This is a genomic window from Marinobacter sp. es.048 (genome assembly GCF_900188435.1).
Classification (GTDB): domain Bacteria; phylum Pseudomonadota; class Gammaproteobacteria; order Pseudomonadales; family Oleiphilaceae; genus Marinobacter.
The window spans coordinates 230,687-345,155 of sequence record NZ_FYFA01000001.1 but is presented as its reverse complement, the minus strand read 5'-3'; the positions used below and the strand labels follow the sequence as shown (position 1 = coordinate 345,155).

Here is a 114,469-nt window from a genome sequence, read left to right as displayed (position 1 = left end):
GCCGTGTTCTGCTCGGTGCACTGGTGTTTCTGCCGTTCACCCGCTGGCGGGGCGTGGCTTCCGGACAGAAACTGGGCATCCTGGTAATCGGCATGTTGCAGTTCGGGATCACCTATCTCTGTCTGTACCGGTCCTTCAGCTACCTGACCGTCCCGGAAGTGCTGCTGTTCACGATTTTCACCCCGCTGTATGTGACCCTGCTGGATGATGCCCTGTTCCGCCGTTTCTCTCCGGTAGCGCTTCTGGCCGCCGCGATCGCTACTGTCGGGGCGGGTATCATACGCTACGATGGGCTGAGTGAGGACTTCATCACCGGCTTTCTGTTACTCCAGGTGGCGAATTTTACCTTTGCCGCCGGCCAGGTGGGTTACAAGCATGTGATGCAGCACTACGCCACCGACATGCCTGCCTACCGAACCTTCGGCTATTTCTTCTTCGGTGCCCTGATCATTGCGCTGCCATCCTTCCTGATATTCGGCAATGCCGACAAGCTGCCGACGACCTCCGTGCAGTGGGGCATTCTCGCGTGGCTCGGGCTGGCAGCTTCCGGCCTGGGGCTGTTCCTGTGGAACCGGGGTGCCTGTGTGGTTGACGCCGGCACCCTGGCTATCATGAACAATGCGCTGGTGCCTGCAGGCCTGATCGTCAACCTGCTGATCTGGAACCGCGATGCCGATTTGCTGAGGCTGGCCATCGGTGGCGGGGTCATCGCCTTCTCCCTCTGGGTAAACGCTCGCTTCCATCCCCGGGCCCGCCTGGCAGTGTCCACATAAGTACCTGCACGGACTAAGGTTCCGTTTACGGCTGCCGTTACACTCCACATACGCAAGGTAACCTTTGATGAATATCAATGATGTTCATCGGGGCTTACCCTTGTTCGCCCATATTTATCCCCGTGGTCAGCCCCGAGTCAGAAGGTCCGTTTATGCGCAAGAATCTCCCGGTAACCCAGCGTGAAGTAAAAATGCGGAAAGGCGGTCGGTTGATTACCACCACGGACCTGAAAGGGGTGATCACCTACTGCAATGAAGAGTTTGTGGAAATCAGTGGTTTCTCCCGGGAAGAACTGGTTGGCCAGGCTCACAACATTATCCGCCATCCGGACATGCCCCAGGCCGTATTCAAGGATATGTGGGATTACCTGAAGGCCGGCAAGGCCTGGATGGGTGTGGTGAAGAACCGGGCGAAGAGCGGCGACCATTACTGGGTAAGTGCTTACGTTACGCCGATCCGTGAGAACGGCCAGATGGTGGGCTTCGAGTCGGTTCGTGTCGAGCCGACCCGCGAGCAGATTGCCAGGGCCGAGCGACTTTATGGCAAGATTTCTGCCGGCAAAATGACCTCATCCTTCAGTAACCGAGCGTTGTCGATGCTTCGTTCCGGCTGGCCGTTCCTTGTCTCTCTGGTGCTCAGCCTTGGCGCCCTCCAGATCAACCAGCCCTGGCTGGCGGCAGGTTTGATCGTTGTGGGGCACGCCCTGGGTTTCGGCCTGGTGTTCAATTCCCTGGCTGCCCGCTTGCGCAGGCTGCTGGACCTGCGGCCAGATGCCTTCCGCGACCCCATCGTTGCCCGTACCTACAGTGACGAGCGAGGACTGTTCTCGCAGCTGTCGCTGTTGCTGGTGAGTGAAGAGGCCCGGGTCCGGACGGCCCTGGCAAGGATTGATGACCAGGCGGAACTGCTCTACGAGCAGGCGCGGGCTTCCCATGGCTATATCAGCGATGGCGCGGCGGCGATTGCCCGGCAGCGGGCGGAAACAGATCAGACCGCCTCGGCTATCAATGAAATGACCGCCTCAATCCAGGAAGTGGCCGAGTCGGTGACCAGCAATGGTCGTGAAGCCGAGGAGGCCAATCGTCTGGCTGGTGTTGGCAGCGACCGGAGCGCAGAGGCATTGGTGGCTATCGAGGAGCTGGTAACCCGCGTAAACGGGATTGGTTCAACGATCAGCAAGTTGGGTGAGTCCACCAACAGCATCGGTGAAGCCGCCAACCTGATTTCCGAGATTGCCGAGCAAACCAATCTGCTGGCATTGAACGCGGCTATCGAAGCGGCGCGTGCCGGTGAGCAGGGCCGCGGTTTTGCGGTGGTAGCGGATGAGGTGCGCTCACTGGCCCGTCGGACCCGGGAATCCACGGTGCGCATCCAGAACGTCATCGACGACTTCCGCCAGCAGGTAGATTCGGCTGTTCAGGCTACCCGGGACGGTGAGGCTGTTGCCGGCCAGGGTCTTGAGAAGGTTCGGGAAGCTGAGAACTCGCTGCGGGATATCGTGACCTCGATCCAGACCATTTCCGACAGCTTTATCAACATGTCTGCGGCCTTTGAGGAGCAGAGCCAGGTGTCTGACGAGATCAATCGCCAGATCACCAATATTGCCGAACTGGCCGATCACAGTGATGCCCAGGCCGACTCCGCCAAGCAGAGCAGTGACCGGCTTAGCGCCATGTCCCGTGGCCTGAAAGACCTGATAGCCAGGTTTATCAGCAAAAACGGTTAGTTAGCTTTCCCTGCCTTTTGCTCCCACCGGATCAACCCGGCCCGGGAGGGCGCCAGCACTGGCATCGACGCGCCAGTGCTGGCAGAATCCCGCTCCAATTGCCCCGGCAACGCCGTGGCTCTCCCTTTTTAAAGACATTCCTCAGCCAAAAGCACAGGAACACAACATGACTCAGTCCAACTCGGTTTCGGGTAAAGGTGCAGGGGCCGCTCGTGGTCTCTGGTCCTCCCGGTTGGCGTTTATTCTGGCGGCAACCGGTTCGGCCGTCGGTCTTGGCAATATCTGGAAGTTTCCCTACGTTACCGGTGAAAACGGTGGTGGCGCTTTCGTGCTGGTTTATCTGCTGTGTATTGCAGTGATCGGTATTCCCATCATGATGGCGGAAGTGTTTATCGGCCGGAATGGTCGCCACAACCCCATCACCAGCATGCGCCTTGTGGCAGAGCGCAATCTCAGCGCCCCGGGCTGGCGGATCTCTGCCATCATCGGGATGATCGCCGCCTTCGTGATCCTCTCCTTCTACTCGGTGATTGGTGGTTGGGCCGCGTCCTACGTAGGCCATGCCGCCATGGGTGACTTTACCGGGGGCACCGCAGACTCCATCGGTGAATTGTTCGGCGGCCTGCTGGCCAGCCCCGGGCAACTGCTGCTTTGGCACACGATCTTCATGGCGCTGGTCATTCTGGTGGTGTCCCAGGGACTGAAAGGGGGCCTCGAACGGGCCGTTACCATCCTGATGCCAGCCCTGTTTCTGTTGCTTCTGGCGGCGGTAGGCTACGCCACCACCACCGGCCATTTTGGCGAGGCTATCAGCTTCCTGTTCACGCCGAATTTTGGTGCCCTGACCATCAACGGGGTTCTGATCGCTCTTGGCCACGCCTTCTTCACCCTCAGCCTCGGGATGGCCATCATGATGGCCTACGGTTCCTATCTGGGGCGGGACGTGTCCATTGGCCGCACGGCCGTCAGCGTGGCAATCATGGACACCGTGGTCGCGCTTCTGGCCGGCCTGGCCATTTTCCCGGTGGTGTTTGCTAATGGCCTGGAAGCCGGTGCCGGTCCCGGACTGATTTTCCAGACCCTGCCGCTGGCCTTCGGCAATATGCCCATGGGCGGCCTGTTTGGCACCCTGTTCTTTATCCTGCTGCTGTTCGCCGCCTGGACCTCCGGTATATCCCTGCTGGAGCCGGTGGTTGAATGGGTCGAGGAAAAGACCAGCCTGGCCCGCACGGGCAGTGCCATTCTGGTAGGCGTGCTCTGCTGGGCGCTGGGTATTGCCTCGATTCTGTCGCTGAATGTCTGGGCCGACGTGGCACCGCTCGCCATGTTTGAACGCTTCGAAGGCAAGACCATCTTTGACCTGCTGGACTTCTTCACGGCCAACGTGCTGCTGCCGCTCTCCGGTTTGCTGACCGCGGTGTTTGTCGGCTGGTTCGTGGCCAAAGAGTCGCTGAAATCCGATCTGGCCCTTCAGGGTGGAGCCTTTGCCCTCTGGTACAACCTGATCCGGTTCGTGACTCCCATCGCAGTTGCCATCGTCTTTTTCTACAACCTTATGTCCTGACCAAAGGGGGCACATCACGTTTGAATGAAACGTGGCAATAAAAAAGCCCGGCAAGTCATCTTGCCGGGCTTTCTGTTTTCCAGTGGCCGCTTCCTACTCCTCGCCTAACTTTCTGAGTGCCTCTACGTGGGGACGCACCGCCTCGATATCTTCCGCCGGAGCGTTGCTCGCGCTTTGCATGGCGCCCATCGCACCCTCCATCATGGCCCGCATCTGGGCTTTCTGTTCGGCTGTCATGTGAGGGCTGTTTTCCATCTCGGCGAGCGCGGCTTCCATCTCCTGCCTGGCGGCAGGCTTCTGCTCTGCCATTTCGATGGCCATCCAGGCCTGGAAAACCCGGTCTCCGGTGGCACCCCAGGATTCCAGACTGTCGAAGCCGTGATCCTGCACCATGTTTTCCAGGCGGTCATAGGCTTCATGGCCTTTCATCTGCTCCAGGGATTCCGACACGATCCGGGAGAAATCCGGCATGGTGCTTTCGTTCTGGTTGTCCATCTGACGCTCCAGCTCCTCGAACTCCGGTGCCAGTGTTTGTGCAGCTCGAACGCTTTCGATAAACGAGGCCACTCGCTGATCGGAAAGGGTGTCGGCTTGGCTCTGTGCGGGGATGAGGGGAAGCAGGAAAAAAACGGCTGTTAGGATGACGCTGTTAAATACCAGCATCGTCTGTCGTTGCGGGTTATGCATGCTGTTCTCCTTGTGTGGACTTCCGGTTCCTTTGTCCGGAAGTCCCACGAGATTAGCGCTTACCCGCTTTGGCTGGCAACTTTCCTTTCAGGTCAGGTTCAGAAAAACATATCCGGCAGCCATGTGGCGATTTCCGGGAAGATCATGATCAGGATGATGCCGATGATCTCCACAATTACGAAGGGAATGATCGACTTGTAGATGTCCTTCATGGTGATTGACGGTGGCACGATGCCCTTCAGATAGAACAGGTTGAAGCCGAAGGGTGGCGTCATGTAGCCGATTTCCATGTTGATCACGAACAGGATGCCGAACCAGATCGGATCGAAGCCCAGGGATTCCACGATCGGCATGAACACCGGCAGGGTGATCAGCATAATGCCCACCGGGTCCAGCACCATGGCCAGCAGGAACACGATCAACATCATGGCAATGATGACACCCCAGGGGCCGCCGGGCACCATATTCATCAGGCCCTCAATCAGCTCCTGAGCGCCCATACTCTGGTACGCGGCGCTGAAGGCGTGGGCGGCGAACAGGATCCACATGATCATGCCGGTGAGCTTGAAGGTGCGGATCGCGGCTTCCTTCAGAATGCTCCACTTGAACTGCCGATACACGGCGGCGGAAATCAGGGCGCCGAGAACACCCATGGCGGCGGCTTCCGTCGGGGTAGTGATACCGCCGATGATGGAGCCCAGAACCATTACGACGACGCCGATTGGCAGCAGCACCGCACGCAGGGCACGGAATTTCTCCGGCCAGGTGCCCCGCTCTTCTTTTGGCAATGCCGGTGCCAGCTCCGGTTGCAGGTGGCAGCGAACGAGGATGTAAATTGCCGTCAGTACCATCAGCAGGATACCGGGCATGATGCCCGCGGCGAACATCTGGCCGACAGAAACGCCGGTGATCAGGGCGTAGAGGATCATCAGGATGCTGGGCGGAATCAGAATGCCCCAGCCCCCGCCGGTATTGATCACGCCCAGGGCCATGCTCTTGTCATAGCCCCGCTCAAGCATTGAGGGCAGCGCGATGGTGCCCATGGCGACCACGGCGGCACCGCTGATGCCGACCATGGCAGCAAACACCGCGCAGATGCCAAGGGTGCCGAGGGCAAGGCCGCCTTTCAGGCCGCCGCACCACAGGTGCATCATCCGGTACAGGTCCCGGGCCACACCGGTGCGTTCCAGAATCATGGCCATGAACACGAACAGAGGGATGGCGACCAGGGTAAAGCTTTCCATGGTGCCCCAGATCTGGGAGGCAACCATGTAGAAGGAATCAAAACCCCAGGTGAAATACAGGAACACCACCGAGACGCCGCCGAGCACGAACGCCAATGGCAGGCCCAGCAGCAGGAAAAACAGCAGTGAACCGAAGAACAGGAGCGTCAGGGCTTCAATGCTCACAGCTGATCTCCTTCAGATTCGGACTGTTCGGGCATGTAGTAATCCAGGTTGAACGCCACGGCGATGTCTTCAAGCAGCTTGACCAGCCCCTGCAGAACCAGCAGGCCGGTGCCGATGGGAATGGCCAGCTTCACCGGCCAGATGGGTGGATTCCAGGCCGAGTAGGAGGTTTCCCAGCTGGAAATGGATTCCTGGGCCATGTCGATCCCGAACCACAGCAGGGCCAGGGTGAAAATAAAGAACACCAGGGAGGTCACAATATCCAGGGCCGCGCGCTTGCGTGGTCTCAGGTGGGAATGCAGCAGGTCCACGTTCACGTGGCCCCGGTGGGCCATGATGTAGCCGCCCGACATCACCGCATAGATACCGAAGAGCATCTGGGTCAGTTCATTGGTCCAGACCGTGGGGGAATTGAACAGGTAGCGGAACCCCACTTCCAGCAACAGGAACGCGAACATCGCGAAGATCAGAAGGGCGACCCACCGGCCGATAACATCATTGAGACGGGTAACCCCTCTCATGAATGCGGCGATCATCACACTCACGGCAATCTCCCACGGGATACTGGTTTGGTTCAGGGACAGAAAGGCCGGGGTCAGGAACCCCGGCCTTGGTCAGAGCAACGGCTGATCAGAGGTAACCGAGGTCGGCCAGGTAGCCTTTCAGCATGTCCAATGCCTTCTTGGCGTTTTCGCTGCGCTTGCCTTCCTCATCCCACATGGCCTGGGCCGTGGCAACCAGCTTGTCCTGGACTTCGTCCGGCAGCACATTGAGCTGCACGCCCTGTTCTTCGATGGCCTTGGCGAGGGTGATGCGCTCCTTGTACTGGTACTCGTTGGTGCGGATCCAGAACTGTTCGTTCAAGGCGTCCTTGACGATGTTCTGCATGTCTTCCGGCAGCTTGTCCAGAGCCTTCTGGCTGACGATGATCACGTCGGTGCCGGCAATGTTCAGGGCAGGCTGTACATGATATTTGGCAACTTCATACAGGCCCATGCTGTAGGCGCCCTGGGCCGCACCCCAGTGGGCACCGTCGACAATGCCAGAATCCAGAGCCGAGTAGAGTTCACTGCCCGGAATATAGGAGGCGGCGGCGCCGGCTTCGGTCAGGAAGCTTTGAAGAGCGCCGGACGAACGGATCTTGAGGCTGGTGAAGTCGTCCCAGCTTTCGATCGGCTCTTTTACGACCATCTCAGTCGGGTAAACCTTGTCCGTGGCCCAGTAGACACCGTGCTCTGCAGCTTCGTCACGGAGCATCTGTTCGAATCCCATGTTCTGGTGGAAGTAGGCGGCTTCCCAGACGTTACGGAAGGCAAACGGCAGACCTGAGGCGATACCCGCAAGTGAAACCTTGTCCTGGGCATACGATGGGGAGATGGTGCCCATTTCCAGGATGCCACGGCTGACGGCGTTGAATGTATCCTTGGCCTTGAACAGGGCGCCGGCCTCGTAAAGTTGCAGCTTAAGACGGCCATCAGTGCGCTCTTCCAGAACGCGTTTGATGCGGCCAAGGCTGTCTGTGTAGGAGCTGCTGGAGCCGGGCCAGTGGGACTGGACTTTCCAGGTTACGGTGTCCTGCGCGGCGGCCGGCGTGGCAGCCAGGGAGGCTGACAGACCAAGGGTCAGTGCCGAGGCAAAGACGGTCAGTTTTCTTCGAGCGTTATTAACTAGAGTCATGATAGGCCTCTTTCGTTGTTGTACTTGTGCATTAAATGACTGTTTAGTTATGACCAATGGATCTTTCTTTGTTTCACTGTGCAGAATTGGCGACTGCATGGTGAATCGTAGTTTTCTGAATCTAACACATGTCTTGTTTTTTGCAATAGGCGGTTGATCGGTCCTTGATTACAGAATTCATAAAAGGATAGTTCATGGATTGAACGTCAGCAGTACCGACGGCCTATCTGTCTCGCGCCGCTTCAGGTTCCGGGCCAGTAAGGCGCGCGAAGTTCCCGTTTGAGCACCTTGCCAATGGCAGAGCGGGGCAACGTGGCACGGAATTCAATGGCCGCCAGACGCTGGGATTTTCCCAACTGAGTGTTGGCCCACTTCAGTATCCCATGTTCGGTTTCATCACGATCGGGCTGGAGAACCACCAGGCCCAGGGGCGTTTCCCCCCAGTGTTCGCTGGGAATACCGATGATCGTGGCGTCGGCTACCGCCGGGTGCGACAGCAGTACTTTTTCCAGATCCACCGGATAGATGTTAAAACCGCCGGAAATGATCATATCCTTCCGTCGATCAAGGATGTAGATAAAGCCGTCCTCGTCGATTCGTCCCATGTCACCACTGCGGTAATACACCTCACCCTCCGGACTCGTCCAGAGCATCTCCCGGGTCAGCTCCGGGCGATTCACATAGCCGCGCATCATGGAAATGGCGCGGCCCACGATCTCGCCAGTGGCGCCCCGGGGCAGCTCACGGTCATCCTCGCCAATCACCCGCACCTCAGCGCCCTGGGTGGGCACACCAACCGAGTCCCATTTGTCCGGGTGGGCAGCGCAGTCGAGACTGGTGGATATACCGCCTTCGGTAAGGCCATAGACCTCCCTGAGGTTGCCGGGCCAGCGTGCCATGGCATCGGCAATCACCGCCGACCGCAACGGGGCACTGGTGCAGAGCTTCAGCTTGAAACTGGAGAGGTCAAACCCGTCAAAATCCGGCTGCGCCAGGATCCGTTGGTATTGCACCGGTACCAGCATGGCGTGCGTAACACGGTGGGTTTCGGCCAGTTGCAGGAACCTGTGGGCATCGAATTTCGCCATCAGCACCAGGGTGCCGCCGTGGTAGAGCGTGGGTAACACTGAAACCAGGGTGGTGTTGGAATAAAGTGGCGTTGATACGAGGTTGATAGTCTCGCCGTCCAGCCCATAGCGGCTCATTCTGACCATCTGACGCTGGCGGAAGCGATAATCGTGCAGGATCCCCTTGGGCGTGCCTGTGGTGCCGGAGCTGTAAATGATATTGAACGGGTCGTTGAGGGTGACCGGCTCGGGCCGGGCGGTGGCCGTAGTCTGCGCCAGCCAGTCAACCAGGGAGTAACCGGCTCCGTCCAGGGGGCCAGCCAGGCTGATGATGCGCTCGCCGGGTACCTTGGTCAGCTGTGCTCGAAGGCGGCCAAACAGCTCCCGCTGTTGGCCGGAAATGAACAGAAAGCGTGCCTGGCAATCCGTCACCATCAGTGCAAGTGCTTCGGTACTGGCCATGCCAGACAGCGGCACCATACAGCCCCCGGCCACCAGGGTGCCGAGGTACAGGGCGACATCGTCCCGGCTGTTTCCTGACAAGGCAGCCACAGACTCGCCCGGCCGCAGACCGGCCTCGCGTAGCCGGTTGGCAATACGGTTAACCTGGTCGACAAGGCTTCGCCAGTCCAGGGCGCCCTGTTCGTCAATCAGGGCCGGGTGGCTGCCACGGGTCTGGGCGTGTTGCTGGATACGATTTCCGATTGCGTCCATGGACTCACTGGGATCGATTGGCGCATAGACCGGCATGTCTCGCTTGCCACTTTCCATTTTTAGCCCCTCAAACGTTATCGTGTTTTATCTAGTGAAATTAACTTCCGATTATATTGACTCAAAACCAACAGGCGTGACAAATTAACTGAATGGAAAGACCCCAGCACCATCAACAACAATGAGACAGACCGGGGAGCATCGGCATATGGGACGGTTTGATCAGCGGGTAGCCATTGTCACCGGCGCCGGCAGCGGCATTGGTCGGGCGACGGCTCTGCGACTCGCTCGGGAGGGTGCGTCAGTGATCCTGGCGGATACCTCTGAGGCCGGTCTGGTAGAAACTGAAAACCAGTTGCCCGAGCAAGCCCGGCGCCTTCGACGGCTGGTGGATGTGGCCAACGAAGCCCAAGTGGATGCGTTGGTCAACGAGGCTATCGCCAGCTTCGGTCAGATCGACGTGCTATGCAATATCGCCGGCATTGCCAGTACTGGTCAGGGCCACCCGCCGGTGACCGGCAACGACCGTGCCGAGTGGGACCAGGTGCTATCGGTGAATCTGACAGGCACCATGCTGCTGATCAAGCACGTGGCGCCCCACATGCAGGCCCGCAAGCTCGGCGCTATCGTCAACACCGCGTCGGTGGCAGGTATCCGGTCCGGCGCGGGCGGTAACGCCTACAGTGCTTCCAAAGCCGGCGTCATCAATCTGACTATGACCGCCGCCTGTGACCTGGGCGGCGACAACGTACGGGTAAATGCAGTGTGCCCCGGTCTGGTGGAAACCGGCATGACCCGGGCGGTGTTCGACTACGCCCGGGCCAATGAAAAAGCCCATAAGCTCGGCGCCCGCTGTGAGCTGCGCCGGTATGGCAATCCGGAAGAAATCGCCGCGGCAATCCTGTTTCTGGCCAGCGACGATGCCAGCTACATCACCGGCCAGTCCTTGCCCGTGGACGGCGGCAATACCGCATCCCTTAACCTGCCAGGAATGAAAGTGTAATGAATGATCAAGAGCCCCTGTTTACCGACGGTAAGGACCTGCCCGGCTTTCACAGCCTGCTGGGTTATCGTCAGGTCTCCTGGGAGGAAGACGAGGCGGTGCTTGAGCTGGAACTGCAGCCCCGGCACCTGAACCTGGGAGGGGTGATCCACGGGGGTGTGCTTACCTCCCTGCTGGATATTGTGCTGGCCCAGGCAGGCACCTATTGCCCCTACCCGGGGCGGATGCGTAAGGCCATCACCCTGTCCCTGACCACCACCTTCACCGGGCAGTGCTCCGGCGGAACGATCAGGGTCACCGGGCGTAAGCGCGCCGGAGGCACCCGGATTTTCAACAGTACGGGTGAGGTTCATGACGACAAGGGCAGCCTGCTGGCCATCGCCGAAGGTACATTCCGGATCCGGTCCGGCAGCGACAAACCAGAGGGCGTTCCGATCTGAAGGAACGGTTACCGACTTAATGCCAACAACACCAAGAGGAAGCGGACATGTTCGAACTGTCTGACAAAGCGAAACAGCTGCAGAACCAGCTGAACGAGTTCATGGATGCCTATATCTACCCGAACGAGCACAAGCATCATGAGCAGATAGAGCAGGCAGAAGACCGCTGGGCGCCGGTTCCGATTATTGAGGAGCTGAAACACAAGGCCAAATCCGCCGGCCTGTGGAACCTGTTCCTGCCCGAAAGCGAATTCGGCGCCGGGCTGACCAACTACGAATACGCCCACCTGTGTGAAGTGATGGGTCGCTCGGCCATGGCCCCTGAGGTGTTCAACTGTTCCGCTCCTGATACAGGCAACATGGAAACCATCGCCCGCTATGGCAATAAAGAGCAGCAGGAGCAATGGCTGAAGCCTCTGCTGGATGGCGAGATCCGTTCCTGTTTCTCAATGACCGAGCCGGATGTGGCGTCGTCGGATGCCACCAATATTGCCTGTGAAATCTGCCGCGAGGGTGATGAGTACGTAATCAACGGCAAAAAGTGGTGGTCCTCCGGTGCCATGACCACCAACTCGAAGATCGCCATCGTGATGGGCAAGACCGACCCTCAGGCCGAGAAGCACAAGCAACAGTCGATGATTCTGGTGCCGCTGGATGCGCCGGGCGTGAAAATGATTCGCCCCCTGACGGTGTTCGGCTATGACCACGCGCCCCATGGCCATGCGGAGATTCACTACGAAAACGTGCGGGTGCCGGTGAGCAACATCCTGCTGGGCGAGGGCCGGGGGTTCGAGATTGCCCAGGGCCGCCTCGGGCCTGGCCGTATCCATCACTGCATGCGCACCATCGGCGTCGCCGAGCGGGCTCTGGAGCTGATGTGCAAGCGTGCCAATGCCCGGGAGGCCTTCGGCAAGCCGCTGTCCAGTTTTGATTCCATCCGCAAGGACATTGCACGCAGTCGCATCGAGATCGAGCAGGCAAGGCTGATGACCCTGAAGGCGGCGCATATGATGGACACCGTCGGCAACAAGGTGGCCCGTCAGGAAATCGCGATGATCAAGGTTATTGCACCGAGCATGGCGCTGAAGGTGCTGGACCGCGCAATTCAGGTGCACGGCGGCGCCGGTGTTTCCCAGGACACCTTCCTGGCCGAAGCCTGGGCCAAGGTACGGACTCTGCGGTTGGCAGACGGGCCCGATGAGGTGCATCTGGATTCTGTGGCCAAGATTGAGCTTCGCCAGTATCGCTGATTGTCCCGCCCGCTGAGTCGGGCGCATGAACGAACGGGGAGGAACCTGCCGGGACACGCCGTAAATACGTCCCTGTAGGCTTGAGCAAAACATCCATGTTTTGCACAGTCCCGACAGGTTCCTCCCCGTTCGTTCCCAAAGCTTTGAGTATGAGGACGGAACGATGACTAACCCGCTTTTTGATATGACCGGCAAGGTCGCCCTGATTACCGGCTCCACCAAAGGCATCGGCCGCGCCATTGCCGAAGAAATGGCCCGCCTGGGTGCCAAAGTCGTGATCTCCAGCCGAAAGGCCGAGGCCTGTGAGCAGGTGGCCAGTGAACTGAAAGCCCAGGGCTACGAGGCCATCGCCATTCCCTGCCATGTCGGTAAAAAAGACCAGCTGCAGAACCTGGTGGATAAAACCAATGAGGCCTGGGGCACTATCGATGTGCTGGTATGCAACGCCGCCACCAACCCGGTGTACGGCACCACCGCTGAAATGACCGACGACGCCTGGGACAAGATCATGGACACCAACGTCAAGGGCACCTTCTGGCTGACCAACATGGTGCTGCCGCAGATGGCGGAAAAAGGCGAAGGCGCTGTGGTGCTGCTTTCCAGCATCGCCGGTATCCGGGGCAACACCACCATCGGAACCTACGGCGTTTCCAAGGCCGCAGAAGCTGCTCTGGCGCGGAACCTGGCAGTGGAGTGGGGCCCGAAAGGTATCCGGATTAACAGCATCGCCCCCGGCCTGATCAAAACCGACTTCGCCCGGGCGCTGTGGGAAGACCCGGTACGGGTCAAACGCGCCGAAGACAAAACGCCGCTTCGCAGAATTGGCGACCCGGTCGACATCGCCGGCCTGGCCGTGTTTCTGTCCACCAGGGCCAGCGCCTACATCACAGGCCAGGTCATCGTAGCCGATGGCGGCGAAACGATTTATTAGGGGCCGACGCCCCAAAACTGAAGGCAAAACAAAAATGAGCATCACCCCAGAGCCGGTAGACGTCCTCCCGGCCCACAGATTCGACGAAGCCAGCCTCCTGACCTGGCTGCAGCAGACCATACCGGGCTTTGGTACGAGGCTGGATGTCCGGCAATTCCAGGGTGGTCAATCCAACCCCACGTTTCTGCTGGACACCGACAGCGGCCAATACGTTTTGCGCAAAAAGCCGCCCGGCAAAACCCTGCCCTCCGCCCACATGGTAGAACGAGAGTACAAAGTCATGCGTGCCCTGTCCGAGCAAACCAGTGTCCCGGTGCCAAACACCCGGGCCCTGTGCGAAGACAGCAATGTCATCGGCACACCATTCTACGTCATGGACTACCTTAAGGGCCGTATCGTCAGCCACTCGGCGCTGCGGGCGCTGGATCGCCAGGAACGGCTGCCGGCCCATCACTCGGCCATCGACACCCTGGCGCGCCTCCACTCGGTGAATGTGAAGGCGGTCGGTCTTGGTGACTTTGGCCGGCCGGAAGGTTATGTGGCCCGGCAGGTGGCTCGATGGAGCAAACAGTACCTGGCTTCCAAAACCGACGAGCTTCCGGCAATGGACAAGCTTATGGCCTGGCTTCCAGAGAACCTGCCCTCCACCGACGAATGCGCCATCGCCCATGGCGATTACCGCTTTGGCAATCTGATGCTGGCGCCGCAGCGGCCCGAGGTTATTGCCATCCTGGACTGGGAGCTGTCCACCCTCGGCCACCCGCTGGCGGACCTGGCTTATTACTGCCTGCCGTACTACCTGCCGTGGGACCTGCAGGGCATGCGAGGACTGCAGGGAGAAGACCTGGAGTCACTGGGTATTCCGGACGAACAGGAAACCATTGCCCGATACTGCCGGCAGACCGGCCGGGACGACATCGCCGACTGGCACGTGTTCCTGGCGTTTTCCCTGTTCCGGCTGGCGTCTATTCTTCAGGGTGTCTACAAGCGGGCGCTGGATGGCAATGCCGCCAATGCCGATGCCCTGGAGGTTGGCCGGCGGGCCAGCCTTCTGGCCGATGTCGGCTGGCGGATTGCCAGTGAGGGACCATCGTCATGAACGATCCCATGGTCAAACGCATCCTGATCACCAATGATGACGGCATCAACGCGCCAGGCCTGAAAGTGCTCGAGCAGATCGCCCGCAACCTGGCCGAGGAGGTCTGGGTGGTGGCGCCCGAGCATGATCGTAGCGGCGCCGGCCAGAGCATCTCCATTCATGATCCTTTGCGGGTGTATGAGCAGGGTGACAGGCGCTATGCAGTCTCCGGTACGCCGGCGGACTGTGTGCTCTATTCGCTGGCCCGGTGGTTCGGGGAAACCCCGCCGGATCTGGTGCTTTCCGGGGTGAACTGCGGCGCCAATATCAGCGATTCCGTGCAGTATTCCGGAACCGTCGGCGCGGTGCTGAGTGCCGAACACATGGGCATACCTGCCATGGCACTGAGCCAGGCGTTTCTGAGTCGCGAAGGCGTGGACTGGTCGCCGGTTTCCATTCATGGCGAGGCCATCATCAGGCAGCTTTGGCAGCCAGGTCTGAATCGGGCCTGGAACGTCAACTTTCCCGCCTGCGAGGCGGCCTCCATCAGTCGGGCCCGGTGGTGCCGGGAGTCCAACGGCTCCATACGGCGCGCCCGCCTGCAGGCGGGTCAGGATGCCCGCAGTCTGCCGTACTGGTGGCTGGGATTTGATCGCAGTTCGCGTCACATTGTGGCGCCCGATGAAGACGCCAGCGTGCTGCGGGACAAAGCCATCGCCATTACGCCACCAGGACCGCCTGCCCGGCGGCGCTGACGATTTTGATTTGGCCGCGTCAGCGGCCCACTGAACCGAAAAAAGGGGATCACAACAATGCCATTTACCCGCCATTACGCCGTGTGGCCGAGGGAACTGCCCAAAAGCCTGGCCTTGCCACGAACCAGCGTGTTTACCAACCTTGAGATTTCGGCGCGGCGCTATCCGGACCGTAACGCCATCGTTTTCTACGATGCACCGATGACCTACAGCCAGCTGTTCCGGGAAGTGGAGGCCATGGCCGGCTACCTGCAGGCCCAGGGCGTCGCTAAAGGTGATCGGGTGTTGCTGTACATGCAGAACTCCCCGCAATACGTCATTGCCTATTATGCCATTCTGCGGGCGGATGCCGTGGTAATCCCTATCAACCCGATGAACCGAGCGGCGGAACTGGAGCACTTTGTTGCGGATACCGGTGCCAATGTCTGCCTCGCAGGTCAGGAACTGGCCGGCTTTATTGCCCCGTTGTTGGAGACCACCGATCTCAACCACATCGTGGTAGCTTCCTACAGCAGCTATATCGCCCCGGACACCGATCTGGCCTTGCCAGCGGAAGTCGCCGCTCCAGCCTGGTCGGAGGACCTGGCCGGCATGGTCAGCTGGGAGCAGGCGCTGGCGGAAGGCCATGCGCCCTCGGCGCACACCGCCGGCCCGGCCGATCTCGCCGTGATTCCCTACAGTTCCGGCACCACCGGCGCGCCGAAGGGCTGCGTGCACACTCATCGCAGCGTGATGGCTACCGCCGTGCACCGGGCCTTCTGGAACCTGAGCACCGCCAGTACGGTGCAGCTGGCCACCTTGCCATTCTTCCACGTCACCGGCATGACCGGTTCCATGAACAGCCCCATCTACAGCGGCTCCACTACAGTGATCATGACTCGCTGGGAGCGGACCACCGCGGCGCGGCTGATCGAACGGTATAAAGTCACCGGCTGGACCAACATTGTCACCATGGCGGTGGACTTCCTCTCCAACCCCGACATTGGCCGGTACGACCTGTCGAGTCTCACCACCATCGGCGGGGGTGGGGCAGCGATGCCAGAGGCCGTGGCCGCCAAGCTCAAGACCATGACCGGTCTTGATTATATTGAGGGGTATGGCCTGTCAGAAACCATGGCAGCCACCCACATCAACCCCTCGAACCGCCCGAAGCCCCAGTGCCTCGGCATCCCGGTGTTTGATGTCGACAGCCGGATCATTGATGTCGACACCCTGCAGGAAAAAGGCCCTGGCGAGACCGGTGAAATCGTCTCCAGCGGGCCGCAGGTTACCATCGGGTACTGGAACCGGCCCGCGGAAACCGAAGCTGCGTTTGTGGAGATTGATGGCAAGCAGTTTTTCCGCACCGGCGATCTGGGTTACTACGATGAGGAGGGCTATTTCTTCATGGTCGACCGGGTCAAGCGAATGATCAACGCATCCGGTTACAAGGTCTGGCCGTCCGAGGTGGAGGGCCTGATGTACCGCCATCCCGGGATTCATGAGGTCTGCATTATTTCCTCGCCGGATCCGAAGCGCGGTGAGACCGTGAAGGCCTGCATCGTGCTGACTCCGGAGGCGGAGGGAAAAAGGAGCGAAGAGGACATCATCGCCTGGTGCAAGGAGCAGATGGCAGCCTACAAGATTCCTACCCTGATCGAGTTTGTCGACCAGCTGCCAAAGTCGCCAACCGGCAAGCTGATGTGGCGGGCGCTGCAGGAAGAGGAGTGGGAAGCCAAGTCCTGAGCGACTCAGCTCCGCACATACATGGCGAGATGTTCGGCGACGCAGGCGGGCTTTTCCCCGCCTCGGATTTCCAGGGTGGTGCGATAGGTGGCCAGCGTCCGCTGCTCATCTACCCTGGTCACGTCCAACAGCTCCATTTTGCTGCGGATCTGCGCGCCGGCTTTTACCGCTGCCGGGAAGCGCAGCTTGTTAAGCCCGTAATTGATACTGGCGCTCTTGCCTTGCACATTGATGACCTGTTGATTCAGCAGGGGAATCAGTGATGCCGTCAGAAATCCGTGCGCCACGGTGCTCTTCCAGGGCGACTCTCGCCTGGCTCTCTCCACATCAAGATGTATCCATTGATGATCGCCGGTGGCATCGGCGAAGGCCTGTATCATTTCCTGGCTGATGGTTTTCCAGGGGCTGTGGCCAATCACCGAGTTCCTGTGATGGGCCAGATCGTCCAGTTGCACTGTCAGCATAGCCGTAGTCCCCGCTGGGCGTCAGACCGCATAACCCGGATTCTTGCTGTCCAGAAGTCGGATCAGTGCCGGCCAGGTCAGTTTCGCTGCCATGCCCAATTGTTGCGACTGCTCGGCGGTGGTGCGAATGGCCTGTTCCGAGGGTAGGTGGGTGGGGCCACAGCTCTGGGCCTTGACCTGGATCTCGCAGGCTTTCATCAGGAAATACAGGTAGGTGAAGGTTTCCGGTACATCCTTGCCTGCGGTCAGCACGCCGTGGTTGCGCAGTATCATCATGGACCGGTTGCCCAGGTCCCGGATTAGCCGATCGCGTTCGTCCAGATTGAGTGCCACGCCTTCGTACTCGTGATAGCAGAGGTGGTCGAGACACAGCATGGCGGTCTGGCTCAGGGGCAGCAGGCCGTCCCGGTGTGCCGATACCGCGACCCCGTCCGGTGCGTGCAGGTGCATCACCGCTCCGGCATCGTCCCGGCCCATATGCACCGCGCTGTGAATGGTGAAACCGGCGGGATTGACGCGTCCCAGGCCGGCTGCCTCCACCACTTGGCCTTCCTGGTCGACCTTGACCAGCGACGAGGCGGTAATCTCGTGAAACAGCAGCCCGTAAGGGTTGATCAGGAAGTGGTGATCCGGCCCGGGTACCCGGGCCGATAGATGGGTGAACACCAGATCATCCCAGCCGAACAGGGCCGCCAGCCGATAGGCTGCGGCCAGCTCGGTGCGGACCTGCCACTCGGCTTTCCTGAGATCCTGTTCCGCTGACGGTTCATTTGTTGTCATTATTGATCTCTTCGGGCCCAAAATTTCATTTGTTTGCGGACCCTTACTTTAGCAGGGCCGCAAAGCGCTCCAGATGGAAGTCGTCGTCACCCAGTTGATGGTTGATCATCACCAGCCGCTTGGCGTAGTGGGCAAAGTTGTACTCCCAGGTCATACCGATACCGCCGTGGGACTGGATGCCCTGCTCGGAAACGAACTGGCCACTGCGGCCAATCACATTCTTGGCGGCGGCCAGGATCCGGCGGCGCTCGTCACTCTGGGGCTCGTCCGCCACGCTGGCGGCCAGGATGGCCATGGAACGGGCCTGTTCCAGCTCCGACATCATGTCCACCATTCGGTGCTGCAGCACTTGGAACTTGCCGATGGGCACGCCAAACTGCTTACGCTGTTTCAGGTACTCCAGGGTCAGCTCGCAAGCCATCTCCATGGCACCGACGGCTTCACCACACAGAGCGGCAATGGCGCGTCCTGCCTGGTACTCGATGACATCAGCGGCCTTGCCTTCTTGTCCGAGCAAGGCGTCCGGGCCCAGCTTGACGTTGTTCAGGAACAGGTCGCAGCCCTTGGAGCCATCAATAGTCGGGTAAGTGCGGCGTTCGAGGCCCTCGGTCTCCGGTGCGACCAGGAACAGGCTGATGCCGTCAGAATCGTTGCTGTCGCCCGAAGTGCGGGCCGAGACCACCAGCACGTCGGCGCAGTGCCCACCAATGACCACGGCCTTGCGACCGTTCAGCACGTAGCCGTCACCGGACTTCTCAGCCCGGGTTTCGACATCGTTCAAGTTGTAAAAACTCTGGGGCTCCTGAAGTCCTGCGGCCGCGCGCATCTCGCCGCTGGCGATACCGCCGAGCCACTGCTCATGCTGTACGTCGTTGCCGGCCTGGCTGATCAGCCCGCCGCCCAGGACGACAGATTGCAAGTAGGGCTCAATGCACAGGCCGCGACCCAGTTCGGTCATCACGCTCTGCACTTCCACGCCACTGCCGCCAAAACCACCGAGTTCCTCGGGGAAGGGCACGGCAGTGAGGCCCAGTTCACCCAGCTGTTTCCAGAAGTCGGCGCTGAAGCCGAGCTCCGATTCGCTGTATTCGAGCCGCTTTTCAAAACTGTATTCACCGCGCACCAGGCGGGCCACGGTGTCCTGCAGCATCTGCTGTTCTTCGTTGAGTCGGAAATCCATGGTCGCCTCCTTAAAGCCCGAGAATCATTTTCGACACGATGTTCTTCTGGATCTCGTTGGACCCGCCGAAAATCGACAGCTTGCGGTTGTTGAAGTATTGGGCAGACAGTGGTGCGGCGTTCTCGTCGGAGAGGAAATCGCCGTCGTAATCCAGGTCCAGTTCCTCTTCCACAAACGGAATGGCGTACGGTCCAATGGCCCGGCGGGCCAGGTCGTTGATCGCCTGGCGGATTTCGGTGCCGCGCACTTTCAGCATCGAGCTTTCTGCGCCCGGTACGCCGCCGCCTTCCACTGAGGCAATAATGCGCAGGTTGCTGATGGTGGCGGCCATCAGGTCAATCTCGACCTGGGCGATGCGCTGGCTGAACGAGGCATCTTCGATCAGCGGTCGACCATTCTTGAGGCGGCGGCTGGCCAGCTCCTTGAGGTGCTGGAGTGCCGCCTTGGAAATGCCGATGCCGGCGAGGCCGGTGCGTTCATAGGTCAGCAGGTACTTGGCATAGGTCCAACCCTTGTCTTCCTCGCCTACCAGATTTTCCACGGGGACTTTCACGTCTTCGAAGAACACCTCGTTTACTTCGTGCTCACCGTCCAGGGTGATGATCGGACGTACGGTAATGCCCGGGGTGTTCATGTCGATCAGCAGGAAGGAAATGCCTTCCTGGGCCTTCACTTCTGTGTTGGTGCGCACCAGGCAGAAAATCATGTTGGCGTGTTGGCCCAGGGTGGTCCAGGTTTTCTGACCATTGACGATGTAATGATCACCCTCGCGAACGGCGCGGGTTTTCAGGGACGCCAGGTCGGAGCCGGCCCCTGGCTCTGAATAGCCCTGGCACCACCAGTCTTCACCGCTAAGGATTCGCGGCAGGTAGCGCTGCTTCTGCTCTTCGGTGCCGAATTTGATAATCACCGGCGCCACCATGTTGACACCGAAGGGCACCGAGCGCGGTGCTCCGTAACGGGCAGACTCTTCATCCCAGATGTGCTTCTGGACGGGGCCCCAGTTAACGCCGCCATAAACTTCCGGCCAGTGGGTGGCGTACCAGCCCTTTTCGCTGAGAATCTTTTGCCAGCGTTGATGATCCTGTTTGGATAGGCGGCGGAACCCCTTTACCTTGGCGGCAATATCCGCGGGTAGTTTCTCATCCAGAAAGGCCCGGACTTCATCACGGAAGGCGAGTTCCTCAGCAGTGTAGTTCAAGTTCATGGGCAACCTCGTTTGCTGAAAAGCGAAAATACGTACCGCATAGCAGAATGTGCCAATGATCGAAGATTGCGATGGCTTCTGTCAAGAATAATGTAAAAACCTATACCGCTAGGCGAAATTGACTTAATTTAAGTGCCGATACACCTGGCCCCGGAAGAGAAGTCAATCCACCCGGTTTGGCTCGGCATCGGGCCATTCGGCAGAGTAGCCTGCCCCCATCGCCGGTGCACATTGCGCAGTTTTAACCTTGTCGGGAGCTTGCATTGCCCTCAAAAGACTATATGTTTGAAAGGGACGAGCCGTTCAAATAACGATAGCAGAACCTCACTATGTCGAGTTGCTCCATCAACAGAAGCACTCTGAAGCTCAGCCTCCTGGCTGTGCTGATTACGGGTCTGTTTGTGGTTTTTCTCAACGGTTCGTCTCACCCGGCACTGGATCCACAGCTAGACGATCACTTAACGCCCACGCTGATATCAGTTGACGGGACAGGCGATCCCTCGTCGCCGGATGCATCCGTCTCGATCACCTCACCTCTTCTGTTCCCCGGGGGGGGATTCCGGGCTGTCTTATCGGCCAGTCTCGATTTTATTCAGCCACCGCTCCGGCTGCTGAGCTATCCGGTGCTGCCCCAGGGCCCGCCCAGCCTCGTTTAACTCTGACCATTACGGATTTGTCCCTGTGTACACAGGGAACTCCAACCTGAATTCAGATTCACGAGGTTTACCATGAACAGTGTATTCAACGCATTGCCAGTACAGGATCTGGGACGCACCGGCGCGTTACCCACCGCCAAACCCCTGTCTCACATAGGAAGCGAGGATTCGGCAGTCCACCTGCTGACGGACTTCTCCGAGCAGCGACTGTCCGTTTTGAGTTCCGATATGTCCGTTTCGGAGGCGAGGCTGTGGATGAGACTTGCCGATACGTCTTTCAAAGTGGTTGAAAACCAGGCGGGGGATTGTCTGGGGATTCTGGCCATCGAAGATGTGAATGGCGAGAAGGCCATGAGTGTCGCCCATCGACAGGGTGTGCCACTCAAGGACGTTCGGGTCCGCGATATCATGCGCCCAATAAGTGAGCTGCCGGCTATCCATTATCAGGATTTGCGGGCGGCAACCGTGGGCGACCTGGTCAGCACCTTCCGTGAAGTTCATGAAGGGTATCTGCTTGTGCTGGATGATGACCGGCATCAGCCTTCCCGTTCCTATCTCCGGGGACTGGTCTGTGCCGAAGAGCTTCTGCAGCGGCTGGACCTGGCGATCGATCTGGAGCATCGGGCAACCAAGTTCTATGAGATCGTCCACGTGGTGAAAGGCGGCTTCTAGTCTGGCAGTTGTCATCGGCGCTCCCCGGGGCGCCGATGATTCCCGTGGAACCGGGAGAGCATCGAAAAAAACGATGTTTATTACCCAGAAAACCGTATTGAATCGATGCCGTAATCACGTGACACTCTCTACGACTTTAGTCACATCAAAGGACGCCCATGCAGGACGCCCAACAAAAATGCCGGACGCAGGCGTTAAGCCTCTTCATAATTCTGGCATTGGGCCTGGTTTCATTGCCTGCCCATTCTTCGGACTCTGCGCCAGCCCCCCTGTCCTGTGATGCGGCTTTCTGCCCGTTATTGTCGGATGTGACAAGCGACGGTGGTCAGGAGGGAGGGCTTTCCCATGGCAACCGCATGCGGGATTTCAGTCTTCACCCGACCGGTGTCCTTCCGGGCATCAGGGGCTATTCGGGCGTGGTGCATTGCGCCAGCTTTCCGGTCCTGCCGCAGGCGCCACCTGGCATCTGAGCTTTTGCTGACTGAAGGGCGTGCCTGCCCTTCGAACCAACCTTTCGATTTAAACGACTTCCATCACCTGGAGGATTTTCCATGGCTATTCGGAAGCTGCTGATCGCCAATCGCGGAGAGATTGCGGTCAGGATTGCCCGGGCCTGCAGCGAACTGGGCATCCGCTCGGTCGCTATTCATTCGGAGGCTGACGAGTACTCCCTGCACGTCAAAAAAGCCGACGAAGCTTATCAGATCAGCAAGGACCCCCTGTCGGGATACCTGAACCCACACCATATTGTGAATATGGCGGTGGAAACCGGCTGCGATGCACTGCATCCCGGCTATGGTTTCCTGTCGGAGAATGCGGAACTGGCTGCGATTTGTGAGCAGCGAGGCATTACGTTCGTCGGACCGTCGGCGAACGCTATTGCATCCATGGGCGACAAAACCCAGGCCCGCCAGACGGCCCTTGCCGCGGGTGTTCCGGTAACGCCCGGTTCGGAAGGCAACCTTGCCGATGTTGAGGATGCCGTCGCCCAGGCCGCCGATATCGGCTATCCGGTGATGCTGAAGGCCACCTCCGGTGGGGGTGGGCGAGGCATTCGCCGGTGCGATAATGAAAAAGAGCTTCGCCAGAACTACGAGCGGGTAATCTCCGAGGCCACCAAAGCCTTTGGCAGTGCCGAGGTGTTCCTTGAGAAGTGCATCATCGAGCCCCGTCACATCGAGGTCCAGATTCTTGCCGATACCCATGGCAATGTTGTCCACCTGTACGAGCGGGATTGCTCGATCCAGCGCCGCAACCAGAAGCTGATTGAGCTGGCGCCGTCGCCCCAGCTTGAGGAAAGCCAGCGCGAATACATCGGCGATCTGGCCAAACGGGTGGCGAAGCAGTGTGGTTACGTAAATGCCGGCACTGTCGAGTTCCTGCTGGACCACGATGGCAGCTTTTACTTCATGGAAATGAATACCCGGGTTCAGGTTGAGCACACCATCACCGAGGAGATCACCGGGGTGGATATCATCAAGGCGCAGATACGGATCGCTGCCGGCGAACCACTGGGCCTCAAGCAGGAAGACATTTCCTACCGGGGCTTTGCTGCCCAGTTCCGTATCAACGCCGAAGACCCGAAGAACGGCTTTCTGCCAAGTTTCGGCCGCATCAGCCGCTACTATTCCGCCGGCGGTCCGGGCGTGCGCACCGATGCCAATATGTATACCGGTTACGAGATTCCCCCGTACTACGACTCCATGTGCGCCAAGCTGATTGTCTGGGCCATGGACTGGGACGAGCTGATTGCCCGCTCCCGGCGTGCTCTCGGGGATATGGGCATTTACGGCGTCCAAACCACCATCCCCTATTACAAGCAGATTCTCGAGCACCCGGATTTCCAGGCTGCTGACTTCAATACCGGCTTTGTGGAACGTAACCCCCAATTGCTTGAGTACAGCAGCAAAACCCGCCCGGAATCCATCGCCACAGCCATTGCCTCAGCCATTGCAGCGCAGGCGGGCCTGTAAAAGAACATCGGAGAGATCCCAATGACCAAGCGCAAGATTCATATTACCGACGTTATCCTCAGGGACGCTCACCAGTCTCTGATCGCCACCCGGATGCGCACGGAAGACATGCTTCCGGCCTGCGAGTGGCTGGACCAGGCCGGTTACTGGTCCCTGGAGTGCTGGGGTGGTGCCACGTTTGACGCCTGTGTGCGTTTCCTGAAGGAAGATCCCTGGGAACGCTTGCGGACCCTGAGAAAGGCCCTGCCCAATACCCGCCTGCAGATGTTGCTGCGTGGCCAGAACCTGCTGGGCTATCGTCACTATGGCGATGACGTTGTTGAGGCGTTTGTTGCCAAGGCAGCCGAGAATGGCATGGACGTGTTCCGCATTTTTGATGCCCTGAACGATGTGCGCAATCTCGAAACCAGCATCAAGGCGGTCAAGAAGGCTGGCAAGCATGCACAGGGCACCATCTGCTACACCGTGAGTCCGGTGCATGGCACCGATGCCTATCTGGAGCAGGCCAGGGCCATGGCCGACATGGGCGCGGACAGTATCGCGATCAAGGATATGGCAGGGCTGCTGACGCCAGCCGTAACCGCCGAGCTGGTCGGTAAGCTGAAGCAGACCCTCAATCTGCCCGTTTTCCTGCATTCCCACGCCACCTCGGGCATGGCGCCCATGTGTCAGTGGGCGGCCATGGAAGCAGGCGTTGACCATATTGATACCGCGCTGTCGGCCTTTGCCGGCGGCACCAGCCATCCGCCCACGGAATCCTTGGCGGCGGCGCTGCACGATGCTGGTCTGGAGACCGGGCTGAACCTGGAGCTGCTGGACAAGGCCACAGGCCATTTCCGGGAAGTGCGCAAGAAGTATCACCAGTTCGAGAGCGCCTATAACGGTGTTGATACCTCGGTGCTCCTGTCCCAGGTGCCCGGTGGCATGATGTCCAACCTGGCCAACCAGTTGAAGGAGCAGGGCGCGCTGGATCGCATCCAGGACGTATTCGAGGAAATTCCAAGGGTTCGCAAGGATCTCGGTTACCCGCCACTGGTAACACCCACCTCCCAGATTGTGGGTACCCAGGCGGTGATCAACGTACTGGCCGGCAAGCGCTACGAGTCCATCACGAACGAAGTGAAGAAATACCTTCAGGGCTGGTACGGCAAGGCACCGGCTGCGGTTGATAAATTGCTTCAGCAGCGCGCCGTCGGCAAGGAGGACCTGATTGAAGAGCGCCCGGCTAACCTGATCCCCCGTGAACTCGACGAGTTGCGCAAACAGGTGGGCGATCTGGCCACCAGCGAAGAGGATGTGCTTACCTACGCCATGTTCCCGGATCAGGCCAAAGCGTATCTTGAGCAGCGGCGTGACGGCACGCTGCAGCCGGAGCCCCTGGAGCCGATGCCCACCGGTTCTTCGGGCGGCTCGGTCTCCAGCAAATTCAAGATCACGGTTCATGGTGAGAGCTACGATATCCACGTCACCGGCGCGAACCCCTCCGGTGAGAATGAGCGTCGTTTCTACATGACCGTCGATGGAGTGCCGGAGGAAATCCATCTGGCTTCGCTGGGAGAAGGCGGCGAGGGTGCGCGGTCCAGTGGTGGCCGGGCAACCGCCACCAAAGAAGGTCATGTAACCACAAGCATGCCCGGCAACATCGTGGATGTGCTGGTGAAGGAAGGTGACGAGGTTCAGGCCGGCGATCCGGTGCTGATCATAGAGGCGATGAAGATGGAAACCGAAGTAAAGGCGACCACGGCCGGAAAGGTGTCCGGCGTGTTTATTGCCAAGGGTGATCGTGTAGTGCCCGGAGAAGTTCTGGTCGAGATCGAATAGGTTCGCCAGAGCGTGATGCAGAACGGCCCCTCATCTTGAGGGGCCGTTTTCGTTTGGGGGGTTAACCGGGCGAGATCAGCTGAAAGCCGGAATACCGGTCTGGCCCCGCCCCAGAATCAGGGCGTGGACATCGTGCGTACCTTCATAGGTATTTACGGCTTCGAGGTTCATCACGTGGCGGATCACGTGGTACTCGTCGGAAATGCCGTTGCCGCCGTGCATGTCCCGGGCAACCCGGGCGATGTCCAGGGCTTTGCCGCAGTTGTTGCGCTTGAGCAGCGAAATGGCATCCGGCGTTGCCGTGCCGGCATCCATCATGCGGCCCAGTTGCAGAACCGACTGAAGGCCGATGGTGATCTCGGTCTGCATATCCACCAGCTTTTTCTGGATCAGCTGGTTGGCGGCCAGGGGCTTGCCAAACTGCTTGCGCTCCAGGGTGTAGTTGCGGGCCGCGTGCCAGCAGAACTCAGCGGCGCCCAGCGAGCCCCAGCTGATGCCAAAGCGGGCCTTGTTAAGGCAGCTGAACGGTCCTTTCAGTCCCTCCGCCTCAAGGTGGTTCTCTTCCGGAACGAACACCTCGTCCATAAAGATGGAGCCGGTTTCCGATGCGCGCAGGGAAAATTTGCCCTCAATCTTTGGAGTGTCAAGGCCTTTGGCGCCTTCGCGCTCGATCACAAAGCCGTTCACCTTGCCGTCTAGTTTGGCCCAGACTACGCAGACATCGGCAATCGGGGAGTTGGTGATCCAGGTTTTGGAGCCACTCAGCAGGTAACCGCCGTCCACTTTCTTGGCCCGGGTTTCCATGCCGCCTGGATCGGAACCGTGATTAGGTTCAGTCAGGCCGAAGCAGCCGACGTATTCGCCGGAGGCCAGTTTGGGCAGGATGCGTTTTTTCATCGCTTCCTTGCCGTAGGAATAGATCGGGTATATCACCAGAGAAGACTGAACGCTCAGGGCCGAGCGGTAGGCCGAGTCAACCCTCTCCACTTCCCGGGCAATCAGGCCGTAGCAGACATGGTTCAGCCCCGGTCCACCGTATTCTTCCGGCAGGGTCGCGCCCAGCATGCCGAGTTCACCCATCTGGTTGAAGATAGAGCGATCGAACTTTTCGTGCCGATTGGCCTCGGTGATTCCGGGCATCAGTTGCTCGTCACAGAAGCTGCGGATGCTGTCTTGGACCTGGCGCTCGGTTTCGTCCAGTTGGGCGTCGAAACCCAGCAGATCATTCCAGGGTGCGGAAGCCATTGTGTACTCTCCTGAAAGCGAATAGTTAAAGCCCAGCGCTAGGGGCGAGGGGCCAATCTGTGCTATCTTTGTGTCAACGTTGTTTCATTAAGCGAAACACAGTTTTGTAATATGCTTACGAAAGACTAATCCGGGTGTTATGGAAATGCAAGCGGTGTTAAAGCCTGACCAGGTGCCCCCGTGTTGAGTGGCATGCTCCAGTGGTTGGTGTCCCTGGCGGTGGTTGTCGAGCTGGTGGCCATTTGCCTGGAGAGCCGCGAGCTCAGTGCTGTGGCGGGGGTTATGTTTGTCTCTGCCTTTCTGGCAGGGGCCGGTCGCCTGCAGGGGTACGCTCGGATGCTGCTGGTAATCGCCCTGCTGGTGCTTGGCGGCTTCGCCTGGCGCGGATCTCTCGACGCCGGGCAACTGCTGAAAGCGGCGTCTGACGCGGCCTTCTATTCCGCGTTTCTGGGTAGCCTGGGCTTGATGCAGTGCCTTGTGCGCCGGTTCGAGGTATTGCGCCGGATTCACGATGTGCTGCTGGGTGGAAAGCCCATACTGCTTTATCCCAAGTACGCCCTGGTCAGTTGTGGCGTAGCCACGGTTCTGAGCTTTGGCATGATGAATCTGTTGTGCGGAAGCCTCTCTGAAACACTGCGTGAGCGCGGCATCAGTGGCGAGTCGCGCCTGCAGTGGTTACGGAGCGTTCTGATCAGTGCCCTCAGGGGCTTTGCCCTGGTGCCGCTGGTGGCGCCCACCAGTGTGGCCGTGGCCATTCTTACCCGCGAACTGCCGCAACTCAGCTGGTCACAGCTGCTGCCCTTCGGTCTGGTTGCGGCGCTTCTGATGGTGCTGATTGGCTGGGTGCTGGAACAGCGCCGCTTCCGCAAAGTCAGCAGTGAGCGCGTCGCCGTTGAAGGCTGGCTGCCGGGCACCGGGCGCCTGCTTGCGCTGATCCTGGTGGTATTCACGGTGATGGCGGGCCTGGTGGCGACGACCGGTTTCAAGGTGTCGGTGGCGGCTATGTTGTCGGTGCCCACCGTTACGCTGCTTTACATGCTTTGGCAGGAGCGGGCGCTAATGCCGGTTTTGAAGGAGGGTGCGGGCCAGGTATGGGCCATGCAGAATGAAATGGCCATTTTTGCCGCCTCTGCCATCCTGGGGGTTGCCCTGTCTGCGGTCATTCCGGCGGATGCGCTTGCTGGCCTTGTCGCCACTGGTGGCGGCGTGTTCCTGGTCGCCGTTGTTGGCATGCTGATGATGCCCATGTTCTCCATGATCGGGATCATTCCCATCACGGTCCTGAGTGTTCAGGCTGGTTTGCTGCCCCAGTTGGTGGCCGAAGGGATGGAGCTTTTGCCGGTCGCCGTGGCACTGGTTATCGGCTTCTCCCTCGCCATGATGCTGTCGCCTTTTGGCCCCTCGGTGATGTTGCTGGCCCGCTTCGGGCAGATCTCACGATGGGTGGTGGCGTTCCGCTGGAACGGACTGTTCGTGCTGATTGCGCTCCCGGTGCTGCTGGCGCTGACAGCGCTGGTGGCATGGCTGGCACCCGGACTTGCCTGACGTGCGGGCGTGGCCGGTGCCGGTGTGCTGTGGTGCCAGAACTCAGTAACCCCGGTCAGTATCCACAATGCCGGAAATGGCGCGGCCCTCGGCGTGATCCCGAATCTTGCCGGTGATCTGCTCAATGGTGGCGTCCCTCAGGGTCCGGGCCGAGATATGCGGGGTGATGGTGATTTCTTTTCGTTGCCAGAATGGGTGCTCCTCCGGTAACGGTTCCTTCCGGAACACGTCGAGCGAGGCGCGCAGCAGTTTGCCCTCGTCCAGCGTCCGAAGCAGATCTTCCTCAACCAGGTGTTCACCCCGGCCAACGTTGATCAGTACGGCGCCCGGCTGGAGCTGGCTAAGTAATTCATAGCCGATAATGTTCCGGGTCTCATCAGTCAGCGGCAGGGTGTTAACCAGAACCCGGGTGGTTTTCAGAAAATCGCCGAGCTGATCCGGACCGGCGTAGGTATTGACTCCTTCCAGGCTGTGGTCCCCGCGGGCCCAGCCGCTCACCCGATAATCCAGATTGGACAGAGTGCGGGCCACACGCTTACCAATGTGGCCAAGTCCCATGACACCCACCGGCCATTCGCTGCGTTTGATCGGGCGATGGATCTTCCAGATGCCCTGACGCTGTTGTTCCCGGTAGGTTTCCATCTCGCGGCTGGCTTCCAGCAGCTGGTGCAGCACGTACTCTGCCATCTGCGCCGACATGCCGGCATCCTCCAGGCGCACCACCGGAAGGTCGGCCGGCAGGTTGGGCACTTTGAGCAGGCCATCAATGCCGGCCCCGAGGTTGAATACCGCCTTGAGATTCTTTTCCCGTTCGAACAGCGCCTCGGGCGGTTGCCAGACAATGGCGTAATCCGCATCGATGGCTGGGCCGTCCGGGTTCCAGACATAAACCTCGGCGTCCGGTAATTGCTCCAGGATCGGTACCGTCCAGCGTTCCGGTTTGGGGTCGCCTGCCACAAAAAGAATTTTCATTTTGCCTCCGGGGGTCGCCACGGGGTTCGTTGGCTGCTAATTTGTTTTGCAATGCAGAATAAGGTATCCGCTAAAACGTTGAAAGTCGGTATCCGATACCGCCATGCGATTCTGATTTTGAAACATAATTGATAAGTGTTTCATATTTGGTGCGGATTTTGAAAAGACTTTCTGGTACTTGATTTCTGCAGCGATTAAAATCATGAATCCTTTGTTATTCACCATATTAATACACCGGTTACCGGAGCGGGCGACGCGGTTGGAGGACGTCCCATTATGGCAGGAAAAAAGCAGATCTCACCCGAACTGAAAGTGGCATCCACTGACGGTGAGCCCGTGAAGCCGGAAAAAGACCGCAAGTTTGTCGAGGCCCTGTCCCGCGGCCTGGACGTGCTCCGAGCCTTCAGCCAGGGTCCTGTCATCCTGGGGAACCAGGACATTGCCCGTATCACCGGATTGCCCAAGCCGACGGTGTCGCGGATGACCTATACCCTTACCAAGCTCGGTTACCTCAGCTACAACACCCAGCTGGAGAAATACCAGCTGAGCTCCGGGGTGCTGGCGCTTGGCTATGCCTACGTGTCCAATCTCAAGGTGCGTCAGCTGGCCAAGCCCTACATGGACGAGTTCGCCCGCCAGACCAACATGTCCGTTGGCCTCACCTGCCGGGACCGGTTGCACATGATCTACGTGGAAAACCGTCTGCCACCGGAAGCCTCCCTGTTGCGCATGGATATCGGCCTGAAACTGCCGATGGCCAGTACCTCCGCCGGCCGCGCCTACTACTGCGCCGTCAGCGACAAGGCCCGCCTGGTGATCGACGACGCCATGGCCGCGAAATATGGTGATGCCTGGCCAGAGAAGAAGCAGGGCCTCGACCAGGCCATGAAGGACTACAAGGAACACGGCTTCTGCCTCTCCATTGGCGAATGGGACCGGAACATCAACTCTGCTGGCGTGCCCATTCACTTGCAGGATGGCACCATCATGGCCCTGACCTGTGCCGCACCGTCTTACCTGGTGCCGGCCGAAAAGCTTCGCGGTTCCATTGCCCACCAGCTGGCGATGCTGGCAGGCGATATCGAATCGCTGGGTGTTTAAAAGCCACCTCCCGACAAACTCCAAACCAAGAAACCGCATAAGAACCCCTGCGGTTTTTTTATACCTGTAGTTTAATGGGTGGTTGAAACCACCAACGAACTTGTATTAAATCGCACGCATGTTTCGCTAGTTAAAACCACATTTCAGAACGAATGCGAGGAGAAATCATGTCTGAGGTCGTTAGCTATAACCGGGAAGGCAACATCGGCGTTATTACCGTGAACTACCCGCCGGTAAACGCCCTCGGCCAGGCTGTTCGTTCCGGTCTGCTCTCAGCCCTGGAGCAGGGCCAGAAGGATGCCGAGGCCAAGGCGCTCCTGCTGGTTTGTGAAGGGCGCACCTTTATTGCCGGTGCCGACATCCGTGAATTCGGCAAACCCATGCAGGAGCCCACGCTGCCGACACTGGTCAATACTTTTGAAAACAGCGACAAGCCGCTGGTTGCCGCGATCCATGGCACAGCCTTGGGTGGTGGCCTGGAAACCGCTTTGAGCTGTCACTACCGGGTTGCGATCAGCAGCGCCAAGGTAGGCCTGCCGGAAGTGAAGTTGGGCCTTCTGCCGGGTGCTGGCGGCACACAGCGGCTTCCGCGACTTACCGGTGCTCAGAAAGCACTGGAAATGATCACTACCGGTGAATTTGTCGGCGCCAAGGATGCCCTGGCCCTGGGCATTCTCGATGCCGTGGAAGAAGGCGACGATATCCGCTCAGTGGGCATGGCCTATGCGCAGAAAGTAGTCGACGAAGGCAAACCGGTGCGTCGTGTTCGGGATATCACCGACAAAATCGAGGCGGACAAGGGCAGCGATGTCTTTGACCAGTTCCGAGACGAGCTGAAAAAGCGAGCCCGTGGCCTGTTCTCTCCGTTCAAGTGTGTTGATTCCGTGGAAGCGGCTTTCAATCTGCCTTTTGACGAAGGCATGAAGCGCGAGCGGGAACTGTTCATGGAATGCATGGAATCACCCCAGCGCGCCGGCCTGATCCATTCGTTCTTCGGTGAGCGTGAGGTCTCCAAGGTCAAGGGGCTGCCGAAGGATACGCCGGTTCGTGACGTGAAGAGCGTTGGCATAATCGGTGCCGGCACCATGGGTGGTGGTATCGCCATGAACTTCGTCAACGTGGGGATTCCGGTCACCATGGTCGAGGTCAAGCAGGAAGCCCTGGACAAGGGTCTGGCGATCATCCGCCGCAACTACGAGAACTCCGCGAAGAAAGGCAAGCTGACCCAGGAGCAGGTGGAGCAGCGGATGGCGCTGATCACTCCGAGCCTGACCTATGACGATTTCCGGGACGTTGATCTGGTGATCGAGGCGGTATTCGAGAACATGGCCATCAAGAAGGAAATCTTCGCCAAGCTGGATGAGGTCTGTAAGCCTGGCGCAATCCTGGCGTCCAACACCTCAACCCTGGATATCGACGAGATTGCCTCTGCCACCAAACGCCCGGAAGACGTGGTGGGTATGCACTTCTTCAGCCCGGCCAACGTGATGAAGCTGCTGGAAAACGTGCGTGGCAGCAAGACCTCCGACGAGGTCAAAGCTACGGTGATGGCGGTCGCCAAGAAGATCAGGAAAGTCGGTGTCATGGTGGGCAACTGCTATGGCTTTGTTGGTAACCGGATGCTCCACAAGCGCGGCACCGAGGCCATGTCCCTGGTGGATGAGGGGGCTTCCCCGCAGCAGGTCGACAAGGTGCTGACTGATCTCGGCTTCCCCATGGGGCAGTTCGCGATGTCCGATCTGGCCGGCATTGATGTGGGTTACCGCATCCGGGAAGAGCGCCGCAAGTCGGGCGAAGACATCCCGGCCAGCTGGATGGACAAGCTCGCGGAGCAGGGCCGCCTTGGCCAGAAGACCCAGGCAGGTGTATACAAGTATGAAGAAGGCAGCCGCAAGCCGATTCCGGATCCGGAAGTTGAGCAGCTGATCGAGCAGTTCCGCAAGGAACAGGGGATCACGCCCCGGGAGATTACCGACCAGGAAATCCTGGAGCGCTGCGTGTATGTGATGATCAACGAAGGCGCGAAGATCCTGGAGGAAGGCATTGCTGATCGCCCGCTGGATATTGACATTGTCTGGATCTACGGCTACGGCTTCCCGGCCTACCGGGGTGGCCCCATGTTCTGGGCCGATCAGGAAGGTCTGGATACCATTCTTTCGGCGGTGAAGAAGTATCAGGACACCGTGGGTGGCGAGCAGTGGAAGCCGGCGGCTTTGCTTGAGAAGCTGGTTGCTGAAGGCCGGAAATTTGCTGACTTGTAACATCTGACATAGCTCGTAGGTCGGATTAGGCGAAGCCTTAATCCGACAACAAGAGGTAAACGGTCAACTCGATGTCGGGTTACGGCTTCCGCCTAACCCGACCTACATGTTTCGAATTATGAGGGCATTGTTATGTCTGATGCAGTCATCGTTTCCACCGCACGCACCGGCCTGGGTAAATCCTACCGGGGCTCTTTGAACAATACGCACAGTGTCGACTTGGCGGGGCATGTGATCAAACACGCCGTCGATCGTGCTTGTATCGATCCGGCCATCGTTGAAGATGTGATTATGGGTGCAGCTTTCCAGGAAGGCGCCCAGGGCCGCAATATTGCCCGCCTGGCGGCTATCCGCGCGCGGCTCCCGGTTACCACCGCAGGTTTTTCCATCAATCGGTTCTGCAGCTCGGGTCTGCAGTCCATTGCCCTGGCTGCCCAGCGGGTTGTGTCCGAGAAGGTGCCGGCCATGGTGGCTGGTGGGGTCGAGTCGATTTCCCTGGTGCAGAACGAAAAGATCAACAGCTTTCACGCCACCAACGAGTGGCTGATGAAGCACAAGCCTGAGCTGTATCTTTCGATGATCGAGACGGCGGATGTCGTGGCCAAGCGCTATAACGTCAGCCGTGAGGCCCAGGATGAGTATTCACTGATTTCCCAGCAGCGCACGGCGGCGGCCCAGCAGGCTGGCAAGTTTGACGATGAGATTGTGCCTTTCGACGCCACCATGCTGGTCAAGGACAAGGAGACCGGGCAGGTCAGTGAGAAACAGGTAACCCTGACCAGCGATGAATGTAACCGCCCGAACACCACCCTCGAGGGCCTGGCCGGTCTGGAGCCGGTGCGTGGGCCAGAGCAGTTTATCACGGCGGGTAATGCCAGCCAGCTGTCGGATGGCGCTTCCGTGTGCACGGTGATGAACAGCACCTACGCCGAGAAGCACAACATCGAACCCATGGGGATTTTCCGCGGCTTCGCCGTGGCCGGTTGCGAGCCGGACGAGATGGGCATCGGCCCGGTCTTCGCTGTCCCTCGGCTGCTGGAGCGAGCGGGTTTGACCATGGACGACATTGATTTGTGGGAGCTTAACGAGGCTTTTGCATCTCAGGTGGTTTACTGCCGTGACCGTCTTGGCATTCCTATGGAGAAGCTGAACGTAAACGGTGGTTCCATTTCCATCGGCCACCCCTTTGGTGTCACCGGCTCTCGCCAGACAGGCCATGCCCTGATCGAAGGCAAACGTCGTGGCGCGAAATACGTGGTGATCACCATGTGCATCGGTGGTGGCCAGGGTGCTGCCGGCTTGTTCGAAGTAGTATGAAGTCGGAATAAACCCGGGGTCAGAGGAAATCGTGCTTCTGGCCCCCACTTAATCGACAGGGGGAAACATGGACAGACAAGCCAAAGCAGTGGTCTGCCGGGAATGGGGGCAGCCCGTTCAGGTGGAAACCATCACGGTAGAAGGCCCCAAGCGGGATGAAATTACCGTTAAGATCGCGGCCTGCGGCGTCTGCCACAGCGATCTGTCCGCCACCACGGGCAAGATTCCCTATCCGCCTCCACTGGTCCTGGGGCACGAAGCTGCCGGGGTGGTGGTGGAAGTCGGTGAAGGTGTGACCGCCTTCAAGGAAGGCGATCATGTGGTTAGCACGTTTATCTCCATGTGCGGCAAATGCAGCCAGTGTGTCCGTGGCCGTCCGGTGCTGTGCGAGAACGCCCGCAAGGCCATGTTCAACCTGCCGGATGGCACCGTCAGAACCAAGGGTGCAGACGGCGAGCCCCTGAACGTCTTTGGCGCCTGCGGCGTGATGGCCGAGTTTGCCACCATGCACGTGGATAATTGTGTCAAGGTGGATGAAACGGTGCCCATGCAGAACGCAGCGCTGGTCAGCTGTGCCGTGATGACCGGTGTAGGCGCCGTGTTCAACACCGCAAAGCTTGAACCCGGCTCCCGCGCCGCCGTGTTTGGTATCGGCGGCGTTGGCCTCAACGCCATTCAGGGCTGTGTCACCGCCGGCGCCGAAATGATCGTGGCGGTGGACAGCAACCCGACGAAGCTGGCGATGGCGAAAGAATTCGGCGCCACCCATACCGTGAATATTAACGAGGTGGAAGGCGCAGCCAAAGCGATAAAGAAAATGACCGGCGGCGTAGACTATGCCTTCGAATGCGTGGGCGCCGGGCCGGTTGTCGAGCAGGCCTACAAGAGTCTGGGTCGTGGCGGCACTGCCGTGGTCGTGGGTGTGGCGGATCCGAAGGACAAGACCTCACTGACCACTCTGACCTTGCCGGCCGATGAGCGCACGCTCAAAGGCAGCTGGCTGGGCTCCGCCAGGCCGCAGCACGATTTCCCCAGAATCCTGGGTCTTTACAAGGCTGGTAAACTCAAGCTGGACGAACTGGTTACCCGGACCTACCCCATAGAAGAGGCCGCACAGGCGTTCGATGATATGGTGGCAGGCAAGAACGCCCGTGGCGTTATCGTATTTGAATGAAGGGGGAAGCATGAACGAGCTGAACAGGAACTACATCAACGGCCAATGGGTTAGCTGGGCCGGTGATATGATCGACGTTCACGAAGCTGGCACCGGTGACGTGATTGCCCGCGTTCCCGCCGCCGGCGCGGATGAAATGGAACAGGCCATTGCTGCCGCCGATGCGGCGTTTGAATGCTGGTCGGAAAGCACCCTGGAAGAACGAATCAAGGTGCTGGAACAACTGCATGCGGGCCTGAAAGAGCGCGCGCCGGAAATCGCCGAGACCGTCTGCCGGGAAGTGGGTATGCCGATCAAGCTGGCCACGCCGATCCAGGCCGGTATGCCGGCTGCGGTGACCAAAAGCTATCTGAAGCTTTTGCCGGACTTCGAGTTTACCGAGCAGTCCGGAAACTCCGAAGTGCAATATGCCCCGGTTGGCGTGGTTGGCTGTATTACCCCCTGGAACTACCCGCTGCACCAGGTAATCCTGAAAATCGTTCCGGCGATTGCGGCCGGTTGCACCGTGGTGCTCAAGCCTTCTGAGATCGCTCCCCAGACGGCGTTTATTCTTGCCGAGATCCTTGATGGCACCGACCTGCCCAAGGGCGTTTTCAACATGGTGTGCGGCTATGGCCATACCGTGGGTGATACCCTGATCAAGCATCCGGATGTGCGCATGGTGTCCTTTACCGGTTCCACCCGCACCGGCAACCTGATTGCCCACGCCGCCGCCGACGATTTCAAACGGATCGCCCTGGAGATGGGGGGCAAATCTGCCTCCGTGATTCTTCCGGATGCTGACCTGGCGGCCGCCGTCAAAGGCACGATCAACAACTGCCTGCTGAACTCCGGCCAGACCTGCACGGCACTTACGCGCATGCTGGTTCCCGCAGACAAACACGACGAGGCATGCGAACTGGCTGCCGCTGCCGTGGCAAAAATGACGCCCGGCAACCCTCTGGAAGAATCCACCCGTCTTGGCCCGCTGTCGTCTGCCCAGCAGCGTGACAAGGCCATCGACTACATCAAACTGGGTATCGAGGAAGGCGCCAAGCTCATTGCTGGCGGCCCTGAGGCACCAGAGGGTTGTGACAAGGGTTACTTTGTCAAGGCCACCGTCTTCGGCAACGTAAAACCGGATAGCCGCATCGCCCAGGAGGAGATCTTCGGGCCGGTGCTATGCGTGATCCCGTATAACGATGAAGCCGAGGCGGTGAGGATCGCCAACGGTACCCAGTACGGCCTTTCCGGTGCCGTCTGGTCCGGCGACGATGCCAAGGCGAAGAAAATTGCCAGCAAGCTGCGCACCGGCCAGGTATTCGTGAACGGTGGTGCTTTCAACCCGATGGCACCGTTCGGCGGGTTTGGCCATTCAGGCATTGGCCGTGAATTCGGTAAATGGGGAATGGAGGAGTTTCTGGAAGTTCGTTCGTTGCAGTTGTAATCGCTGGAGCCGGATGTCGGGTTACGGCTCTGCCTAACCCGACCTACGGTAAGGTCCATAAGGTAGGTCGGATTAGGCGAAGCCGTAATCCGACAGATCCTCCAAAGACACCCCACCTCGGGGCCAGTCACCATGCGTCAGGCTTTACCACCAAGCAAAATCCGAACCGCCGTACAGGCATCCTCCAACTCCGCTTCTCTTGGCTCGCGTCCGGCGATGATGTCGCTGTACAGGCAGGACTCCGCCAATCGAATCATGAAGTAAGACAGGCTGAAGATGTTCATCGGCGGCTTGATGTGCCCGGCGGCTACCTGGTCTTTCAACATCCGGGTGTTGGTTTCCACCGTGCGGGTGTGCAGGATTGACTGGGATGAAGTGAGGATCTTCAGGGCGTATTCCGGGTCCTGGTTGATGAACCGCCGTAGCGGTTCGAAGTGCAGGATGGCGGAGTTGGTGCGTCGGTACACACCGACGATGTAGTCCACGCCCACGCCGGGGGTTTCCGCCATAGCCTGTCGCCAGAGGGGTTCATACAGGGCCCAGAGAATCTCTCCGATCAGTAGATCCTTGTTGCCCACCCAGCGAAACAGGGTGGCGCGGCCAATTCCGAGCTCATCAGCCAGCGGCGCCAGGTGAATGCGCTCACCCTTGAGCCACATGCGACGTGCCCGCTTGAACGCGTCGGCCGGTGTTGCCCTGGTTACGGTCTTGTCTGCCACTGAAACCTCATGCCCGAATTTGGATTCATTTTAACGGCTAAACCCGGAGCCGGCTATGCGCGTGGAATAGCGGGTCCGTGATGGTTTTGTGAACTTTTGGACATACACTCTTTAACTGTCCGTGACTCTCCCGTAAACGCCACCGTGCAGTCTGGTTTTGAGGCTGGAATCAATTCCGGCATACAAAAACCTACGGAGAGATCACCATGAAAAACCTGAGCCGAATGTTTGCGATTGCCATGCTGGGTATGCTGGCAACTTTTGCCACAGCTGACGACATGAAGTCATCAAGCGATGGCATGAAGGGCGACGCCATGATGAAAGACGACATGGCCGATAAGGGTATGTCGGATCACGGTATGGAAAAGGATGACATGTCCAAAGACATGGGGCACGGTATGAAAGAAGATGGTATGGCGCAGGATGCCATGAAAAACGATGGCATGGACGACATGAAGAAGGACGGGATGTCGATGAAAGACAGCGCCATGGACGACAAGGACAAGATGTAGCCTGATCTGAATGGAGCCCTGTACGCATGACGCGAACGGTACTGATTATCGAAGACAATCCCGGCATCGGCGAGCTGGTGCGTATGCAGGTGTCGGATCTGGGTATGAATGCTGTTCTGTTGGACCGGGGTGATACCGGTCTGGAGCGGTTCCGTGAGGGTGGCATCGATCTGGTCATACTGGATCTGATGCTGCCCGGTCTTGATGGTCTGGCGGTGTGCCGGGAGATACGATCATCTCCGGGCTATGTTCCCGTTTTAATGTTGACGGCTAAGAGCACGGAGCTGGATCGGGTTCTGGGCCTGGAAATGGGGGCGGACGATTACCTCACGAAGCCATTCAGCGTGGCGGAACTTGCGGCCCGCGTCAAAGCCCTGTTCCGTCGGGTGGACGCCCTCTCTCAAGGTTCGCCTGCAAGTAAGGAAGTTGAAGAGATTCAGGTGGAAGGGCTGAAAATTGATCCGGTTCGCCGGCGCGTGTTTGTCGACGATCACGAGGTGGATCTCACCGCCCGTGAGTTTGATCTGCTCTGGCACTTTGCCTCCCACCGGGGCCGGGTTTTCAGCCGGGCGCAGTTGCTCGATGCAGTCTGGGGTTATAACCATGAAGGCTACGAGCATACCGTGAACACCCACATCAACCGACTGCGTAACAAGATAGAAGCCGATGCGGCCGACCCGAGATACGTCCAGACGGTCTGGGGTGTTGGCTATCGGTTCATGGATTAATCGTGGCCCTGTCTGTATTCCGAACCCTCTATGCCCGGCTGGCCATTGGTCTGTTCCTGCTACTGCTTGTGGTGGGGGGGCTCTTCACCTTTCTGAGTCTGGCTTCGGTTAGAGAATACTCGGCAGCGGTTAACCAGCAACTGAACCGGGATCTTGCCCGCAATCTGGTGTCTGACCGAAACCTGGTAACCGATGGTGAACTCAATCGCGACGCCCTGAAGCAGCTTTTTGAACTGTACATGACGATCAACCCCAGTATTGAGATCTATCTTCTGGATACCGACGGCAACATCCTGTCCTACTCCGCGGATCCGAACAAGATCAAGCGCAACCGGGTGTCCCTGGCCCCCATCAGAACACTGCTCGAAACCCCCGAAGCCTATCCGCTGCCCGGCGATGACCCGCGCAGCCATGACCGGCGAAAAGTCTTCTCGGTAACGCCGGTGCCATCAGCAGACAACCCAACGGGCTATCTGTACGTTGTTCTGAGGGGCGAGGAATACGATCTGGCCGAGAGCATGGTGCACAGTAACCGTCTCCTGCAGTTGGGCGCAGGTGCGCTGGCGGTGAGCCTGTTTGTCGGACTCCTGGCCGGGCTGGTGTTTTTCCGACTGTTGACACGTCGGCTGTCGCGGCTGACCGAACGGGTGGAATCCTTCGAACGCGGCATGTCTCCAGAGAGCACGGTGGCGATTTCCGGCAAAGGCGATGACATTGATTACCTGGCCGCCAGGTTTGATCAGATGGCTCAGCGGATTGTTGCCCAGCTGGACCTTCTGAAACACAAGGATGCCCAGCGCCGGCAGCTGGTCGCCCAAGTCTCCCATGACCTGAGAACGCCACTGGCATCCATCCAGGGTTATATCGAAGCCTTGCGTATGAAACAGGACACGCTCGCCGCCGAGGAGCGGGCACGTTTCCTGGATGTTGCCCTGACCGAAAGCCACCGGCTTGGTCGCCTGGTGGAAGAACTGTTTGAGCTTGCGGCACTGGATGCCCGGGAAAAACAGCCGAAGACGGAACCGTTTGTGGTTGCCGAACTCCTGCATGATGTGGTGCAGAAACACCATCCCGAGGCAGAGCGTGCCGGCGTTGCCCTGTCGATTGTCTCCGTGGCACCGGTCAGGGTGCTGGCGGATATCGCCATGACCGAGCGGGTATTGGATAACCTGATCAGCAATGCCATCAGTCATTCGCCACAGGACACGGAGATCACACTGAGCGTTGCCGAACGGGACGGCGGTGTGGAGATTACCGTCGCGGACGCTGGCCCTGGCATCGATGATGCGGACCTGGAACACGTCTTCGAACCCTTTTACCAGGCCTCAGGCGCCTCCAGGACGGGGCATGCCGGGCTTGGGCTCGCCATTGCCCAGAGAATGGTTTCACTTCAGCAGGGGAAACTCTCTGTCCGCAATGCCGATGGCGCCGTTTTCAGCGTCTGGCTGCCTCTGGCCGGCGACAGTTCCGGGCCGGGCGGCGAAAAATCCACAGCGTTATGAATTCGTAACACCTGGTGAACGTTTTCGTGAATCCGCGACCCTACGCTGTAGGAATGGAATCACGTAAAGGAGAAGTCTGATGAAACGTAAGATTGTTGGTATATTTTCGGCACTGGCGCTTGTCTCTGCGGCCGGTTTGTTCACCAGCTATGCGGTTGCCGAGAAATCGGAGTCGCAGATGAGCAAATACGCACCGGATCAACCGGGTCTGGCCGTCGCAACCTTTGCTGGCGGTTGTTTCTGGTGTGTCGAGGCCGGATACGAGAAACGGGTGCCGGGCGTGGTAGAAGTCGTCTCGGGCTATTCCGGTGGGGAAGAGGCAAGTCCTTCCTATAAGCAAGTTGCCTCGGGGCAGACTGGCCATACCGAAGCGGTACAGGTCTATTACGACCCGAACGAAATGACATATGAGGGTTTGTTGCAGGCGCTCTGGCGGATGATGGACCCGACCGATAATCAGGGCCAGTTTGTGGACCGAGGCCAGCAATATCGACCCGCTATTTTCTACCATAACGCTGAGCAGAAGCGCCTGGCCGAAGCGGCTGTTGCAGAGTTGGAGGCTTCCGGAGTGTACGAGAAGCCTGTAGTGATCGAAATCGTGCCATTCGAGAAATTCTACCCGGCCGAGGAGTATCACCAAGACTATTACGACAAGAATCCGGTGCGCTACAACTTTTACACCTTCAACTCTGGTCGCTATCAGTTTATCGAGAAGGTGTATGGCGAAGATTACGAGCTCGATTACACCCGGTTCCAGGAGATGGCCACGGTAGATGCCAGTGACGACCTGGTGGGCGATGAAAGCGCCAGCACAGAACCCGGTCAGATGGGCAGTGGCTTTGATCCGGAAAGCTTTGAAAAGCCAGCTCAGGATGTCCTGAGGCAGCGTTTGACCGATATGCAGTACGAGGTCACCCAGGAAGACGGCACCGAGCCGGCGTTCAATAACAAGTACTGGGACAACAAGAAGTCAGGGCTTTACGTGGATATTGTCTCGGGCGAGCCGCTGTTCTCATCGCGGGACAAGTACAAATCCGGTACCGGCTGGCCCAGCTTTACCCGGCCCATCACGCCAGAGGCTGTGGTGGAACTTGAGGACAACTCGTTCTTCATGAGCCGGACGGAAATCCGCAGTACCCACGGGGATTCCCACCTGGGTCATGTCTTTAACGATGGTCCCGCGCCGACCGGGTTGCGCTACTGCATGAACTCTGCGGCGATGGACTTTATCCCCCTGGAGGACATGGAAGAGGCCGGCTATGGCAAGTGGATTGACGACGTCAAGCCGAAAACCGACATGGCAAGTCAATGACTTGCTGCAGTAGGTCGGATTAGCGAAGCGTAATCCGACAGTCTCACTCACACTACAGCCAGAGATCCGCCACCCGGGTCTCCCGGCTGAAGTGGTGCAGCACCTGCGCCTGCAACAACTCCGCCGTGGCAATTGCATCAATCAGGGCGTTATGGGCTGCGTAATGGGGCAGCCCATAACGCAGCCGGCTGTCGGCCAACCGGATTGATACCGACTTCTTGCCCATCAGTCGTTGCCACCGGGAAGGGTTGCGATCCGGATGCAGGTGAGCTTCGATGGCCATCGTATCAAGAACCGGAAACCGTATGCCCTCGCCGAGTCGCCAACGCAGGGCCACATCCAGGAACGAACGCTCGATATTCCGGTAATGCACCACCGGGATGCGGCCATTCAGATAGCTAAACAACTCTCTCAGGATATCTTCCAGGTCAGGCGCTTTATCGATGTCGCTGTGGGTGATGCCATGAATGGTCACTGAAGTCTGGTGTAGGGGTAGTTTCGGGCGCACCACCCAGTGCCGTGCTTCGGCCAGCTGGATACCGTCCAGGGTGAAGGGCACCAGACCGATGCTGACAATGGAGTGCTGGCTGGCATCAAGCCCCGTGGTCTCGAAATCAATGGCCAGCATCCGCACCTCTGAGATGGGCGTGTCGGGTGAGGGACAGCCGCTCTCATAAAACGCTTTCAGGATCGGTGATTTGCTCTGTTTGGCCAGGGCCTGGTATTGCTCTGGCCACGGCAAGCTTTGAATGGAAGGCTCGCCAGAAGAGGCATCAGACATTACGGGCCACCTGGGCGTTGTAACGGAATCTCAGGAATTTCTGAGCGTTGTTGACCACCTGGAACGCATCCTTGAGGTGGCTTCTCTCGAAAGGCGAAAGGTCTTCTGGACGAACATTGTTGTCTGGCTCGCGCCCGGCTTCAATCGCCAGGGCCTGGTGCCGGATCCGGACAATGGAAATGAACTCGAGGGCATCTCTCAGGTTGCCAAGATCGTCTTCCATCAGGAGTTTGGTGTTGCCGATGGCCTTGAGGCGTTCAAAGGAATTCTGTGCCCGGGATTGACAGGCCAGGGCATGGATCCGGATCAGGTCAGACAGCGGTGCGGTTCCGCGACGTTTCAGGTTAAAGGTTTTCTGCTGTTTGCCATCTTCCTCAAGCACAAAGGTTCGGAAGAAACCAATGGGCGGCGTCCGGTTCAGGGCGTTGCGGGCCATCATGGCAAGAAAACGCTGACTGTTACTGGCTTTCTCGGCCACTAGTGTTTTCAACTGCTCGGCAAATTCGGTCTCGCCGTAGATGCCGTCCAGATCAAAGAAAATGTTGCTGTTAAGCAGGGCTTCGGCCTTCGGATTCTCGATCCAGTCGGTGAAATAGCCCTTCCAGACGCTCAGAGGCTGCCGCCATTTCTGGTTTGTGGCCATGATGTCGCCGGTACAGTAGGAGTAGCCACACTCGGCCAGTCCATCGCTGACGAACTTCGCCAGCACCCGGAAGTACTCATCGTGGGCCTCTGGCACAAAGCTGTCGTCCAGGATCATGGCGTTGTCCTGGTCGGTGACCACCAGCTGCTCGTCCCGGGCCATGGAGCCAAGCGCCATGAAGCAGTAGGGAACCGGCGGTGGTCCAAATTTCTCTTCGCCCAGTTCCAGCAGACGCTGGGTAAAGCTGCGCCCGATACCGGCCATGGCACTGCCAATCATGTGGGAGTTGGCATCTTCGTTCACCATACGCACGAAGCTGTCCCGCACATCCAGGCTGATTTTCTTCAGGCCTTTGACATCCTGCTGATGGTATATGTTACTGACTAGGTAGAGGCTGCTCTGGCTCTCGTATTTCACGATATCGGAAAGCGCAATGACGCCTCGAACCTCATCCCGATCCATCACCGGAAGATGGTGCACGTTGTTGTGCAGCATGGTGAGCATGGCCTCGAATATGAACATGTTCGAGCGGATGGTGATCAAGTCTTCAGACATGATCTCGCTGATCGGGGTTTCCGAGGCCAGTGCTTCGCTGAGGGCCCGGGTACGCAGGTCGCGGTCGGTGATGATGCCCTTGAGCCGAGGTTTTTCGCCTTCCTCATCCATCAACAGCAGCGCCGAAACACCGTTTTCAGTCATGATCCGGGCGGCTTCCTGAAGCCTGACTGTGCAGGGCGCCGTCACCGGTTCGCGGGATATCAGCCGGGTGACTTTGGAGGTCATCAGTTCGTTGGACTTTTCCCGGCGGGAAACAGCCGAGCGCAGGCGGCTGCGGTCTTCAATCTCGACGAAATCGGCGAAGTTGTCGTCGTTTTCCCACAGATATTGGAAGGTGTCGTGGGGGATCTTATATAGCAGGGTGTCTTCGATGGCTTTGGCTGGAAAACGCACCTTCCTGTTCATCAGAAGGCCAAACTGGCCGAAGACCTCACCTTCACCGATCCGGTTGTAAAGCTCCCCGGTTCGCCGATAGATTTCAACGGCGCCACTGCGCACGTAAAAGAGCCAGCTACTCGGGTCACCCAGTTCCAGGACCTTGCTGCCGGCCTTGGAATACACAACCTCTATTTCGCCAACCACCCTGTCGAGCAGCTCCTCGGGCATCTCGTCAAACGGCGGATATTGTGCCATGTGATTGCGGATGTCGATGAGCTCAGCCTGCATAAAACTCCCGGTTTTGCCAAAGAAAAGTGGTTGTCAGTCATGGAATATAGCAGTGGCAGAGGCCTCCGGCCATGTCCACCTTTGATGGATTTCATTGACCGCTTAAACGGGGGTTGCTAGCCTTGGCCCACTTTTTCAGGTGTCCGTCGCATAGCGCGACGGGTGAAACGGGAAATCGGTGAGCCTGGTAACGCCAGTGCAAATCCGATGCTGCCCCCGCAACGGTAAGCAGGACAACGGCAATCTTTGCGCCACTGTGTCGCCACGACATGGGAAGGTGATTGCCCGGGAACCGAGGGTTCCGCCTGTCAGCCCGGAGACCGGCCTGGAAAAACACCCGATGTTGCGGTGGGCAACCTGGGTGGGTGATATGCCGGTTCCGCTTTCCTGACACCAGTCTACCGCCTGCCCTCATTTCCCTTTCCGCAAAAAAACCCAGATTCCCGTGCGGGTGCGCGCGGAGTGCGGAGCAAGCTTCATGTTCAGAATTCCATACCCTGTTTTACTGGCCGGCGTTTCCCTGGCCGCCCTGCCGTTGGCCGTTTCGGCCCAGTCTGCCCCAGAATTCGATGCCCTGGATCCCATTGTGGTTACCGCGACACTGGGGCCGAAAACCGTTGGTGAGAGCCTGTCTTCGGTTACCGTCGTAGACGAAGAGGACATTCAGCGACAGCAACCCATAGAATTTCGAGAACTTATCGAGTCTCAGCCGGGCGTAACGGTCTCCCAGAACGGGTCTTTCGGCAAGCAGACCGGTGTGTTCATGCGCGGTCACGCCTCCGATGCAACCGTGCTGCTTGTGGATGGGGTGAGGATCCGCTCCGCAACAGTTGGTGGCCCGGCCTGGCAATTCCTGCCACCGCAACTGGTGAACCGGGTAGAAATTGTTCGCGGTAGTCGTAGCAGTCTTTACGGTGCTGACGCCGTTGGTGGTGTTGTCCAGGCGTTCACGCTGCCGAGATCCCAGGGAAATCGTGGCTGGGTAGAGGCAGGCGCCGGGAATTTCGACAGTCAGCAGTATGGCGGCGGCTTCTCTTCGGTGACTGACCAGACCCGTGTCACGATCGGCGCCAATTACTTCCATACTGACGGTGCGCCGGTTATCGAAGACGGGGACGACAAGGGTTATGACAACACCTCCGGCGTTGCCAGTGCATCCCATACCTTTGATAACGGCGTAACAGCGGGGTTCAGTTTCCTCAGCGCGAAAGGCAATACCGAGTACGAGGGTGGCGAGGAAGATTTTCGCTTCCAGACAGCGGGTGCCAATGTTGAGGTCCCAGTCACCGCCAACTGGCGAACATCGCTCCATCTGGCAGATTCTCGCGATGAGCTGGAAGATTTCAGTGCCTTTTCCGGAGTATTCAACACCCGCACCCGCAGCTCGCGCATCGAGAACTGGCTGACCGCCGGCACCCATGAATTCGTGCTTGGTGCGGAGTATCTGGTGGATAAAGTCGAGAGCACGACCGCCTATGAGGAAAGCAGCCGGTCCAATGAGGCTTTCTTCGGGCAGGCGCTGCTGAATTTTGGCCGGACCGATGTGCACCTCAGTCTGCGTAGTGACGATAACGAAGCCTACGGAACGGAAGAGACCTGGGGCGCTGCGATTGGCTATAAGCTGGACGCACATCATCGGGTTCGAGCCAATGCCGGAACCTCGTTCAAGGCGCCTTCCTTCAACGATCTGTACTTTCCAGGCTTTGGCAATCCCGATCTTCAGCCCGAGGAAGCCACCAGCTACGAAACCGGCATCGAAGGCCGCTACGTAAACTGGTTCTGGGATCTGGCTATTTACCAGAGCGACGTTGAAGACCTTTCCCTGCCAACCCAGAACCAGGCTACAAGTGTCCCTGAAGCCCGGCTCAGAGGCGTTGAGCTGAGCACAGGCTGGCAGCAGGACGGCTGGTATCTGAAAGCTGTGGCCTCCGCTGGCGACTTCGAAGATAAGGAAGCCGGACAACAGCTGGCCCGACGGGCAGAGCGCTCCGTTCGGCTGGACCTGGACAAAGAGATCAATACCTGGAGCTTCGGGACCACGTTCCGCGCTGAGAGTCACCGGTACGAAGACCTGTTCGGTATCGGGCGCGAACGCATCCCTGGTTTCGGCGTCTGGGACCTGAGAGCGAGCAAGATTCTGGCTCGGGGCTGGCGGGCATCGCTGACCGTGGATAACGTACTGGATAATGAGTACGCCACCGCAAAACGTTTCGACAATACCGATTTCATTGCCGCCGGCCGAACCTTCATGGCCTCGGTGCGCTATGATTTCCAGCAGTAAATTCACCGATCTGAGAGGCTCCCGCCGTCCATGAGGCACCTCGGGTTCGCTGCGTTATGTGTACTGCCTCTGCTTGCGCCCTTGTTGGCGCAGGCACAGGGAATCTGTGTACGCGACGCGCTGAACCAGAAGGTATGCCTGACTGACCCCGCCCAACGCGTTGTCTCCCTTTCACCCGGCGCTACGGAACTGCTGTTTTCCGCAGGCGCCGCTGCCAAGGTGGTGGCGGTGAGCGCCTGGAGCGATTATCCCGCAGAAGCTGCGGATTTGCCGCAGGTGGGCGACAGCAATCGCCTGGACCTGGAGGCCATTGTTTCGCTGGCACCGGACCTGGTGGTGGCCTGGGTGGATGGCAATTCCCGCAGCCAACTGGAACGGCTGTCAGACCTTGGTATTTCGGTATTCTGGCTAGCCCCGCGAACGTTTGACGACATTGCCGTGGCGGTGTCGGATCTGGCGTTGCTGACGGGGTCAGCGGATCTCGGCAATGAACGGGCCGAAGCGTTTCGCGCAGAAATAGCCACGCTGAAAGCTCAGTATGCCGATACCAGGCCGGTTAAGGTGTTCTACCAGATATGGGACCAGCCACTGATGACCGTTAACCGGGAAGAGCTTATTAGCAAGGCCATAACCCTGTGCGGCGGTGTGAATGTCTTCGGCGAGCTGCCACGGTTAGTACCCCGGATCAGCCGGGAGGCGGTTCTGGAAGCCAACCCCGAAGCCATTATTACCGCCGGGTCTTCGGACGACAGGGAATGGCTGGAAGCCTGGCGCGAGTTTCCGGGCCTGGCAGCGGTAGCCGCCGACAACCTCTTCCTCGAGCCGCCGGACCTGCTGGCGCGCCCGACGCTTCGTATGGCAGACGGCGCCAGACACCTGTGCCAGACCCTGGAGCAGGCCCGTGCCAATCTCTAGCCCGTACAAACCACTCCTTATTCTGCTGCTGGCGGGCTTTCTGGCTGCTCTGGTCTCCGTCAGCATCGGCAGCACGGCCATAGGTTTTGAAGACACTCTGCGGGTGATAACCGGCAGTGGCACAGAGTTGCAGAAAACGCTGATTCTGGAGCTCCGACTGCCCCGGACACTGAGCGCGTTCGCGACCGGTGGCTTGCTGGCCGTGGCCGGGGCGCTGATGCAGGTATTGTTGCGAAATCCCCTGGCCGATCCCTACGTGTTGGGGCTCTCTGGCGGCGCCGCCGTTGGGGCGTTACTGGCTATGCTCGCCGGTGCTGCCGGTTTTCTGGTATCCGGCTCCGCCTTTGCCGGCGCCATGCTGGCCACCCTGCTGGTGTTTGGTCTGGCCCATGGCAGTGGCAGCTGGACCCCATCGCGGCTGTTACTCACCGGTGTGGTAGTTGCCGCCGGCTGGGGGGCCATCATTACCCTGATCCTCTCGATGACCCCGGCCAGCCGGTTGCCGGGTATGTTGTACTGGCTGATGGGCGATCTTTCCCACGCAGCCACTCCCTGGCCGGGCTTATTAATCCTCCTGCTCGTATGCCTGATGGTGTTTCCGCTGGGCCGGGCCCTGAACGTGTTGGCACGGGGTTCCCTGCAGGCAGCGGCCCTGGGCGTTTCGGTACGGCCCCTTGAATGGTCGATCTACCTGATGGCGAGCCTGCTGACCGCCACCGCCGTCACCATGGCCGGTTCGGTTGGTTTCGTTGGCCTGGTGGTACCGCACATGTTGCGGTTGGTACTGGGGAACGACCAGCGACTGATTCTGCCGGCATGCGCACTGGCCGGCGGAACGCTTCTCGTGCTTGCAGACACCCTGGCCCGGGTGGTGATTGCGCCAGAGCAGTTGCCGGTTGGCGTGATTACCGCGCTGATCGGCGTCCCGACCTTCCTGTACCTGCTGTATAGGAGCCGATGATGACACGCCTGACAACCGAAGCGCTGATCATCGACATTCCGGGGCGCGCCTCGGGCGTCCCCCTGAACCTGGCTATCGAACCGGGCCAGGTCTGGGGTGTGCTGGGGCCCAATGGCGTGGGTAAAACCACCTTGCTGCATACCCTGGCGGGATTGAGGGAGCCCAGAAGCGGACAACTGTTACTCGACGGAACGCCGCTGTGCGACATCCGACGCAAAACCGTCTCGCAACGGATGGGCCTGGTGTTTCAGGACCGACAGGATGGTTTTCCGGCGACCGTGCTGGAAACGGCTCTTATCGGTCGCCATCCCTGGTTGTCACCCTGGCAGATGGAGAGTGGTGAGGATCTGGCCATTGCCGAACGGGCCCTCGAAGCGCTGGACGTCATCCACCTGAAAGATCGCCTGGTGAACACCCTATCCGGCGGCGAACGCCAGCGAGTAGCCATTGCCACCCTGATGACCCAAAGCCCGGAAATCTGGCTGTTGGACGAGCCGACCAATCACCTGGATTTACAGCACCAGACTGCCGTCATGAAGCTGCTGCGAAACCAGTCAGCATCCGGTAGAGCCGTCTTCATGTGCCTCCACGACCTGAATCTGGCCGCCCGATGGTGCGACCAGATCCTCCTCCTGTACCCCGACGGCCAGGCCTGCTGGGGCCCGGCCCGCGACATGTTGGTGACCTCTGCCCTTGAGAGCCTGTTTGGCCAGCGTTTGCTATCTGCCGAACTGGATGGTTTTCCAGTGTTTGTTCCAGCCTAATCAGGCAACAGTCTCTTTTTTATTTTTCGCAAATGAACAAGAAATGTAATAAACGCCTCTCGCTCGTTAACGTATGAACGCATTGCAAAAATCGCTGTAGGAGCTACCGTGAAGGTCGACTTTTTCGGTCATGGATTCTCCCTTTTCGGATTTTCCCCATCTGTATATGACATTAAGGAAACGCCGGAGACTGATATCCGAGCCTCAGGGGAAAGGCGGTGTCAGTGGTTCGGTGCCCTGGATATCCGCTTCAGGATGATGTTTTTTGACCAACGCCTCGATTTCGTGAACCCGGGTGCGTTTGACATCAACCAGCACCAGGACTCCGCCCGCATTGATCTGCTTGTCGAATCTTTCCAGCCGTGAATTTGGAAGCCCCACGCCCACCATGCTCGACATCAGGCCACCAACACCGGCACCGGCGGCAGTGATAAATAACACGGCGCCGCCACCAATGATTAAACCAGTGGCTGGCAGCGCCATCGCGACCAATCCACACACCAGGCCGGTAGCGGCGCCCAGGGTAAGGCCTTTCTCAATTGCCGGGACAAAATCACTCTTTTGCATCAAGTTGGCTTCTGGAAGTTCTTCCATCGGAGTGCCTTCTTTGGCTACAACATGGATGTGGTGCTCCTCCACGTGTGAGACCAACAGTTCTTCCACAAGCCCATGAGTTGTCGTAATGTCTGGCATCAGAAAATATAAACGGCGCATGTTTGGCTCCCTCCAATTTGTTTTTAGCAGTACCAATGTACCGGTTTAACCATAAAGTTCGACATTTGCCGCTCTAATGGGCGCTCCCGGCCTATGATAAGAGCATAGGAGGAAGTGCCACGAGCAGCCAAGGTTGCTCTCCAGAATTCAAGAACAGTTTCGAAAAAGTGCAACTTCAATACGGGCATTAGAAAAATGATGACAGCGAGAACCGTTTTTAGGTCGAATTTATACAGCTGACCGGGCAGCTTCTGAACCGGCCCATTCCAGTAATAAGGTCCGTCATATCGGAAGCGGTGCCAGCCGAATCTCCCCCCGCAGCCGGTCGACGGTTTTCTTTTCGAACAGCTCGGTTCCTGGCTGCATGACCGTCGCTGCACTGCACGCCATGCCCTCCCGCAACGCATCCTGATCCGACGCGCCCTGTGCGAGCATGGCCACCATGCCGGCCACCATGGAGTCACCGGCCCCAACGGTGGAGATTGCCGGCACCGAAGGGACTTCTGCCTTCAAGACCCGCGAGGGCGTCACCAGCAACGCACCCTCGGCTCCGAGGGAGACGCAGACCCAGTGGACGCCCCGCGCCTGCAAAAGGCGTGCTTCCCGAATGATATCCCGCTGGTTTTGCAACGACCGCCCGACCAGGGTTTCCAGCTCGTAGCGGTTGGGCTTGATCAGAAAGGGTTGGGCGTCGATTGCGTGCTGCAGGAGCTCGTCATGAGAGTCGACCACCGCACGACCTCCGGCGGCATTCACTCGACGCACTGCATCGGCATAGAGGTTCTGCGGCAGGCTTTTTCGTAACGAGCCGGTGATCACGCCGAGCCCTTTACCACAATGGGTCACGAACCGGTCGAGCAACTGTTGCCATTCTGAAGTCGACACGAAAGGGCCGACACCACTGACCTCGAACTGGGCACCAGTAGCAGTCTCAAGAATGGTGCCATTTATCCGGGTTTCGCCATCCACCTCCAGATAACTGGCCTGGTCCAGCTGCTCATCCAGTTGGTGGCGAAGGAAGCGGCCGATTTCGCCGGCGACAACGCAGAAAGTGCACGCTTGCACCCCGAGTCGCCTGAGACCGCGCCCGACATTGATTCCATTGCCACCCGGGTCATACCGGGAGTCCGCGGCGTGGACCTTCTGATCGGGAATCAGCCGTGGGATCTGATAGGTGATATCAACAGCCGGATTCAGGCTTAAGACGGAAATGTGCAATTGGGAGGAAGCGTCGACCATCAGGTGCTCCTGGTTGGCACCGATCCCAGGGCGCCAGTAATCGGGAGGATAATGACATCATAAAACCGGTGAAGTCCGTTGGCCAACGGAGCGCGCCCGGGAACACCGTCGACTATGCTGTAAAACGTTCCAATCGCATGGAAACCTGTATGAGCGGGTCAGAAAAGGAAGGTCTGGGTTACTGGGAAGTCCTGTCAATCTGGGTTGCAGCCATGCTTTCAACCTGGGCTTTTTTATTTTGATTCATCCGATACCGGGTGGTTTTGCAGATGCTAAGTTCAGCGTTAAAAGACATGGTTGAATGGTCCCAGGCAAATGACCAGTAGCTCGTCGAGACTCAGTTATGCAGTGCGAATGCCCGTGTTGGCAAAATACATGGGGCTACTTGCATTAATGCTGGCTCTGCTGACGTTCGCCCCTCTGGGCGTTGCGGTGATTGTTCAGGATTTTCACATTGCTTGGCGTTACCTCGTTGTTATTGCCGCACTGCTAATTTTCTGGGGCGCGTCACGGTCCATTGCTGAGCCCTGGCACATACAGACAAATGAAGCGCTGACAGTTGTTGCTTTGGCCTTTGTGCTCTCCCCGCTATTGATGACCTTCCCTTTCATGGGGAGTGGTTTGAGTTTTTACGATGCCTTGTTTGAGGCTATCTCCGCTATCACAACCACGGGCCTTTCAGTCACGACTGATCTCGCGGACAAGCCACAGACATTTCTGTTCGCCCGCTCATGGATGCAGTGGTACGGCGGCCTGGGAATCGTGGTGCTTTCTGTTGCGTTGTTAATGGGTAGCCAGATTGCCAGTCGTAGTCTGAGTGAACCCCTTGGAGGTGAAACCCTGGCAACAACGACGCGCACCCATGCCCGTCAGACGCTGATGATCTATAGCGTCCTCACCCTGACAGGCATCCTGGTGGTCTGGTTGATATCTGGTAATGGCGTGATGGCCCTCAACCATGTGTTATCGGCGGTATCAACCGGTGGTTTCTCTTCATTCGATAACAGTCTTGCAGCCATTGATAACTGGTATACCCGGTTCACTATTATTGGCCTGGGTTTGTGCGGTGCTTTGCCTTTATCACTGTATGCCGTCGTCTTTTCAAAAAACTGGCGTGCCGGTATTCGTGATAGGGAGCTTCTTGCTCTGCCAGTGGCGATTTTACTGGTGACCCTTCTTTTGTTTCTTTCCCTGCATTTTTACTCAGGAATGAATCCGCAGGATGCTGCCGGCCATGCGCTATTTCTTGCCATGTCCTCCCAATCCACAACCGGATTCACGACGGTTGATATAAACTTGCTCGATGACAGTGCCAAAATGAGCATGATTTTTTCGATGTTGATCGGTGGTGGTGTCGGGTCGACGGCAGGTGGCATAAAGCTGTTACGTGTTCTGATTTTGCTTCGGTTGATTCAGGTAGTGTTACAGCGCACAACCATGCCGTCACAGGCTGTGCACTACCCCAAACTGGATGGGAAGGTCCTGGAAGATACCGTCATACAGCGCGCTCTCATTCTTATCCTGTTATTTATTGGCGTGGTGGCAATTTCGTGGTTCGTCTTTTTGATGCACGGCTACCCTCCAATGAATGCGCTGTTTGAGGTTGTTTCAGCAACTGCCACGGTGGGATTAAGCACCGGCATTACCGCAGCCGATCTGCCCGTTTTACTCAAACTGGTTCTGTGTCTGGACATGCTGTTTGGGCGACTCGAAATCGTTGCATTGCTGGTCGTTCTGTATCCTGCGAACTGGGTCGGAAAACGAAAGGAATTATCATGAAAGCGATCCTTGTAGGTGCGGGTTCTACCGCAATAATGACGGCGAAATTCCTGCTCGAGCACAATCATGATGTGATTGTCATTGAGGTCGACAAGGAAAGGATTGATGAGCTGAGCCATGATCTTGACTGTGGCTTCTTACTTGGCGATGGCAGCAAACCGTCACTGCTGCGAGAAACGAATCCGGAAGAAGGGGACGTGCTCTACTGTCTTACCGGTCATGACCAGACAAACATCATTGCCAGCCTGGTTGGTCGCTCCTTAGGTTTCAAAAAGGTTGTCACCAAGATTCAAGACCCGACTTATGAACATATCTGCATCGAACTCGGGCTTGAGGCCACGATTGTTCCGTCACGTACCATTGGTCGGCACCTGGCAGAGCTTTTCGAGGGCCGTGACTCGTTTGAGTTGTCTACCATGTTGCGGTACGACACCTCAGTCTTTTCATTTGTGGCCAGGGAAAAACAGGTCGGCGGAATTGCCGATCTGACATTACCCAAGTCCAGTCGCATCATGTGTATCTATCGAAAGGGAAAGCTGATCATTCCGGAAGACAATGCACGGATTGAACTTGATGATGAGGTGATTATTATTACCCATCGGAAAAACCTCGAAGCATTGCATGAACAGCTGGATTCAGTCGGTCACTATCAATCATCCGATTCTGGCTGAATCCGGAACCCCACAATAGGGTTATATAGTCACTCAAATCCCCAACAAGGCCATCACAATGACCATTGAGCGTATTTCCACCAACAGCCGAATGAGCAAGATCGTAAAACACAACGGCACCGCTTATCTTTGCGGTCAGGTTGCCAAGGACCGTAACGCCGACATTCATACCCAGGTAACCGGGATGCTGGAGAAAGTGGACGAGCTACTCGAGACTGCCGGCTCCAGCCACGACAGGATCCTCTCGGCAACCATCTACCTGGCGGATATGGCAGATTTCAAGGCCCTGAACGAGGTGTGGGACAACTGGGTGCCTGAAGGTACGGCGCCGGCCCGGGCCTGCGTTCAGGCTCAGATGGCGTCGCCGGAGTTGCTGGTGGAAATCTCGGTGATTGCCGCAACGTCCTGAGGGCAATTGGAAAGACCTGGCGATTCGGCGGGCTGTGCGCAGTCGGCCGTCTATTTCTGGTATGGGCAGGAGCACACCATGGCGTCCCCACTCGTAACCACCGGCTGGTTGCAGGAAAACCTCGATAACGAACGGTTGGTTCTGATCGACGCGAGTATGGCCACTGTTATTGGTAAAGAGCCGATCGTTTATGATCACCCGGTGTGGATACCGGGGAGTCTCCAGATTGATCTGGAGGGAACGCTCTGCGATACGGGATCTTCCCAGCTCCATGCGTTTCCCACCGAGGAGCAGTTCACGCAGGAAGTTCGCAGGCTGGGCATTGCGCCTGAGAGCCTGGTTGTGCTCTACGATAACCAGGGTGTCTATTCGGCCCCCCGGGCCTGGTGGATTCTGCGGTCGATGGGGCTTGAGCAGGTTTTCGTACTGGATGGTGGTCTGCCCCAGTGGTTAGCGGAGGGGCGCGAGACGGTTTCGGCACCGGTTCAGGGCGCGGCCTCCCCCGGCAGCATGGCGGGCCGTCTGGGCCGCGACCGGATCCGGGATTCCGCCTACGTTTCAAAGAATTTGGAAGACGAGCAAGTTTCCGTGATTGATGCGAGGTCCCGGGCCCGGTTCTTGGCCCAGGCCCCGGAACCTCGTCCGGGCGTGCGCGGTGGCCACATCCCTAATTCCCTCAACCTTCCGTTTACTGAGGTACTGGACGGTTACCGGTTCAAGCCGGCCAGTGAGCTGGAAGCAAGGTTCAAGCAGCTTGCTCCAAACCTTCAACCGGGAAACGGACATCAACTGGTCTTTTCCTGCGGTTCCGGCATCACCGCCTGCATTATTCTGCTGGCGGCGGAGCTCGCGGGATATGACCAGCTGTCTCTGTACGACGGTTCCTGGGCGGACTGGGGCAGCGACGAGTCGCTGCCGGTGGCTTAAGACTGAAGCCGGGCTTTCAACGCGATGACGGACCATCAGGCCATGCGCTTCATGATCCGGTCTCCGAGTACGTACTGGTGTGCCAAAGCAGCCGCCACGTGTACGCCAATCATCACCCACAACACGTTGGCCAGAACTTCGTGGACGTCTTCGCCGCTATCTTCCAGCCATTCCACTTCCCGGCCGTAACCAAAGACTGTCCAGCCAAAAAAGGTAACGGGATCGCCTTCTCCAAGAGACGTGGCCAGCCCTGAAAGCGGCATCAGAATCATCAGCGCGTAAAGCGTTATGTGCCCCAGTTTCGCCATGGTGGCCCAGTGCGCGGGCGACGACAGGCGCGAGCGGTTCAGCCCTCGCCAGAGGCCACGAAAGATCACCAGGCCGAAAATGGTCAGGCCCAGGCTCTGGTGCCAGGCCATAAGGGAGGCATCCGAGAAGGTGTGTTCCAGACCTTCAAACCAGACTTCGCTGGCAAGCATTACCAGCAGCAGAACTGCCATTATCCAGTGCACAGCCCGGGAAACGGCACCATAGCGGTTGTCAGCGTCCATCAATGTCATCGTGATTCTCCTTGATCAACTGATGGCGGGGCACCTGAACAGGCCCCCGCGCTGGCTGGTGCTAATCAGTCCCGGCGGCCGCCGCGAACCGGGGCGCCGTACTGGTTGAATTCCTGCTCCCGGATCAGGTTCTGATTGGCATCCCGCAGCTGTACCCGGTAGGTGCCATCCGGGGTCTCGTCAACGGACACCTTCACGCCCGGGCCAAAGCGCCTGAGTGCCTGGCCATAGGCCATGATTCGCATCTCATCGGTGCTGTACTGCTTTAGGTTGGCGCCCTTGTGCTTGCCGTCACGGCGATTCTCATAGCGATCCTCGTAGCGATCGTCGTCCCAGTAATCGTCATCGGCTGATACCAGCAGGGGCGTGGCAGCGAGTAAAGCGGCGACGGAGAGGGCAGCAATGGTGGTGGTTTTCTTCATGGTTGAACTCCTTGGTTGGTGAAACCCATGACGGAATGTCATCGTTGGTCGGAAGTTATTCCACCAAGGAAACGTCGCAGAATTGTCTCGGTGATACGCCGACTTTGTCGCAACTTGTCGCAAGGCCGGGAATTGCGACGGTTTTTGACAAGATCGCGCCCAAGCGGGAAGTCGACTCCCCTATAATCAGGGCAGATGGTAATTCAACGGAGTAACGAGTGAGCGACTCTCCCACAATCCTGGTGGTCGATGACCATCGAGACATCCGCGACCTGGTCGGTCGCTATCTGCAGGAGCATGGCTTGCGCGTGCTGCTTGCGGATGGCGGCGAGGCGCTGAAGCGGCAATTGCGACAGCATTCTGTTGACCTGGTCGTTCTGGACATCATGATGCCCGGTGATGATGGCCTCACCCTCTGCCGTTACCTTCGTGAGCATACTGAATTGCCAGTGATCCTGCTGACCGCCATGAGCGAGGAAACCGATCGCATCGTCGGCCTGGAAATGGGCGCCGACGATTACCTCACCAAACCCTTTAACCCCCGGGAGTTGTTGGCCCGCATAAAAGCGGTTCTGCGTCGTACCACAGCGCTGCCTCCCCAACGCAGCCCCATGGCCGGCCAGTGCCTGACGTTTGAGGGCTGGTCGCTGGACGTCGACCGCCATCAACTCATTGACCCGGAGGGTGTTGAGGTCTCTTTGAGTACCGCCGAGTACAAGCTGTTGCTCGCGTTCCTGGAGCACGCCGGCCGAGTGTTGTCCCGTGATCAACTGATGGATCTGACGCTGGGCAGGGAGGCGGATGCCTTCGACCGCAGCATTGACAACCATGTCAGCCGACTGCGCCGCAAGATCGACCCGGATGCCCGCAGCCCAAGGCTGATCAAGACCATCTGGGGCGGTGGTTACCAGTGGATTGCGGCGGTCGAAGGAGCTGAACAATGAGGCTGTGGCCCCGGCGCGCCGGTGGGCAGCTGGCGCTGTTGCTGATTCTGGTGCTGCTGGTGGCCCAGATTATCACCATTGTTATTCTCGCCGGCGAACGTCAGGGGGCTTTGCGCAGTGCCAGCCTGGAGCACGTGCTTCAGCGAGTGGCCGATGGCTACACATTGGCCGATACCACGGATCCTGAGCGGCAGGAGCGTATCCTTCGGGCACTTTCCAGCCCGACCCTGCGGCTTTCCATCGATCCCTCGCCGTATTTGCCCGATGACCTGGCCCCCGGCATGACCCGCCGGCTGGCCGGGGAACTGGACCTGTCGAGGGAGCAAGTGCGAGCGGCCATGGAGTCTGATGAAGACGATTGCCTGCCGGGTCGGGAGTCGGACCACGATGACCATCGGGACCGCGAGCGGCACGACGATGAGGATGATGAGCATCACGAGTACGAGGAGCACGGTGACAATGACGAACACCGGGAGGACCGGCACGAATGCCCACCGGTCCTCGGTGTTTCCCTGGCCTTGTCGTCCGGCCAGTGGTTCAACGCCAGGGCCCGGCCACCCGCGCCGTCCTGGCTGTGGTTGAAGGCGACACTCACCAGCGTGGGGATTACCGCTGTGCTGCTCACGCTGACCCTGTTGCTGGCGGTCCGTCGAATCCTTCGGCCAATGAACGAGTTAAGCATTGCAGCTCACGCGTTCGGGCGGGGTGAGAAAGTCCGGATTCCGGAAAAGGGGCCTGAGGATGTTCGTGAGGTTACCCGCGCCTTCAACCAGATGCAGGACCAGGTTGGTCGCGCCCAGGAAGATCGGGCAAGGCTGCTGGCGGCGCTCGCCCACGACCTCAGAACCCCCATCACTTCCATGCGTTTGCGGGTAGAAATGCTGCAGGAAGGTGAGGACAGGGATCGTCTTCTCGATTCCCTCCGGGAAATGCAGCATCTGGCCGAAGCCACCCTCGATTTCATCCGGGGCAGCACCAGCGAACAGCACCGTCGCTATGACTTAGGCACCCTGCTGGACAGCCTGTGTGGCGATCTCCAGGAAATGGGGCTGGCGGTGCACTGTGATGACAGCCCGAGATGTGTACTCCAGGGACAGCCCGAAGCCGTCAAGCGTGCCCTGCGCAACCTGATTGAGAACGCGGTGAATTATGGTGAGCAGGCGGAGGTAACACTGACAACCACAGACGCAGAAGCGGTTGTCACAATCGTTGACCAGGGACCGGGTATTCCTGAAGCCGAGCGGGAACGGGTTTTCGAACCTTTCTACCGGTTGGAGCACTCACGCAGTCGGGAAACGGGTGGCGCGGGCCTGGGCCTGGCTATCGCCCGCACGCTGATTCGGGGTATGGGTGGCGAAGTCCGGCTGAGTGCAGGCCCGGGAGATCAGGGCCTGCAGGTCTCGGTGACCCTGCCCAAAACCAGGTAGGGCCTGTCAGAACAGCACTTCTGCACGGGCAAATCCCAGGGCGTCGAGTGCCTCGACGGTCGAATCCAGGTTTGCGTAGCTGCAGACATGATCGTCGTCAGAGATCAGGAAAAAGGTTTTTCCTTCAATGTCTTTAAAGAGTATGACCCATTCGTGCGCATTTGAGGGGGATCGTACGATTTTCACGGAATCAACGCGGTTTTCTTCCCGACGGGCTTTAATTTCATGCTCTTTCATCGTTTATTCTTCTCTTAATGCCTTGTCAGCTCAATCTTGCCAACTGCCGGGCTCAGGCGTGGTAAACCATTTGCCCTTGTCTGGTGGTGCGCAGCCGGGGCTCATTTGTTCATCAGTCAATAAAAGGTAATTGTCCCGGTGGGCTGTACCCAAGTGAATAGCGCCTTCCTGGGTGAAACAGGATAACTCAATCTGATCGGCAACAAGGAGATAGCTGTTGGCGGTTTCCTTCATCCATAGCCAGGCATTTCGGTTCTCCTGTTCCCGGCCGGTGAAGAAGCTGAAATGGGTGAAATCGCGCTTTGAAAACAGCAGGAACTGTTCCCGGAAGTCGATCATGCCGAGCTGCCCGCCGGGCGGGATATGCTGTTCTGCGGCTGCCAGAACGTTGCGAGGAGTTCGAAGCGGCTCAAGAATTCGATAGCCCCAGGTGCCCAGCAGCAGCCAGGTGATCATCATGGCCAGGAACAGACGCCCCAGCGCACGGGAGCGCCAGAACCCGAACAGGGTGATCAGCCAGGCCAGTCCTATGACGAAGACGAACGTCCCCGCCTCGTGCAGTTTGGCCGGGTCGGTGCTGTAGTCGGCCACTTTTTCAACCAGCCTGGGGTGGTCGTTCCAGGCCAGGACGCCAACCGCCATCAACGCGATACCGAGCAGGAACTGCACGCCTGTCAGGAGCGGCGGAAACCAGCCAGCCGGCTTCTGGCTGCTGAGCAGCGGGGCGAGAATCAGCGCCAGCATGGGCAATGCTGGCAACAGGTAAACACCGCGCTTGCCGGGGCTGAGGCTGAAAAACACGATGACCAGGGCAATCCAGCCCAGAAGTACAGGAATAATCGGCCGGTACCGGGCAGTTTCAGACAGGGGCCGGATCAAGGCCAGCAGCAACAGCGGAAGAGGAAACCAGAGCGAGGGAATTACGCTGGTGAGGTAATAGTACCAGGGCTGGATATGGCCCCATGAGTCGGCATAGCGCTCGCCGGTCTGCTTGAACAGGATATTGTTCCGATAGGCCAGGGCCTCTTCGGTGCCGAGATTGTTAACGTAAAGCACCATGGGAATCAGCCAGGCGGCAACCACTGCCAGCATGGCCAGCGGGCCCAGTGCGCAGCGCCAGGTGAGCGTGCCACGGAACAGTGCGCGATCGCGAAGCTTCATGATCACGATCGGAATGAGCATCAGCGCCGGCAGGAAGCCAACCCCTTTGGTGATGATCCCGAGCCCCATAAACGCCCAGCCAACGAAGTACCAGCCCCAGGCGGGCCCGGTGAAAAAGTGTCGGATCAGGCCGTAGCAGGCAACCGCAATCCAGCAGGCGACCATGGCGTCGATCTGGGCTTTCTGGGCCTGGATCACGAACTGGGGCGCAAGCATCAGCAACATTACTGCGATGGCACCGGTCCGCTGGTTCCACAGGCGGGTGCCCAGATCAAAGAACAGTCCCAATGTCAGCAGGCTACACAGCGCATTGGGCAGCAGGAATGCAATCTTCAGGTTGCCGGTCAGCCAGTAAAAGAAGGCAATACTCCACATGAACACCGGTGGCTTGTCCGGGTAGAACTCACCACCCCGCATGGGGATCAGCCATTGCCCGGAGGCGACCATTTCGCGGGCCACTTCCGCGAACCGCGGTTCGTCGGCAGGCCAGGGGGAACGTAGTCCGATCCCGGTAAAAATCACGACTGCGGCAAAGGCCAACAGTAACAGCAGGAGTTGATTGCGGGACAGGTTAAACACGGTGTCCGGCAGGTGGCGGACGAAGGGTGATGCAGGCATGGTTCGGTCTCAGAGAGAGTCGGAAACGGAATTGGCCAGTGTCCTGGCCCTCTGGTTGTGATAGAGAAAAGCACCAATCAGCGAGGCGAGAATGAAAAAGCCGATGCTCACGGCAAGCTGATAGGCGTTGGCATTGCCGATACCGGCGCCGGCCAGGGCAAACACCAGCATCTGGGGCAGGTAGCCCAGGGTGCTGCCGAACAGGAACGGTGAGAAGCGGATCCCGGAGCAGCCTGCCACCAGGTTGGTGATCAGGTTACTGCCCACGGGCAGCAAGCGGACCATGAGGACTTTCCATAGCGTCCGCTCCCGGAACAGGCGATCAAACTGCTGCATCCGGTGGCTGAACCGCCGGCTCAACGGCGTTCGCAACAGCCAGCGGGCGGTCAGGAAGCAGCCGGTGGCACCAATAGCGGCCGCCAGGGTCGACAGCAGCGTCCCGTTGAGCCCGCCCAGTGAAAAACCCAGCACGAAGGCGAGCAACTGGCGCGGAGCGCCAAGGCCGGTAAACAACGCACCGGCGAGAGTAATTACCACTAATCCACTGACACCATGGCTATGAAGATAGTTCGCCACTTCGTTCTGGTTGGCTATAAAGTCGAGCCAGCCGTTGTGAACGGTCAGATAGCCAACCAGAACCAGAGTGGCGAAGGCCAGCCAGCGGAATCCGTTGATCATGTCAGGAGCGCTCCGCCACCGACGCCTGTGGGTCGGCCTGACCAGCACTGCTGACAACAGGAACCCGGGTGCGGTGCAGTAACCAGAGCACGCCGAGCAGGTCCAGGATGCCGGCCCAGGTGCGGTTCCAGGCGTTGTATTTGGATGCGCCGGCGTTGCGTGGGCGGTGGTTGACCTCGACGATGGCGATGTCACCGCCGATTCCGCGTACCAGCGCCGGGATGAAACGGTGTCCGTGGTCGAACCAGGGCAGTTTGAGAAAGGTGTCCCGGGGAAACAGCTTGAGACCGCAGCCGGTATCGGGCACGCCATCATGAAGCAGCGCATCCCGCACGTGATTGGCAAGGCGTGACTGGAAGCGTTTCCAGACGGTGTCCTTGCGATTCTTGCGATAGCCGGCAATACAGAAATCCGGGTTTCGCATGGTGTTGGCTTTCTGCAGCATGGCGGGAATGTCGGCCGGGTCGTTCTGGCCATCGCCATCCATGGTGACGATCAGCCTGCCCCGGGCTTGCCGGATACCCGATGCCAAGGCACCGCTTTGACCAATGCTGCGCTCATGGCGAACGGTTAACAACCGGCCACCGAGGGCCCGGGCTGTTCGCACCGCGGTGTCCAGCGTCCTGTCGGTGCTGCCATCATCCACCAGCACCATCTCAAAGCCGTGATAGTCACGCATGACCCCATAAGCCTCAGTGAGCAGGGTAACGATGTTGGCTTCTTCATCCTTGGCTGGGATAACCAGCGACAGAGTTCTTTCCTGACCCATGTAAAGACATCCTCGAAAACGGAATATCGACCGGGCCGTCTGACGGCCCTGTTCAATTGGGCCGGAGTATCCTCCTCAAACCTTAAAACAACCTTAAACCTGCTTGAGAGCAGAGATGTCGCGGGCCGGGAGCCAGATGCTGACGCATAACCCCGAGTTGCCATCCGGCCGGTCGCCCAGGGTGAGTTGGCCACCGTGGAGTTCCGCGATGCGCCGGGCGATGGCAAGCCCGAGACCGGCCCCGCCACCGAGCCGCTGGTCCAGTCGGACAAAACGGCTCAAGGCCCGTTCGCGCTCCTCGGCGGGTATACCCGGGCCCTGGTCGCACACGGTGATGTGGTACCCCTCTCCGGAAGGCGTCAGGTATGTCTCTATGGTGGTGTGTTCAGGGCTGTACTGAATGGCGTTCGCCAACAGGGAGCGCATGAGGGTGTTGATCAGGACGCTGTGGCAGGAAACCAGAGCCTGACCGGCATCGTCCTGAAGAACTGGGTCGATGTCTTTTTTCAGGGCCAGCGGTGCCACATCGGCAATGCTCTGTTCCACGATGGCAGACAGGTTGTGGTATTCCGGCGTGAAATCTGCACCGGAATCGACGCGGTTGAGCAGCAGCATCTGTTCAACCAGGTGCACCATCCGATCCACCGACTGGATCAGGTCGCCGTATTGTTCCGGGTCGTTCTCGTAGACTTTTTCCAGGTTCAGCCGCAGGGCGGTCAGCGGTGTCCGCAGTTCATGGGCGGCATCGGCAGAGAACCGCCTTTCCCGTTCCAGGGCCTGGTTGAGGCGTCTGAGCAGGCCGTTCACCGCCTGCACCAGGCCGGCGACCTCCCTGGGCGCCTGACGGTCGTCCAGGGGGTGTATGTTTTCCGGGGCCATGTTGCGTACAGGTTTTTCAAGCTTCCTCAATGGCTGGAAGCCCACCTGGATGGACACGAGCACCGCAAGAGCGAGCACGGGAAGCACGATCAGGAAAGGCAATACGTTGCCCAGGGCAATTTCCTGGCTGAGTTCGTCCCTCACATCCTCGCGCTGGGCGGTGCGGATCCAGAAGCCGGTTGCCGGATCTTCAAGGGTAAAGGTTCGCCATTGATATCCAGCCACTTCCTGCCAGCCAAAGCCACGTTCCAGACCCCGGGAATCGTTGGCACGGAGGGTATCCAGGATCGGCTCCCGGTCGGGCGACCAGACCTCAAAGGCCAGCTTCCGCTCGTATTTGTGGCCGGCGCCGCCGGGCAGGATTTCATTCTCCTCCTCGTCTCCCTGGTACACGCTGTCTGGCAGCTGGAGGGTCTTTTCCAGGGTATGGGAGATCTGTTCCATCGACTGTGTGGAAGAAAGGTGCTCAACCAGGCCCTGGACGATCCGGGTGCTCTGGGCCAGCTCCGCATCGAAAAGCTCCTCCAGTTGATGGTCGCTGACGTAGAAGCCCCACCCGGCGGCAATCAGGGTAATGAAAAATACCGTGCTGGTGATCAGAAGGATCAGTTTTCGGGTCAGGCTCATTCGGAAGACGCCTCTGCCGCGGCTTTGCTGTCCAGCATGTAGCCAACGCCACGGACGGTGCGGATGGTCTGTTTGCCAACGCGCCGGCGCAGATGATGGACATGCACCTCAAGGGCATTGCTTTCTGCGCCCTGTTCCCAGCCATACAGCTGTTCTTCCAGCCGACGGCGGGTCGCCACCTGGTCCGGGTGGCGCATCAGGTAGTGCAGAATCTGGAATTCGCTGCGCGGGAGGGCCACCGTTTCGCTCCCCAGTCTGAGCTGGCCTGAATCCGGATCCAGCGTCAGTCTGCCCACCTGCAAACCGCCTGTCCGGACACTTGCGCCGCGCCGCGTAACGGCCCGGATTCGGGCTCTCAGTTCCGCCATGGCAAAGGGTTTGGTCAGGTAGTCGTCGGCGCCTGCATTCAGGCCTTGCAGTTTTTCGTCCAGTTCTCCGCGAGCTGTGAGGATGATGACCGGCGTCTCAATACCCTGTTTGCGAACCTTTTTCACAATATCCAGCCCGTCCACCCGGGGCAGCGTCAGGTCCAGAATGGCCAGATCGAAGCTGTCGTTCAGGAGTGCATTGAGCGCCTGCTGGCCATCATCCAGCCAGTCAACGGTGTTCTGTTCGTCGCGCAACATACCGAGCATGGTGTTGGCCAGCAGATGATCGTCTTCAATCAGCAATATTCGCATACAGCAGGAGTCCGGTTGGTTTTCAGCTAAGCGGGTGATCGTTCGATGCATTGTAATCGATACCGCCGTTTTTGCTTTTCCCCTGGAAGCTGTGTGCGGTATTTCCAGACGACGGCTCCAGCAGGAAAAGGCGGAAACGCCGGTTTTCCCGGATTGGTCTGGTGACGTCCTCAAGGCGCCTGAGCATTGCGGTGTTGCCTTTTTCTACGGCCAGCGCCATGGGTTCTTGCAGGCTGCCTGATGCAAGTTGATCGATAACAGCGTCCGGCTCAATGGCGTGGGCCTCGCCACGGCTGTAAAAGCGCGCGGAGAAGGGGGCCTTGCCCAGGTAAAACAGATTGTTGGCAGTCATGCCGGGGAGTTGATCGACCGTGGCCACCAGATCCCGCTCGGTTTTCAGTCGCTCCGGGTGCAAGGTAAGCCAGCCTGCAGCGGCGATACCTATCATGGGGATGGTCAGCACGGCGGCAAGGCTTGAGGCCGGCATTGGCCGGAAAAGCTTCCTCGGCCAGAGGCTTGAAGCAAGCACGGCAAGAAACGGCAAACCGGGCAGTACGTAGGTCCAGAGAATGTTGCCGGAGAGGGTAAAAAAGATCGCCGGGCTCAGTGCGGACGTCAGAACCAGTCTGCCTACGCCTTTTTCAACCGGCTGCCACTGCTGTTGTGCCGGTTGGTGGCGCCAGCGGGTTACTCCGAAGGCCGCAATCGCGATCAGGCCCCAGGGGAAACTGGCGGCCACCAGGTAAAGCCAGATGGTGCCCCGGGTAAACTCGTGTGCGTTGCCATACAGATCGCCCTGCCAGCTGCTGACCAGGAATCGTTTGATGTGCTCCCCCACAATGAAGTAATCGAGAAATCCGGGTGTCTTGAGCTCGGCGAGGACATACCAGGGAGCCGCAATTGCCACCATCAACAGTAAACCGCGGAGCCAGGGCAGTTGCTGCCACAGGGCCAGCCAGCGTCGGGTCGAGGCCACCCAGAGAAAAACCGGCAGCCCGGTGAGAACCAGAATCAGCGGGCCCTTGGCGAGCAGGCCGATGGCAAGGCCGATGAAGAAGAGCCAGCCCCACAGCATCGGGCCACCCTGAAGGCGAACCACAAGACTGGTCAGCACCAACGTTGAACCGAGGGCAAGGAACGAATCGGTCATCACCGTGCCCGCGGACAGAAAACCGAGGGCTGTAGTGGCGTATATGAGTGCCGCCCATAGACCGGCTATTCTGGCGGCTTCGCTGTTGCGTTCAGGGTGCAGGTAACGACGCAGGGTGAAGACGAGATAGACAATGGCGACATTGGCCAGCCAGGAAGGCAGCCTGCCCGCGAATTCAGACACGCCCAGCAATTTGAATGACAGTGCCTGCGTCCAGAAGGACAATGGGGGCTTGCCCCAGAACGGCACCCCGTAGTCGAACCAGGGGGTTATCCAGTCGCCGGTTTGCGCCATGATGCGGGCTATTTCTGCATAGCGAGGCTCTGTGGTGTCTGCCAGCGGCAGGATCGCCGCCAGTCCAAGCCGCGCGGCAAGCACCGCAACCAGAAGCCAGAGCAGTGTATTAATGTTTCTGGTCATTTCCGGCGACTCGCAGTTGGGTGAGGCTCGGCTGGGTAATATCGTCGCTGTCTTCCGCAACGATAAAAACCGGACGCTGTTTGGTTTCCATGTAAATTCGACCGACATATTCCCCCAAAAGGCCGACACATAGCAGCTGAACCCCGGAGAGGAACGTGATCATGGCAATCATGGAGGCGTAACCCGGTGTGGATATCCCGAAAACCAGTGCCCGGATAACTTCCCAGCTGCCAAAAAGGCCTCCGGCGCCTGCGGCAAGCAGGCCGAGAATCAGTGCAAGACGCAGCGGACGGGTGGAGAAAGAGGTGATGCCTTCCATAGCGAGGTGCGTGAGTTTCAGATAGTTCCACTTGGTCTTGCCAGCCAGGCGTGGGTCACGATCAAATTCGAGAGTCACCGTTGGCATACCCACCCACGCGAACATGCCCTTCAGGTAGCGGTTGCGCTCGGGTAACCGGTTGAGGGCATCCACGGTGCGCCGGCTCATCAGACGGAAATCTCCGGTGTCGACAGGTATCGATGCATCACTTATGTGGTTGATCAGCCGATAGAAAATGCTGGCAGTGGTGCGTTTGAGCCAGCTCTCACCAGACCGGGAGCGGCGCTTCATCAGTACCACGTCCGCACCCTTTTGCCACGCCTCAACCATCCTCGGGATCAACTCCGGGGGATCCTGTAGATCGGCATCCATCAGGACCACGGCATCGCCACGCGCACTCTCAAGGCCCGCGGTAACTGCAGCTTCCTTACCAAAGTTCCGGGAGAGCTGAACGACCCGGACTCCGGGGTAGCGGTCCCTGGCCCGAAGTAGCTGGGCAACAGAGTTGTCCCGACTGCCATCGTCCACGAACAGAAGTTCTACGCAGCCCTCGATTTTCCGGCATACCAGGTCCAGCCGTGTCAGGAGGGTGGGAATGACGTCGGCCTCGTTATGAACCGGGATAACGATGCTCAGCACCGGGTTACTGACTGTTGATTGTCGGTTCTTCATGGAAAACAAACCTCCGTGCGAAGAAATAGTTGGCAAAGGCAACCAGGCCGGTCGTGATCATTTGCGAGGGGGCGGTGCTGAGGCCTGCAACCAGGAGTAACGAAAAGCCCATGAGATTGAGAGTCCAGCCCAATGCAGCCCCGGTGAGGTATCGCGGGAAGGCAACTCTGTGGGGCAGGCCGGAGCAAAACGCGTAGCGATGCTGACCGACGTAATTTGTCAGCAACCCAACCGTAGCGCCTGTGGCGGTTGCGAGAACGGCGGTCAGTCCCCAACCGATCAGTACCAGCATGGTCAGCCAATGGAGCAGGGTGGCAGCGCCACCGGCCAGCAGGAATCGTGGCAATCTGCCCCAGCCGGTTGACCGCAATATCGGGACTCTCATACAGCCTCACTTCAGAACCCGGGCGTTATCGGAAGAATCCGAATGATGGCCGGCACCTTACGTGGCCATTCTTAAGTAAGCCTTAACCGTGCCGTCTGAAAAACCTTAAGGCCGCCTTAAGATTTCTCCTCGCCCTCCTTAAGCCTGGTTTAAGGCTTTGCTCCTAATCTGGCAGTCGTGATCAAAGCGCCCACAGGGAGCGAAACTGGAGAGCCCATATGACAGACCCGCTGATGATGTCCACATGTTGTCCTCCGGATTCCGGGGAGGTGGTTCCGGTCATCCGTTGTGCCGGTCGCTGGTTTAACGAGATCCATCCCGGGACGGCCATGGCCGAGACAGTCGCGGATTTTATCCGTCGGCGCTTCCTGCACGCCTATGGCGCCGAGCCCTCTCTTCGCATACCGGCATTGCTTGCCCTGACTACGGCTCAAGGCAGTCTTCTGGCAGCGGTCGGTGTTCGTAACGCCGCGCTGGAAAAGCTGTTTCTGGAAGATTATCTGTCGGTGCCGGTGGAATCGGTGATGCCGGTTGCGGGCATCGAGCGACATCGGATCGCCGAGATTGCCCATCTGGCGGGCGTTGAAGCCGGCGTCAGCCGTTTTCTGTTTGCATCGTTGTCGGTGTGGCTGGATGGGGCCGGCTATGACTGGGTGGTTTGCACTGGCACAGACCAACTGCGCAACAGTTTTCACCGCCTGGGCATTGCCACTCAGGTTCTGGCAACGGCCGATCCCACCCGGTTGCCTGATGGCGGTGCCGGTTGGGGGCGTTATTACGACCATCATCCGGTGGTGATGGCCATCCGTGTCGCCGATGGCATGTCGGCACTCCGGAGCGCCGGTTTGCTCAGGTTGATTCTGCCCGTGGAGTCCGAAACCCCCGAGGAAAAAGCGATGGCAGGAGGTTCCTATGGCCACATTGCCTGAACTTCTGCAACGCCAGGCGGTTGACCATCCCTCACACACGGCGCTGCAGGGGCCCGAGTCGGCCTTCACTTATGCCCAGATGATGCAGGCGGCCGAGGCTCTCGCCGACCAGTTGACCCGCCTTGGTGTGCGCCGGGCTGGTTTGTGTGGCGACAACGCCGTGGCCTGGATTCTTGCGGATCTGGCCTGTTTGCTTGCCGGCGTGGTGTGTGTGCCCGTGCCTGTGTTTTTTTCACGGACCCAGACGGAACATCTGACTGAACGCGCTGGCCTCGACTGTCTCCTGTCAGGGGGCGCAAGCGATGGCGGTGAGCACATCGGCCATGGTGTCTGGCTAAGGCATCTGCCGGTGACGGCTGCAGGCGCCTGGATGCCTGAGCAGACCGCAAAAATAACCTTTACGTCCGGCAGTACAGGCAACCCAAAGGGCGTCTGCCTGTCGGTGGCTCAGATGACGGCCACCACGCTGGCGTTGCAGGAGCGTCTTGAGGGCGTCGACCTTGAGCGGCACCTGTGCATCCTGCCATTGGCCACACTGCTGGAGAACATTGCCGGGGTTTATCTGCCATTGCTTATGGGCAGTACGGTGATGGTCGCCCCTCTGCAGGATCTCGGCATGACCGGAAGCAGTGGGCTGGACATCGGCCGGCTGGTGCAGGGCATCAACAAACACCAGCCGCAGTCCCTGATTCTGGTGCCGGAACTGGCTATGGCGCTGGTGTCTGCGGCCGAACAGCAACATCTGTACAGTGATTTTTTCCGGTTTCTGGCGGTTGGTGGCGGATGGGTCTCGTCCGATCTGCTTGCCAGGGGCCGCGCGGCCGGTCTGCCACTTTACGAGGGCTACGGGCTTTCCGAGTGCAGTTCCGTGGTCGCATTGAACGTGCCCGGAACCGAACGCGAAGGTGCGGTGGGTAAACCGCTCTCCCATGTTCGGGTACGGGTGGACGACCGCGGACAAATTCTGGTGGCCGGCAACACCCACCTGGGTTACCTGGGTGATGAGCCGGCAGGGTATGAGTGGCTGGATACCGGTGACCTGGGTGCCAAGGATGCCGAGGGTTTCCTGTCGGTGAGTGGTCGCGCGAAGAATCTTCTGATTACCAGCTTCGGTCGCAACATCAGCCCGGAATGGCTGGAGAGTGAACTCATCCAGGCGATCGGTGCCCGCCAGGCGGTGGTGTTTGGTGATGGCGATCCCCGCCCTTCCGCCCTCGTGGTTGTCCAGGATGGCCGTTCACCGGACGTGTTGCGCTCGCAGCTGGACGCTCTGAACAACAATTTGCCGGACTACGCCCAATTGTCCGGGGTCTATATCCGCCGTCAGCCATTGAGCCAGGCTGAAGGTTACCTGACTGCGAACGGACGGCCTGTTCGCCAACAGATTCAGGCGGATCTGCCAACGCTGCTGGCCGGCGCATTTCCGATTTTCATGAACCTTTCGATTTCCAATTCTGAACTTTCAAACCCGCCAGGAGGATCTTTCATGGCATTTTTCGATCGACTGCAGTCCGAAACTGCACAAGCCCGCGCCCACGTAACCGGTGCGCCTGTCATTGAGGCCATCCGCGAGGGCCGGTTCGACCTGAATGGCTATACCTGGTTTCTCACCCAGGCGTATCACCACGTGAAACACACCGTACCCCTGATGATGGCCTGCGGTGGTCGCTTGCCCGAGCGTCTGGAATTTGTGCGCAAGGCGCTGGTGGAATACATCGAGGAAGAATACGGCCACCATGAGTGGATCCTCAACGATCTTGCGGCCTGCGGAGAAGACAAGGAAGCCATCCGTCATGGCAGCCCGGATACCTCCATCGAGCTCATGGTCGCCTATCTCTATGACCGTATTAACCGCGGTAACCCGGCTGCGTTTTTCGGCATGGTTCAGGTGCTTGAAGGCACGTCGATTGAGTTGGCGACTCCGCTCGGTGAAGCCATCCAGAAGCAGCTAGGTCTGCCGGGTGAGGCTTTCAGCTATCTGTACTCCCATGGTGCTCTGGACCAGGAGCATTTCGAATTTTTCCGGAACCTGATGAACGAGATCACCGATCCGGACGACCAGCAGGCCATTATCGAGGCGGCCCGCATGGTCTACCGCCTCTACGGCGATATGCTGCACAGCATCCCCGTGCCCGAGAATCGCAAGGAGCGGCGCCATGAGGCTGCATGATCGGGTGTTCCTGCTTCTGGGGGGCACCGGCGGTATAGGAAAGGCGCTCGTGGAGCCGTTGGTCAGGGCAGGTGCTCGGGTGATTATCGCTTCCCGGCACCCGGAAAAGCTCGAACATCGGGAAGGTGTCTCGCTCGTGCATCTGGATCTGGCGGCGCCGGACCTCGACCAGCAGCTGGTTCGCCTCAGTGACGCCTATCCAGGCATTGATGGTGTGATCCACTGTGCCGGCCAGAACTGTTTTGCCAGCCTGGGAGATATGGCAGTCAGCGAGCTGGATGCCCAGATCGCCGTCAATCTCCGGTCAGCGATGATTGTGGCCAGGCATTTTTCACCAAGGTTTGAAAAAGCCCGCCAGGGAGCGCTGGTGTTCGTGGGGTCCACCTTCGGCAGCATCGGTTTCCCCGGTTACACCGCCTATTGCGCCAGCAAGTTCGGTCTGCGCGGCTTCAGCGAAGCGCTGCGCAGGGAACTGGCCGATACCCCGGTCCAGGTGATCTATGTGGCCCCCCGTGCCACTGCCACGGACATGAACCCGGAGGCCGTGAACGAGCTGAACCGGGCACTCGGCAATGCCATGGACGCGCCTGAAGCGGTGGCGTCGCAGATTCTTGTGGCGATGGAAAACGACGACCGCCGGCGTTTCCTGGGCTGGCCCGAGAGGTTGTTCGTGGTTATCAACGGCATCCTGCCCAGAATTGTCGACAAGGCGATGCTGAAGCAATTGCCGGTCATCCGGCGATTCCTGAATCCGGGAGTGTTGTCATGAAACGAGTGTTATTGATGGTCCTGTGTCTGACTGCCCAGCCCCTCTGGGCGGCTCCTCTGGAGACCGAGCTGGTCGACATCCAGCATCGCTGGGCCGAGATCCAGTATCAGGTGCCGGAGGGCGAACAGGAGAAAGCTTTTGAAGGACTGGCCCGCGAGGCAGAACAGTTTGTCGCCCACTATCCGAACCGGGCAGAGCCGCTGATCTGGCAGGGTATCGTGCTGAGCACCTACGCCGGCGCCAAGGGCGGTCTGGGTGCCCTTGGACTGGTCAAGGAAGCCCGCAAGTCACTGGAGGCGGCCATGGCCATTGATCCGGATGCGCTGGATGGCTCGGCCTACACCTCCCTGGGCAGCCTCTATTATCAGGTCCCTGGCTGGCCTTTGGGCTTCGGTGATGACGACAAGGCCCGGCAGTATCTGCAGAAAGCACTGGCCATCAATCCTGATGGCATGGATGCCAATTTCTTCTTTGGCGATTTTCTGCTGGACCAGGGTGAGCCGGAACGGGCTCGGAGCTATCTGAAGAATGTCCTCGAGGCACCGGGCAGGGCAGGCCGGGACGTCGCTGATGCCGGTCGGCGGGCAGAAGCCAGGGGTCGCCTGAAAGCCCTCTGACACTGCGATGCCGTCATTCCTCTTGAGGTAGGCTACAATCTCCTCTAGAAAGGATGAAACTGCCGTCAGGGGGCGTGCGGTCCATGGCAACAGGATCCAGTAACGGACAGCAAAGCGACATGTCTGCCCGGTTCTTCCAGAAGCTGGCTTCAGGGGTTCCGGGGGTCCTGTTCACTTATTGGCTTAGCGCCGACAAAGAGTCGCATCGGTACCCTTTTGTGAGTGATCAGGTTCAGACACTCTTTGGTCTTGATCCCGCAGCCCTGAATGAAAATGCTGATGCCGTGTTTTCATTGATCCACCCCGACGATGCTGATGTGATCATTGAGAGTATCGCGGAATCCGCGCTTAAGCTGACCCCCTGGCGTTACCGGGGTCGACTCAGATTGCGAAATGGTGAGTATGAATGGTTTGAGGTGCAGTCCGAACCGGAACGCCAGTCCGATGGCAGTACGATCTGGTACGGCCAGTTCCACAATATCCAGCATTACAAGAATCTGGAGCAGAGCCTGCGCGAGAGCGAGGCCGAATTTTCCTTCCAGGCCGGCTTCCAGCGGCTGATTGCCCGCCTATCCACCGAATTTATCAACCTTGGTTTTGGCACCATTGATCAGTGCATTGATGAACTTCTGAGATCCATCGGAGTGTTTTTCAAGGTAGACCGGGCCTATCTGTATTCCTTCTCCGATGATTACGCTGTGATGACCAACACCCATGAGTGGTGCAAGGACGGTGTACCGACCCTGATCGACACTCAAGAGCAGGTATCGATCGAAGATTTTCACTGGTGGCAGGAGCAGATCGAGGGGATGGTCAGTGGTAGTCGGGTGGTGTTTATCGAAGATGTTGATCGGCTTCCGCACGAGGCTGCAGCTGAGCGGGCGCTGCTCCAGGCACAGGGGGTGCATTCGATGTTCTCGGTGCCTATTCGGGTACGCGGGCGGGTAACCGGGTTTTTTGGCGTTGACTCCCTGCAACGACGGACCTGGCGCATGGACCAGGCCGATCTGTTGATTATCGTTTCCGGTCTGTTGTCGGGTGTCCTTGAGCGCCATCGGCTGGAAGAAGAGCTGCTTAACCAGTCCATTCGTGATCCGCTGACTGGCCTGCACAATCGGCGTTACCTGATGCCACGGCTGTATGAAATGCTGGGCCTCAGCAACCGTCGGGGAGAACGTTTCGCCCTGGCGATCTTCGACATTGATCACTTCAAAAAGATCAACGACTCCATCGGGCACCTCGGGGGCGATTATGTCCTGCAGAGGTTTGCCGATATTCTGGTGAGTCAGACCCGTTCCATGGATGTGGTTGCCCGCTTCGGAGGGGAAGAATTCATTGTTGTCTTCAGCGCTGTGGAGCACGATGACGTGCGACAGCTGGTTCAACGAGTCCTCCAAGCCGTGCACGAGGAGAGTTTTGTCTTTGATGACGAGGAGATACTGGTGACCGTCAGTGCGGGTGTGGCCGGGATAGATGAGTTCGTTGATCGTCCTGCAACGCCGGATGCCCTCATCGAGGGGGCGGATTGCCGGCTTTACCTGGCCAAGCAGGCGGGGCGGGACTGCTTTGTTGATGTATCAGGAACATCGCGCATATAAAAAAAGATCATTTCACCTCATATTACCAAATAGTATATCCTTAGACTAAAATTGATATCTGAATCACGCAGAGGTGACTGTCATGAGCAACCCGATCGTTCAGCATTTTTTTGATGAACCTACCAATACGTTCAGCTACGTGGTGCGTGACCCGGACAGCCAGGCCTGCGCCATTCTCGATTCGGTTCTGGATTTCGATTACGCGGCGGGCACCACCGATGTGCGTTCTGCCGATGAAATCATCGAGTACATCCGCAGCAACGATCTGAAGGTCGAGTGGATTCTGGAAACCCATGTGCATGCGGATCACCTGTCGGCGGCGCCTTATCTGCATGAAAAGCTGGGTGGCAAGACTGGCATCGGAGCGCACATTCGCGATGTCCAGGAGATATTCGGCAAGGCGTTTAATGCCGGCACCGAGTTCCAGCGCGATGGCAGCCAGTTTGATCAGCTGTTCAAGGAAGGCGACACCTTCGCCATCGGTGGTCTTGAAGGGCGGGTATTGCACACCCCCGGCCATACGCCTGCCTGTCTCACTTATGTGGTTGGTGATGCCGCGTTTGTTGGCGACACGCTGTTCATGCCGGACTTCGGCACCGCACGTTGTGACTTCCCGGGTGGTGATGCCCGCGTCCTGTACCAGTCCATCCAGAAGGTACTGTCGCTGCCAGCAGAAACCCGCATTTTCCTGTGCCACGATTACAAGGCGCCCGGCCGTGATGAATACCAGCATATGACCACGGTAGCGGAGCAGCGGGAAGCGAACATCCATGTCCATGAAGGCGTGTCCGAGGAAGAGTTCGTGAAAATGCGGACCGAGCGGGATGCAACCCTGGATATGCCCCGGCTGATTTTGCCGTCGGTTCAGGTCAACATGCGGGCAGGTCATATGCCGCCGGCCGAAGATAATGGTCAGGTTTATCTGAAAGTGCCGGTTAATCTGTTCTGAGATTCCTGATGAATCTTAAACGCTATCTGCCGATCCTGGATTGGGCGCCGAAATACGGCCGCGATGAGGCCACCAGTGACCTGGTGGCCGCAATCATCGTCACCGTCATGCTCATTCCCCAGTCATTGGCGTATGCCCTGCTGGCCGGCTTGCCCGCCCAGGTGGGTCTGTACGCCAGTATCCTGCCCCTGGTAATTTACGCCGTTTTCGGCACCAGCCGGACCTTGTCCGTTGGGCCGGTGGCCGTGGCTTCGCTGATGACCGCCGCGGCCCTGGCACCGCTCGCGGAGGCCGGAACGCCGGAATACGTCGCCGGTGCCGTTCTTCTGGCGGTTATGTCTGGGCTGATGTTGACGCTGATGGGGGTGCTTCGGCTGGGGTTCCTGGCCAACTTTCTCAGCCATCCCGTGATTTCCGGTTTTATCACGGCCTCCGGCATTGTGATCGCTGCCAGTCAGCTGAAGCATATTTTCGGGATTCAGGCCTCTGGCCATAACCTGCTGGAGATTGGTCAGTCCCTGTTGCTTTCGATGGGTGATACGAATCTGGCCACCCTGGCGGTCGGCGCCGGGGCGTTGTTATTCCTGGTACTGGCACGCAAGCGCCTGAAACCCCTTCTCATGGGAATAGGTCTGGCCCCGAGAATGGCGGATATCTTGACCAAAACCGCGCCGATTCTGGCGGTTCTGGTGACTACCCTGGTGGCCTGGCAGTTCCAGCTTGATGGCCAGGATGTACGTCTGGTGGGGGATGTGCCCCGGGGGCTACCTGATTTCACCATGCCCAGCCTTGATATGGGTTTGTGGCAACAGCTCGCGGTTAGCGCCTTGCTGATCAGTGTGGTAGGTTTTGTGGAATCGGTTTCGGTGGGACAGACCCTGGCAGCCAAGCGGCGCCAACGCATTGATCCTGATCAGGAGCTGATTGGACTGGGTACCGCCAACCTGGGCTCCGGTTTTTCCGGGGGGATGCCAGTCACCGGAGGGTTCTCTCGTTCTGTGGTCAACTTCGACGCCGGTGCCGAAACTCCGGCCGCCGGTGCCTACGCGGCGGTTGGCATCGCGCTGGCAACCCTGTTCCTCACCCCGGCCATTGCCTATCTGCCCCAGGCAACCCTGGCGGCCACGATTATTGTGGCGGTTTCCACCCTGATTGATCTTCCGGCGCTCGGGCGCACCTGGCGCTATTCTCGCACCGATTTTGGCGCCATGCTCGCCACCATCGTGCTGACCCTGGTACACAGCGTCGAGGCGGGCATTATCGCCGGGGTGGCGCTTTCTATCGGGCTGTTCCTGTATCGAACCAGCCGCCCCCACAGCGCGGTGGTTGGCCGTGTGCCCGGTACCGAGCATTTTCGCAATGTCCTTCGCCACAGCGTGGAGCTGTGTCCGAAGGTGACGTTCCTGCGTGTGGACGAGAGCCTGTATTTCGCCAACGCCCGGTTCCTCGAAGAAACAGTTATGGATCTGATTATCCGGGAACCGGAGCTGAAAGACCTTGTGTTGGTCTGCCCGGCCGTGAATCTCGTGGACGCCTCTGCCCTGGAGAGTCTGGAAGCCATCAACGAGCGTATGAAGGATGCAGGGGTGAGGTTGCACCTGGCTGAAGTGAAAGGCCCGGTCATGGACAAGCTGAAAGGGACAGAACTGCTTTCCCACCTGGGTGGCGAGGTTTTTCTGAGCACTTTTGAGGCCTGGCAGCGCCTCACCGACCTTGGCAAACTCGAAAAACAGGTCGCCTGATCAATCTGGGCTCGCTTGCACCGGGGGTGGGGAGAGCCGCTAAGATGTCATTCCCGACCCCGTTACTGCGGTACGTTCGCTATGGGCATGACTGAAAATCTTCTATCTACCAGCCAGTGGGTCATCACGCTGCTGATCTTTCTGGTGATTCTTGTCCGGGCGGTGCGCTCCATCGACTGGCAGGCGGTACGCACGGATAACGCGCTCCAGCACTCGTTATTTGGCGCGGCCGTGGTGCTCGGATTTGTCTGGCAGCTGAGGGCGGGCATTTCTGCCGGCCTGGCCATCCACATTTTCGGTATCACGGTGATAACGCTGATGCTGGGCTGGGCGCTTGCGGTGCTGGCGGGTCTTCTGGCGCTGGTAATCACGGTGATCACCGGCCGCGAGCCCTTGATCATGTTTGCCGCCAACGGGCTGATTACGGTGATGGTGCCTGCCATTGTCAGCCACGGCATCATGCTCTGGGAGCGCCGTCGGGATTTCCGGAACTTCTTCGCCTATATCTTCTTCTGCGGGTTCTTTGGCGCGGGCATCTCTGTGGCAGCCGCCGGTGTTGTCATGTGCCTGATGCTATGGACCAGCGGTGTCTATACGTTCGACCAACTCGTGCATGAATACATCCGTTACCTGCCGCTGTTTATGATTCCGGAGGGCTTTGTGAACGGCGCTTTTGTCACCGGTCTGATGGTGTTTCATCCGGATCGGCTGACAACACTGAATCAGCGGCGTTACCAATAACGCCCCAGTGGCTCAGACACCTTTGCCGCTGACAACGGCCGGGTCCAGCATGTCTCCGGTCTTGCCGGACTGCGCCTTTGCCCACCATTGCCTTGCCCAACCCAGTACTTTACCTGCCGGCATCGGGCGGGCGATGCCATAACCCTGCACGAAATTGCATCCCATCTGTCGCAGTGTCCGGGCGTGCTCCATGGTTTCCACGCCCTCGGCCAGCACAGGATGGGCAAACCGCTGGGCGAGGAAGATAACACTCTCCACGATGGCGCGGTCGCTTGCGTCCTCCAGCATGTTGCGAACAAAACTCTGGTCGATCTTGATGATGTCCACCGGAAGCGTGCGCAGGTAGGTGAGCGACGAGAATCCGGTGCCAAAGTCGTCCAGCGCTACCTGAAGGCCAAGGCTCTGACAACGCTCCAGAACATTGCTGGCCCGATGGGTATCTTCCAGGGCGGTTGATTCCAGAACCTCCAGGGTGATCTGCCCGGGCGCAACGTCCGGATGGCTGTGCAGATAGCTTTCCAGGTAATCGGCGAAACTGCGGTCCATCAAGTGCGGAGCGCTGATGTTAATGCTGACCGCCAGATCCTCTCCCGCTTCCTTCCAGGCGTTCATCTGGTGAATCGCTTCTTTCAATACCCACTGTCCCAGTGGTACTTCCAGATGACTGTTTTCGACAATTGGCAGAAACTCGCCGGGTGAAACCAGCCCTTTCTGGGGGTGGTTCCAGCGGATCAACGCCTCAAAACCGAAAAGTTCGCAATCGGTGACGCGGATCTTGGGCTGGAAAAACAGCTCGAATTCCTCGTTCTCCAGCGCCCGGGTGATTTCCATCAGCTGGTTCCGGCGGTGTTCATCCAGGCCGGGATCAAAAAAGTGGTACTGGTTACGGCCTTTCTCCTTGGCGGAATACATGGCCTGGTCGGCATGGCGAATCAGTCCTTCAGCGTCGGAACCGTCCTCCGGGTAACGCGTAATGCCAAGACTCGCTGTGAGGATAACGTTCTGGTCGCCTACGAGTAACGGATCGCCAACAGTGGTGAATATGCGCCGGTAGACGGCTTCGTGGTTGTCGTCACCCTGCAGCAGAAGGACAAATTCGTCGCCACCGATCCTGGCCACAGTGTCGCCGCTGCGCAGGGCGCGGGTCAGCCTTTCGGCCAGGGTTCGAAGGGTCTGGTCGCCCACTGGATGACCCCATTTTTCATTGATAGCTTTGAAGCCGTCCAGGTCCAGATAGCACACGGACACACTGCGATTTTGCCGGTCAGCGTGATCTCGGGCGGTGCGCAGTCGTTCTTCCAGTAGCTGACGGTTGGGCAGGCCGGTCAGGTCGTCGTAGTTGGCAGCCCGGTCCAGTTCCCTGGCGTGGTTTTTCAGTGCGGTGATGTCGGAGAAAGCTGCTACATGGTAGTACTGGCCGGGTTCTTCCAGATGCACACGGCTGATGGATAGCAGTTCCACGAATTCTTCGCCGTTCTTCCGCCGGTTCCAGATTTCGCCCCGCCAGTGGTCGGTTTTCTCGATGGTTCGCCACATGGAGCGGTAGTATTCCCCGGAGTGACGGCCGGAGCTAAGGATGGCCGGGTTGAGGCCCAGCACTTCCTGGCGGCTGTAGCCGGTAATCCGGGAAAACGCGGGGTTAACATCTAGGATCCGGTTGGACTGGTCGGTAATCAGAATGGCCTCATGGCTGCGATCAAACACGCTCGCGGCGATGCGCAGGCCCCTTTCGCTGTTCTTCCGGTCCGAGATGTTGTTCTGAATGGCGATATAACCGGGCGCAACTCCCTGTTGGGTGCCGATCGGCACGCAGTAGGTATGCACCCAGTAAGGCTCACCGCCTTTGCTGTAATGAAGGATGTCCTCTTCAATGACCTCGGCCCTGTGCAGTTTTTGATTAATGCGTTTGATGGTTTCTGGGTCAGTGTCCGGCCCGTACAGGACTTCTTTTGGCAGGCGTCCGCGCACGTCCTTGAGCTGGTAACCGGTATGCTCTTCGAAGCTGGGGTTCACCCATTCAATGCGACCGGCATCGTCCAGCATCACCAGAAAATTGGGCGTAACCGCCGCAACCATGGCCAGGCGATAGGGATCAATGTCTGTGGGTGGTGTAATCGTCGTGGGGGATTTGGGCATGAGAGTCAGTAATTCGAGTTTCCGGTCGGTAAATTAACGAACTCTCCTCCCTGTGAGACCTTTTCGAGTATACCAGCCGGACGGTGATTCATGACCGTCCGTAATTGTAGTGACGGCCTGGAATCTGTAGCGCTTTCCAGGTATTTGAGATCGGGGCTGATGGCGGAGCATGCTACCGGAATACTCTTGAAAAACCATGAGTAAACGGTCGAGCTGGATTGATGGATGTCAGTTTTTTGCCAGTTCGGCGGCGGCGTCTGTTAGCGCCAGCGTGAGTGTTTCTGGAGTTTTCGTTGCAGGGTACGACGATGCATGTTCAGGGCTCGGGCAGTGGCAGAGACGTTGCCATCGTTTTCGTTGAGAACCCGCTGGATGTGTTCCCACTCCATTTCCCCTACCGACGGCGGTTCCGTCCTGAGATCCGGCGGCGCATCAATCGGCTCGAACCCGACCAGCAGCTGATTGACCGTTACCGGCTTGCATAGGTAGTTAACCGCGCCCCGGCGCATGGCCTCAACCGCCGTGGCGATACTGCCGTAACCGGTGAGCACCAGGATTTCCAGGTCCGGACGCATGTCCAGTAGCTCTGGCAGAAGCTGCAGGCCGCTCTCGCCTGCCAGATTCAGATCAAGCACGCACCGGGCAATGTGTGTGTCCGCCAGAGCCGCTTTCGCCTCCTGATGGCTGTGGGCAAGCCGGGAGTCTACACCGTGACGGCTGAGGGAGCGCTGTAGCACCTGCAGGAAGGCATCGTCGTCGTCAATAAGCAGCCAGGCTCCCTGTTCGCTCATACTTATTCTCCCCTTCCGTTGGTTCTTTCTACTGCGATTGGCAGATCAATAATCATGGTTGTGCCCTCGGAGCTCACCCGGGCTTTCAGGGTGCCCCCAAGCCGCTGGATGGTGGCGTTGGATAAAAAAAGCCCAACCCCAAGACCGTTTTCCGAATTGACCACCTGGTCCCCGAGAGAGCCTTCAGGGGTCGATACAAGGCCATCGCCATGATCTTCAACCACCAGCTCCAACCGGCCGTCTGTGCCGGCTCGGGCAACAACGGCGACCCAGGACGGGCTGGCGGTTACCGCATTGGCCAGTATGTTCAGTACAGCCTGATCGAGTGTCGCATCGACGGCGACGGGGCAATCCGGTAATGGCTGCCGCCATTCAATAGTCGCTCCTGGCCAGAGGAGGGTAGCTGATTCTCTGAGTCGTATGACCCACTGCCGGCTGGTCAGGGTCTCCAGTTGTGCGGTCTTGGCCTGGGTGGCCGCCCTTGATAGTTGCTGAAGATGCCCGCTGCATAAACCCAGTTGTTGCTCCATCAGCGACAGGTCGTCAGACAGGGGGCCGCTCTCGGGAACTGTGGATTTCATTTCCTCCACCAGCAGGGTCATGGTGTTCAGTGGTGTGCCCAGCCGGTGCGCAACAGCGGCCGCGGAAAGCCCCAGGGCGATGATTTGCTCATCCCGTAACCGGGTTTCCCGTATTTGTGCAAGTTGGGCCTGTTGCTGGCGTAGACGGCGGGCCAGCGCTCCCACAACCATAAGCAGAATCGCGGCGGTCGTAGCAAAAGTAACCCACATACCAACAAGATGCAGTTGAGCCAGGTTGGCACCGTGATGCTCATGGGTGAGCGGTGTAGGCCAGATCACCAGGGAGGTATAGATCGCCACCCCGGCAACGGTTACGGCAATACTCTGACCCAGCGGTACCAGCACAATGGCAACGGCAATAGGCAGTAGCAACAGGGAAACCAGAGGATTGGTATAGCCGCCGGTCAGGCAAAGCCAGGCTCCGATCATCAGCAGATCGATAATCAGCACCAGACTGACGACCTGTGCCGAGCGAGGCGGGCGCCGGGTAAACCAGAGCCAGGCCAGGGTTGCCAGAACGCCATACGCCAGGGGCAGAATGACGGCCTCTGCGCGATGAGCAAGGGTCACCATGGTTTCCGCCACGGCGATCGAAATCAGCTGCAGCGCAACAATAGTCAAACGCATGCCCAGCAGATAGCGGGCAGTCTGTTGAAATCCGGTCTGTGAGTGGGTCAGCCATTCCATAGCGGGCATTCTAACGGTTTTTTCCGTCGGGATACGCGGTAATACCTCCGAGGGGATGCGGCATTTGGTCTCAGGCGCAAGTGCGGGCTGATCTTTATGATGGGCGCCAACTATCAGAGCTGGTCAGGATGAGGTGGTATGGCGACGGTAATTGGAACGCGTTTCATCGGATTGTGTGCTGCGGGATTGGTTTCTCTGCCCGCCGGAGTGTTGGCCCAGGAGAGTTCTGCTGATTTGCCGGTCATTCGTGTTACCGAAGGACAGAGCATTGAAGAGGCCTCGAATACGTTGGCTTCAGAGCCGGTTGAACGTTTGTCCGCTGATCCCTCGGTGTCGCTCTCGCGAATGGGTGGTCGCGGGCTGGAACCGGTTATTCGGGGCCAGAGCCAGGAGCGGGTGGATGTGCTTCTGGATGGTATTCGCGTTGAAGGGGCATGTCCCAATCGCATGGACCCGCCAACCAGTCGCCTCAGTGCAGCGCTGGCGCCATTGCTGGAAGTGCGCACCAGTAACCAGACCCTGCGTTGGGGTCCGATCACCGGTGGCCAGGTGGTTGCCACCACGGCTGCGCCGGTTTTTGATGACTCTGCTACCACCGGGCACCTGACCCTCGGCGGAGCGGACAACGGTAATGGCAAACTGGCGAACGGCAGTGTTGCGGTGGGAAATGATGACGCCTGGTTACGTCTGGCGGGCGGTTACGACGAGGCAGATGACTACGAGGATGGCGACGGCAACGAGGTCCGTAGCGCCTACAAGAACTCGGAAGCCCGCCTTGATGCGGCCTGGCAGGCGGATAGCGGATTCTATATCAAGAGTCTGGTGAGTCGGCAGGAAGAGCGTGACGTGAAATACGCCGGCTCCGGCATGGATGCACCGAAAACCGATACCGACATCATGCGACTGGAGCTGGGCTCGCCCGTGGCCAACGGCAACTGGAACCTGCTGGCCTGGCAGGCCGATGTTGATCACATCATGGATAACTTCAGTCTCCGTGAGCCCCCGATCATGATGGGGATGCCCATGAAAATGCAGACCCTTTCGGAAACCCAGACCCGGGGCCTTCGCCTGACACTGGACCAGAGTCCGGATGCCCGAACAGACTGGGCCATTGGTGCGGATGTCGAGACCAACAACTGGCACGCCGAACGGTTCGGAGGGGCGAATATAGATGTGCTCACTTCCGTGCTCTGGCCCGACGTGGATCGAGATCGTTTTGGCCTCTTCGCTGAGCGCTTCTACCGGGTAACCCCGGCGTTGAAGCTCGGCGGCGGCGTGCGCTACGACCGCGTGGAAATGTCCGCTGCGGCAGCCGACAAGGTGTTTGGCAGTGGCATGATGGCCATGTCGGCTGCAGATGCCTACCAGACGATCTATGGCACCACCAATACCGATGTTACCGATGACAACTTCAGTGGCTTTGTCAGCAGTGATTGGCGATTTTCTCCCATCCAGTCGCTGGTGGTTACGGCAAGCCATAGCGTCCGCAGCCCGGGCGTGACTGAACGCTACATTGCCAGCTGGAACAACATGGACCCGGCAAAGCGCTGGGTGGGCAACCCGGCCCTCGACCCCGAGACGCACCGCAAGCTGGAACTGGCGATGCCCGGCCAGAGCAACGGCTGGCACTGGCGCCCCGCCGTGTGGGTTGATCAGGTGGATGACTTTGTTCTGCGTACCCGGAATGCGGATCAGGTCAGTGTCTACCGCAATATTGATGCGCGGCTGATGGGTGTTGAAGGGCAATTAGGATGGAGCAATGGCACCTGGAGCACCAACAGCAGTCTGGCATTGGTGCGGGGTGAGAATCGCGACGAAAACAAACCCCTGCCGCAGATTCCGCCGGTCCAGTTTATTCAGACGCTTGGCTGGCAGCACATGGGTCATGCCCTTGAGCTGGAGTGGGTGCTGGCCCGCCGCCAGGACCGTGTGGATCTGGAGTCCGGCCAGGATCCCGGCACCTCACCCGGCTACGGCGTGCTGAACCTGTCCGGGAGCCATCCGCTTGCAGACTATCTGAGTGTCAGCTGGGCAGTGGATAACCTGTTCGATAATACCTGGGCGCCACACGTTAGCCGGGCCAATACTGATCCATTTAATCCCGAAGCCGTAAGAGTTAATGAGCCTGGCCGGACCCTGCGTGCCGCACTGACAGCCAGGTGGTAAGACCTTGCATGGCGGTTACCCGCTTCTCATAGCCGGCGGGTGACATTCTTGCCCCGAGTGGAACCAACTCCTCCACCCGGGGCTTTTTTATGGCTGATTAAAAATTGCTCTATCTCAACTTGTGATCCCACTTCATGAACTATGCTCTAGCCATGCAGATCTGAGCCAGTGGTCCGCAACCACTGAGGAAGTGTTCAGCCTCTGAGGTTCCCGGAAAGAGCCTGTCTGCACAATGCGATTCAGGAAAGGAGACGCATCGTGACTGAAGACGAAAAACTGCCAGAAAACCCCGAAACCGACCTTGCTTCGCGATTCCCCACTGCTTACACCATTCTTTTTGGCCTGATTATTCTGGTAGCCGCGCTGACCTGGATAATTCCTGCCGGGCAGTATGAGCGCGCCATGAATGAAGAGGTTGGGCGGGAAGTGGCGGTTCCGGGTACCTACCAGACCGTTGATCCGAACCCACAGGGTTTCGTGGATGTTCTCATGGCACCGACAGCCGGTTTCTATGATCCGGACAGCTATGTCGCCAATGCCATTGATGTCGCCATGTTCATACTGTTCCTGGGTGGTTTCCTCGGTGTGATGAATGCTACCGGGGCCATTGATACCGGCATCCGCAGCGCGATGCGGCATCTGAAAGGCCATGAGATCTGGATGATTCCTATACTGATGGTGCTCTTCGCCATCGGTGGCACGACCTACGGTATGGCAGAGGAGACCCTGGCCTTTTACGCCATTCTGATCCCCGTGATACTTGCGGCCGGCTACGACGCGGTGACAGGTGTTGCCATCATCCTGATCGGCGCTGGCATTGGCGTGTTGGGCTCCACGATTAACCCGTTCGCTACTGTGATTGCAGCCAATGCTGCTGGCATACCGTTCACCGACGGTATCGTGCTGCGTTTTATTCTTCTGATCGGCGGTCTGTTGATCTGTATCGGCTACGTAATGCGATATGCCCACCGGGTAAAAACGGACCCGTCACGATCAGTGGTCGCCAAGCAATGGGCGGCGCACAAGAAATTGTTTCTTCAGGGCGATGATCAGGAGATCCACAGCGCCAGCCTGACAACCACGCAGATTATTGCGCTGATTATCTTTGCCCTGACCTTTGTAGTGATGATCTGGGGTGTCTCTTCCCAGGGCTGGTGGATGGCCCGTATGGGCTCCCTGTTCTTTGGTGCAGCGATTGTGATCGGCATCATTGCACGGCTTGGCGAGAAGAAACTCACCGGCAGCTTCGTCGACGGTGCCCGTGATCTGCTCGGGGTGGCCCTGGTGGTTGGCCTTGCCCGCGGCATAGTGGTGATCATGGAACAGGGCATGATCGCCGATACCATCCTGCACAGCGCCGAAACCTCGCTGGGTGGCCTGCCGGAGCTGGCCTTTATCAACCTGATGTTCTGGATCGAGGTGGGCATGAGTTTCTTCGTGCCGTCGTCCTCCGGCCTGGCCGTCCTGTCCATGCCGATCCTTGCGCCGCTGGCGGATTTTGCCAACGTCGGGCGGGATCTGGTGGTAACCGCCTACCAGTCTGCCAACGGCCTGGTGAACCTGATCAATCCCACCTTTGCGGTGGTGGTTGGCGGGCTTGCCATAGGGCGTGTGTCCTACGATCGCTGGCTCGCATTTATCTGGCCCTTGCTGCTTATTCTGATTGTGTTTATCACGGTGATCATCAGCGTCGGTACACTCTTGTGAACCCCGCTGTGAGCATTCGACAAAAGGAGTTTTGTCATGTCTGAACAAACACTTGGAGTGCACTCCGAAACCGGGACCCTGCGCCAGGTTATCATCTGTCGGCCGGGGCTGGCTCACCGGCGGTTGACGCCGTCCAACTGCGATGCCCTGTTGTTCGATGATGTCTTCTGGGTCAAACAGGCCCAGAAAGATCATGACGTGTTTGCCAGCGTGATGCGTGGTCGGGGCGTTGAGGTTCTGGACGTCAATGAGTTGCTGGCGGAAACACTGGCGATTCCCGAGGGCCGGGCCTGGATTCTCGATCACCGGATCAACTGGAACCACATTGGCGTGGGCATGGTGTCGGATCTGCGGGCCTGGATGGATGAGCTGCCCGAAAAGGCACTCGCCGAATTCCTGATCGGTGGCCTGGAGGTGGGGGATCTGCCATTTGACCCCGTCGGTCTGTTCGGCAACCATCTGGGACGTTTCGGATTCGTGCTGCCTCCGCTGCCCAACTTCCTGTTCACCCGGGATAACAGCGCCTGGGTGTATGGTGGAGTCACCCTGAACCCCATGTACTGGGTTGCCCGTAAGCCCGAAACCCTGCTGATGGCCGCTATCTACAGGTTCCACCCGAAACTCGCCGGCAAGGTGAACGTGCACTGGGGCGATCCTCTGGAAGACCATGGCCTGGCCACCCTTGAGGGTGGGGATATCATGCCGCTGGGCAACAGAACAGTTCTGGTAGGCATGGGCGAGCGATCCTCTCCCCAGGCGATCGGGCAACTATCAAAAGCACTCTTTGATGGCGGGATGGTGGATCGGGTGATTGCCTGCCAGTTGCCCAAAACCCGGTCGGCCATGCACCTGGATACCGTGTTTACCTTCTGTGGTGGCAACGTGGTCACTGCCTTCAAGGAAGTGGCCGATGCCGTGGTCTGCTACGACCTGCGTCCCGGTAAGGGGGCGAAAACACTGGCCTTCAGTCAGGATTCCCGACACCTGTTTGAGGTGGTTGCGGAAATCCTCGGCTACCCGGCACTGGAAGTTGTAGCAACGGGTGGCGACACGCCGGAAGAACGTGAGCGGGAACAGTGGAACGACGGCAACAATGTGCTGGCCCTGAGCCCGGGTGTGGTTGTCGGTTATGACCGTAACGACGATACCAACGCAGCGCTTTCGGCGGCGGGCATCGAAGTTCTGGCAATACCCGGTGCCGAGCTGGGCCGTGGCCGGGGCGGCGGTCGGTGCATGAGTTGCCCGACCATCCGGGACGCTATCTGATAGCCAGGGAGAGACGCTATGGCATTCAATCTCAAGAACCGACATTTTCTCACCCTGCGGGATTTTAGCCCCAGAGAAATCGCCTTTTTGCTGAAGCTGTCCGCGGACCTGAAGACCGCCAAGTACGCGGGCACCGAAGTGCCGAAGCTCGAAGGCAAGGACATCGCACTGATCTTCGAGAAAAACTCCACGCGAACCCGGGTCGGGTTTGAGGTCGCCGCCTTCGATCAGGGGGCGCGGGTAACCTACCTTGGGCCGACCGGTACTCACATCGGTCACAAGGAATCGGTGAAAGACACCGCCCGGGTGCTTGGCCGGGTCTACGATGCCATCGAGTACCGTGGGTTCGGACAATCCGTTGTGGAAGAGCTGGCACAATACGCCGGCGTGCCGGTCTACAACGGGCTCACCAACGAGTTCCATCCCACCCAGATACTGGCGGATTTCCTGACCATGCAGGAGCATGTGGAAAAGCCGTTGCGGGATGTGGCCTACGTGTTCATCGGCGATGCTGCCAACAATATGGGCGACAGCCTGCTGATCGGCGGCGCCAAGATGGGTATGGACGTGCGTTTGTGTGCCCCTGAGGCCTGCTGGCCCGATCAGGCCGTGCAGGTTGAAGCCCGGGCGCTGGCGGCTGAAACCGGAGCCCGTATCACCATCACCGATGACGTCGACACCGCCGTGGCCGGGGTCGATTTCGTGTATACCGATGTCTGGGTCTCGATGGGCGAGCCGAAGGAAAAATGGGCCGAGCGCATCAAACTGCTGATGCCTTACCAGGTCAACGCGGCCCTGATGGCCAAAACCGGCAATCCACGGGCTCGGTTCATGCACTGTCTGCCGGCCTTCCACAACACCGAAACCGTGGTGGGAAAGGAGATTCAGGAAACCTATGGCATTGACGCCATGGAGGTGACTGAAGAGGTCTTCGAAAGCCCCGCTTCGATTGTTTTCGATCAGGCCGAGAACCGCATGCACACCATCAAGGCCGTCCTCGTGGCGACCCTGGGAGGCTGACATGCTGGTTGTGGCAGCGTTGGGGGGAAATGCCCTTCTGAAACGCGGGGAGCCGCTTACTGCGGAGGTCCAGCGCAACAATGTGCAGATTGCAGCCCGATCGCTGGCAGCGGTTGTCCGGGCCGGCCACGATCTGGTGGTGACCCATGGGAATGGGCCTCAGGTGGGGTTGCTGGCCTTGCAGGGCGCCTCCTACAAACCGGACGAGGCGTACCCGCTGGACGTCCTGGGTGCCGAAACCGAGGGCATGATCGGTTATATGATCGAGCAGGAGCTGGAGAACGCTCTCGACCATGACCGGCCGGTAGCGACGCTGCTGACCCAGGTGTTGGTGGACCCGAAGGACCCTGCGTTCGAAAAGCCGACCAAGTTTGTGGGTCCGGTCTATGACCGCGAAGAGGCAGAGCGTCGGGCAGCCGGTGCGGGCTGGAGTATTGCACCGGACGGCGACAAATGGCGCCGCGTGGTGCCTTCTCCGAAGCCCCTGGAAATACCGGACATGCGCGTACTGAAATTATTGCTCGATCAGGGCGTGGTCGTGGTGTGTGCCGGGGGTGGAGGAATACCCGTGCTGCGCAGGGACGACGGCAGCATGGTCGGCATTGAGGCGGTCATCGACAAGGACGCCGCCAGTGCATTGCTGGCCACGCAACTGAGCGCGGACGCGTTGCTCCTGTTAACGGATGTTGAGGCGGTCTACCGGGATTTCGGTACCGACCAGTCGACCGTGCTTTCGGAACTCACAGTGTCGGAGGCGCGGGCACTGGATATGCCTGCCGGGTCCATGGGGCCGAAACTGCATGCCGCCTGCGATTTTGCCCAGGCTGGCGGGATCAGCGGCATCGGGCGCCTGCAGGATGCCGTGGCTATACTGGAAGGATCGGCGGGCACTCGCGTGTCGGCTGAATAACAGGCATCTTTGATGAGCCACAACGAGTCTCTGGATACTTCACAAGACGCTGGTAAAGGTACCGTTGTAGCCATCCGTGGTGGCGTGGTGAGTGCGCGGTTTCCGGAGCCGGTGCCCCAGATTCGAGAGCTCCTTTACGCCGGCAAGATTGCGCTTGAGGTGGCCGCGCTTGAAGACAGGGGCGTGGTTCGCTGCATGGCACTGGCTCCGGTTAAGGGACTCGGCCTGGGGATGCCGGTTCGGGCAACCGGTTCTCCGATCACGGTGCCGGTGGGTGATGCCATTCTGGGTCGGATGCTGAACGTGTTTGGTGCGCCGGTCGATAACCAGCCTGTACCGGCTACCCGGGAACGCCGTGCTATCCATCAGCTCCCGCCCCTGCTGGAAGATCGTGTGGTTCGAAGCCAGATTCTGGAAACCGGCATCAAGGCGATTGATCTGTTATCCCCTATCGAACGCGGTGGCAAAACCGGTCTGTTCGGCGGTGCCGGTGTCGGCAAGACGGTGCTGATTACCGAACTGATCAACAACACCGTGCAGCAGCACAAGGGCGTCAGCCTGTTTTGCGGCATTGGCGAGCGTTCCAGGGAAGCGGAGGAGCTCTATCGGGAAATGGGTGAGGCTGGCGTGCTCGAGAACACCGTTATGCTGTTCGGGCAGATGAACGAGGTTCCGGGGGTCCGGTTCCTGATCGGCAAGACCGCGCTGACTATGGCGGAATATTTCCGCGATGAACAGCATCGGGATGTGCTTTTGCTGATCGACAATATTTTCCGCTTTGTCCAGGCGGGCTCGGAAGTCTCCGGGCTCCTCGGGCGTATGCCTTCCAGGGTTGGGTATCAGCCCACCCTGGCGACCGAGTTGGCCGAACTGGAGGAGCGAATCACCTCCACCCACAGTGCGGCGATTACCTCGGTTCAGGCGGTTTATGTACCAGCGGACGACTTCACGGATCCTGCCGCCGCCCATATCTTCTCGCACTTGTCCGGCTCTGTGGTGCTGTCCCGCAAACGGGCCAGTGAGGGGCTTTACCCGGCGATTGATCCCCTGGCGTCTTCATCGGTCATGCTCACGCCGTCGGTGGTCGGCCAGCGACATTACGACATTGCGCGGGCGGTGCGAAGAACCCTGGCCGAGTACGAGGAGTTGCGGGACATCATTGCCATGCTGGGCATTGAGGAGCTCTCGGCGGCTGACCGAACCACCGTGGCCCGTGCCCGCCGGCTGGAGCGCTTCCTGACGCAGCCGTTTTTTACCACTGCCGCTTTTACCGGTGCCGAAGGCAAGCGGGTGACCATTGCCGAGACCCTCGACGGTTGTGAAGCGATTCTGGAGCAGACCGAATTCGATCGGGGTGAGAGTGATTACTACATGATTGGCGCATTGCCAGAGGTGGTTGTATGACGCTGGCTGAAGCAATGGACGTCACTATCCGACTGCCGACCCGAATGCTCTTTGAGGGCAGGGCTCGAAAGCTGTTCGCGGTGGCCGAAAATGGGGCCTTCGGGATGCTGCCCAATCACATCGATTTTGTCACCTCGCTGGTGCCGTCGGTGCTGATTCTGACTCTGGAGGGCGGCCATGAGCAGATCTTCGGTATCGACGAGGGCATTCTTGTGAAACAGGGGCACAAGGTGGATGTTGCGATCCGGCGCGGTGCTCCGGGCAAGGATCTGGCTACCCTGCAGGAGAGTGTCCGCAAGAACTTTATCGAGGTGGATGAAGACGAACGGGTGGCCCGGTCAGCCCTGTCCAGACTGGAGGCTGGCATGGTCAGGCGGTTCGCAGACCTTCAGCGGCCCAAGCCATGACTCAGAAGCGCAGAACGCCGGAAGATGAGATCGGGCGCCGGGCCCGGCGCCTGAAGAAGGCCCGGGATAACCCCGGTGCAAGCCCGCTGCGCGGTCTGGGTGCCTTCGGGATGATCGGCTGGTCGATCGCTGTCCCGACTGTTGGCGGGGCGTTTCTCGGGCTTTGGTTGGATCGCACCGTGCCTCAGGATTTCCCATGGGTGCTTGCGCTGATTCTGGGGGGCGTCACTCTGGGCGGTTTCATCGCCTGGGCGTGGATCGGAAGAGAAAGCAGGGAAGAGGAGGATAGTCATGATGATTGACTGGCCGGGCGTGCTTTGGGGCTTTGGTGCCGGCGTGACCATGAGCCTTGTTTACTTCGCGGGCCTCGCAGCGAGTGTCCGGTTTGCCCTGGGCGCTTCACGGCCAGCGGCGGTGCTTCTGCCCAGTGCCGTGGTGCGAATCGGATTGTTGCTGGCGGTGGGGTGGCTGGTTACAGCGGGCGCGACCGAGATCTGGGTTTTCGCAGGTTATGGTGCTGCGTTTTTTCTGGTGCGCTACCTGGCCACCCTTCTGGCGCGAATACCGCACCGGGAGAAAGCCTGATGGAATTGACGCCCGATGAAGCAACACTCTTCACAATCTGGGGCCTGGATATCAATGAGACAATCGGCTTCACCTGGATCGTCATGATTCTGCTGACACTTACGTCCATTCTGATCACTCGAAATCTGCGCCCGGATGTGCCTCCGAACCGCTGGCGCACTACCCTGGAGGTGATCGTGACGGCCATCCAGAGCCAGATCGAGGACATCTCCCCGCGTGCATCTCGCCATGTGCTCTATTTTTCCGGAACCCTGTTCCTGTTCATCGCATTTTCGAACCTGCTGCTGGTTGTGCCGGGCTTCACGCCACCGACAGCCTCGCTGTCCACCACGGCGGCTCTGGCGTTGTCGGTGCTGATTGCGGTGCCGCTGTTCGGTATTACCCGGCAGGGCATTGGCGGCTACCTGAAAACCTATATCGAGCCCTCCGTGGTGATGCTGCCGTTCAATATCATCAGCGAGTTCTCACGTGGCATTTCCCTGGCCATTCGTCTTTATGGCAACGTCATGAGCGGTGCGGTGATCGCCGGTATCCTGCTGGGTGTGGCGCCGTTCTTTTTCCCTGTCGTGATGGACATGCTAGGACTGCTCACAGGCCTGATTCAGGCCTACATATTCGCCATCCTGGCGACGGTTTACATCTCGTCAGCGACAGCGACAAGGCCTTTGAAGAAGGAGAAAGACAAATGACAGATCTCGCACTCATTGCCATGGTGTCCATTCTGACGGCTGGGTTGACCGTATCCTTTGGCGCTCTGGGCCCGGCGATCGGAGAGGGCAGGGCAGCAGCAGCGGCACTGGCTGCCATCGCCCAACAGCCGGATTCCGCCTCTACCTTGTCGCGGACCCTGTTCGTCAGCCTGGCCATGATCGAGTCCACGGCCATCTACTGTTTTGTCGTGGCGATGATTGTCCTGTTTGCCAATCCGTTCTGGGATCAGGCGCTGCAGGCTGCCCAGTCGGCGGCAGGTTGAATCATGTCCATTGACTGGATCACGGTGCTTGCCCAGATCGGCAATTTCCTGGTGCTGGTCTGGCTGCTCAAGCGTTTTCTGTACAAGCCCATCCTGAACGGTATTGATGCCCGTGAGGCCGAAATTGCGACCCGGATGGGTGAAGCCGAGGTCGCTCGAAAGAAAGCGGCCGCAGCCGAAGCTGACTTTGTCCAACAGAAACAGGCATTGCTGGTCGATAATTCCGAGAACGCCGAGCGGATTCGTGAACAGGCGGAAAAGGAGAAAGACGCTTTGATCGCGGCCACGCGGGAGAGCCTGGAACGTGAAAAACAGGAGTGGAGGGCCCATCTGGATGCCGAGCAGGACCGGTTCATCAGCGAGTTGCACTGTGCCAGCGCCGAAACGCTCTACCAGCTCGTGCGTCGGGCCCTGCATGATCTGGCTGATGAAAGTCTGGAAGAACGTATTGGCCTGCATGTGATCGGTAAGCTGAAGCCCCTGGCCCATGACCTGATCTCCGCCGGTGCAAACGCGGAACAGGCTGTCGCAACCACTCATAAGCCGCTCCCGGACAGCACTCAGGAAACCATTCGGGCCGCATTGGCAGAACTGGCCCCCGTCCTTGATTTGAAGTTTTCGGTGGATCCGCGTCAGGCCCCGGGGCTGATCCTGCGGATTGGCAGTGTGCAGATGGCCTGGACAGTCGACAGTTATACCGACGAGCTGACGGGGTTGCTTTCCGAACGGTTGGCGGCAGGTGGCACCGGCTGGGTGCAGAATCATGGCTGAGAAACCCGAGTTGACCCAGGCGGAAGACTTTCTGGATGCCTTGCTGGACGTTCCGGCGCCTTCCCCGGCTCTGACCGAAGTGGGAACCGTGGCCGAAGTCGGTGATGGTATTGCTGTTGTCTCCGGCCTGGTCCGGGCCCTGGCTGACGAGCTACTGGAGTTCGCTTCAGGGGTGCGAGGCGTGGTGCTGGATCTGGAACCGGACCGGCTGGGCGTAATTCTGCTGGGCCCCTCTGATCGGGTAACGGCGGGGGAAGATGTCTGGCGAACCCATAAAGTATTCAGTGTGCCGGTTGGCAACGGACTGCTTGGCCGCATTCTCGACGCCACGGGAGGCCCGCGGGACGGCAACGGGAGTGTCGAGTCGACCGCTGAGCGACCGGTGGAGGCCAGCGCGCCAGGTATACTCAGTCGGGCGCCGGTCAACCGACCGTTGGCTACCGGCATCAAGGTCATCGATGGCGCGGTTCCGATCGGATTGGGGCAGCGGGAGCTCATCATTGGTGACCGTCAGACCGGGAAAACGTCCATTGCCATCGACACGATTCTTAACCAGGCCCGCTCCGATGTGGTGAGTATCTATTGTGCCATCGGCCAGCGCGGAGACGCGGTTGCCCGAGTCATTGAAACCCTGCGTAAAACCGGCCAGCTCGCAAACGCCGTCGTGATTGCCGCCGGTGATGAGGATGCGCCGGGTCTGGCTTATGTTGCGCCCTATGCCGCAATGACGATGGCCGAATACTTCGCAGACAAGGGGCGGGATGTATTGGTAGTTTTCGACGACCTGACCCACCACGCTCGCTCCTATCGCGAGCTGTCCCTGCTGCTGCGACGGCCACCGGGGCGGGAGGCTTTCCCCGGGGATATATTCTACGTGCATGCCCGGCTGCTGGAGCGGGCCGGACAGTTCACGTCAGAAGCCGGGGGTGGCTCCATTACCGCCTTGCCCGTTGTGGAAACCCAGGCGGAGAATCTGTCCGCTTACATTCCGACGAATCTCATTTCCATTACCGATGGACAGATCTACTTGTCGCCCAGGCTGGTGCGAAAAAACCAGTTCCCTGCGGTGGATATCGGGCTATCCGTGTCGAGGGTCGGGGGGAAGGCCCAGTACCGGGCGTTCCGGGAGGTGGCGGGAAATCTGCGCGTCACCCTGTCCCAGTTCGAGGAGCTGGAGGATTTTGCCCGATTCGGAACCCGCCTGGACGACAACACCAGGGCCCGTTTGAGCCGCGGGGCGGCGGTTCGGACCGCATTGAGGCAGCCCGAGCGGGATCCGATGCCGGCTGTCGAGCAGCTTCTGGTGTTGATGGCTGCCCTGGAAGGACTGCTTGATGGCCTGTCTGAAAATGCCGTTGCCGAGACCATGATCAGGATGCGCACGAGTGTGGGCGATTCCCTGAAAGCGGTCGCCGAAAGCATCCGCCAGAACTGTTCGTTGGAGGAAGCGGAAAAGAAAAGCCTGCTGCGGGTGGCCAGGGCTGCCTTGGGGTTGCCAGGAGAAGATCGTCATGGCCCAGACGCTTGAAACCCTGTCCAGGCGGACGGAGACCCTCGGCAGCATTCGCAGCATTGTTCACACCATGAAAACCATGTCGGCGATCAACGCGGTGCCTTATGAGCACGCTGCCCGATCCATTGAGTCTTATCATCAGACCGTGCTGGACGGTCTACGGGCATTTGTTGTCAAAACCGGGCCTGTTTCGGTGCCGGATGTGTCGCAGGCCGAGCGGCTGTTGGTGGTATTCGGTTCTGATCACGGTCTGTGCGGCAACTACAATGAGGTACTCGCTGAAAGCGCAAGGTCGGAGGCATTGAAGACAGGTGCTCCTGCCCGGGCTCTGTGTGTGGGTGCCCGCATGAGCGATGCCCTCAGTGATCAGGGGCTCAGGCCAGAGTTTACCTTCCTGCCGCCGGCATCGGCCGATGGCATCGGCCGCCTGGCCAGCGACATAGTGACGCGACTGGACGAGATCGGGTGCGGCGATGTGCATAACAGGGTTGCGGTGACCCTGGTGTTCACCCGACGGGCCGAGAAGGGACAGCGTGAACCTGAAATAAGCCAGTTGTTGCCGTTGGCACCCGCGTTGTTGTCGGATTCCGGGACGTCTGGATGGCACTCCCGCTCCCTTCCCGACTACACGATGCCGTCAGCCCCTTTGCTGGCAGCGCTGCTGCGTAACCACATATTTGCCAGTGTCTTCCGCGCATCGGCCGAAGCAATGGTCACCGAGAACGCCGCCCGCCTGGCCTTGATGCAACAGGCAGAGCAGGCAGTTGATGACCGGCTTGAAGAGGTGGGCGGGCAGTTCCGGTTGGTACGTCAGGACGAAATCACCAACGAACTGATGGACATTATTGTCGGCTTTGAGGCCCTCAAAAAGTCATCCGCTGTGCATTTCAACAGTCCTTAGAATGCTCTTGGTTTACATTTTTGATAATATTGTGGTCTTTGGTAATAACTAAAAATGGAGGTTTGTGATGGGTCGGTTAGTCGCTGCAGGCGTGATTGTCTCTTTGACGTTACTGGCCCAGATTGCTCAGGGCCAAAGCAGTGGCCCGGCTCTGCTGGCAGAAGTTGTCGAGCGTGGCGAGCTGCAAGAGACTGTGCACCTTGATGGCGTCATCGAGGCGGTACAGCAGAGTACCGTTTCCGCTCAGACCAGCGGTACCGTTCAGAGCCTGCCCTATGATGTTGATGATTCCGTTTCTGCCGGCGACCTTATTGTCCAGCTGGAGGCCAGCGAACAGCGGTCCGGGCTGCGCCAGGCCGAGGCCGGTTTGGAGGAGGCTGAGGCGGCATTGGCGGATGCGAGTCAGCGATTTGAGCGTATTGAAGCGGTACACGATCGGGGCCTTGTGTCCCGGCAGGAATTCGACCAGGCCCGCAACAACCTGGCCGCTGCCCGGGCCAGGGTCGAGCGTGCCAGAGCTGCGGTTTCCGTGGCCGAGGAGCAACTTTCCTATACCCGTGTACTGGCACCTTACGGCGGCATTCTTACCGAACGCCATGTCGAAGTTGGGGAAGCCGTCAATCCCGGGCAGCCGCTGCTCAGTGGCTTATCCCTGGAGCAGCTTCGGGTTGTGGTCGACCTTCCCCAGAAATATGCCGAATTGGCCCGCTCGGAGCGTCAGGCTCAGGTCACCCTGGCCGATGGCCGGGTGCTGGAAACCGGTGAGATGACCTTCTACCCCTATGCAGATCCGCAAACTCACACTTTCCGACTGCGGATGCGGCTGAGTGAACCCAATGGCTCCCTGTTTCCCGGCATGCTGGTGAAAGTCAGTGTGCCGGTTGCCAGCCGCGAGGCCCTGTGGGTTCCGGCCAGCAGCCTGATTCAACGCAGCGAGCTCCGGGCGGTATTTGTGCTGGACGATCAGGATCAGCCCAGGTTGAGGCAGGTTCGCACCGGGGTCCGGGACGATGGCCGGCTGGAGATTCTCGCCGGCCTGAGCGAAGGCGAGCGGGTAGTTTCAAACCCGTCCCGGCTGGTGGGCAGCGAGCGCCTGAATCCGGTTGAAGAAACGGGCGAGGAGTCGAATCCGTGAGCCGTGATTTGCCGCCCGTTGGCCCGTCCGGCGTCATCGCCCGGGTTTTCCAGGACAACCACCTGACACCATTGCTGGCCATTCTGGCGATCATTCTGGGCGTACTGGCCGTAGTGGTCACGCCTAAAGAGGAAGAACCCCAGATTGATGTCACCATGGCCGATATCATGGTGGCGTTTCCCGGCGCCAGCACTCGGGAGGTGGAAAGCGCGATCGCTACGCCTGCCGAACAGGTGATGAGCGAGATCAAGGGCGTGGAACACGTCTATTCTGTGTCCCGCCAGGGCCAGGCGGTGATCACGGTACAGTTCGAGGTGGGCATTCCGCGACAGGAAGCCCTGGTCAGGCTCTACAACCAGGTGTATTCCAACCAGGACTGGTTGCCGGCCAACCTGGGCGCCACCCAGCCGGTGATCAAGCCCAAAGGTATCGATGATGTGCCGGTGATGACGCTCACCCTCTACGATCCGGTCAACGGGCATACGGGTGAGGAACTGACTCGCCTGGCGCACATGCTCGAAGTCGCCCTGAAACGGGTTCCCGGCACCCGGGATGTCTATACCACCGGCGGGATTCCGGATCGCGTCGATATCCGGTTCGATCCGGCGTTGCTGGCGGGGTTCAATCTCACCATCGACGATATCCGGAATGCCCTGGCCGCGGCCAACACCAGCAGCCAGGAGGCACGGATTACCCGGGACAACCTGTCGATACCGGTCCAGGCCGGAACGCTGCTGGAAACCGTGGAGGATGTCCGGCGCCTGGTCGTGGGCATGCACAATGGTGCCGCGGTGTACCTGGAAGACGTGGCGGAGGTCAGCCGGGGTGGCACCGTGGTGGACCAGAGTGTGATGACCGGTTTCGGACCGGCCCATGAGGACGGCGAGGCCGGCCAGCCCGGTGAGGTTTACCCGGCGGTTACCCTGGCCATCGCCAAGAAGCCGGGCGAGAACGCCATCAATATCACCACGGCCATTGAAGAGCGCCTGAACCAGCTGCGCAATCGGGCCTTACCGGAATCCGTGAAAGTGCTGGTGACCCGGGACTATGGCGTAACCGCCTCCCAGAAAGCCCGCAAACTGATCACCGATTTGATCTCCGCCACCTTGTGCGTCGTGCTGCTGGTGCTGGCGGCCATGGGCTGGCGCCAGGCCCTGATCGTCGGAATTGCGGTTCTGATCACCCTGCTGCTGACCCTGGTATTCTCCTGGGCCTGGGGCTTCACCCTGAACCGGGTGTCCCTGTTCGCGCTGATTTTCTCCATCGGCATCCTGGTGGATGACGGCATCGTGATCACAGAGAACATCAATCGCCGGATCCAGAACTCCCGTCGGGCGGTGAAGGACATCATCCCGGTGGCCGTGGATGAGGTGGGCACGCCCACCATCATGGCCAGCCTCACCATTATGGCGGCGCTGATTCCGATGGCGTTTGTCAGTGGCCTGATGGGCCCCTACATGAGCCCGATTCCGATCAATGCCTCCGCGGGTATGGTGCTGTCCCAGATTGTCGCCTTCGTGGTGGCACCCTGGCTGGCCTTCAGGCTTCTCAAACACAAGAAGGGGGCACAGGCCACCGAAGCCGAGGAGGCGTCCAGCTCCGCGGATGGCGCCAGCCCGGTATCCCTGCGAATTTTCCGGACCGTGCTCGGGCCATTTCTGGGCGATCATCCCTGGCGGCGCCGTTTGCTGGCGTTGGGGGTGGTGGGTCTGACACTCGCGGCTTCGTCATTGCCGGTGTTCCAGGCGGTGATCCTGAAGATGCTGCCGTTCGACAACAAGTCGGAACTGCAGGTTGTGGTCGATATGCCCGAGCGTACTCCGATGGAACAGACCCAGCGGGTGTTGTTGGATATGGGCAGCTACCTGGAAGCGGTGGATGAAGTGGCCAACTGGCAAACCTACGCTGGCACCGCCTCACCAATCAATTTCAACGGCCTGGTGCGGCAGTATTACCTGCGTGGCGATCCCTACCACGGGGATATCCAGATCAATCTGATGGATGAGGAGAGTCGGGACCGGTCGTCCCATGCAATTGCCCAATCCCTCCGGGACCCACTGACCGAGATCGGTGACCGGTACGGAGCCAGCGTGAAGATTGTCGAGGTGCCGCCCGGACCGCCGGTACTTTCACCCGTAGTGGCGGAAATCTATGCGGTGGATGAAACCCGCCGGGCAGCGCTTGCCCGGCAAGTAGCCGAGGGCATGACCAGAGTCGATGGCCTGGTGGATATCGACACCACCCTCGAGGCACCCACGCGGCAGTGGGAAGTGGTGGTGGACAGGGATCGTGCGGCACGGCTTGGCGTTTCCCAGGCCCAGGTCGTCGGTGCACTGCAGACGGCCCTCGGCGGAACCGGTGTCAGTTTCCTGCACGATGATCATGCCAAATACCCGGTTCCGATCCGGGTGATTCTGGGCGAAGGCGACAAGGCTCAGCCGGCGGTGCTGTTATCGCTGAAGGTGCGCAGCCGCACTGGCACACTGGTCCCGTTGGCAAGCATTGCGGACGTTCGCGAAGCTGACTGGATGGGCGCGATCTACCACAAGAATCTGCTACCGGTGACTTACGTGACGGCAGATATGGCGGGAGAGATCGATTCGCCGCTGTACGGCATGTTTGCCATGGTGGAACGGTTGAACCGGCAAGAGGGTGCACCGGAGCAGTATTTCATTGATCAGCCCCCGTTACCGGAAAAAGGCACCCTGAAATGGGACGGTGAGTGGCAGATCACCTATGAAACCTTCCGGGATATGGGGATGGCCTATAGCGTGGGGGTATTCATGATTTTCGTGCTGCTGGTGGCCCAGTTCCGGTCGTACATTCTGCCCCTGGTGATCATGGCGCCGATCCCTCTGACCCTGATCGGCATCATGCCCGGACATGCTCTTTTGGGGCGAGAATTTACTGCCACCAGCATGATCGGCATGATTGCCCTGGCGGGCATCATCGTGCGCAATTCCATTCTGCTGGTGGTGTTTATCCGGCAACTGATCGAGGAGGGAGTGGAGCTGGACGAAGCGGTCGTTCTGGCCGGTGCGGTTCGCATCAAGCCCATTGCCCTGACGGCCATTTCGGCGATGGTGGGTGCTTACTTCATCCTGAACGATCCGATCTTTAACGGCCTGGCCATATCGCTGGTGTTTGGCCTGGCCATGTCTACTCTGCTGACCGTTCTGGTGGTACCTCTGTTGTACTACACGCTGGCGCGTTGCAAGTGGGTGTGAGCGCAGGAGATTACGCCTGGCAGTTAGCCAGGGTGCTGTCGGAACTGATGATCCGGTTACGTCCCGAATCCTTGGCGTGATAGAGGTACTGGTCGGCCCGGCCGATCAGGCTGCGCAGATCGGCGCCGTCCGGCCCAAACTGTGCGACTCCGCCGCTGATGGTGAGCCGGATGGCTTGGTCCTGATACGGGACGGGGTTTGCTTCAATGGCATGCCTGATCTTGTCGGCGACCCTGTGTGCCTGGTCTGCAGTGGTGTTGGTAAGCAGCAACGCGAACTCCTCGCCACCCAGTCGGGTGGCCAGATCGGTCGCTCTCAGGGAAGCCCGCAGAGTGCTGGCCACATGCCTGAGCGCAAGATCGCCGGCCTCATGGCCGTGCTGATCATTGACCTGTTTGAAGTGGTCGAGGTCCAGCACCAGCATGGAAAGCGGAGTTCCATTGCGGAGGCTGCGTTTGCGCTCCTGTTCGAACACGTCGCTCAGGCGCGCCCGGTTGGCAAGGCCGGTAAGGGCATCGGTCTGGGCCATTTTCAACAGACGGGATTCGGACTGTTCGCGGGTGATCTCATAAATGTGCGAGAACGCGAGAATGGTCAGTGACATCAGCCCCATATTGGCAATCGGCAGGGGCTGCATCATGTCCGGCGCATCGTTATATTTGAAAAAGAAAATCACGGCTGCCGTGCCCATGAACATGGCAGATACCAGCAGGCCCAGGCGCCGGCCCATCAGGAGGTGGGAAAGGATGGGAATCAACAGTACCCAGGCGAAGACTGTGGTGGTTGCCCGGGGTGATGTGAGTGCGAACATCATGGTGATGCAGAAAGGCAGAATAAAGGCGAGAATCCAGCGTTCCAGATGTCGTGTGTTACCAACCGCCCAGAGAATGAAAAACGAGTAGCACGCCATGCCAAGCTCGGCAAAGGCCAGGGGATAGTTCTGTCGCTGGACATTGAGAGTAAAAAACAGCAGGCCGCTGATGGCGGTAAAAATCAGCAGCGTCTTCAGTACCGCTTTGCGGTAAGGACGGGCGAGGTGCTTCTGTGATTCCCTATAGCTTTCCATGGGTCTGGTCTGGGCATCCGGAGCGCTGAAGCGGTATGTACAAAGAAAATGCACATGCTGCAAGTCCTCGGTATTAGATCAGAATTAATGCGGAGTAGCTGTCGATGTTCGACTAAAGTCTAGCGAGTTGGCCAGTATCGCTGCATTTCCACGAACAGGAAGGAGGCACTCCAGGTGATCAGAACCAGCCCGGAAAGTGCTTCTATGCCGGTGAGGAAACGCAGGACTCCAAAGGGTTCGACATCCCCGTAGCCGACGGTAGTAAACGTGGTGAAGGAAAAGTAGACACAATCGAGCATGCTTCCGCTGAAATTGCCGCCAAGTTCGCCCCAGCCCTCGGCATGGTGCATAAGGTAAAAAGCACCGGCAAAGATCCAGACTTGCAGGGTGTGGGCTGCGAGAACGCCGAACACGGCAGAAACCAGCCGGAAGCGATGACTCTGCCTCATTTTCGACAGAAGTCCGCTCAAATTAATGAGCACTTCGTGGTGGATCAGTACCACGATGGCAACGATCAACCCATTAATCAGCGTTGCGTTGAAGAGATTGACATGATTTTCTACTGCCAAGATGGATGCTCTCCGGTGCCATGAATGGAGGATGCGCCGCGTAAAATTGACGCAGGACCCAAGCTTCTCCGATCCGAAAACGAGTCCCCATTGTATAGTAGTCTGAACCTAACAGCCCAAAGGGCTTTTTTTACCTTAGCTGGCCAGCACGTAATGTCCAAACGACTCATTCCCGTATTGATTCTCGCCGTCGGTATCGCCGGTTTCATGATTCTCAAGATGACCCGCCCGGAGCCTGCAGAAGTCAGTGCCACCGAGCGTAGTTGGCGCGTCCAGGTTCAGCAGATTGAGCCGGGCACCCACACGCCGGTTTTGCCCCTTTACGGAGAGGTTCTTGCGCCTGAGCAACTGACGGTGACGGCTACCCTGGCCGGCCGTATCGGTGCCCGGCCGGTGACGGAGGGACAGCGTGTGAGTGAAGGCGAGCTTCTGGTGGCCCTGGATGATGCCGATATCCAGCCTGCCCTGGCCCAGGCCGAGGCTCAGGTAAACGACCTGGAAGCCCAGATCCGGTCGGAGCAGGTGCGTTACCGGAACGACCAGACCGCGCTGGCCAGCGAGCAGGCGATTCTCGAGAATGCCCGCCGACAGCTGGAGCGCACCCGATCACTGGTTAGCCGCAACCTGGCCTCCCGCGAGGCGCTGGAGGCGGCTACCGATGCCGCTGCCCGGGCAGAGCTGACAGTGAATACCCGGCAGCGCGCGATTGAAGAGCACCCGGCTCGAGTGCAGAGCCTGCAGGCCAGGCTCGCCCAGGCAGAGGCAAACCTGCTTAGCACACGACGGGATGCCGAACGGGCCCGAATGCTAGCGCCCTTTGATGGTATCGTCACCGACATCCGGGTCGCGGAGGGTGACCAGGTTAGCCGCAATGAACCGCTGCTCTCACTCTATCCCGTGGATGGTCTTGAACTCAGGGCCCGAGTTCCGGAGATGTTTCGTGCCGAACTTCTGAATGCATTGGCGCGCGGTGAAACCCTGACGGCCACCAGCGAAGGTGATCAGCATCGGTTCCGGCTCACCCGTTTCGCCGGCACCAGCGCCCCATCCGGTACCGAAGCCATTCTTGAGCTGGAAGGTGAGGCCCGGGGGATACGACCGGGTGGCCTGATGCCCGTTATTCTGGAGCGGGCGGCACGCGGCAATACCGCGTCGATTCCGTTCAGTGCCCTCTACGGTGCCGACAGCGTTTACCTTTTGTCGTCTGACGGCCGCATGGAACGGGCCCGGATCGAGCGTATTGGCGAAGCCCGGGGCAGCAACGGCGAGCGCCGTCTTCTGGTGTCTGGCGAAGCCCTGGTGTCTGGTGCGCAACTGATCACCACACATCTGCCTAATGCGATCACCGGCCTGAAGGTGGACGCCGCTGATTCCGGAGCAGCGGAGCAATGAGGCGGAAAAAGGGTGTCATCGGTTTTTTCGTTCATCATCGGGTAGCTGCCAATCTGGTGATGCTGGTCATGCTTCTTGGTGGCGTGCTGGCCCTGACCCGGATGAACATCCAATTCTTCCCCACCTTCGCCCTGGACGTGGTCAGTGTCCGTGTGGTCTGGAGCGGGGCGTCTGCCGAGGACGTCGAGCAAGGCATCACCAACCCGCTTGAGCAACGTCTGCGCAGCGTGGATGGTCTGAAGAAAATGACTTCCACATCGGCGCAGAGTGTCTCGTCCATCACCCTCGAGTTCGAGGAGGGCACCAATCCGATCCAGGCGCTGGATGACGTGCGCCAGCAGGTGGATGAATTCACCAACTTCCCGGCCGAGGCGGAAGAGCCCCAGGTAACCCGGATAGAGCGTTACGAGCCGGTGGCCCGTTTGCTGATGTTCGGTGATGTCGATCGAAGCGAGCTACGTCAGCTGGCCTACCGGTTCGAAGATGAACTGCTCCAGCGCGGCATAGACCGGGTGTCGATCCGCGGCTTGCCGGAGCAACAGATCAGTATTGATGTGCCGGTGGAGCGGCTGGAGACACTGGGGTTGTCTTTGGAGCAGATTGCCGAGCGCGTGGCCTCAATATCCCGGGACTTGCCTGCCGGCATGATGGCCCAGCAGGACGCCACCCGAGAACTACGGGCCGTGGAGCAGCGCCGAAGCCCACAGGAGTTTGAAAACATTCCGGTGCTCAGTGGTGAGCGGATACAGCTTAATCTGGGTGATGTGGCGATCATCCGACAGGAGGCCCGCGAGAGCCAGCTGACCCTCGAGAATGACGGTAAGCCGGCGGTTGAGCTGCAATTACAGCGATCTGAAAATGGCAATTCGCTGGAAGCGGCCAAGGTGCTGGAAAACTGGCTGGCGGATACTCGCCCGGTGCTCCCGCCGACGGTGGAACTGGAGGTATACGACGAGACCTGGCAACTGCTGGACGATCGTATTTCGTTGCTGGTGAAGAATGGTCTGGGCGGGCTGGTACTGGTGGTGTGCCTGCTTTATCTGTTTCTGCCGGGCCGGGTCGCCCTCTGGGTGGCTATCGGAATTCCGACAGCGTTTCTGGCGGCCATGGCGGTGCTCTGGCTGATCGGTGGTTCTATCAACATGATTTCCCTGTTTGCGCTGATCATGGCACTGGGGGTGATTGTCGACGATGCCATTGTGGTTGGCGAGGATGCCGATGCCCATGCCCGGATGGGGGAGGAATCCATTTATGCCTCGGAAGGTGCCGCCAAGCGCATGGTCTGGCCGGTACTGGCCTCGTCGCTGACCACCGTTGCCGCCTTTATGCCCCTGTTGGTGGTGGGCGGAGTCATCGGCAATATCCTGGGCGATATACCACTGGTGATGATCTGTGTTCTGGTCGCCTCACTGCTGGAATGTTTTATTGTTCTGCCAGCGCACCTGCGCCATGCCTTCGTGCCCCGCCGCAAGAAAAAATCGGAGCAGACGGAGCCGAAAAAACCGGGCCCGGTGGAACGTTTCCGGCAGGGCTTTGAACAGCGTTTTGACCGGTTCCGGGAAGGCCGGTTCCGGCGCTTCTCTCGTTACAGTCTGCAGCACCGGGGCGCCACGGTAGCCAGTGCGCTGGCCCTGGCTCTCATTACCGTTGGCCTTCTGGCCGGTGGTCGTCTCGGGTTCAACTTTTTCCCGACCCCGGAGCCCTCGGTGTTTTATGCCAACGCGAGCTTTGTCGCCGGGACCGATCGCGGCACCGTGGATAATTTTCTGACCCAGATGCAGCGGACGCTCAATGAGACTGAAGAGGCCCTCGGTGGCGACTTCATCCTTCACGCCGTAACCACCCGGGGCGCAACCCAGGGCGCCGAGGGCAGCTCCCGCAGTGGTGACGAGTTGGGTTCGATGATGATCGAACTTGTGCCTTCCGACCGTCGCTCGGTCCGCAATCCCGAATTCATTACCGAGTGGCGTAGTCGGCTCGAGACGCCCGCCGGGCTGGATAATCTGACGATTTCCGAACGCCAGGCCGGGCCTCCCGGCCGCGACGTCAACGTGCGGCTGACCGGTGAGAACGCCGAACGTCTCAAGCAGGCCGCCGACGAGCTGGGTCAGGCGCTGTCGACGCTGCCAGGAGTGCTTGATGTGGAAGACGACATGCCCTGGGGACGGGAGCAGCTGATTTACCAGGTCAGTGCCTATGGTGAGGCGCTGGGGCTGACCACCTCGGATCTCGGGCGCCAGCTCCGGGCAGCTTTTGATGGCCGTATTGCCCAGATCTACCAGGATGGCCGGGATGAAGTGGAAGTTCGAGTACAGCTGCCACAGGATCAACGGGAGCGCTTGTCGACGCTATCCCGAATCACGGTTCGAGTTCCGGACGGACGCTTCGTGCCCTTGACCCAGGTTATGAATCTGGATCACCGCCAGGGCTTCCAGGCCCTGCGACATGCTGAGGGTCGGTTGGCGGTGGAGGTTACCTCCGGACTGAACACCCGGGTCAGCACCACCGACCAGATTCTTACCAGCCTTGAGGCGGAGGCCCTCCCCGACATCGCCAGTCGCTATAACGTGCGTTACAGCTTCGAGGGCCGAGCGGCTGACCAAAGGGAAACCCTTGGTGACATGCAAACCGGACTGGTTATCGGTCTGGCGCTCATGTATGTGGTGCTGGCCTGGGTTTTTGCGTCCTGGAGCCTGCCGCTGATCGTCATGGCCATTATTCCCTTTGCTCTGGTGGGCGCGCTGCTGGGCCACTGGCTGATGGGGCTGCAGCTCACCATTCTCTCCCTGTTTGGTCTGTTCGGTCTGTCCGGGATTGTGGTCAATAACGCCATTATCCTCGTAGCTTTCTATAACCAGCAGCGGAAAAAAGGGTTGGACATCACCGACGCGCTCAACGAAGCCGCGGTGCAGCGGGTTCGGGCGGTGATGCTGACGTCTTTGACGACCATCGGCGGTCTGCTGCCCCTGTTGTTCGAGACGTCACTGCAGGCCCAGTTCCTGATTCCCATGGCTACCTCGATCGCGTTTGGTCTGGGGCTTTCGACTCTGCTGGTGTTGCTGGTGGTCCCGGCGTTGCTGTCCTGGCTGGAGCATTTCCGGGAGTGGCGTGCACAGCGACATGGTTCCCACGCAGAGCCGATCGGCGCATCTGAGTGACAGGGTTGTTCCGGTTGTCCGGGGCAAATACCCTGCCTCAAGCAATCAGGCAGGAAAACTATGGTGGATTCTTTGCTTCTGGCCCGAGGCCTGAACAAGCAGTTTCGCAGTGGCGGTGAACCGGTGCCGGTGTTCACCGATCTCTCGTTGCAACTGGAGGCGGGGGAATCGCTGGCGCTGACAGGCCGCTCGGGTTCCGGCAAAAGCACCCTGCTGAACATCCTGTGTGGGCTGGAAAAACCGGATGCAGGCGTGGTCCAGGTGCTTGGCGAGACGTTCGATACCCGGTCAACGGAAGCCGGGAGCAAGGCTGAAGGGCGCTGGGGTGATCTGCGCCGACAGCAGATCGGTGTGGTTTTCCAGGAAGCCAATCTGATGCCGGCGCTGTCACTGCTGGATAATGTCCGTTTTCGGGCCTGGCTTGCCGGTCAACCCGCGGATGGGTGCCAGGACTGGCTCGAGCGACTGGGCATCGGCGAACTTGCGGACCGCTTTCCGGATCAGGTGTCCGGCGGACAGCGCCAGCGTGCCGCCCTCGCCATGGTCTTTGCCATGAAGCCAGCCCTGATTCTTGCCGACGAACCAACTGGCAGTCTTGACCGGCATACCGCCGAGGCGGTGATCGGGCAGCTTTTCGAGTTGCAGGCCCATCACGGTTGCGGTCTGATTCTCGCCACCCACGATCCCGAACTGGCCAGCCGCTGCAGCCAGCACCTGGATCTTGGCCATCTGCCGGAAACCTGAACCTGCGATGACTCTTCTGGCCGCCCTGTTCAGCCACTACCGTCGGCACCCTCTCCAGCTGCTGGCCCTGGCCGCCATGATTGTGCTGGCCACCATGCTCTGGACCGGTGTCCACCACCTCACCAGCCAGGCCCGGGCCAGTCTTGACCAGAGCGAGTCGGCGGTGGCTGAGCGCCAGCAGTTGACTCGCACAGATGGCAACGCCGTAACTGTGGACGACTTCGTCGAGCTGCGTCGAGCGGGACTGTGTGTTATGCCCTGGCTGGAGGTTTCCTCCCCGGAAGGCGGGCGACTAGTGGGTGTCGACCCTCTGGCTGCGGGCTGCTTCCAGGCACCTGGAGGGCAAGAGGCGCCCTGGGGTGGTGAGCTGGATGGCCGCCCTTTTGTGGATATTCTCGAAGCGTCTGAACTGGCCCGTGAGCAGGGCAGCGAGCTGTCGTTGCTGGTATCCGATGACCACAACAAGGGCGATCTCCCACCCGGTTATCAGCTAGTGCCGTTCAGCGTTGGCCCGGATACCGGTGAGCTGGGTGACAGTTTCCTGCTGAATCTGGATGCCCTGGGGGTCCTGGTTCTCCTCATTACCGCTTTGCTGGTACGAAGTGTTTACCTGCTCGGCCTGGCCCAACGTCGCGACAGCTTTGCCCTGTTGCATCGGTTTGGCGTTCCTCAAGGCAGGGTGAACCGCCTGCTGGTTGTCGAGATCCTCTTGCTGGCTGCGGTTTGTGTAGTGCCCGGAATCTGGCTTGGCCGCTGGCTGGCCGCTGGTCTGGGCAGCGGCTTTGGGCAGGCGCTCGAGGGGCTGTTCGATCAGCCGTTGTACGCAGGCCAAGGCGGAGGCTGGCTGCTGCCCCTTGTCACCATGATGGCCGTGGTCCTGGTGGCTTGTCTGTCGGATTTCCTCCGGCCAATGGCCTGGGGGCTTTTGGGAGGCAAGCGCCGATACGGCGGCCTGGTGTTGTTGGTGCTGATCGCAGGCCTCGTCTTGTCGGCTTGGGTCACGGATCTGCTCTGGCTTTTCATTGCCGTGGCCATGGTATTCGTGGCTGCCGGTATTCTCGCGCCCAGATTGATTGCCTCGCTCGCAGACTGGCGGTCCTGCCACGACAGGGATCCGCAGGCACGTTGGCGCCATCGGGAGCTTGCAGTGCTGGCTCGTCGCCTGGCGCTGCCATTGGTAGCCCTGCAGTTCGCCATGGCGATGGTCTTGGCGGTGCAGGCACTGGTGACGACCTTTGAGAGCACCTTTGACCGATGGCTGGCGCAGAGACTGGAAGCGGACTATTACGTCGAAGTCCCGGAATCAGCAGATGCGGCCCTGGCACTCGACTGGCTCGCTGAACAGCCAGAGCTCTCTGCTTCCGGGCTGTGGCACCGGGTCATTCGCGGTCGGGCAACTCTGCCGGACGGCGAGGATGAGGGAGATACCAGGGTAGACGTCTTTGCCATCGGTCCCGTTGGCTCACTGGTGACCGGTTGGGAGTTGTTTGAGTCAGCGCCGCAGCCCTGGCAGAGCCTGCAACAGGGCCAGGGCGTGATGGTAAATGAACAGCTGGCGCGCCGGGAGGATTTAAAGGTCGGCCAGACCCTGAAGGTAACTTTCGGTAGTCAGTCGTTCGACTTTTCGGTACTGGCCATTTATCCGGACTACGGCCGTCCCGCCGGCGAGATCCTGATTCATCCGTCGGTTCTTCCTGCGGAGTTCGAAACCGGCTTCCAGAGCCTGTCAGTTTCACCGCGCAATCTCTCCATTGAGGTAGTGACCGACGGATTAAAACGGGTATGGCAGGTCGAGGAGTTGACGGTCCGGGACAACCGGGCGATTGAAGAGCTCGCTTCTGCCATTTTCGACCAGACCTTTCTGTTGACCCGGGCCATGACCACCCTGACCCTGATACTGGCGGCCATCGCCCTGCTGATGATGGGCTGGGTGTTTTTCTCGACCCGTGCCTGGTATTTCCGGCTGCTTGTGGTGTGGGGGCTGTCACGAAGGCAAGCTTCCGCCCAACTGATCCGCTTGTCAGTGTCGCTGACCGGCGCCATTGCCCTGCTGGCCTTGCCGCTTGGTGTCTGGCTGACCTGGGTACTGGTGCATCGGATCAATCCCATCGCGTTCGGCTGGTCACTGCCCATGGCCATCTATCCGAGGTTCTGGCTGGAGCTTGGTTTGCTCAGCGTGCTAATCGGCCTCAGCATCGCCTTACTGATGAGCCGCCAGTTGAAATCGCCGTCGGTCGCGCCCGCAAACGCCAATGCCCTGGCAGGAGGTGAGCGATGAGGCGCTGGATCTTCATCTGGTTCGCCGTGGTTCTGGCCGGCTGTTCGGAGCCACAGCAAGAGTCAGGGTTTGCCGGACTGGCCGGCATCGCGAATAACGAATCCCATGTGCCCTTTCTGCAGCCCAGGCCGGGAGACAGGCTGACATTCCCCGAGGATTATGGCCCGCACCCGCAGCACCGGATCGAATGGTGGTACCTGACGGCCAATCTGAAGACGGCAGATGGCAAACCCGTTGGCCTGCAGTGGACCCAGTTCCGCCAGGCAATCAAGCCGAGGTTGGCAGACGCTGAGCCTCCGGACGCAAACAACTGGCCCCTGGAGGCAGCCTGGATGGCCCACGCCGCAGTAAGCTTTGATACCCGGCACTACTTTGCAGAGAAGCTGGCGCGGGGCGACGTCGGCCATGCCGGTGCCCGGGCTGAGCCGATCGCCGTTTGGCTGGATGACTGGCAGCTTGAAGCTGCTTCCGGAAAGGATTCATGGCGGTTGCAGGTCTCGGCAGATGGCTGGTCCTATGATTTGACCCTGAGTATAAATGGCAAGCCGGTTGCCCACGGTGACAATGGTTTCAGCGCCAAGTCCGCCGATGGCGAGGGTTCCATGTATTTCAGTCTGGTGGATCTCCAGATAGAGGGCACGGTCACAATGGGCGATCAGACGTTGGAGGTAAAGGGAAAGGGCTGGTTCGACCGGGAGTGGAGCAGCCAGTTTCTCAAATCGGGCCAGCAGGGCTGGGACTGGTTTGCGCTGCACCTGGACTCGGGCGACAAACTGATGGCTTTCCAGCTACGGGAGGAATACGGTGGTTTTCGTTCCGGAACCTGGATTCCGGCTGATGGCGAGCCGATAGCCCTTGGCGCCGATCAGCTCAGCCTGGAGCCATTAACCGACAGCGACGGTTATCCCCGTGCATGGCAACTGTCGGTGCCAGACTTCGGGGTGAATCTGGAGGTAGTCGCTCCGGCGGGGGATTACCGGAATACCGGGCTTTACCCATATTGGGAAAGCCCGGTGTCGGTATCCGGCAGCCACGACGGGGTCGGCTACATGGAGCTGACCGGATACGGCGAGTGAACTGCACCGTAAACCGGTGTCATTCGACGGCGGTTGCGCCAATCCGGTGGATGCTCAGATCCGCTCCGTTGAACTCTTCCTCTTCGGTCAGGCGCAGGCCGGAAATCGCGTTGATAACGCCGTACACAATCAGGCCGCCAACAAAAGCCACCACAACGCCGGCAATCGAGCCGATGATCTGTGACATCAGGCTGACGCCGCCAAGGCCACCCAGCGCCTGCTGACCGAAGATACCGCAGGCAATCGCGCCGCAGACACCACAGACACCGTGCAGGGGCCAGACACCCAGGACATCGTCCAGTCGTTCAATCTTGGCCTGGGCCCACTCGAACAGGTAAACGAAGATGGCACCGGCCACACCGCCAGTCACCAGAGCGCCCACCGGATGCATCAGGTCTGAGCCGGCACACACGGCCACGAGGCCTGCCAGTGGACCATTGTGGATAAAGCCCGGGTCCTTGCGGCCCAGCAGCATGGAGACCAGGATACCACCCACCATCGCCATCAGGCTGTTGACGGCCACCAAGCCGCTGATGCCGTCAAGGGTCTGGGCCGACATCACGTTGAAACCGAACCAACCAACGGTCAGTATCCAGGCGCCGAGAGCGAGGAATGGAATGTTGGAGGGGGCAAAGGCAACGACTTTGCCGTTGCGATAGCGCCCGTTTCGGGCACCCAGAACAAGAACGGCCGCCAGGGCGATCCAGCCACCCACGGCATGCACCACAACAGAGCCTGCAAAGTCGTGGAAGGATGCACCAAACTGGTTCTCGAGCCAGCCCTGGAAACCATAGTTGCCATTCCAGATAAGCCCCTCAAAGAAGGGATAGATAAAGGCGACAATCAGGCCCGAGGCAATCAGCATCGGATAGAACTTGGCGCGCTCGGCGATACCGCCGGACACGATGGCAGGAATGGCCGCGGCAAAAGTCATCAGGAAGAAAAACTTCACCAGATCATAGCCGTTGGCAGCGGTGAGCTCGGCGGCACCGCTCATGAAATGACTGCCGTAGGCGATGTAATAACCGATAAAGAAGTAGGCCACGGCGGAGATCCCGAAGTCGGTCATGATCTTGACCAGGGCGTTGACCTGGTTCTTGTGGCGAACGGTGCCCACTTCCAGGAAGGCAAAGCCGGCATGCATGGCCAGCACCATTATGGCGCCGATAAGGATGAACAGCGTGTTGGCGCTTTCAGTCAGGGTGTGTACTGCACTCGTGATGTCCACGGGTTTTCGCTCCTGATGTTGTGTTTCCGGCCTCTATCGGGCCGTTTACGTTGGCTTGTGCATTGTTGAGGTGCAGCTAAAGCAAGAGCTGTTCCAAAATAATGCATTTCAAGAGCTGAGAGGTGGTTGAGGGATCGCTAAGAGATATAAAAGGGATTTTTGGGTCTCAGGTCGCACTATAAAGGTGCGTTTTTAGGTGGGTCGCACCAAAATAGAATGCGTTTACCAGCTGATTTCGTTTGGTGTTGAGCTGTCGGATTCGGATTCGATCCCGAGGCTGGATTCGTCATCGTTCGATTCGGACTGGATCAGTTCCCGGAGGCGCACTTCCTGTTCCTGCATCGGGCCGGAGAGATCAATGATGATTTCCACTCGCCGGTTCTTTGCGCGATTCTCCGCCGAGGTGTTGGGCACTCTTGGCTCGGTATCCGCCAGACCGGTGACGGACAGACGGGTGGGTTCGACCTGGTCCCGGGCTACCAGGACGTTGGCAACGGCGGCTGAACGGGCGGCGGAGAGATCCCAGTTACTGTAAAAGCGGTCAGTCCGGATAGGGACGTTGTCGGTGTGTCCCTCAATAGTCAGGTCACCGGGGATGCCCTCAATGACCTCTGCCATGTCCAGCAACAGACCCTCAAACTCCCAGGTCAGCTGAGCGGAGCCGGAGGGGAAGGAGCCTTTTTCTTCCACCCGGATCACGATGCGCCGCTGATCCTGGCTCACGTTGATCCGACCATCGGCAATGGCAGGTTCCAGGACTTTCAGGATCTCGTCCATGGTTTCCTGCATCTCTTCCTCTACGGCAGCTTCAACGGCCATATCGGTGGGGCTTTTCAGGGTCTGGAGTTCCGGGTCTTCTTCCGTGGTGGTCTGTTTGACTTCGTTAACCACGGTGGGCTCAGGCGGTGCGGGCGAGAACTTGTCGAAGATGGGGCTGGTGCCCTTGGGAATTTCCAGGGCGGGCACGTCGCGCTGAACACCAAAAGCTTTGGAAAGCTCCCCGGCGATCTGCTTGAATTTCTGGGCGTCGATTTCCGAAAAGGACAGCAGCAAGACGAAGAAACACATCAGCAGGGACATGAGATCAGCGAAGGTAACAACCCACGCCGGAATCCCCGGTTTCTCCTCTTCTGGCAACTCGTCCATGGTTACGCGCCTTCTGCTTCGGCCACTTTTTCACGTTCCTTGGGTGGCAGATAGCTTGAAAGCATCTGCTCAATGATCCGGGGATTGGTGCCCTCCTGGATGGCGACCAGCGCATCAATGTACAGCGACTGCATGCGTGCTTCTTCGGTCATGCGCAGAGAGAGCTTGTCAGCAATGGGCGTGGCTATCATGGTGGCTATCATGGCGCCATAGAGCGTGGTCAGCAGGGCAACCGCCATGGCGGGACCGATGGATTTCGGGTCTTCCATGTTCGACAGCATCTGCACCAGGCCGATCAGGGTACCGATCATGCCCATGGCCGGCGCCACATCTGCCATGGCGGTGAAGACCTTGGCGCCGGACCGGTTGTGATCCAGAGTCATCAGGCGCTCTTTATTGAGAAGCTGCTTAATGGTGTTGGCGTCTTGCCCGTCTACGAGCATCTGAATGCCCTGGGCCAGAAACGGGCTGCTGATTTCCCTGTCTTCAAGGCCAAGAACGCCCTCTTTACGGGCCACGTTGGCGATATCTACGAGTTCTTCAATGCTGGCTTGAGTTTCTGGCAGTTTGAATTTGAACGCCCTGGCTGCGGCTTTGAAGGCTCCCAGAAACTGCGAAACGCTGAATTTGGCCAGCACGACGAACATGGTGCCGCCTACGACGATCAGCAGGGACGCAGGATTGATGAAAACGGCAGGTGAAACACCGAGAATAACGGCAGAGGCGATAAGTATAATAGCGCCAGCAAGACCAATGAGGGTGGCTAAATCCACTACAACTCCAGATTTGATTCAGGTGTTCCAGAAGCAGGGACGAGAGAATACCGTCAGTTCAGAAATTAATCAATTCGGGCGGTCTGCCGCTGTGGTTTCTTCCTGTTGCTCTTTCCAGGCAGCATAGCGGTGAAGATCAGACTCCACCAGCTTTAGACAGAGGGCGACCACCCCGGCGTCGTCCACGAAGCCGAATCCGAGGATCAGATCCGGAATCACGTCGAGGGGGTTCATGACGTATAGTAATGCCCCCGCCACCGCGGCGATGGTTTTCCAGGGTACGCTACGGTAATTGCCGTACCAGTAGTCGCGGATCATCGAAAACATCAGTTTGATGTCGGCACTGAAACGCGCCAGCTTGCCGCTGCCTTTTACTTTCTCTTCAATGCTGCGCTGGCGATCCAGCAGGGTTTCCAGGTCCTCCCGATGCACCTTTCTGGCCTCAGCGTCCAGCTGTTTTCGGGCGTTTTTCTGGTTGAACAGTGCCATCGATCGGGTTCCTCATATGCTTGATGCCAGAATGTCCATGATTACGCAGCCGTCCCTTCAATGCCAATGGCAAAGTGCTTATCGGTGCTTGTACTGGGTCGGACAATAGCCACGGCTCACCCCTTCGGGGCGCAACTGACGGTGTTTGGTGTTGCGTCCGGTTACCCGTTTGCGCCAGAGACGGAAGCTGCTGGGCTTGAGCTCGCGACGCATCAGGCGGATGACGTCTTTTTCCCTAAGACCATACAGGCCTTCTATGGCCTCGAAGGGAGTGCGGTCCTCCCACGCCATTTCGATGATGCGGGAAAGGTCTGCTGGGTCAAACTGCTCGGACATGGGGCTTCTCTACTCGCATCGGGTTTCCCCGGAATACGTCCGGACCGGCGGGCTGTCTCACCCCACACGATTTATTGATAGTGCTTGTGCAGCCGGGGCGGGATCTGGGCGAACTGTTTGTCCACCAATGTGCGCATAGCGTGGGAAATTGGCCGGGTATCCAGCCCCGGCTCGATCGCATTGAGCAGATAGGCAACAGCCTCTGCTGAGGCCAGATGATGCGAGCCCGGGGCTTTGCGGATGGCGTATGCCGAGGCCGGCGGACTGGCGAAATGGAAGCGGGGCAGAGCCGCCAGTGCCGGGTTCTGGTGAAGGATTCTGGCGGCCTTGCGCCAGGTCCCGTCCAGAATGATCCAGTGATGGAAGTGGCTGAGGTCTGCGGACTCGAGGGGTTCGCTGCCGGACCCCGGAAACAGCAGCGCTGAATTCCGGGGTAACGTGTCGGTATCGAAACCGGCCTCACGTAAATCCTCTGGCGTCTCGCCCGTGAACACTTCCAGGTTGCTAAGACACTGGGCCAGTATGCGGACCGTACCTTTGGGGTGGCCAGCTTCACTTGGATGCTGGAGCACTGACACCCTGGTGCGGTTAGGCATCGGGGCGCAGGCCTCGCACACACAGATATTGCGGTGCATGCCGCAATCGGCACAAATCGGTCTGGGCAACCCTGTTACCCCACGAAAATACGTTTCGCCAATCCGGCGCCGCGCCAGCCCTGAATGGCCAGGGTGCTGACCAGACCACCGATCATCGCACCCACCACCCCGCAGGTCAGGATGTCCTGGCCGGTGAGATACAGCCCGGGAATGTCGGTTTTCGGTTTCAGCCAATCCTGTTCGAAGCGCTCGGGGTTGTGGTCCAGGCCGTAGAGCTCGCCCCGGCCATAACGGCAGAACCAGGCGGTGGAGAGCGGCGTGGAGGTTTCCACGTAATCCACTTTTCCGCGCAGCTGAGGCAGTTTCTCGTACATCACTGCCAGCAACTGGTCGGTGATTTTCTGTTTCAGGGCCTCATAGTCGTCGCCCCGCTTGCCCCAGATGGTGTCCTGCCAGGGCTCGAACATCTCCCAGGTGGTCGGGGCAACGATCTCGATGGTGGAGGTGCCAGGCCAGCGGTTCTGGTAATCCGGATCCTTGGCTGCGGGAAAGGAGATATAGACGACCGGGAATTCGGTGTTGTCCGGATCATCCAGGAACTGTTGCACGTTGCCGTCATGATCGGCGCTGGGGTAGATCCAGAAATTGGTTCGAGGCAGCCCAAGTGCCTCCGGTGTGCCCTTCAGGCCAATATACAGTCCGATATGGGGCATGGAAGGAACGATATGTCTGCGTTTGCTTTTGTAGCCAACCTTTTCGGCAGCCTCGGCTGGCAGCAGTTTTTCGAAGGTGTTGATGACCCCGGCGTTGCTGATCACCAGCGGTGCCCGTATTTCCTCGCCATCGGCCATGCGCACGCCGGTTGCCTTGCCTTTCTCGACCAGGATGTCGGTGACGTCGGCGTAGGTAAACACCTCACCGCCGGGCTCCTGAATAACAGGAATAATGGTTTTGGCGATTTCCGACGCGCCGCCGACGGGGTAAAAGCCGCCGTAGAGGTAATGTTTGGCGATCAGTGCATGAACCATAAAGCTTGACTGCTTCGGTGTGACCCCGCAGTCGCCCCACTGGCCGGTGATGGCGCCGATCAGTTCCTGATTGTCGGTAAGCTCGCTCAGCACTTCCCAGGTAGTCTTGTTGAAACAGTCCGGCAGGGCGATATCCAGCCCTTTGTTGATGACCGGGCTCAGGATGCCGGGTGTGAGCTTGGAGAGTGTGTACCACTGCATGCCGTCTGCCACCTTGCCCAGAAGCTTGACGTACTGGTCGATGGCCTCCTGTTCATCGGGAAAGGCATCAAGCA

Annotated in this window: 102 protein-coding genes and 1 riboswitch (2 of these 103 cut by a window edge); of the genes, 63 read left to right on the top strand and 39 right to left on the bottom strand. The window is 59.1% G+C overall.

Features of this window, described 5'->3' with window-relative positions; all coding sequences use genetic code 11:
• From CFT65_RS01640 to CFT65_RS01630, 3 genes are all read left to right on the top strand, one after another.
• Window positions 1-773, top strand: the 3' portion of a protein-coding gene (locus tag CFT65_RS01640; protein ID WP_088826314.1) for a carboxylate/amino acid/amine transporter. Its footprint begins 100 nt before the window's first position; 773 of the gene's 873 nt are visible here — the last part of the coding sequence; its start codon lies off the left edge, out of view; its stop codon occupies window positions 771-773.
• Between the two features lie 152 nt (window positions 774-925).
• The gene (locus tag CFT65_RS01635; RefSeq protein ID WP_088826313.1) at window positions 926-2,500 is read left to right on the top strand and encodes a PAS domain-containing methyl-accepting chemotaxis protein; all 1,575 of its coding nucleotides are present in this window, start codon (window positions 926-928) and stop codon (window positions 2,498-2,500) included.
• Between the two features lie 166 nt (window positions 2,501-2,666).
• Window positions 2,667-4,064, top strand: coding sequence for a sodium-dependent transporter (locus CFT65_RS01630; protein ID WP_088826312.1), 1,398 nt, complete (start codon window positions 2,667-2,669; stop codon window positions 4,062-4,064).
• A gap of 93 nt (window positions 4,065-4,157) precedes the next feature.
• Here the strand turns inward: CFT65_RS01630 and CFT65_RS01625 are convergent, their stop codons facing one another.
• The 5 genes from CFT65_RS01625 to CFT65_RS01605 all read right to left on the bottom strand — a co-directional run bounded on the left by CFT65_RS01625 (window position 4,158) and on the right by CFT65_RS01605 (window position 9,675).
• Complete coding sequence (locus CFT65_RS01625) at window positions 4,158-4,751, bottom strand: hypothetical protein (RefSeq protein WP_228705758.1); 594 nt, start codon at window positions 4,749-4,751, stop codon at window positions 4,158-4,160.
• Window positions 4,752-4,849: 98 nt separating this feature from the next.
• Entirely contained in the window at window positions 4,850-6,160 is a 1,311-nt protein-coding gene (locus tag CFT65_RS01620; protein WP_088826310.1) for a TRAP transporter large permease, read from the bottom strand.
• A complete protein-coding gene (locus CFT65_RS01615; RefSeq protein WP_088828116.1) occupies window positions 6,157-6,696 on the bottom strand; it encodes a TRAP transporter small permease subunit in 540 nt (179 codons plus the stop codon). The genes CFT65_RS01620 and CFT65_RS01615 overlap by 4 nt, the downstream gene beginning before the upstream one ends.
• 94 nt (window positions 6,697-6,790) lie before the next feature.
• Window positions 6,791-7,837 carry a TRAP transporter substrate-binding protein DctP gene (gene dctP, locus CFT65_RS01610; protein ID WP_088826309.1) on the bottom strand — a complete coding sequence of 349 codons (1,047 nt, stop codon included), beginning with the start codon at window positions 7,835-7,837 and terminating at the stop codon, window positions 6,791-6,793.
• Between the two features lie 242 nt (window positions 7,838-8,079).
• The gene (locus CFT65_RS01605) at window positions 8,080-9,675 is read right to left on the bottom strand and encodes a class I adenylate-forming enzyme family protein (protein WP_088826308.1); all 1,596 of its coding nucleotides are present in this window, start codon (window positions 9,673-9,675) and stop codon (window positions 8,080-8,082) included.
• 148 nt (window positions 9,676-9,823) lie between these two features.
• On the opposite strand from CFT65_RS01605, the gene CFT65_RS01600 reads away from it, so the two are divergent.
• The 7 genes from CFT65_RS01600 (at window position 9,824) to CFT65_RS01570 (ending at window position 16,797) form a co-directional block, all read left to right on the top strand.
• Window positions 9,824-10,618 carry an SDR family NAD(P)-dependent oxidoreductase gene (locus CFT65_RS01600; protein WP_088826307.1) on the top strand — a complete coding sequence of 265 codons (795 nt, stop codon included), beginning with the start codon at window positions 9,824-9,826 and terminating at the stop codon, window positions 10,616-10,618.
• Window positions 10,618-11,058 carry a PaaI family thioesterase gene (locus tag CFT65_RS01595; protein ID WP_088826306.1) on the top strand — a complete coding sequence of 147 codons (441 nt, stop codon included), beginning with the start codon at window positions 10,618-10,620 and terminating at the stop codon, window positions 11,056-11,058. The genes CFT65_RS01600 and CFT65_RS01595 overlap by 1 nt, the downstream gene beginning before the upstream one ends.
• Window positions 11,059-11,105: 47 nt before the next feature.
• Window positions 11,106-12,308, top strand: a complete 1,203-nt coding sequence (locus tag CFT65_RS01590; protein WP_088826305.1) for an acyl-CoA dehydrogenase family protein — start codon at window positions 11,106-11,108, stop codon at window positions 12,306-12,308.
• 163 nt (window positions 12,309-12,471) lie between these two features.
• Entirely contained in the window at window positions 12,472-13,239 is a 768-nt protein-coding gene (locus CFT65_RS01585; protein WP_088826304.1) for an SDR family NAD(P)-dependent oxidoreductase, read from the top strand.
• A 34-nt stretch (window positions 13,240-13,273) separates the two neighbouring features.
• Window positions 13,274-14,338, top strand: a complete 1,065-nt coding sequence (locus CFT65_RS01580) for a phosphotransferase (protein WP_088826303.1) — start codon at window positions 13,274-13,276, stop codon at window positions 14,336-14,338.
• Window positions 14,335-15,072 carry a 5'/3'-nucleotidase SurE gene (gene surE / locus CFT65_RS01575; protein WP_088826302.1) on the top strand — a complete coding sequence of 246 codons (738 nt, stop codon included), beginning with the start codon at window positions 14,335-14,337 and terminating at the stop codon, window positions 15,070-15,072. Before CFT65_RS01580 ends, surE begins: the two co-directional genes overlap by 4 nt.
• 57 nt (window positions 15,073-15,129) lie before the next feature.
• Window positions 15,130-16,797 (top strand): long-chain fatty acid--CoA ligase, encoded by a 1,668-nt coding sequence (locus CFT65_RS01570; RefSeq protein ID WP_088826301.1) that lies wholly within the window; start codon window positions 15,130-15,132, stop codon window positions 16,795-16,797.
• A gap of 5 nt (window positions 16,798-16,802) precedes the next feature.
• Here CFT65_RS01570 and CFT65_RS01565 read toward each other — a convergent pair whose 3' ends face one another.
• From CFT65_RS01565 to CFT65_RS01550, 4 genes are read right to left on the bottom strand one after another with little or no spacing between them, the layout of a single operon-like run.
• Window positions 16,803-17,261 carry a MaoC family dehydratase gene (locus CFT65_RS01565; protein ID WP_088826300.1) on the bottom strand — a complete coding sequence of 153 codons (459 nt, stop codon included), beginning with the start codon at window positions 17,259-17,261 and terminating at the stop codon, window positions 16,803-16,805.
• A 21-nt stretch (window positions 17,262-17,282) separates the two neighbouring features.
• Window positions 17,283-18,041 (bottom strand): class II aldolase/adducin family protein, encoded by a 759-nt coding sequence (locus CFT65_RS01560; protein WP_172408405.1) that lies wholly within the window; start codon window positions 18,039-18,041, stop codon window positions 17,283-17,285.
• Window positions 18,042-18,084: 43 nt separating this feature from the next.
• A complete protein-coding gene (locus CFT65_RS01555; RefSeq protein WP_088826299.1) occupies window positions 18,085-19,221 on the bottom strand; it encodes an acyl-CoA dehydrogenase family protein in 1,137 nt (378 codons plus the stop codon).
• 10 nt (window positions 19,222-19,231) lie between these two features.
• Window positions 19,232-20,428 (bottom strand): acyl-CoA dehydrogenase family protein, encoded by a 1,197-nt coding sequence (locus CFT65_RS01550; RefSeq protein ID WP_088826298.1) that lies wholly within the window; start codon window positions 20,426-20,428, stop codon window positions 19,232-19,234.
• Between the two features lie 728 nt (window positions 20,429-21,156).
• Here CFT65_RS01550 and CFT65_RS01540 point away from each other — a divergent pair.
• The 4 genes from CFT65_RS01540 (at window position 21,157) to oadA (ending at window position 25,550) form a co-directional block, all read left to right on the top strand.
• The gene (locus CFT65_RS01540; protein WP_014579051.1) at window positions 21,157-21,756 is read left to right on the top strand and encodes a hypothetical protein; all 600 of its coding nucleotides are present in this window, start codon (window positions 21,157-21,159) and stop codon (window positions 21,754-21,756) included.
• A gap of 158 nt (window positions 21,757-21,914) precedes the next feature.
• Window positions 21,915-22,226, top strand: a complete 312-nt coding sequence (locus CFT65_RS18885; protein WP_141103794.1) for a hypothetical protein — start codon at window positions 21,915-21,917, stop codon at window positions 22,224-22,226.
• Window positions 22,227-22,307: 81 nt separating this feature from the next.
• Complete coding sequence (locus CFT65_RS01535; protein ID WP_088826296.1) at window positions 22,308-23,729, top strand: acetyl-CoA carboxylase biotin carboxylase subunit; 1,422 nt, start codon at window positions 22,308-22,310, stop codon at window positions 23,727-23,729.
• A 21-nt stretch (window positions 23,730-23,750) separates the two neighbouring features.
• Window positions 23,751-25,550, top strand: a complete 1,800-nt coding sequence (gene oadA, locus CFT65_RS01530; protein ID WP_088826295.1) for a sodium-extruding oxaloacetate decarboxylase subunit alpha — start codon at window positions 23,751-23,753, stop codon at window positions 25,548-25,550.
• A 75-nt stretch (window positions 25,551-25,625) separates the two neighbouring features.
• Here oadA and CFT65_RS01525 read toward each other — a convergent pair whose 3' ends face one another.
• Window positions 25,626-26,795: an acyl-CoA dehydrogenase gene (locus tag CFT65_RS01525; RefSeq protein WP_088826294.1), complete on the bottom strand. Its 1,170-nt coding sequence runs from the start codon at window positions 26,793-26,795 to the stop codon at window positions 25,626-25,628.
• 183 nt (window positions 26,796-26,978) lie between these two features.
• Between CFT65_RS01525 and CFT65_RS01520 the strand changes: the two genes are divergently transcribed.
• Window positions 26,979-28,340: a hypothetical protein gene (locus tag CFT65_RS01520; RefSeq protein ID WP_088826293.1), complete on the top strand. Its 1,362-nt coding sequence runs from the start codon at window positions 26,979-26,981 to the stop codon at window positions 28,338-28,340.
• Between the two features lie 42 nt (window positions 28,341-28,382).
• On the opposite strand, the gene CFT65_RS01515 is transcribed toward CFT65_RS01520, so the two are convergent.
• Window positions 28,383-29,312, bottom strand: coding sequence for a 2-hydroxyacid dehydrogenase (locus CFT65_RS01515; RefSeq protein ID WP_088826292.1), 930 nt, complete (start codon window positions 29,310-29,312; stop codon window positions 28,383-28,385).
• Window positions 29,313-29,588: 276 nt separating this feature from the next.
• Here CFT65_RS01515 and CFT65_RS01505 point away from each other — a divergent pair, with 276 nt between their 5' ends.
• From CFT65_RS01505 to CFT65_RS01485, 5 genes are all read left to right on the top strand, one after another.
• Window positions 29,589-30,413, top strand: a complete 825-nt coding sequence (locus CFT65_RS01505; protein ID WP_088826290.1) for an IclR family transcriptional regulator — start codon at window positions 29,589-29,591, stop codon at window positions 30,411-30,413.
• A gap of 167 nt (window positions 30,414-30,580) precedes the next feature.
• Window positions 30,581-32,674 carry a 3-hydroxyacyl-CoA dehydrogenase NAD-binding domain-containing protein gene (locus CFT65_RS01500; RefSeq protein ID WP_088826289.1) on the top strand — a complete coding sequence of 698 codons (2,094 nt, stop codon included), beginning with the start codon at window positions 30,581-30,583 and terminating at the stop codon, window positions 32,672-32,674.
• A gap of 132 nt (window positions 32,675-32,806) precedes the next feature.
• Complete coding sequence (locus CFT65_RS01495) at window positions 32,807-33,991, top strand: acetyl-CoA C-acyltransferase (RefSeq protein ID WP_088826288.1); 1,185 nt, start codon at window positions 32,807-32,809, stop codon at window positions 33,989-33,991.
• Between the two features lie 67 nt (window positions 33,992-34,058).
• A complete protein-coding gene (locus CFT65_RS01490) occupies window positions 34,059-35,165 on the top strand; it encodes a zinc-binding dehydrogenase (RefSeq protein ID WP_088826287.1) in 1,107 nt (368 codons plus the stop codon).
• Between the two features lie 10 nt (window positions 35,166-35,175).
• Window positions 35,176-36,591 (top strand): aldehyde dehydrogenase family protein, encoded by a 1,416-nt coding sequence (locus CFT65_RS01485; protein ID WP_088826286.1) that lies wholly within the window; start codon window positions 35,176-35,178, stop codon window positions 36,589-36,591.
• Window positions 36,592-36,728: 137 nt separating this feature from the next.
• On the opposite strand, the gene CFT65_RS01480 is transcribed toward CFT65_RS01485, so the two are convergent.
• Window positions 36,729-37,310, bottom strand: coding sequence for a QsdR family transcriptional regulator (locus tag CFT65_RS01480; protein WP_088826285.1), 582 nt, complete (start codon window positions 37,308-37,310; stop codon window positions 36,729-36,731).
• Between the two features lie 206 nt (window positions 37,311-37,516).
• On the opposite strand from CFT65_RS01480, the gene CFT65_RS01475 reads away from it, so the two are divergent.
• From CFT65_RS01475 to msrB, 4 genes are all read left to right on the top strand, one after another.
• Window positions 37,517-37,822 (top strand): hypothetical protein, encoded by a 306-nt coding sequence (locus CFT65_RS01475; RefSeq protein ID WP_216360402.1) that lies wholly within the window; start codon window positions 37,517-37,519, stop codon window positions 37,820-37,822.
• 26 nt (window positions 37,823-37,848) lie between these two features.
• Window positions 37,849-38,550 (top strand): response regulator transcription factor, encoded by a 702-nt coding sequence (locus CFT65_RS01470; protein WP_088826284.1) that lies wholly within the window; start codon window positions 37,849-37,851, stop codon window positions 38,548-38,550.
• A 2-nt stretch (window positions 38,551-38,552) separates the two neighbouring features.
• The gene (locus CFT65_RS01465; RefSeq protein WP_088826283.1) at window positions 38,553-40,052 is read left to right on the top strand and encodes a sensor histidine kinase; all 1,500 of its coding nucleotides are present in this window, start codon (window positions 38,553-38,555) and stop codon (window positions 40,050-40,052) included.
• Window positions 40,053-40,131: 79 nt separating this feature from the next.
• Window positions 40,132-41,364, top strand: a complete 1,233-nt coding sequence (msrB, locus tag CFT65_RS01460) for a peptide-methionine (R)-S-oxide reductase MsrB (protein WP_088826282.1) — start codon at window positions 40,132-40,134, stop codon at window positions 41,362-41,364.
• Window positions 41,365-41,416: 52 nt separating this feature from the next.
• Here the strand turns inward: msrB and CFT65_RS01455 are convergent, their stop codons facing one another.
• Both CFT65_RS01455 and CFT65_RS01450 read right to left on the bottom strand, forming a co-directional pair.
• Window positions 41,417-42,145, bottom strand: coding sequence for a 3'-5' exonuclease (locus tag CFT65_RS01455; protein ID WP_088826281.1), 729 nt, complete (start codon window positions 42,143-42,145; stop codon window positions 41,417-41,419).
• Window positions 42,138-44,012 carry a putative nucleotidyltransferase substrate binding domain-containing protein gene (locus tag CFT65_RS01450; RefSeq protein ID WP_088826280.1) on the bottom strand — a complete coding sequence of 625 codons (1,875 nt, stop codon included), beginning with the start codon at window positions 44,010-44,012 and terminating at the stop codon, window positions 42,138-42,140. Before CFT65_RS01450 ends, CFT65_RS01455 begins: the two co-directional genes overlap by 8 nt.
• Before the next feature lie 120 nt (window positions 44,013-44,132).
• A riboswitch (cobalamin riboswitch) is annotated at window positions 44,133-44,356 on the top strand.
• 134 nt (window positions 44,357-44,490) lie between these two features.
• Between CFT65_RS01450 and CFT65_RS01445 the strand changes: the two genes are divergently transcribed.
• The 4 genes from CFT65_RS01445 to CFT65_RS01430 are packed head-to-tail and all read left to right on the top strand — an operon-like array spanning window position 44,491 to window position 48,933.
• Window positions 44,491-46,293: a TonB-dependent receptor domain-containing protein gene (locus tag CFT65_RS01445; RefSeq protein ID WP_088826279.1), complete on the top strand. Its 1,803-nt coding sequence runs from the start codon at window positions 44,491-44,493 to the stop codon at window positions 46,291-46,293.
• 30 nt (window positions 46,294-46,323) lie between these two features.
• Entirely contained in the window at window positions 46,324-47,208 is an 885-nt protein-coding gene (locus CFT65_RS01440) for a cobalamin-binding protein (protein WP_172408404.1), read from the top strand.
• On the top strand, window positions 47,195-48,169 hold the full coding sequence (locus tag CFT65_RS01435) for a FecCD family ABC transporter permease (protein ID WP_088826278.1): 975 nt from the start codon (window positions 47,195-47,197) through the stop codon (window positions 48,167-48,169). The genes CFT65_RS01440 and CFT65_RS01435 overlap by 14 nt, the downstream gene beginning before the upstream one ends.
• Window positions 48,169-48,933 carry an ABC transporter ATP-binding protein gene (locus tag CFT65_RS01430; RefSeq protein ID WP_088826277.1) on the top strand — a complete coding sequence of 255 codons (765 nt, stop codon included), beginning with the start codon at window positions 48,169-48,171 and terminating at the stop codon, window positions 48,931-48,933. The genes CFT65_RS01435 and CFT65_RS01430 overlap by 1 nt, the downstream gene beginning before the upstream one ends.
• Before the next feature lie 204 nt (window positions 48,934-49,137).
• Here CFT65_RS01430 and CFT65_RS01425 read toward each other — a convergent pair whose 3' ends face one another.
• Together CFT65_RS01425 and CFT65_RS01420 are read right to left on the bottom strand one after the other, a co-directional pair.
• A complete protein-coding gene (locus CFT65_RS01425) occupies window positions 49,138-49,647 on the bottom strand; it encodes a DUF1269 domain-containing protein (RefSeq protein ID WP_088826276.1) in 510 nt (169 codons plus the stop codon).
• Window positions 49,648-49,929: 282 nt separating this feature from the next.
• Entirely contained in the window at window positions 49,930-50,886 is a 957-nt protein-coding gene (locus tag CFT65_RS01420; protein WP_088826275.1) for a 1-phosphofructokinase family hexose kinase, read from the bottom strand.
• A 354-nt stretch (window positions 50,887-51,240) separates the two neighbouring features.
• On the opposite strand from CFT65_RS01420, the gene CFT65_RS01415 reads away from it, so the two are divergent.
• From CFT65_RS01415 to CFT65_RS01400, 4 genes are all read left to right on the top strand, one after another.
• Window positions 51,241-52,665, top strand: a complete 1,425-nt coding sequence (locus tag CFT65_RS01415; protein ID WP_216360401.1) for a TrkH family potassium uptake protein — start codon at window positions 51,241-51,243, stop codon at window positions 52,663-52,665.
• Complete coding sequence (locus tag CFT65_RS01410; RefSeq protein WP_088826273.1) at window positions 52,662-53,336, top strand: potassium channel family protein; 675 nt, start codon at window positions 52,662-52,664, stop codon at window positions 53,334-53,336. The genes CFT65_RS01415 and CFT65_RS01410 overlap by 4 nt, the downstream gene beginning before the upstream one ends.
• 58 nt (window positions 53,337-53,394) lie before the next feature.
• The gene (locus CFT65_RS01405) at window positions 53,395-53,745 is read left to right on the top strand and encodes a RidA family protein (RefSeq protein WP_088826272.1); all 351 of its coding nucleotides are present in this window, start codon (window positions 53,395-53,397) and stop codon (window positions 53,743-53,745) included.
• A gap of 78 nt (window positions 53,746-53,823) precedes the next feature.
• A complete protein-coding gene (locus tag CFT65_RS01400) occupies window positions 53,824-54,672 on the top strand; it encodes a sulfurtransferase (protein WP_088826271.1) in 849 nt (282 codons plus the stop codon).
• Window positions 54,673-54,707: 35 nt separating this feature from the next.
• Here the strand turns inward: CFT65_RS01400 and CFT65_RS01395 are convergent, their stop codons facing one another.
• Together CFT65_RS01395 and CFT65_RS01390 are read right to left on the bottom strand one after the other, a co-directional pair.
• Window positions 54,708-55,232: a cytochrome b gene (locus CFT65_RS01395; RefSeq protein ID WP_088826270.1), complete on the bottom strand. Its 525-nt coding sequence runs from the start codon at window positions 55,230-55,232 to the stop codon at window positions 54,708-54,710.
• 65 nt (window positions 55,233-55,297) lie between these two features.
• The gene (locus CFT65_RS01390; protein ID WP_088826269.1) at window positions 55,298-55,654 is read right to left on the bottom strand and encodes a hypothetical protein; all 357 of its coding nucleotides are present in this window, start codon (window positions 55,652-55,654) and stop codon (window positions 55,298-55,300) included.
• Between the two features lie 218 nt (window positions 55,655-55,872).
• Between CFT65_RS01390 and CFT65_RS01385 the strand changes: the two genes are divergently transcribed.
• Complete coding sequence (locus tag CFT65_RS01385) at window positions 55,873-56,598, top strand: response regulator (protein WP_088826268.1); 726 nt, start codon at window positions 55,873-55,875, stop codon at window positions 56,596-56,598.
• On the top strand, window positions 56,595-58,025 hold the full coding sequence (locus CFT65_RS01380) for a sensor histidine kinase (RefSeq protein WP_088826267.1): 1,431 nt from the start codon (window positions 56,595-56,597) through the stop codon (window positions 58,023-58,025). Before CFT65_RS01385 ends, CFT65_RS01380 begins: the two co-directional genes overlap by 4 nt.
• A gap of 6 nt (window positions 58,026-58,031) precedes the next feature.
• On the opposite strand, the gene CFT65_RS01375 is transcribed toward CFT65_RS01380, so the two are convergent.
• The 9 genes from CFT65_RS01375 to CFT65_RS01335 form a co-directional block, all read right to left on the bottom strand.
• Window positions 58,032-58,262, bottom strand: a complete 231-nt coding sequence (locus CFT65_RS01375; protein WP_088826266.1) for a hypothetical protein — start codon at window positions 58,260-58,262, stop codon at window positions 58,032-58,034.
• 30 nt (window positions 58,263-58,292) lie between these two features.
• Window positions 58,293-60,041 (bottom strand): ArnT family glycosyltransferase, encoded by a 1,749-nt coding sequence (locus tag CFT65_RS01370; protein WP_088826265.1) that lies wholly within the window; start codon window positions 60,039-60,041, stop codon window positions 58,293-58,295.
• 9 nt (window positions 60,042-60,050) lie between these two features.
• Window positions 60,051-60,719 (bottom strand): TVP38/TMEM64 family protein, encoded by a 669-nt coding sequence (locus CFT65_RS01365; protein WP_088826264.1) that lies wholly within the window; start codon window positions 60,717-60,719, stop codon window positions 60,051-60,053.
• Between the two features lies 1 nt (window position 60,720).
• Entirely contained in the window at window positions 60,721-61,488 is a 768-nt protein-coding gene (locus tag CFT65_RS01360) for a glycosyltransferase family 2 protein (protein WP_088826263.1), read from the bottom strand.
• Between the two features lie 93 nt (window positions 61,489-61,581).
• Window positions 61,582-62,994: an ATP-binding protein gene (locus CFT65_RS01355; protein ID WP_088826262.1), complete on the bottom strand. Its 1,413-nt coding sequence runs from the start codon at window positions 62,992-62,994 to the stop codon at window positions 61,582-61,584.
• A complete protein-coding gene (locus CFT65_RS01350; protein ID WP_088826261.1) occupies window positions 62,991-63,674 on the bottom strand; it encodes a response regulator transcription factor in 684 nt (227 codons plus the stop codon). The genes CFT65_RS01355 and CFT65_RS01350 overlap by 4 nt, the downstream gene beginning before the upstream one ends.
• 22 nt (window positions 63,675-63,696) lie before the next feature.
• Window positions 63,697-65,244, bottom strand: coding sequence for an ArnT family glycosyltransferase (locus CFT65_RS01345; protein WP_088826260.1), 1,548 nt, complete (start codon window positions 65,242-65,244; stop codon window positions 63,697-63,699).
• Window positions 65,228-66,235, bottom strand: a complete 1,008-nt coding sequence (locus tag CFT65_RS01340) for a glycosyltransferase family 2 protein (protein ID WP_088826259.1) — start codon at window positions 66,233-66,235, stop codon at window positions 65,228-65,230. The genes CFT65_RS01345 and CFT65_RS01340 overlap by 17 nt, the downstream gene beginning before the upstream one ends.
• A complete protein-coding gene (locus tag CFT65_RS01335; protein ID WP_088826258.1) occupies window positions 66,207-66,620 on the bottom strand; it encodes a GtrA family protein in 414 nt (137 codons plus the stop codon). Before CFT65_RS01335 ends, CFT65_RS01340 begins: the two co-directional genes overlap by 29 nt.
• A gap of 218 nt (window positions 66,621-66,838) precedes the next feature.
• On the opposite strand from CFT65_RS01335, the gene CFT65_RS01330 reads away from it, so the two are divergent.
• From CFT65_RS01330 to CFT65_RS01295, 8 genes are all read left to right on the top strand, one after another.
• Window positions 66,839-67,549 carry a thermostable hemolysin gene (locus tag CFT65_RS01330; RefSeq protein WP_172408403.1) on the top strand — a complete coding sequence of 237 codons (711 nt, stop codon included), beginning with the start codon at window positions 66,839-66,841 and terminating at the stop codon, window positions 67,547-67,549.
• Entirely contained in the window at window positions 67,533-69,719 is a 2,187-nt protein-coding gene (locus CFT65_RS01325; protein WP_088826257.1) for an AMP-binding protein, read from the top strand. The genes CFT65_RS01330 and CFT65_RS01325 overlap by 17 nt, the downstream gene beginning before the upstream one ends.
• Window positions 69,706-70,488 (top strand): SDR family oxidoreductase, encoded by a 783-nt coding sequence (locus tag CFT65_RS01320; RefSeq protein ID WP_088826256.1) that lies wholly within the window; start codon window positions 69,706-69,708, stop codon window positions 70,486-70,488. The genes CFT65_RS01325 and CFT65_RS01320 overlap by 14 nt, the downstream gene beginning before the upstream one ends.
• Window positions 70,485-71,105, top strand: coding sequence for a tetratricopeptide repeat protein (locus CFT65_RS01315; protein ID WP_088826255.1), 621 nt, complete (start codon window positions 70,485-70,487; stop codon window positions 71,103-71,105). Before CFT65_RS01320 ends, CFT65_RS01315 begins: the two co-directional genes overlap by 4 nt.
• A gap of 83 nt (window positions 71,106-71,188) precedes the next feature.
• Window positions 71,189-72,703 carry a diguanylate cyclase gene (locus CFT65_RS01310; RefSeq protein ID WP_088826254.1) on the top strand — a complete coding sequence of 505 codons (1,515 nt, stop codon included), beginning with the start codon at window positions 71,189-71,191 and terminating at the stop codon, window positions 72,701-72,703.
• An 82-nt stretch (window positions 72,704-72,785) separates the two neighbouring features.
• Window positions 72,786-73,652: an MBL fold metallo-hydrolase gene (locus CFT65_RS01305; protein WP_088826253.1), complete on the top strand. Its 867-nt coding sequence runs from the start codon at window positions 72,786-72,788 to the stop codon at window positions 73,650-73,652.
• 8 nt (window positions 73,653-73,660) lie between these two features.
• On the top strand, window positions 73,661-75,394 hold the full coding sequence (locus CFT65_RS01300; RefSeq protein WP_088826252.1) for a SulP family inorganic anion transporter: 1,734 nt from the start codon (window positions 73,661-73,663) through the stop codon (window positions 75,392-75,394).
• An 81-nt stretch (window positions 75,395-75,475) separates the two neighbouring features.
• A complete protein-coding gene (locus tag CFT65_RS01295; protein ID WP_088826251.1) occupies window positions 75,476-76,135 on the top strand; it encodes an energy-coupling factor ABC transporter permease in 660 nt (219 codons plus the stop codon).
• 12 nt (window positions 76,136-76,147) lie between these two features.
• On the opposite strand, the gene CFT65_RS01290 is transcribed toward CFT65_RS01295, so the two are convergent.
• From CFT65_RS01290 to CFT65_RS01280, 3 genes are all read right to left on the bottom strand, one after another.
• Window positions 76,148-78,271, bottom strand: coding sequence for a GGDEF and EAL domain-containing protein (locus tag CFT65_RS01290; protein WP_088826250.1), 2,124 nt, complete (start codon window positions 78,269-78,271; stop codon window positions 76,148-76,150).
• Between the two features lie 260 nt (window positions 78,272-78,531).
• Window positions 78,532-79,062, bottom strand: coding sequence for a response regulator transcription factor (locus tag CFT65_RS01285; RefSeq protein WP_088826249.1), 531 nt, complete (start codon window positions 79,060-79,062; stop codon window positions 78,532-78,534).
• 2 nt (window positions 79,063-79,064) lie between these two features.
• A complete protein-coding gene (locus tag CFT65_RS01280; protein ID WP_088826248.1) occupies window positions 79,065-80,330 on the bottom strand; it encodes a sensor histidine kinase in 1,266 nt (421 codons plus the stop codon).
• A gap of 138 nt (window positions 80,331-80,468) precedes the next feature.
• Here CFT65_RS01280 and CFT65_RS01275 point away from each other — a divergent pair, with 138 nt between their 5' ends.
• The 16 genes from CFT65_RS01275 (at window position 80,469) to CFT65_RS01200 (ending at window position 98,315) form a co-directional block, all read left to right on the top strand.
• The gene (locus CFT65_RS01275; protein WP_228705757.1) at window positions 80,469-82,496 is read left to right on the top strand and encodes a TonB-dependent receptor domain-containing protein; all 2,028 of its coding nucleotides are present in this window, start codon (window positions 80,469-80,471) and stop codon (window positions 82,494-82,496) included.
• 258 nt (window positions 82,497-82,754) lie between these two features.
• Complete coding sequence (locus CFT65_RS01270; protein ID WP_088826247.1) at window positions 82,755-84,203, top strand: YfcC family protein; 1,449 nt, start codon at window positions 82,755-82,757, stop codon at window positions 84,201-84,203.
• Window positions 84,204-84,239: 36 nt separating this feature from the next.
• Complete coding sequence (locus CFT65_RS01265) at window positions 84,240-85,469, top strand: arginine deiminase (protein ID WP_088826246.1); 1,230 nt, start codon at window positions 84,240-84,242, stop codon at window positions 85,467-85,469.
• Window positions 85,470-85,487: 18 nt separating this feature from the next.
• Window positions 85,488-86,489 (top strand): ornithine carbamoyltransferase, encoded by a 1,002-nt coding sequence (locus CFT65_RS01260; protein ID WP_088826245.1) that lies wholly within the window; start codon window positions 85,488-85,490, stop codon window positions 86,487-86,489.
• 1 nt (window position 86,490) lies between these two features.
• Entirely contained in the window at window positions 86,491-87,399 is a 909-nt protein-coding gene (gene arcC / locus CFT65_RS01255) for a carbamate kinase (RefSeq protein WP_088826244.1), read from the top strand.
• A 12-nt stretch (window positions 87,400-87,411) separates the two neighbouring features.
• Window positions 87,412-88,803 (top strand): F0F1 ATP synthase subunit beta, encoded by a 1,392-nt coding sequence (atpD, locus tag CFT65_RS01250; protein ID WP_088826243.1) that lies wholly within the window; start codon window positions 87,412-87,414, stop codon window positions 88,801-88,803.
• Window positions 88,800-89,210, top strand: coding sequence for an ATPase (locus CFT65_RS01245; RefSeq protein WP_088826242.1), 411 nt, complete (start codon window positions 88,800-88,802; stop codon window positions 89,208-89,210). The genes atpD and CFT65_RS01245 overlap by 4 nt, the downstream gene beginning before the upstream one ends.
• Window positions 89,207-89,512, top strand: coding sequence for an AtpZ/AtpI family protein (locus CFT65_RS01240; protein WP_088826241.1), 306 nt, complete (start codon window positions 89,207-89,209; stop codon window positions 89,510-89,512). Before CFT65_RS01245 ends, CFT65_RS01240 begins: the two co-directional genes overlap by 4 nt.
• Window positions 89,502-89,795, top strand: a complete 294-nt coding sequence (locus tag CFT65_RS01235; protein WP_088826240.1) for an ATP synthase subunit I — start codon at window positions 89,502-89,504, stop codon at window positions 89,793-89,795. Before CFT65_RS01240 ends, CFT65_RS01235 begins: the two co-directional genes overlap by 11 nt.
• Window positions 89,795-90,484, top strand: a complete 690-nt coding sequence (locus CFT65_RS01230) for a F0F1 ATP synthase subunit A (protein ID WP_088826239.1) — start codon at window positions 89,795-89,797, stop codon at window positions 90,482-90,484. Before CFT65_RS01235 ends, CFT65_RS01230 begins: the two co-directional genes overlap by 1 nt.
• Window positions 90,481-90,768 (top strand): F0F1 ATP synthase subunit C, encoded by a 288-nt coding sequence (locus CFT65_RS01225; RefSeq protein WP_088826238.1) that lies wholly within the window; start codon window positions 90,481-90,483, stop codon window positions 90,766-90,768. Before CFT65_RS01230 ends, CFT65_RS01225 begins: the two co-directional genes overlap by 4 nt.
• A 3-nt stretch (window positions 90,769-90,771) precedes the next feature.
• Complete coding sequence (locus CFT65_RS01220) at window positions 90,772-91,539, top strand: F0F1 ATP synthase subunit B (RefSeq protein ID WP_088826237.1); 768 nt, start codon at window positions 90,772-90,774, stop codon at window positions 91,537-91,539.
• Window positions 91,532-93,067 carry a F0F1 ATP synthase subunit alpha gene (locus CFT65_RS01215; RefSeq protein ID WP_088826236.1) on the top strand — a complete coding sequence of 512 codons (1,536 nt, stop codon included), beginning with the start codon at window positions 91,532-91,534 and terminating at the stop codon, window positions 93,065-93,067. The genes CFT65_RS01220 and CFT65_RS01215 overlap by 8 nt, the downstream gene beginning before the upstream one ends.
• Window positions 93,051-93,953: a F0F1 ATP synthase subunit gamma gene (locus tag CFT65_RS01210; protein WP_088826235.1), complete on the top strand. Its 903-nt coding sequence runs from the start codon at window positions 93,051-93,053 to the stop codon at window positions 93,951-93,953. Before CFT65_RS01215 ends, CFT65_RS01210 begins: the two co-directional genes overlap by 17 nt.
• A 67-nt stretch (window positions 93,954-94,020) precedes the next feature.
• Window positions 94,021-95,088 (top strand): efflux RND transporter periplasmic adaptor subunit, encoded by a 1,068-nt coding sequence (locus CFT65_RS01205; protein ID WP_088826234.1) that lies wholly within the window; start codon window positions 94,021-94,023, stop codon window positions 95,086-95,088.
• Window positions 95,085-98,315, top strand: a complete 3,231-nt coding sequence (locus tag CFT65_RS01200) for an efflux RND transporter permease subunit (protein ID WP_088826233.1) — start codon at window positions 95,085-95,087, stop codon at window positions 98,313-98,315. Before CFT65_RS01205 ends, CFT65_RS01200 begins: the two co-directional genes overlap by 4 nt.
• A 10-nt stretch (window positions 98,316-98,325) precedes the next feature.
• On the opposite strand, the gene CFT65_RS01195 is transcribed toward CFT65_RS01200, so the two are convergent.
• Together CFT65_RS01195 and CFT65_RS01190 are read right to left on the bottom strand one after the other, a co-directional pair.
• The gene (locus tag CFT65_RS01195; protein ID WP_088826232.1) at window positions 98,326-99,381 is read right to left on the bottom strand and encodes a GGDEF domain-containing protein; all 1,056 of its coding nucleotides are present in this window, start codon (window positions 99,379-99,381) and stop codon (window positions 98,326-98,328) included.
• Window positions 99,382-99,500: 119 nt separating this feature from the next.
• Complete coding sequence (locus tag CFT65_RS01190) at window positions 99,501-99,950, bottom strand: potassium channel family protein (protein ID WP_088826231.1); 450 nt, start codon at window positions 99,948-99,950, stop codon at window positions 99,501-99,503.
• A 153-nt stretch (window positions 99,951-100,103) separates the two neighbouring features.
• Between CFT65_RS01190 and CFT65_RS01185 the strand changes: the two genes are divergently transcribed.
• Genes CFT65_RS01185 through CFT65_RS01165 form a run of 5 tightly spaced genes read left to right on the top strand, consistent with a single transcriptional unit; the run spans window position 100,104 to window position 108,598 of the window.
• On the top strand, window positions 100,104-101,342 hold the full coding sequence (locus CFT65_RS01185) for an efflux RND transporter periplasmic adaptor subunit (protein WP_088826230.1): 1,239 nt from the start codon (window positions 100,104-100,106) through the stop codon (window positions 101,340-101,342).
• Window positions 101,339-104,500 (top strand): efflux RND transporter permease subunit, encoded by a 3,162-nt coding sequence (locus CFT65_RS01180; protein WP_088826229.1) that lies wholly within the window; start codon window positions 101,339-101,341, stop codon window positions 104,498-104,500. Before CFT65_RS01185 ends, CFT65_RS01180 begins: the two co-directional genes overlap by 4 nt.
• 60 nt (window positions 104,501-104,560) lie before the next feature.
• A complete protein-coding gene (locus CFT65_RS01175; protein ID WP_088826228.1) occupies window positions 104,561-105,244 on the top strand; it encodes an ABC transporter ATP-binding protein in 684 nt (227 codons plus the stop codon).
• 7 nt (window positions 105,245-105,251) lie between these two features.
• Window positions 105,252-107,522, top strand: coding sequence for an FtsX-like permease family protein (locus tag CFT65_RS01170; protein WP_088826227.1), 2,271 nt, complete (start codon window positions 105,252-105,254; stop codon window positions 107,520-107,522).
• Window positions 107,519-108,598: a lipocalin-like domain-containing protein gene (locus CFT65_RS01165; protein ID WP_088826226.1), complete on the top strand. Its 1,080-nt coding sequence runs from the start codon at window positions 107,519-107,521 to the stop codon at window positions 108,596-108,598. The genes CFT65_RS01170 and CFT65_RS01165 overlap by 4 nt, the downstream gene beginning before the upstream one ends.
• A gap of 19 nt (window positions 108,599-108,617) precedes the next feature.
• Here CFT65_RS01165 and CFT65_RS01160 read toward each other — a convergent pair whose 3' ends face one another.
• The 7 genes from CFT65_RS01160 to CFT65_RS01130 form a co-directional block, all read right to left on the bottom strand.
• A complete protein-coding gene (locus CFT65_RS01160; protein WP_088826225.1) occupies window positions 108,618-109,826 on the bottom strand; it encodes an ammonium transporter in 1,209 nt (402 codons plus the stop codon).
• A 222-nt stretch (window positions 109,827-110,048) separates the two neighbouring features.
• The gene (locus tag CFT65_RS01155) at window positions 110,049-110,972 is read right to left on the bottom strand and encodes a flagellar motor protein MotB (protein ID WP_088826224.1); all 924 of its coding nucleotides are present in this window, start codon (window positions 110,970-110,972) and stop codon (window positions 110,049-110,051) included.
• A 2-nt stretch (window positions 110,973-110,974) separates the two neighbouring features.
• Complete coding sequence (pomA, locus tag CFT65_RS01150; protein ID WP_088826223.1) at window positions 110,975-111,745, bottom strand: flagellar motor protein PomA; 771 nt, start codon at window positions 111,743-111,745, stop codon at window positions 110,975-110,977.
• A gap of 69 nt (window positions 111,746-111,814) precedes the next feature.
• Entirely contained in the window at window positions 111,815-112,234 is a 420-nt protein-coding gene (locus CFT65_RS01145) for a YkvA family protein (RefSeq protein ID WP_088826222.1), read from the bottom strand.
• Between the two features lie 78 nt (window positions 112,235-112,312).
• The gene (locus CFT65_RS01140; protein WP_088826221.1) at window positions 112,313-112,570 is read right to left on the bottom strand and encodes a TIGR03643 family protein; all 258 of its coding nucleotides are present in this window, start codon (window positions 112,568-112,570) and stop codon (window positions 112,313-112,315) included.
• A 71-nt stretch (window positions 112,571-112,641) separates the two neighbouring features.
• Complete coding sequence (locus CFT65_RS01135) at window positions 112,642-113,235, bottom strand: tRNA-uridine aminocarboxypropyltransferase (protein WP_228705756.1); 594 nt, start codon at window positions 113,233-113,235, stop codon at window positions 112,642-112,644.
• A gap of 5 nt (window positions 113,236-113,240) precedes the next feature.
• Window positions 113,241-114,469, bottom strand: partial view of a phytoene desaturase family protein gene (locus tag CFT65_RS01130; RefSeq protein WP_228705755.1) — the 3' portion only. It continues 412 nt past the right edge of the window; 1,229 of the gene's 1,641 nt are visible here — the last part of the coding sequence; its start codon lies beyond the right edge, outside the window; it ends in the stop codon at window positions 113,241-113,243.

Bases quoted from the DNA above. Each gene is read 5' to 3' on its own strand.
- CFT65_RS01635 (WP_088826313.1), top strand. From the start codon at position 926: ATGCGCAAGAATCTCCCGGTAACCCAGCGTGAAGTAAAAATGCGGAAA.
- CFT65_RS01630 (WP_088826312.1), top strand. From the start codon at position 2,667: ATGACTCAGTCCAACTCGGTTTCGGGTAAAGGTGCAGGGGCCGCTCGT.
- CFT65_RS01625 (WP_228705758.1), bottom strand. From the start codon at position 4,751: ATGCATAACCCGCAACGACAGACGATGCTGGTATTTAACAGCGTCATC.
- CFT65_RS01615 (WP_088828116.1), bottom strand. From the start codon at position 6,696: ATGATCGCCGCATTCATGAGAGGGGTTACCCGTCTCAATGATGTTATC.
- dctP (WP_088826309.1), bottom strand. From the start codon at position 7,837: ATGACTCTAGTTAATAACGCTCGAAGAAAACTGACCGTCTTTGCCTCG.
- CFT65_RS01605 (WP_088826308.1), bottom strand. From the start codon at position 9,675: ATGGAAAGTGGCAAGCGAGACATGCCGGTCTATGCGCCAATCGATCCC.
- CFT65_RS01600 (WP_088826307.1), top strand. From the start codon at position 9,824: ATGGGACGGTTTGATCAGCGGGTAGCCATTGTCACCGGCGCCGGCAGC.
- CFT65_RS01595 (WP_088826306.1), top strand. From the start codon at position 10,618: ATGAATGATCAAGAGCCCCTGTTTACCGACGGTAAGGACCTGCCCGGC.
- CFT65_RS01590 (WP_088826305.1), top strand. From the start codon at position 11,106: ATGTTCGAACTGTCTGACAAAGCGAAACAGCTGCAGAACCAGCTGAAC.
- CFT65_RS01585 (WP_088826304.1), top strand. From the start codon at position 12,472: ATGACTAACCCGCTTTTTGATATGACCGGCAAGGTCGCCCTGATTACC.
- CFT65_RS01580 (WP_088826303.1), top strand. From the start codon at position 13,274: ATGAGCATCACCCCAGAGCCGGTAGACGTCCTCCCGGCCCACAGATTC.
- surE (WP_088826302.1), top strand. From the start codon at position 14,335: ATGAACGATCCCATGGTCAAACGCATCCTGATCACCAATGATGACGGC.
- CFT65_RS01570 (WP_088826301.1), top strand. From the start codon at position 15,130: ATGCCATTTACCCGCCATTACGCCGTGTGGCCGAGGGAACTGCCCAAA.
- CFT65_RS01565 (WP_088826300.1), bottom strand. From the start codon at position 17,261: ATGCTGACAGTGCAACTGGACGATCTGGCCCATCACAGGAACTCGGTG.
- CFT65_RS01560 (WP_172408405.1), bottom strand. From the start codon at position 18,041: ATGACAACAAATGAACCGTCAGCGGAACAGGATCTCAGGAAAGCCGAG.
- CFT65_RS01555 (WP_088826299.1), bottom strand. From the start codon at position 19,221: ATGGATTTCCGACTCAACGAAGAACAGCAGATGCTGCAGGACACCGTG.
- CFT65_RS01550 (WP_088826298.1), bottom strand. From the start codon at position 20,428: ATGAACTTGAACTACACTGCTGAGGAACTCGCCTTCCGTGATGAAGTC.
- CFT65_RS01540 (WP_014579051.1), top strand. From the start codon at position 21,157: ATGAACAGTGTATTCAACGCATTGCCAGTACAGGATCTGGGACGCACC.
- CFT65_RS18885 (WP_141103794.1), top strand. From the start codon at position 21,915: ATGCAGGACGCCCAACAAAAATGCCGGACGCAGGCGTTAAGCCTCTTC.
- CFT65_RS01535 (WP_088826296.1), top strand. From the start codon at position 22,308: ATGGCTATTCGGAAGCTGCTGATCGCCAATCGCGGAGAGATTGCGGTC.
- oadA (WP_088826295.1), top strand. From the start codon at position 23,751: ATGACCAAGCGCAAGATTCATATTACCGACGTTATCCTCAGGGACGCT.
- CFT65_RS01525 (WP_088826294.1), bottom strand. From the start codon at position 26,795: ATGGCTTCCGCACCCTGGAATGATCTGCTGGGTTTCGACGCCCAACTG.
- CFT65_RS01515 (WP_088826292.1), bottom strand. From the start codon at position 29,312: ATGAAAATTCTTTTTGTGGCAGGCGACCCCAAACCGGAACGCTGGACG.
- CFT65_RS01505 (WP_088826290.1), top strand. From the start codon at position 29,589: ATGGCAGGAAAAAAGCAGATCTCACCCGAACTGAAAGTGGCATCCACT.
- CFT65_RS01500 (WP_088826289.1), top strand. From the start codon at position 30,581: ATGTCTGAGGTCGTTAGCTATAACCGGGAAGGCAACATCGGCGTTATT.
- CFT65_RS01495 (WP_088826288.1), top strand. From the start codon at position 32,807: ATGTCTGATGCAGTCATCGTTTCCACCGCACGCACCGGCCTGGGTAAA.
- CFT65_RS01490 (WP_088826287.1), top strand. From the start codon at position 34,059: ATGGACAGACAAGCCAAAGCAGTGGTCTGCCGGGAATGGGGGCAGCCC.
- CFT65_RS01485 (WP_088826286.1), top strand. From the start codon at position 35,176: ATGAACGAGCTGAACAGGAACTACATCAACGGCCAATGGGTTAGCTGG.
- CFT65_RS01475 (WP_216360402.1), top strand. From the start codon at position 37,517: ATGAAAAACCTGAGCCGAATGTTTGCGATTGCCATGCTGGGTATGCTG.
- CFT65_RS01470 (WP_088826284.1), top strand. From the start codon at position 37,849: ATGACGCGAACGGTACTGATTATCGAAGACAATCCCGGCATCGGCGAG.
- msrB (WP_088826282.1), top strand. From the start codon at position 40,132: ATGAAACGTAAGATTGTTGGTATATTTTCGGCACTGGCGCTTGTCTCT.
- CFT65_RS01455 (WP_088826281.1), bottom strand. From the start codon at position 42,145: ATGTCTGATGCCTCTTCTGGCGAGCCTTCCATTCAAAGCTTGCCGTGG.
- CFT65_RS01450 (WP_088826280.1), bottom strand. From the start codon at position 44,012: ATGCAGGCTGAGCTCATCGACATCCGCAATCACATGGCACAATATCCG.
- CFT65_RS01445 (WP_088826279.1), top strand. From the start codon at position 44,491: ATGTTCAGAATTCCATACCCTGTTTTACTGGCCGGCGTTTCCCTGGCC.
- CFT65_RS01440 (WP_172408404.1), top strand. From the start codon at position 46,324: ATGAGGCACCTCGGGTTCGCTGCGTTATGTGTACTGCCTCTGCTTGCG.
- CFT65_RS01430 (WP_088826277.1), top strand. From the start codon at position 48,169: ATGACACGCCTGACAACCGAAGCGCTGATCATCGACATTCCGGGGCGC.
- CFT65_RS01425 (WP_088826276.1), bottom strand. From the start codon at position 49,647: ATGCGCCGTTTATATTTTCTGATGCCAGACATTACGACAACTCATGGG.
- CFT65_RS01420 (WP_088826275.1), bottom strand. From the start codon at position 50,886: ATGGTCGACGCTTCCTCCCAATTGCACATTTCCGTCTTAAGCCTGAAT.
- CFT65_RS01415 (WP_216360401.1), top strand. From the start codon at position 51,241: ATGCCCGTGTTGGCAAAATACATGGGGCTACTTGCATTAATGCTGGCT.
- CFT65_RS01410 (WP_088826273.1), top strand. From the start codon at position 52,662: ATGAAAGCGATCCTTGTAGGTGCGGGTTCTACCGCAATAATGACGGCG.
- CFT65_RS01405 (WP_088826272.1), top strand. From the start codon at position 53,395: ATGACCATTGAGCGTATTTCCACCAACAGCCGAATGAGCAAGATCGTA.
- CFT65_RS01400 (WP_088826271.1), top strand. From the start codon at position 53,824: ATGGCGTCCCCACTCGTAACCACCGGCTGGTTGCAGGAAAACCTCGAT.
- CFT65_RS01395 (WP_088826270.1), bottom strand. From the start codon at position 55,232: ATGACATTGATGGACGCTGACAACCGCTATGGTGCCGTTTCCCGGGCT.
- CFT65_RS01390 (WP_088826269.1), bottom strand. From the start codon at position 55,654: ATGAAGAAAACCACCACCATTGCTGCCCTCTCCGTCGCCGCTTTACTC.
- CFT65_RS01380 (WP_088826267.1), top strand. From the start codon at position 56,595: ATGAGGCTGTGGCCCCGGCGCGCCGGTGGGCAGCTGGCGCTGTTGCTG.
- CFT65_RS01375 (WP_088826266.1), bottom strand. From the start codon at position 58,262: ATGAAAGAGCATGAAATTAAAGCCCGTCGGGAAGAAAACCGCGTTGAT.
- CFT65_RS01370 (WP_088826265.1), bottom strand. From the start codon at position 60,041: ATGCCTGCATCACCCTTCGTCCGCCACCTGCCGGACACCGTGTTTAAC.
- CFT65_RS01365 (WP_088826264.1), bottom strand. From the start codon at position 60,719: ATGATCAACGGATTCCGCTGGCTGGCCTTCGCCACTCTGGTTCTGGTT.
- CFT65_RS01360 (WP_088826263.1), bottom strand. From the start codon at position 61,488: ATGGGTCAGGAAAGAACTCTGTCGCTGGTTATCCCAGCCAAGGATGAA.
- CFT65_RS01355 (WP_088826262.1), bottom strand. From the start codon at position 62,994: ATGAGCCTGACCCGAAAACTGATCCTTCTGATCACCAGCACGGTATTT.
- CFT65_RS01350 (WP_088826261.1), bottom strand. From the start codon at position 63,674: ATGCGAATATTGCTGATTGAAGACGATCATCTGCTGGCCAACACCATG.
- CFT65_RS01345 (WP_088826260.1), bottom strand. From the start codon at position 65,244: ATGACCAGAAACATTAATACACTGCTCTGGCTTCTGGTTGCGGTGCTT.
- CFT65_RS01340 (WP_088826259.1), bottom strand. From the start codon at position 66,235: ATGAAGAACCGACAATCAACAGTCAGTAACCCGGTGCTGAGCATCGTT.
- CFT65_RS01335 (WP_088826258.1), bottom strand. From the start codon at position 66,620: ATGAGAGTCCCGATATTGCGGTCAACCGGCTGGGGCAGATTGCCACGA.
- CFT65_RS01330 (WP_172408403.1), top strand. From the start codon at position 66,839: ATGACAGACCCGCTGATGATGTCCACATGTTGTCCTCCGGATTCCGGG.
- CFT65_RS01325 (WP_088826257.1), top strand. From the start codon at position 67,533: ATGGCCACATTGCCTGAACTTCTGCAACGCCAGGCGGTTGACCATCCC.
- CFT65_RS01320 (WP_088826256.1), top strand. From the start codon at position 69,706: ATGAGGCTGCATGATCGGGTGTTCCTGCTTCTGGGGGGCACCGGCGGT.
- CFT65_RS01315 (WP_088826255.1), top strand. From the start codon at position 70,485: ATGAAACGAGTGTTATTGATGGTCCTGTGTCTGACTGCCCAGCCCCTC.
- CFT65_RS01310 (WP_088826254.1), top strand. From the start codon at position 71,189: ATGGCAACAGGATCCAGTAACGGACAGCAAAGCGACATGTCTGCCCGG.
- CFT65_RS01305 (WP_088826253.1), top strand. From the start codon at position 72,786: ATGAGCAACCCGATCGTTCAGCATTTTTTTGATGAACCTACCAATACG.
- CFT65_RS01300 (WP_088826252.1), top strand. From the start codon at position 73,661: ATGAATCTTAAACGCTATCTGCCGATCCTGGATTGGGCGCCGAAATAC.
- CFT65_RS01295 (WP_088826251.1), top strand. From the start codon at position 75,476: ATGGGCATGACTGAAAATCTTCTATCTACCAGCCAGTGGGTCATCACG.
- CFT65_RS01290 (WP_088826250.1), bottom strand. From the start codon at position 78,271: ATGCCCAAATCCCCCACGACGATTACACCACCCACAGACATTGATCCC.
- CFT65_RS01285 (WP_088826249.1), bottom strand. From the start codon at position 79,062: ATGAGCGAACAGGGAGCCTGGCTGCTTATTGACGACGACGATGCCTTC.
- CFT65_RS01280 (WP_088826248.1), bottom strand. From the start codon at position 80,330: ATGGAATGGCTGACCCACTCACAGACCGGATTTCAACAGACTGCCCGC.
- CFT65_RS01275 (WP_228705757.1), top strand. From the start codon at position 80,469: ATGGCGACGGTAATTGGAACGCGTTTCATCGGATTGTGTGCTGCGGGA.
- CFT65_RS01265 (WP_088826246.1), top strand. From the start codon at position 84,240: ATGTCTGAACAAACACTTGGAGTGCACTCCGAAACCGGGACCCTGCGC.
- CFT65_RS01260 (WP_088826245.1), top strand. From the start codon at position 85,488: ATGGCATTCAATCTCAAGAACCGACATTTTCTCACCCTGCGGGATTTT.
- arcC (WP_088826244.1), top strand. From the start codon at position 86,491: ATGCTGGTTGTGGCAGCGTTGGGGGGAAATGCCCTTCTGAAACGCGGG.
- atpD (WP_088826243.1), top strand. From the start codon at position 87,412: ATGAGCCACAACGAGTCTCTGGATACTTCACAAGACGCTGGTAAAGGT.
- CFT65_RS01245 (WP_088826242.1), top strand. From the start codon at position 88,800: ATGACGCTGGCTGAAGCAATGGACGTCACTATCCGACTGCCGACCCGA.
- CFT65_RS01240 (WP_088826241.1), top strand. From the start codon at position 89,207: ATGACTCAGAAGCGCAGAACGCCGGAAGATGAGATCGGGCGCCGGGCC.
- CFT65_RS01235 (WP_088826240.1), top strand. From the start codon at position 89,502: ATGATGATTGACTGGCCGGGCGTGCTTTGGGGCTTTGGTGCCGGCGTG.
- CFT65_RS01230 (WP_088826239.1), top strand. From the start codon at position 89,795: ATGGAATTGACGCCCGATGAAGCAACACTCTTCACAATCTGGGGCCTG.
- CFT65_RS01225 (WP_088826238.1), top strand. From the start codon at position 90,481: ATGACAGATCTCGCACTCATTGCCATGGTGTCCATTCTGACGGCTGGG.
- CFT65_RS01220 (WP_088826237.1), top strand. From the start codon at position 90,772: ATGTCCATTGACTGGATCACGGTGCTTGCCCAGATCGGCAATTTCCTG.
- CFT65_RS01215 (WP_088826236.1), top strand. From the start codon at position 91,532: ATGGCTGAGAAACCCGAGTTGACCCAGGCGGAAGACTTTCTGGATGCC.
- CFT65_RS01210 (WP_088826235.1), top strand. From the start codon at position 93,051: ATGGCCCAGACGCTTGAAACCCTGTCCAGGCGGACGGAGACCCTCGGC.
- CFT65_RS01205 (WP_088826234.1), top strand. From the start codon at position 94,021: ATGGGTCGGTTAGTCGCTGCAGGCGTGATTGTCTCTTTGACGTTACTG.
- CFT65_RS01195 (WP_088826232.1), bottom strand. From the start codon at position 99,381: ATGGAAAGCTATAGGGAATCACAGAAGCACCTCGCCCGTCCTTACCGC.
- CFT65_RS01185 (WP_088826230.1), top strand. From the start codon at position 100,104: ATGTCCAAACGACTCATTCCCGTATTGATTCTCGCCGTCGGTATCGCC.
- CFT65_RS01180 (WP_088826229.1), top strand. From the start codon at position 101,339: ATGAGGCGGAAAAAGGGTGTCATCGGTTTTTTCGTTCATCATCGGGTA.
- CFT65_RS01175 (WP_088826228.1), top strand. From the start codon at position 104,561: ATGGTGGATTCTTTGCTTCTGGCCCGAGGCCTGAACAAGCAGTTTCGC.
- CFT65_RS01170 (WP_088826227.1), top strand. From the start codon at position 105,252: ATGACTCTTCTGGCCGCCCTGTTCAGCCACTACCGTCGGCACCCTCTC.
- CFT65_RS01165 (WP_088826226.1), top strand. From the start codon at position 107,519: ATGAGGCGCTGGATCTTCATCTGGTTCGCCGTGGTTCTGGCCGGCTGT.
- CFT65_RS01155 (WP_088826224.1), bottom strand. From the start codon at position 110,972: ATGGACGAGTTGCCAGAAGAGGAGAAACCGGGGATTCCGGCGTGGGTT.
- CFT65_RS01145 (WP_088826222.1), bottom strand. From the start codon at position 112,234: ATGGCACTGTTCAACCAGAAAAACGCCCGAAAACAGCTGGACGCTGAG.
- CFT65_RS01140 (WP_088826221.1), bottom strand. From the start codon at position 112,570: ATGTCCGAGCAGTTTGACCCAGCAGACCTTTCCCGCATCATCGAAATG.